Below are 90637 nucleotides of genomic sequence, written 5' to 3'. Positions count from 1 at the left end.
GAACCCCCCTTACCAGGATGAAAACCTGGCGTCCTAACCGATAGACGAACGGACCGTGTTTCTCTAATGCGGATGCAAAAATACAACTATTTTTAAGATGTACAATACCTGATGTAAAAAAAATTAAAAATTTTTAATAAGCCTTAGCAAAAAGCACTCTTTTTGAAGAAGGATTCCCAGTAAAAACACAGGTTCCCGCCTCTTCTACAGCATCTAAAGGGATGCATCGAATCGTTGCTTTTGTCAAGTCTTTTATTTTTTCTTCAGTTGCTGCAGTTCCATCCCAATGAGCCGAAACAAAGCCGCCTTTACCTTCTAAAATTTCTTTAAATTCCTCAAAATTATTCACTTCCGTAATATGCGTATTACGATAGTCTAATGCTTTATTAAATAAATCGGTTTGAATTTGCTCTAACAAGTCATTAATATAATTTACGATTCCGTCTCCAGAAACAACTTCTTTTGTCAATGTATCGCGTCTTGCCACCTCAAAAGTTCCGTTTTCAAGATCTTTTGGACCAACAGCAATTCTAACAGGAACACCTTTTAATTCCCATTCAGCAAATTTGAATCCTGGTTTTTGCGTCGTTCTGTCATCATATTTAACCGAAATTTTAAGTTTTCTCAATTTCGCAGTCAATTCATTAACCGCTGCCGTAATTTCAGCCAGCTGTTCATCTGTTTTATGAATCGGAACAATCACAACTTGTATTGGAGCTAAGTTTGGAGGAAGCACTAATCCCTGATCATCAGAATGTGTCATTACTAAAGCTCCCATCAAACGGGTAGAAACTCCCCAAGAAGTTCCCCAAACATATTCTTGTTTTCCTTCTGAGTTAGCAAATTTTACATCAAAAGCTTTTGCAAAGTTCTGACCTAAAAAGTGAGAAGTTCCAGCCTGTAATGCTTTTCCGTCCTGCATTAATGCCTCAATACAATAGGTTTCATCTGCACCGGCAAAACGTTCTGTTTCAGTTTTAAAACCTTTTATTACCGGAATCGCCATGAAGTTTTCTGCAAAATCAGCATATACATTCATCATTTTTTCAGATTCTTCTATCGCTTCTGCTTTTGTAGCATGAGCCGTATGCCCTTCCTGCCATAAAAATTCGGCAGTTCTTAAAAACAAACGCGTACGCATTTCCCAACGAACCACATTTGCCCATTGGTTAATTAATAAAGGTAAATCTCTATAAGACTGAACCCATCCTTTATATGTAGACCAGATAATTGCCTCACTCGTAGGACGAACAATAAGTTCTTCTTCTAATTTAGCATTAGGATCAACTATTAATTTCCCTGGTTTATCCGGATCATTCTTTAATCTATAGTGTGTTACAACAGCACACTCTTTTGCAAATCCTTCTGCATTCTTCTCCTCAGCTTCAAACATGCTTTTAGGAACAAATAAAGGAAAGTAAGCATTTTGATGTCCTGTTTCTTTAAACATTCTATCTAACTCTGCCTGCATTTTTTCCCAAATTGCATATCCGTATGGTTTAATTACCATACACCCTCTAACTCCTGAATTTTCAGCTAAATCTGCTTTGACAACCAGCTCATTATACCATTTAGAATAATCTTCTGATCGCGTAGTAAGGTTCTTACTCATATTATATAGTTTGGCACAAATTTTGTTTTAATAATTTTAACTAAATAGTTTGACAAAACTAACTATTTTTGTAATGTGCAACAATAAAAAACACCACAGATATGAAAACTTATATTACTCTCCGCCAAAACTCAAGTTCTTTTTACTTAATTGGATTACTGAGTTTTCTAGCAGTATCCTGTGGTTCTTACCAAAACACTTCATATAATGATAATGATGGAGTATATGGTAATTCTACCAACAGATATGCTCAAACAAATACCACAAACACAAACAACCAATATAAAGACTACTTCAAGTCACTGCAAGATGATAACCAGCCTACTGAAATTTTTACAGATGTAGACAATTATGGTAATTATTCTGAAAGCGACAGCACACAAACAGCTGCTGTAGCTTCTTACCCGGCTTGGGGAAGCAGTAATTCAGATGTTTCAGTAAACGTTTACTCTGACCCAACATGGTCATTCGGATTCGGATGGGGATACCCTTATTACGGATACGGATGGGGATATGGCGGTTATTGGGGCGGCTACTGGGGATATCCTGGTTACGCTTGGGGATACCCTGGATATTGGGGACCTGGATGGGGCTATCCTGGATACTGGGGAGGCGGTTACTACGGTAACTACTCTTACAGCTACGGAAGAAGAGGATCTGCAGCTTACTACGGAGGCAGAAACTACGCTTCAAACAGAAGTTATGCTACAAACAGAAACTTTGTAAACAGCAGAAACTTTGTAAACAGCAGAAACTATACTAACAGAGGAAGCTATACAACAAACAGAAACTACACTAACAGATCTAACGGTTATTCTGATTACAGAAGAAGCTCTGCTGTAAACGGAAGAACTTACAATTCTGGCAGTCCAACATTTACAAACAGAAGAAGTTATTCTCAAGGTCAAAGTAACAGCTACGATTATTCTAACAGAAGATCTGGCACAACTACTAACACAAGAAGTTACAGCAATGGTAACAACGGAAGCACTTCGAGAACCTACTCTCCTAGCCCATCACGCTCAATGAACAGTGGCGGTGGCGGAAGCATGAGATCATCTGGCGGCGGTGGCGGTGGCGGAAGATCATACGGCGGAGGCGGAGGTGGAAGAAGGTAACATTTTCCTTCTTTTCCACATCTAGTTTATATATTTAAAAATCTACCCAAATGAAAAAAATATTATTCCTTTTAATTACAGGACTAACTGTCAGCGTCTCACATTCTCAGGATGTTTCTGATGCTTTGCGATATTCACAAGATAACATAACCGGAACTGCAAGATTTAGAGCAATGAGTGGCGCATTCGGAGCTGTGGGCGGTGATTTATCTGCTACAACAGTGAATCCGGCGGGATCTGCAATTTTCAACAACAATCAAGTTGGAATTACATTGAGCAATCAAAACATTAATAATGGCTCGAAATATTTTAACGATGGGGAAACCCAAGACAAAGACAATTCTTTCATACTAAATCAGGCTGGAGGAGTTTTTGTTTTCAAAGACAGAAACCCTAACAATAAAGGATGGAATAAAATTGCAATTGGAGCCAGCTATGAAAACACAAATAATTTTAACAACAATAGTTTCTCTGCGGGAAGAAACCCTAATAATTCTATAGCAAATTATTTCTTAGCTTATGCAAATGGAGATCCATTAAAAAATAATGGTATTGAATTAGGAGCAATAAGAAACATTGCTTATGCGGATCAAACTTACAGACAACAACAAGCTTATTTTGGTTATGAGGGCTTTATAATAAATCCAGTTGCTAATAATGACAGTAACACACAATACACCTCTAATGTACCAACTGGACAAACTTATTATCAGGAAAACAATATTTACGAAAGAGGCTACAACAGCAAAGTAAGCTTCAATATTGCAACATCATATAATGATCGTATTTATCTGGGAGCAAACTTAAATGTACATGTAACAGATTACAGAAGATCAAGTAGTTTTTATGAGTTCAACAATGCTCCACTTACCGGAACACCAACTATTTCTGATGTAACATTCAATAATGAATTATATACTTACGGTAACGGATTCTCTTTTCAACTAGGAGCGATTGCTAAGGTTACTGAAGCATTTAGACTTGGATTAGCATACGAATCAAATACATGGTATGAATTGTATGATGAATTATCTCAAAGCGTTTATACTACTACAGAAGCTACAGGCGGGATACAGAATTTTTATGATGTAAATCCAAACATTATAAACGTTTACGAGCCTTACACTTTACAAACTCCGGGAAAATTTACTTTTAGTGCAGCTTACATATTTGGTAAATCAGGTTTAATTAGTGTAGATTACTCCATTAAAGATTATAGTAATGCAAAATTCAAACCAACAAATGATCCAGAATTTAGAGGTATAAATACCGAGGTAAGCGATCAATTAACCACTAATGGAGAATTAAGAGTTGGAGCCGAATTTAAAATAAAACAGTTAAGCCTTAGAGGAGGATATCGTTTTGAAGGAAGCCCTTATAAAAACGGAACTACAGTTGGAGACCTGAACAGTTTTTCTGCAGGTTTAGGCTATAACTTTGGATCGACTAAATTAGACTTGGCTTATGCTTATGCAGAAAGAAAATCTAATCAAGGATTTTTTTCTAAAGGGTTTACTGACGGAGCAAACATTACCTCAACATTGAATAATGTTTCTTTGACTTTATTATTTGAATTGTAATTAAAATTAAATAGATGAATGGAAATTTCCGTCAGGTTTTTACTTGGCGGATTTTTTTTTCCATAAAATATCAAAAAGGCTTTCATAAAAAACACCTAAAAGAAACCGAAACAAGCGGTGTTTGAATAAAAAAGTGTAATTTTGCACTCCAATTTATAAAAGTATGAGAACCAAGTCTTTAAAAAAGAACAAAATTAACGTAATCACTCTTGGGTGTTCAAAAAATGTATATGATAGTGAAGTACTTATGGGTCAGCTTCGTGCAAACGGAAAAGAAGTAACTCATGAGGCAACTAAGGATGAAGGAAACATTATTGTAATTAACACTTGCGGTTTTATTGACAATGCGAAAGCGGAATCAGTAAACATGATTTTGGAATATGCAGACAAAAAAGACAAAGGATTAGTTGATAAAGTTTTTGTAACCGGATGTTTATCTGAACGTTACAGACCTGATTTAGAAAAAGAAATCCCAAATGTTGATCAATATTTTGGTACTACTGAATTACCTCAATTATTGAAAGCTTTAGGAGCTGATTATAAACATGAATTATTAGGAGAAAGATTAACGACTACTCCTAAAAACTATGCTTACCTAAAAATCGCCGAAGGCTGTGACAGACCTTGCAGTTTTTGTGCAATTCCGTTAATGCGTGGTTCTCACGTTTCGCAGCCAATTGAAAAATTAGTTAAGGAAGCACAAGGTTTAGCTAAAAATGGCGTTAAAGAATTAATACTAATTGCTCAGGATTTAACGTATTACGGTTTAGATCTTTATAAAAAGAGAAATCTGGCAGAATTGTTAGAAGCTCTGGCAGCTGTTGAAGGAATTGAGTGGATTCGTCTGCATTATGCTTATCCTACTGGTTTCCCAATGGATGTTTTGGAATTAATGAAGCGCGAACCTAAGATTTGTAATTATATTGATATTCCATTGCAGCATATTTCAGATTCAATTTTGAAATCAATGCGTCGCGGTACAACTCAGGCTAAAACAACACAATTATTAAAAGATTTTCGTGCTGCTGTTCCCGGAATGGCAATTAGAACGACTTTAATTGTTGGATATCCTGGTGAAACGCAGGAAGATTTCGAAATCTTAAAAGATTTTGTTCAGGAAATGAAGTTTGACAGAATGGGCTGTTTTGCTTATTCTCATGAAGAAAATACGCATGCTTATTTATTAGAGGATAATGTTCCGGATGATGTAAAACAAGCAAGAGCGAATGAAATCATGGAATTACAATCGCAGATTTCATGGGATTTGAATCAGGAAAAAGTTGGACAAGTTTTTAGATGTATTATTGACAGAAAAGAAGGCGCGCATTTTGTGGGCAGAACGGAGTTTGACAGTCCGGATGTTGATAACGAAGTTTTAATAGATGCATCTAAACATTACGTAAAAACAGGCGAATTTGTTAATATCAAGATAATTGAAGCAACAGAATTTGATTTATACGGAGAACCTGCTTAAATTTACCGTAAAACTAGTGCTAACCTTAGACAAAAACAACTTTATGAAAGCTACTCAAAACTTAATTCTATTAGTTTTTACATTATTCTGTTTCAATTTTGCTTCGGCTCAATACGGAAACGGATATGGTAATGGTTACGGCAATGGCTATGGTGGTGGCGGTTACGGAAGAGGCGGCGGAATGGGCATGGACAGAAGCATGATGGGAGGTCCGCAAGGCAATACCAGTAAACCTAAAGAAATACCTGTTGAGGAAACTGCCGGTAAGATCGTTGAACAAATGAAACCTGTTGTAAATCTTGATGAACTCCAGGTAATTGCAATTACAAATGTTTTTTCTGAAAGTTTGAGAGAACAAGGAATTCTTATAAAAAATGAAAGCAGCAGCCAGGACGAGAAAATGGAGCAGTTAAAAGCTCTAAAAGAAAGCATGGACAAAAAAATAACTGCTTTTTTAAATCCTGATCAAATTGAGAAGTACAAAAACTTTATGGCTGACTTTAAAGAAATTAAAAAGTCAAAATCAAAAAAGAAAAAAGATAAAGATTCAAAAGATAATAAGGAAGAAGAAAAACCAGCTGAAAAAGTTCAGGAATAATTGTTCTAATTCTATTATAAAATGTAACCAACCATGGCAAAAAAACATTTTTGTTATTTGTTTTTAGCAATTATCATTACTTCTTGCTCAACAAATCCGTATAAGCATACTGAAAAAGCTTATGACCAGCAATTAAAGACTTTAGAGAATCAAATTACAAGCAAAGAAGCACAAACAATTCCTCCGGTAAGTCCGTTGATTATTGACACTACTTATGCTTCGCAATTGGGTATTATAAAAGATACATTGTCTAAAACAGGGTCAACTGCCTTATTAAACGGAATTAGTACAGAATGGATTGGAACGGTAAATTTCAACTTAAGAAAACCAAGTTTTGTTATCATTCATCATACTGCTCAGGATTCTGTTCAGCAGACTATAAACACTTTTACTAAAACCAAAACTCAGGTTAGCGCTCATTATGTGATTTCTGAGAATGGAAAAGTGGTTCAAATGCTGAACGATTATTTAAGAGCTTGGCATGCGGGAGCATCAACCTGGGGAAAAAATACTGATTTAAATTCTTCTTCTATAGGAATTGAATTAGACAATAATGGTTTCAAACCTTTTACAGAGGCTCAAATCAACAGTTTAGTAGCTTTATTAACAAAACTTAAAAAGGATTACAATATTCCGACTCAAAACTTTTTAGGTCATGCTGATATTGCTCCGGGAAGAAAACAAGATCCTAGTGCTTTATTTCCGTGGAAAACATTAGCGGAAAAAGGTTTTGGAATCTGGCCGGATGAAGTTCTCGAAGAAGCGCCGTTCGATTTTAAAATCGAACCTGCCTTGAGAATTATTGGTTATAACACTAAGAATCTTTCTGCAGCCATTCAGGCTTTTAAATTGCACTATATCCAAACAGATGCAACTGCAACGCTTGACCGCAAAACAATTGATACAATATATTCTATATACAAAAAACAACTGCAATAAATAGTTGTTTTTAAAAGACATAAAAAGCGCATTTCTACAGGTTTAGAAATGCGCTTTTTTTATGCTGGTAATTTAAGTTTTGCCACAGATTAAAAGGATTAAAAAGATTTTTTACTCTTTGGGTTGATGTTTTTTTTGCCACGAATTTCACGAATTTTCACTAATTATTTGTTGTGTAAACTGTATGCAAGAAATGAATTTCAAGGTTTCTGTTAAGAAATTTCATTAACGATACTTTGTGTAATGATATAAAAAAATTAAGCAAAATTTAATTCGTGAAAATTCGTGAAATTCGTGGCAGAAAAAAAATCCTTTTAATCCTTTTAATCTGTGGCAAATAAAATCTAATAAAAAAGCTGCCAAAACATTAGTATGTTTCGACAGCTCCAAAAAAAAAAAAAAAATATCAATCTTTATCTCTAGAAAGAGTATGTTGTAGCAAGTAAGGCGAAGAATGATCCTCCTGTTGGAGCAGCATCGTTGTCTAAGAAAATATCTTCAGAAGCAGCATCGTATCTTAACTCAGGAATTATTGTTAGTTTTCCAACTTTATAGTTTAATGAAACTGTGTTTGCAAATACATTAGATCCAGTTAATGTTCCTAAACTTGGAGCAGCATCTTTTGCATCAAAATATTCAACTCTGTATGCTAAAAGCAAAGATGGGCTGAATGAATAATTTGCATATCCCACTAATGAGAACCACTCTCCATCTAAAGTACTATCGAAATCATGTTTCGTTTTAGCGTAAGTTGCATTAAATCCAAGTCCGAAACTATCGCTTATTGTTTTAGAAGCAGTCAAATCGAACTGAGTTTTATTCTCGTTTGATACCGGAATTGTACTTCCAGGAATTGGATTTGTACTTCCAGATGTAAAGTTTAAATAAGCACTTCCTGTATCACCCACAAAACCTACTTGTCCGATATATGTTTTTTGAGTAGAACCAGCATCCATTGCCGATTTAAAATCTGTTGGGTTAGTTATACCAAACATAGCAGTGAATTTACCAGCTGTATATTGTGCTTTAACCCCAGTATTAAAAAATGGTCCATAAGAGAAAGCATAAGACATACTGTAGTTTTTATTGTCTACGGCATCTAACACTTCATAACCTATGTGTGTACCAAAACTACCGGCAACAACTTTAAATTCTTCAGTAATTTGGTAAGTGAAATATAATTGTTTAATTAAAAATTTAGCGTTTATATCTTTATCTGTTGTTTCATTGTATGAGAACTCTCCTGCTCTTTTTCCGAAACCTAAGTCTACAAAAACAGAAGCTTTTCCGAAAGTATGACTTGCTTCAATCGAAGCCATTCCTAATTCAAACGAATCCTGAGAGTTGGTAAAGCTCGTTAATCCGTTCATTTGTTTAGAAAAATCATATTTATAGTAAGCGTCCGCAGACCCTCCCCATGTAGTTGCTGGTGAAGTTGCTTTTTCATCCTCTTGTGCAAAAGCAAAAGAACTCGTTAAAGTGGCAGCTAAAATGTAAAATACTTTTTTCATGTGTTAATTGGTTTTTAGTTATTAATTTGATTTTGGTTAGTTAATCGTTTATATATCTATTTAATAGTATAAGTCATTTTTTAAAACCTTGAATCTCCCCCTAAAACCTCTTCATTTTCATTAGCGAATTTATTAACTTTTGTATGAGTAGAACAATTGGAAAGTACTTTTTTGGCTTTTATAGCGAAGAATTATGGATTACAAAAATTAAACTGCCAATAATCGTTATTTGACATTTATAGCGTTTTGTTTTTGAAAATTCAACAACACATTTTTCATGTTTTAAACCAAAAAACAAGGGTTAAACTAAATTAATACACTAAAAAAAGAGTTAAAATCATCTTAAAAATACTTTTAAAAAGTATTACCCCATATTTTTTTAGGGGTACATTTAAAAATAAAACATAAAACTAAAAATAAAGACATTAATCTTCCAAAAACCAACAACATCAAAGCTTATTGAAAAATTCCTACAAAAATAAATCACTAAAAACAACTATTGAAGATGTAATTCAAGGCTCAAAAAATGGTTCATAAAACAAAAAAAGCCTGTCCAAATTTGAACAGGCTTCCTTGATTATATAAAAGAGTTTTTTTTATTCTTGAGTATTATATTTTCTTAAAAATTCACGAACCTTAATTCCGGATTCTTTTAAATCTTCATCTTTCCACTTTCCATCAGATTTTGCCGTTTTTTGTAAAATGGAACAAGTTTCATCTTTATCTGAAACTGACCATGTTATCCAGCTTAACTTTTTTGATTCCATCCAGTCAATATATTCCTGCCATGCTTTTAGATTTAAAGGTCCGTCGCCAGAAGCTTCCATCCCGGCAGATTCAGAGATAAAAATAGGAGTTCCTCTTTTTAGCGCCTGATCCGTACGATCTCTTAATTCTTTGCCATGCGTAGCGGCATAAAAGTGCATGGTATACATTATATTATTGTATCCTAAAATTGGATCTTCTGCCGGAAGGTCAACATCCTGATCCCAATGCGGCGATCCTACCAATATAATATTGTTTGGATCATTTTCTCTAATTACCTGTATTACTTCTTCGGCATAGGTTTTTACTTCCCACCAGGTTTCATAATCGGGTTCGTTAAATATCTCATATATTATATTAGGATATTTAGAGTACTTTTGAGACATTTCTGCAAAAAATGCTTTTGCTTCTTTTAAATTAACATTATGACTGTGCCAATCGATAATTACATAGATATCAGATTTTATGGCTCCGTTTATTACGGCTTCTATTTTTTCTTTTGAAAACTGAGGATCATTCATATAAGAGTAATCTCCGAGTTCGATTCCCATCGCGGCGCGTACGACATTACAGTTGAAATCTTTTTTGAGCCAGCTTACGGCTTTTTCGTTGTAAAATCTTGGCCACATACTATGCCATCCAAAACTTAATCCCCGCAAAACAATGGGTTCATTGTTTTTATCTACTAATTGAGTTCCCTGAAGGCTTAATTGTCCATGTTTTTTCACAAATTGTGCTTGTGCTAAGCAGCATACTAATAAGAATAAAATTGTAGTTAATTTTTTAAACCTCATCATAAATTTAAATTTTAAAGAGACAATTTTAATGTTATGCAATCATGTGAAGCTAATTCTGCTGTAAAATTCTTTTTCGTATTTCCTGAATCTTTATTTGTCCAAAGATTCTTTAATTTGAATGTAGTTTTATTAAAATCAGCTTCATAGCCGAAATCTACATCTTTTATTGCATTCTTTTTCCAATCAAAATTAATTTTTTTAGAAACCTCGCTTCTGTTTAAAAAAGTAACTACCCAATTTCCGTCTGATAAAGGTTTAACCCAAACTTCTAAACCATCTTCTGCTGAATGTTTGAAACCCTGAATTCCTAATTTATCCTGATTTACGGCGATTAATTCTTTATTGGTTAAAATCGCCAGCGTTTCTTTAGACATTTTTCTATAATCGTTTCCTGTAAATAATGGCGACGAAAGCATACACCACATAGCAAAATGCGATTTATCTTCGGTATCGTTCATTTCGTTTCCAACTTCCATCATATCAAAATCATTCCAATGATCAGGGCCGGAATATTTACGAATGTCTTTTCGCATTTCGGCGATTTTCATAAATCCCCAGGATGACCAATTTTCAGGATGTTTGAATTCGCAGTCAAAACAAGGATAAATATCTCCCGAAATTCTCCAAAGATTTCCAACAGGTTTTCCCCACTCCCACGGCTGATTATCGCCCCATTCGCAAAGACTGAAAACAATTGGTCTTCCAGCCGTTTTTAATGCGTTGCTCATTGTTGTATATGCTTCTGGCGCAGTAATTCCTTTTGTATTACACCAATCGTATTTTAAAAAGTCAATTCCAAGTTTGGCATAAAAACGAGCATCTTGATATTCATAACCGCGAGTTCCCGGATATCCGGCGCAAGTTTGCGTTCCGGCACAATTGTACAAACCAAATTTTAAACCTTTGCTGTGTACATAATCAATCAGCGCTTTCATTCCGTTAGGGAATTTAACTGGATCTGGAACTAAATCTCCATTTGCATCACGTTCTCTCGTCATCCAGCCGTCATCTAATACAATATAATTGTAACCCGCTGCAGCTAATCCGGAGGAAACCATTATATCTGCTGTTTCTTTTACTAGTTTTTCGTCAATATTAGTAGCAAAAGTATTCCACGAATTCCATCCCATTGGAGGTGTCATGGCTAAACCTTCAAATTTCCCTGCTGCCTGTGTATGTTTATTTCCCTGGCTGAAGCCGAAAATTGAAGCACATAAAGCTAATCCTAAAATAATTTTCTTCATTTTATAAAATTTAAAAAGACATTATAAAAAGATATTCCCTAACTTTTCAATTAGGGAATATCTTAAACTAACTCAAAAAAGCAATTTTATTTATTTTAATACGAATCCTATATCATCAAATAATACCGTATTTCCGCCATCATTATTTGATTCCTGGAATGTAAGCATAGTAAGACTGGTAGGATTTCCTAAATCGCTAAAAGGAATTTCAAGATAAACCCATGTACTTGTAACAGGTAAAACATAATTTACACCGCCATTTACACTAAAATTAACACGTCCGGTTTTTGTTCCTTTTATAGCAATACGCAATGCTTTATATGGAGTTAAATCGACATTGAAACCCCAGTTTCCTCCATCCCATTGACCAAATTCCCACTGCCATGATTTTTCGCCCTGATAAGAATCTTTGTCATAAGCAAAATTAACGCCTTTTCCTGCCCACGGGCCTCCCCATTGCATTCCATATAACATATCATCATACAAGGCTGTTCCTATCGCTTCTTTTGATACGGCTGCTCCGGATATATTAGCTACAGAAAGATATCTGTGATTTGCATTTGCCGGGATTTTTACCACTATCTGCTCTAAAGTTGAAGATACTACGGTAACCGGAACTGCAGGTTGCGTTGCTGTTTCTGCCAAAGTAACTACAGGATTTAAGAAATATTTACCTTTAATAATTACCTGATCTCCTTCTGCACAATTGATAGAATTAAAACCGCTAAATGTAGGTACCGGAGGCGCAACTGTCAAATTATAGACAACAGTTCCTCTATCTGTAACAACTTTTAACTGATTTGAAGCATTCGCGTAAGGCGTATCTTCATCTACCAATATAATGATATCCGTATCTGTTACAAATGTTGGTCTGAAATAAGTATCGAAGTCATTAAAGTATACTTTTTTTGTGGTAAGCAATCCTTTTCCGTGAATTACATAATAGTTTTTTGGATCTACTAATGTTACCGGAGTTAAGGGTTTCAGGGTTCCATCTGCATTATATCCAGAAGGCATAACAGATTCTATTACAGGCGCACCAGTAGAAGCCTCAGCGCTGCTGTCATCACTTGAGCATGAAGTAAAAAGCATTAAAGATAACATCCATGCCATGCATGCTGCTAACGAAACAATTTTTATATTTTTCATATTTTTATTTTTAAAAATTATTTAAAAGTATACGGTGCTACTTCTGTTAATTTTGGATTTTTAATTAAATCATCTGCCGGATAAGGCAGTAAAAGATTTGTTGCCGAAATTGTAATGTGTTTTGGCGTTTCTTTATCTCCTCTGTTTTGAGCTTCTAAAATTGCTTTTGCTTTTGCAAATGGCAAACGTCCTAAATCAAAATAATAATCTCCTTCGCAAGCTAATTCTGCACGTCTTTCTTTAAAGATATCATCAAATGAAATAGAAGCTTTTATTGGCAGACCCGCTCTTTTACGAACTGCATTAAATGATTTTAAGGCTGCAGGATCAGAAGTGCTTCCGGTTTGCGAACCTAAAATAGCCTCGGCATGAATCAATAATAATTCAGCATAACGCATCATATAACTATTCATACTGCTTTCTCCATTAAATGGTGCGTTGAATGGTCCTGTTATTGGTAAATTTTCTTTTCCGATTACATATTTTTTCAAACCAGCTCCAGAATTCTGAGCTTCGTTTTCTTCTTCAAAAGTATATCCTAAAAGTTTTGGAGAATCTACTGCAAGTGTTTGTGCATACGTTAAGTTTGGATAATAATCTCCAGGAAGCATGAATGTTTCCGCTCTTCTTTTATCGCCCGGCTCATAAACATTATGAATTAAATCCTGAGACGGTGCAATTTGTCCTGAATAGGAAGTTTCAACCAATCTGTTCTCCGGAGCAAATAATGTGTTTGAAAAGTTTCCTTCAAAGTACGTTCCTGCACCAGTCCATTGCCATGAAAAGATAGACTCTTCATTATTATTGTTTTTTTGAAGCCATAAGTCAGCAAAAGATTTAGTTGGAAGTTCATCTCCGCCTAATAATTTAAATTCTCCGCTGTTGATTACTTCCTGAGCCAAAGCTCTTGCCAATTCATATTTCTTTTGATATAAATATACTTTTGCCAATAGTGCTTTTGCAGAACCGCTTGAAACGTGTGCATTTGAAGCATAATCAGAACCTCTGTTTTTAGATCTTAAGTTAGCAATTGCAAATTTCAAATCGTTCTCTATAAAAGTGTAAACGTCTGCTACAGGATTACTTGGAATCACAAAATTCTTAGAATAATCAGCATTGTTTTCAATAATAGGCACATTCCCCCATAATCTCACCAAAAAGAAATATGAAAAAGCTCTGATAAAGTGCATTTCACCTAAAGCATTGTTTAATGCCTCACTGCTTACATCCGGGCCAACACTTTGAGGCAGTAAACCTATATAGGTGTTACAATTTGCAACAGCTCCAAAACAAGATCTCCATGAATCTCCAATAAAAGACTGTGAATTAGTAAAACTCAAGTCTGTAAATTTACCAAACTCATTATAAGGCCCCGCATACATATTACCAGATATAACATCTGTAATACCATAAAAGCCTTCCTTGTTCATATTAAACCAAACAATTCCGTAAAGTCCATTACTTGCATTGTCCAGCTTTACATCAGAATCGTAATAGTTTCCTATTGTTGGCACTCCTTCTGCAGGCACATCTAAAAAGTCCTGAGAGCAAGAAGAAGATATTAACATCAGTAGTGTCAAAGCTACGGCACCACCTCTTTTTATTATATTTTTCATATTAATTTCGTATTAAAATTCAACATTAAAACCAAAAGATATTTGTCTAGGCACAGGATAACGACCATTATCAACACCAGATAATAATGCATCCTGATTATAAGAACCAACTTCAGGATCGTATCCTTTATATTTGGTAAAAGTGTATAAGTTTTGTCCAGAAGCGTAAACTCTTAATCTTGTTAATTTTATTTTTGAGATGATGTCAGAAGGAAGTGAATATCCTAAAGTTACATTCTGAATTCTTAAGTAAGAACCGTCTTCGATAATTCTTGACGAAACCGCATTGTTGATATCATTATAAGCAGAAGGTCTAGGCAGTGAAGCATCTAAATTATCTGCAGAATAAAAATCAGCAGCATCAGTTAAATAATTAGTTCCTAAATTACTATTCAAAGTACCAGACATACGAGTTAAATTCATCAGTTTGTTTCCGGCAGTTCCCTGAAGGAAAATAGACAAATCAACATTTTTGTATTTAAAGTTGTTTGTAAATCCGTAAGTGAATTTTGGATTTGGATTTCCAATTGTAACTAAATCTTTAGTATCAATAATACCATCATTGTTTTGATCTTTATAAATAACATCTCCTTTTACAAAGTTTGGCAATAATGAATTTGTTCCGTTTTTTAATACAACTCTTGTTCCTCCAGCAGTTTCGTGACCGTAAGTCAATAAATCCTCGTCTGTTCTGTAAATTCCTGTTGCTTGATAACCTATAAATGAACCAATTGGTAAACCTTCCTGAGTTCTTGATACTGTTACCGTATTATAAGCCAATGTTCCCATTGTTTTTACAATGTTTAAGCCCGCCATATTCGTAACTTCATTTTCATATTTTGTAAAGTTTGCACTTGCATTCCATGAAAAGTTTGGCGTGAATTGCTGTGTATAATTAAGTGTAACCTCAATACCTTTATTTTTCATACTTCCAAGGTTAAAAGATGGAGGATTTACACCACCTTCATAATCACCGCCTCCAGAAAGGAAGTTTGGCAAAGGAACCTGATACAAGAAATCTTTAGAAACCTTTTGATACACATCGATCGTTGCAGAAAGTTTAGAGTCAAACATTGTAAAATCTAATCCTAAGTTGGTCTGTTCCTGAGTTTCCCACTTCAAATCTTTATTAGCTGTATTTGATGGCAGGTAAGAAGTTCCCATTGTACTATTAATTAAATGCAGGTTAGAATCATATAAATTATTACCAATCTGGTTATTACCAGTTTGTCCCCAGCCCACTCTTAGCTTAATATTATCAACATACTTTCTGGTACTTTCCATAAAATCCTCATGAGAAAGTTTCCATGAACCGCTCGCAGAACTAAAAACACCCCATTTATTTCCTACGAAAAATTTAGAAGATCCATCTGTTCTAACTGCTCCGGTAACACTGTATTTATCACCAAAATCATAAACCACCCTTCCTAAATAAGAAGCCAAAGTCTGAGTTCCTGAGTAAACTCCGCTTGTAACCGCTTTTGATAAATCAGAAGCCGCTAATGATTTATCGTTATTATCTTTATAACCATAACCTGTTATTGTATATCCTTCCCAGTGCGCTCTGTTTGACTCTTGAACCGCAAGAATCGTAAAATTATGTCTGCCAATAGTGTTTCTGTAAGTAAGCATGTTTTTTAAGTTCCATGAATTACCCGTAGAAGGATTGTGATATAAATTAGCAAAACTTTTTACAGCATTCCCCAAAGAATACATTGGATCAAATCTTTCTCCTAAATTGTCATATATATAACCACCTGCTTCAAAACGATAATCCAAACCTTTTACGATATCAACCTGAGTATAGAAATTTCCTGAGTAGTTTTTTCTAACCAAAGTATTTGATCCTAATAAAGAAGTCGCAACCGGATTAACAAATGATGTTGCTCCACCAGCAGGCGGGCCGGCAAAAGCTCCCGAAAGTTCTCTAACCGCAACATCCGGAGTTGCTAATAATGAAGTCGCCACAACTCCGTTAAACTGTCCGTTTAGCGTTAATTTTTCATCAGTAATTGCACCGCTAACATTAACTCCAACTTTTATAAATGAATTTACTTTAGCATCAATGTTTGCTCTAAAATTGTATCTTTTAAATCCTGACTCTATTACAATACCTTCCTGATTTAAAACACCTCCTGATATATAGTAATTAACCCCTTCTTTACCACCTGAAAAAGAAAGCTGATTTGAACTCATAAATCCTGTTTCATAAATAGCGTCCTGCCAGTCAGTACCTTTTCCTAAAAGTTCAGGATGAGCAAATTCTGGTCTGTAAGAAGTTGGATCATAAACTGAAGATAAAGCATTTTGATGCGCCGCATATTGCTGCAAATTCATTGAATGAAGTTTCTTTGGCAGGTTACTTATAGTATAAGAATTCTCGAAAGATAATTTACCAGTACCTTTTTTACCCGATTTTGTAGTTACAATTACAACACCATTAGCACCACGAGAACCGTAAATAGCAGTTGCCGAAGCATCTTTTAAAATATCAATAGATTCAATATCACTTGGATTAATTAGCGCTAAAGGGCTTTGCGTGATATTACCATTATTAGAAAAGTTAGAATTTCCCTGAGCATTTCTTCCAGAAGTTGATGAGTTTCTTGCATCTCCCGAAATTGGCACACCATCAATTACATACAAAGGTTCGTTTGTTCCTGTTAAAGATGAAACCCCTCTAATTCTTACCGAAACGTTACTTCCCGGCTCACCAGAGTTACTATTTACAACAACCCCCGCTGCTTTACCCTGCATCATTTGATCAAACGAAGCAACTTTTAGGTTTTCAATATCTTTTGAACTAATACTGGAAATTGCACTGTTTACATCTTTTCTTTTTTGTGTACCATAACCAATTACAACGACATCTTTTAAGTCTTCAGCACTTGATTTTAAAATTACATTGATTGTTTTTTTACCATCAACTGAAACTCTTTGCGTATTAAATCCAATAAAAGAATAGATTAAAGTTCCATTTGCAGGAACATCAATAGAATATTTTCCGTCAAAATCAGTTGAAGTTGTTGTCTTTGATCCTGCTATCGAAATATTGGCACCAGGAATCGATAAACCTTTTTCATCAGATACCGTTCCCGATACTTTACTCTGAGCAGCAATATAATTACTTGTCAGCAACAAAAATAAAATCAGAGGAACCGCTCTGTGGTTAGCGTTCCAATGAATAAAGTTAGTCATTAGTTTTTTCATAATAAGTGTTTGGTTAGTTTAAATTTGTTCAATTCATAATTCAGCAGTAAGGGTAACTTTTACTTCGAAATTATTTAACAAATCTATAACAGATGAGATTATCAAATCGATAGTATTACATCATTTAATGATAATATTTTTACTATATCTCCTTAAAAAAACACATAATAAAATAAAACTATATAAATATTGAATTATTCGCAATGAAGCTACCCTTAACAACCATAATCTATAAAGAAAAGTTAACGAAATCGTAAAAATCAAACGTTTTCGTTAAAAATAATATTTATTCGTGCAAAAAAAGTATCACTACAAAATACGTTTTAATCCAGAAAAATCCTCACGATATTGACTAGGTGTGCAGTTTTTAATAGCCTTAAAGCTACGATTGAAGTTCGCAATATTATTAAAGCCAGATTTAAAAGCCACTTCAGAAACGCTCATATCTTTTTCAACAAGCCAGCGGGCAGCATATCCTATACGGATATCATTAATATAATTGACAAAAGTTTTCCCCGTACGTTTTTTAATAAAACGATTAAAAGAAATTATTGACATACTCGCAACACTTGCCACATCATCTAAAGTAATTTTATCAGCAAAATGTTTTTGCACATATTCGTAAACCAATTTCATTTTATCATAATCATCAAACTTATCATAATCAACAGTATAAGTAGAAAGTAATCGCTGATTTCTCGAATTGGCAAGATCATATAATAAGGAAGTAATTTCCAGGAAATAGTCCATACCGTCTAATTTAGAAAGCCTTACCAATCTTGGCGTCAATTCTTCGGCCGTTTTTTTAGAAAATAAAATTCCGTGAATAGATCTGTTAAACATATCCCGAATTGGATTCATAATACGTCTGGCCAGCAAAGATTCATGAAATAAATCATTATGAAACTGAATCGTAATTTCGTGTATTTTTTTATTGGTACATTTATTTAATTCCCAACCGTGGTATAAATTTGGTCCAATCAAAACCAATTCAACATTATCAATTTCTTCAATATTATCACCTACAACACGCCTTACCCCTTTTCCGTTTAAAATAAAATTGATCTCAAATTCAGGATGATAATGAACCGGAAAATCAAAACTATCTTTAACTCTATCAAACACCAAAAAACTATCTCCGGCAGAAAGCGGAGCGATTTCTCTATAAAAATTTTTAGCAGTACTCATCTCTTAAAACTGTTTTTAAATGATATCAGTTGATTTTTTCCTGCAATAATATGATATATAATTGATAAAATAATATTAATTACGCTATAAACATACATTTATCTTTGAAAAATAGAATTATCAACTTTACAAAATCAGTATTAATAATAAACATTAATCATTTTTAATACTTAAACTTTTTATAGTTTTAATAATTTTATAAGGAAAACAATACCGAATCACAAATAGACAAATTCAGTTTCAGAATCAAGTTGACAATTTCAAATCAGAAATTGAGAACACACTGAAAAACAATATTTTCAAAAATGAAAAAATACTTTTTTAATCTTTTAGCCACTGCATTACTAGGAACTTCATGTTCTGCACAGTCTATTAATAGTAATACGAATTTGTCACTTTCAGATAAAAAAGCAACACCTGAAACCATTTCACTATATAAAAAACTAAACCAGCTTACACAAAGCGGTTATCTTTTTGGTCACCAAGACGACTTAGCGTACGGTGTAAACTGGAAATATGAAAACGGAAGAAGCGACATTAAAGATGTTGTGGGCGATTATCCTGCGCTTTACGGTTGGGATATTGCCGGTTTAGAAAAAGACGATACCAATAATATAGACGGAATTCCACTCGTTAAAATGAAACAATATATTATTGAGGCCAACGAAAGAGGCGGAATCTCAACGATAAGCTGGCATTTTGATAATCCTGCAACTGGAAAAAGTGCGTGGGATAATACACCAAATTCTCTAAAAACCATTTTACCGGGCGGAGAAAATCATCAAAAATTTATTGCATGGTTAGACAAAGCCGCGAATTTTCTTCTATCCTTAAAAGATAAAAAAGGAAAAAATATTCCAATTCTGTTTAGACCGTATCATGAACTTTCCGGAGGCTGGTTTTGGTGGGGGAAAGGAAATTGCACTCCTGAAGAATTCAAAACCGCATGGAAATTCACCTTTGAATACCTGCAGAAAAAAGGCGTTCATAATTTAATTTATGTTTACAACACAGGAAGTTTCAGCTCAAAAGAAGATTTTCTAACGAATTATCCCGGAGATAATTTTGCCGATATCTTAAGCTTCGATTCGTATCAAAACAACAATGATAAAGAAGGAACAAAATTTATACAAGAAGTTCAAAATCAGCTAAAAACCTTAAACGAAATTGGTTTAGAAAAGCATAAACTAATTGCCGTTGCCGAAGCGGGTTACGAAGCAATTCCAGACCCAAAATGGTGGACAGGAACTTTCTCAAAAGCCATTGGTGATTATAAAATATCCTATGTTTTATTATGGCGAAATCACGGCTGGCAGGAAAAAGAACAAAAAATGCATTATTACGCACCGTTCAAAGGTCAAACGAGCGAAAAAGATTTTATAGAATATTACAATCTAGACAAAACCTTATTTGAAAAAGACTTAAAAAAAATTAAAAATTGAGAATTAAAAATTAAAAATCCGCGTCATCTGCGTTCTAAAGAATTTAAAAATAAAATCTGTTTTTATCCGCGTTTTTACGAAGTAAATCCGTTTTATCCGCGTCAAAAAAACACACAGAAACATCAAAAATAATTAACCACCCAAAATAACAAAAGCCTAATGCACGACAAAATTAGTTTAAAAGAAAAAATCGGTTACGGACTTGGAGACGCTGCGTCATCAATGTTCTGGAAAATCTTTAGTATGTATCTTTTGTTTTTCTACACCGACGTTTTCGGATTGGCGCCTGCCGTTGTAGGAACCATGTTCTTGATTACCAGAATCTGGGATTCCTGCTTTGATCCCATTGTTGGAATCATTGCGGACAGAACAAAAACTAAATGGGGAAAATTCAGACCATATCTTTTATGGGTTGCCATTCCTTTTGCCGTAATTGGAGTTTTAACTTTTTACACGCCGGATTTTGACGAAAAAGGAAAAATAATTTACGCCTACGTAACCTATTCCTTAATGATGATGATTTATTCCTTAATCAATGTTCCGTACGCATCACTTTTGGGCGTAATGTCATCTGACCGAAAAGACAGAAACACATTATCATCATACAGAATGGTTTTTGCCTTTGGCGGAAGTCTTTTGGCACTTTGGTTAATTGAACCGCTTGTAAATTATTTCGGCGGAAGCCTAAATTCTAAAACAGGCTGGCTGGCAACAATTATTGTTTTTGGAGTAATTACAACAGTATTTTTCTGGGCTTGTTTTTTCTTTACAAAAGAAAGAGTAAAACCTATCGAAAACGAACAATCCAACTTAAAAGAAGATTTAAAAGATCTATTAAAAAATAAACCGTGGTGGATTTTATTAGGCGCCGGAATCGGAACTTTAGTTTTCAACTCCATCAGAGACGGTGCGGCAGTTTACTATTTTAAATATTATGTAAGCAGTTCTGTAAATTTTGATTTCACGCTTTTTGGAACAGATTTTCACATGACGCCAACTTCCATTTATTTGGTTTTAGGACAAGCTGCCAATATCATAGGTGTAATTATCGCTACTCCTATCGCCAATAAAATGGGTAAAAAGAACACCTTTTTTGGTGCCATGGCAATTGCCTCAATTTTAAGTTTAGCATTCTATTTCTTCGGAAAAGAAGATGTTCTTCTAATTATGAGTTTTCAGGTTTTAATCAGCATTTGTGCAGGCTGTATTTTCCCATTAATCTGGTCGATGTATGCAGACAGCGCCGATTACTCTGAATGGAAACAAGGCCGCAGAGCAACCGGATTGGTTTTCTCAGCATCCTCAATGTCACAAAAATTTGGATGGACAATTGGCGGAGCCGGAACCGGATGGCTTTTAGGTTATTATGGTTTTCAGGCCAATGTGGAACAAACTGCCGTAACCCAAAACGGAATTCAATTAATGTTAAGTATACTCCCTGCAATCGCAGCCGCAATATCAGTCGCTTTTATATTATTCTATCCTTTATCAGAAGAAAAACTGCAAACGATAGAACAAGATTTAAACGAAAAAAGAGACCAAACAAAATAAAAATAAATCAGATACCGAATCAAAAATGACAACAATAACCTCTTCGACTACTTTTCTGGATCGAAAAGCAGCATTAGAAAAAGAACATAAAGCACTAATCGAACGAAAAAATACTCCGGAAGAAAATGCTGGAAATGGGATTTATGAACGCTATAAAAATCCTGTTGTTACCGCATCTCACGTTCCGTTGAACTGGCGTTTTGATTTAAACGAAAAAACAAATCCGTTTTTGCAGGAACGAATTGGCGTAAATGCCGCTTTCAATGCCGGAGCAATGAAATGGAATGGAAAATATCTTTTGGCAGTTCGTGTTGAAGGAATTGATAGAAAGTCTTTTTTTGCCATTGCAGAAAGTCCAAACGGAGTCGATAATTTCAAATTTTGGGATAAACCGTGCGTAATTCCGCAAACCGAAGAACCAGATACAAACGTCTACGACATGCGTTTAATCAACCATGAAGACGGCTGGGTTTATGGTATTTTTTGTACCGAAAGAAAAGATCCAAAAGCACCAAAAAGTGACACAAGTTCGGCTGTAGCCAACGCAGGAATCGTACGTTCAAAAGATTTAGTAAATTGGGAAAGATTACCGGACTTAATTTCAAATACCGGACAACAGCGAAATGTTGTTTTGCATCCGGAATTCGTAAACGGAAAATACGCTTTATATACACGTCCGCAAGACGGATTTATTGACGTTGGAAGCGGCGGCGGAATTGGTTTAGGATATGTTGAAGACATGACAAATCCAGTTGTAAAAGAAGAAAAAATCATCTTCGGAAAACAATATCATACCATTTATGAATTAAAAAATGGTCTTGGCCCTGCCCCAATCAAAACAGAAAAAGGCTGGTTACATTTGGCTCACGGCGTTCGTAATACCGCTGCAGGATTGCGCTACACGTTGTATATGTTCATGACCGATTTAAATGATATTTCGAAAGTGACACACGTTCCAGCCGGACATTTTATGGGACCTGAAGGAATTGAAAGAGTTGGCGATGTATCGAATGTTTTATTTTCAAATGGATGGATCGAAGATACCGACGGAACTGTTTACGTTTATTACGCATCATCAGATACAAGAATGCACGTTGCTGTTTCTTCTGTAGAAAAATTAGTTGATTATGTGATTAATACTCCCGCAGACACTTTTATTTCTGCAGGTTCAGTAGAAACTATAATCAATCAAATTGAAAAAAATAACGCAATTTAAGTATCGTGTGTACAACTGTAAAACAGCTAAAAACAGAACTAACAACAGAACTCGATTCTATTTTAAATTATTGGATAAAACATACGCTTGATACTCAAAACGAAGGTTTTATTGGGCAGATTGATTTTAACGATCACTTAATTGCCAATGCCGAAAAAGGCGCTGTTTTGAATTCAAGAATTCTTTGGACATTTTCGTCAAGTTATCAAGTCACTAAAAAAGAAAATCATAAAAAGATTGCCGAAAGAGCTTTTGATTTTCTTTCAAAATATTTTTATGATGCTGAATTTGGAGGTTTGTTTTGGAGTATAAATGTTGATAAAACACCGAAAGATACCAAAAATCAAATCTATGCCTTAGCGTTTGCGATTTATGGTTTAACCGAATATTATGCTATTTCTAAAGATGAAAAAGCTCTAGAAATAGCCAAAAATTTATATTTCAAAATTCAGGAACACAGTTACGACCCTGTAAATAAAGGGTATCTCGAAGCTTTTACAAGAAACTGGCAGCCTATTGAAGATTTGCGTTTGAGTGATAAAGATGCCAACGAAAAAAAGACAATGAACACGCATTTGCATATTATTGAAGCGTATGCCAATTTGTATAAAGTATGGAAAGATGAAACGCTTCGAAAAAACAGCATCGAATTATTACAAACAATTGAAAAGCATTTTATAAATACCGAAACCGGGCATCTTCGTTTATTTTTTGATGAAAACTGGATCGAAAAACCGGACGTTATTTCATACGGGCATGATATCGAAGCGGCATGGCTTTTATTACAATGCGCCGAGATTTTAGAAGAAGAAAATTTAGCTGCCAATTATAGAAAACACGCCGTTCAAATTGCCGAAGTTACCAAAGAAGGTTTAGATTCTGACGGAGGTTTATGGTATGAATTTGATCCTGAAAAAAGTGAATTAATTGCTGAAAAACATTGGTGGGTTCAGGCCGAAGCTTTAATTGGTTTTTACAACGCTTATCAACTAACCGGAAATGAAGATTATCTGGAAATCGTTTTTAAAAACTGGAAATTCATAAAAAAATACATTCTCGATCTTAAAAATGGGGAATGGTTTTGGGGAATTTACAGAGATTATTCTTTAATAGAAAAAGACAAAGCAGGATTCTGGAAATGCCCTTATCATAACAGCCGCGCTTGTATGGAATTGATTCAGAGAATAAAAGATTAAAAAAATTAAAATCGTTGAGTGAAATTAATTTGAACACATAGAAACATAGCTTCTCTTTGTCTTGAAAGGCGTTTCACTTGTATCTAATACACATAGCCTATGTGTGAGAAACTAGTTTCTTTCTTTAATCTTTTTTAAGTTAAATATAAATCTATGTTTCTATGTGTTAAAAATTCTTTTTATAAATGATATTTAATCACTAATAATCAATCAATTGTATTAAAAATATTGCTTATGAAAACACTTTTTCTTTTTAGTTTATTATTTCTAACTACAATAACAAATGCACAACAAGGCAACCTTGTCAAAAATCCCGGTTTTGAATATGAGTTTGTCAACTGGAACGGCAGCGACGCGGCTTATATAACTCCGTATGATAAAAAATCAGGAAAAAGCTGTGCGGCAATCAATCAGTTTGTTGGTGCCGAGTGGAAAGCCGTTGACCAAACGATAAACATCCCAAAAAACACTTACGCTCTGGAATTCAGCATTTGGATTAAATCTGAAAGTATCGAAGAGCAAAAAGAAGCCTACAAAGCTGGTGCAGCAATTGCAGAGTTTACAACTTTAACCGATAAAAAAATTACATCCGAAACTTTTGCCCAGGTAAAAGGAACAACCGAATGGACGAATTATAAAAAAACGGTAAAAATTCCAGCCGATGCAAAAAAAGTTCGCATTATGCTTGCTCTCGTACAAACCAACGGCACCATTTATTTTGATGACGTAAAAGTTACCACTCTTTTAGAAGAAGAGTATTTAAAACAAAATTCAGGAACTACCGAAAAATAAGAGATGAAAAAAACAATATTAAAAATAGCCCGCATAAGCTTATCGATTTTAGCATTTGCAAGCTGTTCTTCAGATAACGAAAAAGAAGACGAAACTATAATAATAGTAGATCCGCCAACACAAAGCGATCCGTTAACAACACAAAACGTACCAACTTATATGGTTGATGCAAAAGCAACTAAAGAAACCACCGCTTTATTTTACAACTTAAAAAGACTGGCACAAACTAAAGTGGCCATTGGTCAGCAAGATGCTTTTAATGGCTTTTATCAGGATGCAGGCGGAGATTCTGACATCAAAAAAAACACAGGTTTTGATCCGGCAGTTTTAGGTTCAGATTTTATGTTTATTACCGATAAAAACAATAATAATCAAGCCGATAACTGGTTTTATCAGCAAGAAGTAAAAATTACAAGTGATGTTAAAGCCGCTTACGCGAAAGGTATAATAAACACTTTCAGCTGGCATATAAGAGAACCTTTTAAAGACGAATCTTTTTATGCCGCCGATATGTCGGCACAGGAAAAAGCAACGGCTTTTAAAAGTATTTTACCCGGCGGAACCAATCACGAATGGTACAAGAAAAAACTCGATAAAGTGGCCAGCGTAGTTTTAAACTTAAAAGGCTCAAACGGCGAATTGATTCCAATAATTTTCAGGCCTTTTCATGAATTCGACGGAAGCTGGTTTTGGTGGGGTGCAAATTACTGCACTGCTGATGAATACAAACAAGCATATCAATTCACCGTTGATTATTTGAAAAACACAAAAGGCGTTCACAACATTTTATATGCTTTTTCTCCTGACAATTCATATACAACAGAAAGCAGTTATTTAAGCCGATATCCGGGTGATAAATATGTCGATATTCTAGGAATGGACAATTACGGAGATTTCAATAATCAAGGTGCAACAGGTTCCAGTAAAGCCAATGCAAAACTAAAAATGATCTCTGACATTGCTAAAACCAAAGTAAAAATCGCCGCTTTAACCGAAACTGGTTACAGAGTGACAAGTTCAATTCCGCCAGTTGTAAATTGGTTTTCAACTTATTTATATGATGCTTTAACAGCAAATGATATTCAGATAAGTTATGTAATGTTTTGGAACAATAACAGCGATGGATATTATGTCCCAAATGGTTCAGTTTCAAATGCCGCAGATTTTAAAACTTTTACTACCAAAACAAAATCGGCATTATTGAATTCCCTGCCGAAAATGTATGAAATGCCGAAATAATTCTTGTGTTTAGATGGCACACGGATTTAACAGATGAAACGGATTTTCACGGTTATTTTATAAACAATGTAAATAATAAAAAATCTGCTTTCACCTGTTCAAATCAGTAAAATCAGTGTGCCATCTATCTAGCAACTAAAAAAATATTATATGAAAAACATATTTCTAAAAAACCTCAGCTTTGCTTTAATTTTCTCCGCAATCGCTTGTCAGGCGCAGGAAAAAATCACTGTAAAAGGAAACCAATTTTACAAAGGTGATAAACCCTACGCTTACATTGGAACCAATTATTGGTACGGAAGTTTATTAGCTTCAAAAAAAGTGGGTGACCGAAAAAGGTTACTTCGCGAACTTGATTTACTGCAAAAAAACGGAATCGATAATCTAAGAATTTTAGTTGGCGGTGATGGAGGGAAATACGATTTTACTGTTCGTCCGGCATTACAATACGAGCAGGGAAAATATGATGAAGATTTATTGGACGGACTTGATTTCTTAATCAGTGAAATGAGCAAACGTAAAATGTATGCCGTTTTGTATTTGACAAACAACTGGGAATGGTCTGGCGGAATGTCACAATATTTAGAATGGAATGGAAAAGGTCCAATTCCGGTTCCGGCAATTCCACCTAATACTTGGCCGCAATTTATGTCGTATACAGAACAATTTCACAATTGCGAACCTTGCATGAAAGGTTTAGAAAATCATGTGAAATTTATTATTAGCAGAACAAATTCATATTCTAAAAAGAAATATACAGAAGACAATACCATTATGGGGTGGCAGGTTGGAAATGAACCCCGAACTTTTACTCCAGAAAACGAAACAAAATTCACAGTTTGGCTAAATAACATTGTCGATTTAATTGACAGCTTAGACAAAAACCACTTAATCTCGACTGGTTCTGAAGGTAAAAACAGTTCAAATGACAGCATGGAAATTTTTGAACGCACGCATCAGAATCCGAATATCGATTATTTGACGATGCATATTTGGCCAAAAAACTGGAATTGGTTTAAAGCAGATAATGCCGAAAAAACACTTCCGACAACTTTAGAAAATGCCGGAAAATATATTGACGATCACATTAAAGTCGCAAACAATTTAAAACGCCCGATTATTATTGAAGAATTTGGCCTGCCGAGAGAAAATGAAAATTTAATCGCAGGATCTTCCGTAGCAAATAGGGATATTTTCTACAATTATATTTTTAGCCGAGTTGCCGAAAGCATTAAAAATAATGGTCCGCTGCAAGCAGCAAATTTCTGGGGATTTGGCGGTGAAGGAAAAGCAATTAACAAAGACGGAAAATGGAATCCCGGCGATCCGTTAACAACAGATCCACCGCAGGAACCTCAAGGTTTGAATTCTGTTTTTTCTTCGGATAAATCGACATTAAAAATTGTAAAAGATTATAATTTGAAATTGAAAAAATAAAGGAATCTTAAACCATATAAGTAATTTAAGAACATATAAAAGTCTGTGTCAATATATTATAAAATATAAATAACATATTATTCAGCCCCTATTTTACGTAGAGACGCACAGCAGTGCGTCTTATGCGCAACGAATATACGCGACGTTTACAATTGAAAAAATAAAAATATTATTCATCCCTATCTTCCGTAGAGACGCACAGCAGTGCGTCTTATCCGCAAAGAATATACGCGACGTAAACTGGACGTAGACGCACTGCTGTGCGTCTCTACAATATGCATTGTGTGAAATGTGTTTTATAAAAATATATTTACGCTAATATTTTCTCAATCGCATTCAATTCATCATGCGTAAACTCAGTATTTTGCAAACAATCAATATTATTACACAATTGTTTTACAGAACTCGCACCAATTAAAACAGAAGTAATTCGTTTATCTTTTTGAAGCCAGGCCAAAGCCAATTGTGCTAAAGATTGGTTTCTGTTTTGAGCAATTTCATTCAGCTGAATTAATTTCTGAATTCTTTCTTGTGTAACTTCATTTTCTTTCAAATGTCCGTTTGGATTATGTGCTCTTGAATTTTCGGGAATTCCGTTTAAATATTTATCTGTTAAAAGTCCTTGTGCCAAAGGTGAAAATGCAATACAGCCCACTCCTTTTTCTTCTAAAACATCTAATAAACCATTTTCTACCCAGCGTTCCAGCATTGAATATTTAGCCTGATGAATTAAGCAAGGCGTTCCCAATTGTTTTAAAACATCAACCGCTACACGAGTCTGCTCTGCCGAATAATTACTGATTCCAACATACAAGGCTTTTCCACTTCTAACAGCATGATCAAGTGCCATCATAGTTTCTTCAATTGGCGTTTCTGGATCGGGACGGTGCGAATAAAAAATATCTACATAATCAATGCTCATTCTTTTCAAACTCTGGTCTAAACTTGACAATAAATATTTTCTGGAACCCCAGTCTCCGTAAGGGCCATTCCACATTGTATAACCAGCTTTTGTAGAAATCACAATTTCATCACGCAGATTTCCCTGAAAATTATGCCATAATATTTTACCAAAATTTTCCTCTGCAGAACCCGGAACCGGACCATAATTATTCGCCAAATCAAAATGAGTAATTCCTTTATCAAAAGCTTCTACGGCAATACTTTCGGCATTTTCAAAATTATATACTGAACCGAAGTTATGCCATAATCCTAAGGAAATCTCAGGCAGTAATAAACCGCTTCTTCCGCATCTGTTATATTTCATTGTTTTAGTTTAAAGGTTGGAGTTTTAATAGAATTTAAAGTTAGAAAAATAATGCTTTTGTTTTGCTACAAAGACACTAAGACACAAAGTTTTTTTTACATAGCCCTAGCTTAAGCTAGGGGATTAAAATTGGAAGTTACAAAGGGCTTTAGCCAAACTTTGTAGGTTTGGCTAAAGCCCTTTTGATTGCGTTAATATTTTTCATCCAGCTAAAGCTGGACGCTATTAATCTTAAATTTTAAAAAAAAACTTTGCGACTCTGCGACTTTGCGAGATTAAAAAAACTTCGCGCCTTAGTGCCTTTGTGGCAAAAACATCTACTCTTTTATCTCAAAACCGTCTTGCAAACCTTTATCAGAACTTCCTCCAACCATAATTTTAAAAGTTCCAGATTCAACTAAATAATTTCCTTCATTATCATAAAAACCAAGTTCCTTATCTGTTAAAGTAAAAGTTACGGTTTTCGTTTCTTCCTTTTTAAGACTTACCAACTCAAAACCTTTTAATTCTTTAATCGGGCGAACGATACTTGCGTATTCATCATGGATATATAACTGAACTACTTCTTTTCCATCGTAATTCCCAGTGTTTGTAACCTCAACACTTACTTGTACATTTTCTCCTTTTGCAAAAGCAGTTTTATTCAATTTCAGGTTTTTATATTCGAATTTCGTATAACTCAACCCAAAACCAAACGGAAATTGCGGTGTTTTCTCCACATCCATATAATGCGACCAGAAAACATTTTTGTCACTGTCTGTTGGTCTTCCTGTACTGTATTTGTTATAATAAATGGGCACCTGACCTACATTTCTTGGAAACGACATTGGCAATTTTCCACTTGGGTTATAATCTCCGTATAAAACCTGCGCAACAGCATTTCCGGTTTGCGTTCCTAATTGCCACGCTTCAACAATTGCCGGAACATTTTCTGCCGCCCACGGAATACTCAACGGACGTCCGTTATTTAAAACCAAAACTACATTAGGGTTTACTTTATAAATTTCTTCTAATAATTCTTGTTGCAAACCCGGCAGATTCAAATCAGTTCTGCTTCTTCCCTCTCCGCTTTGAAAACCGTATTCTCCCAAAACCATTACGACAACATCAGCATTTTTTGCAGCTGTTTTTGCAGCTTCAAATCCGCTTTTGTCTGTGGTGTTGAAAACGGTTTCTGTTAAGAAAGTTGCTTTTTGTTTTAATAAATCAACTCCTTTTTCAAAAACCAATTGATTGTCTTTATATTGCTGCATTCCTTCTAAAACCGAAACCGCTGTATTATCATCTGCAGCAATTCTCCAACTTCCCAGCGGACTGTTTTTATCGTTTGCCAAAGCTCCAATCAAAGCAATTTTTTGTCCTGATTTTTTTAGCGGAAGTAAATTCTTTTCGTTCTTTAATAATACGATAGATTTTTTTGCCATATCTAAAACGCCATCATTATTGGCTTTGCTTCCAACTACTGCTTTTTCACGTTTTTCATCGCAATATCTGTACGGGTCATCAAATAATCCCAATTCAAATTTTACACGAAGAATTCGTCGAACCGCATCGTCAACCAAAGATTCTTTTACTTTTCCTGATTTTACTAAATCAACTAATTTTGCGACATACAAATACGATTCCATATCCATATCAGAACCGGCAATTACGGCTTTTGCAGTTGCATCGGTTTCATCTTTTGCATATCCGTGTGCAATCATTTCACGAATTGAAGCATAATCAGAAATTACAAATCCGTCGAACTTCCATTTTCCTTTTAAAATATCTCTTTGTAAAAAGGCATTTCCGGTTGCGGGAACACCATTTAAAGTATTAAACGAATTCATAAATGTTCTAACTCCCGCATCAACAGTCGCTTTAAAAGGAGGCAAAACCGAATTGTACAATTTCGAATTACTGATATCAACAATATTATATTCTAATCCCGCTTCAACATAACCATAAGCAGCAAAATGTTTCGCGCAGGCTGCTATTGTATTTACTTTGGCTAAATCCGCAGTAGTTTCTCCCTGAAAACCTTTTACTCGGGCATAACCCACTTTACTTCCTAAATATGGGTCTTCTCCGGCGCCTTCCATCACACGTCCCCAGCGTGCGTCATTTGCAACATCAACATTTGGTCCAAATGTCCAGTTAATACCAGATGCCGAAGCTTCATCTGCCGCAATCGCCGCCGATTTTTTAATGGCTTCTAAATCCCAGCTTGCCGCTTCTGCCAAAGGAATTGGGCTTAACGTTTTATAGCCATGTATTACGTCAAAACCAATAATTAATGGAATCCCTAATCGTGTTTCTTCAACTGCGATTTTCTGCACAGCACGAACTTCTTTTACGCCGCGAACTGTCAGCATTGATCCTACTAATCCTTTTCTTAAATGTTCATATTTTAATTCAGCCGTTCCGCCTTTTGGAGCTGGTCCCGTAACATCCCAAAAACCATTGTATTGGTTCATCTGCCCCACTTTTTCCTCCAATGTCATCAAGGGCAAAAGCAAGTCAATTCTTTGCTCAATAGTTTTGTTTTTATCCAGATACGGCTTTTTTTGTGCATTCATATTTCCAACGGTAAACAGGGACAAAACCCCAATAATTATTATTTTTTTATTTTTCATGGTTAGTTTTTTTAAAAGGTACTGAGATTCTGAGATGCTAAGATTCTAAGTTTTTTCTAATCTTTGCGGGGCTTCGACTTCGCTCAGCCTGACAAGAGTGAACAAGAAAATCAGTGTTAATCAGTTCGATCAGTAAAATCTGTGGGCAAAAAATCTAAAATCTACATTCTAAAATCTAAAATTCCCTATTCTGTCGTAAAACAAGAAGCAGGCAGATTAGCTTTATTAAACAAATCTGACTGAATTGTATTTCCCCATGCAAATCTCACTTTTGCTGGGTTTGTTACTTTTTTACTTGTCAAAATCACCTGATTATTTTTTATGGAAGCTTCTGCAAGAAAGAAACTTCCATCAGCTCCAGCCACTTCAAATTGATTTGAAATTTTGTTTTTAAAATACAATCCGTCTCCATAATCAAAAGAAACCACAACTTTATTCTTATCCACTTTAAAAGCTTTAAAAAGCGGACCATTTACCAAATTTGAATTGACTTTATAGGTTTCGGCTAAAGCCAGATTTGCTAAACGAATTCCAACTGATTTTTTATTCTTTGGATGAATATCAATTGTATCTGAAATATCCGAAGTTAAAACCATTCCTGTTTTCGGGACTTCTTTCAAAATTTTCCTTTGAGAATTTCTAACCATAACATTCGAGAAATTATTCGTTCCTGTTTTATATGGTGCAATCTGGACAAAATAAAAAGGAAATTCGTCGTTCCAGTTTTTTCTCCACGAAGTAATCAAAGCCGAAAGCGTTTTATCGTAAACCAAAGAACCAACATTAGATTCTCCCTGATACCAAATGGTTCCAGCAATTTTAAATCCAACAATTGGTGCAATCATAGCGTTGTAAGCACGTCCGGGTTGGTGCGGGCCGTATTCCTGTTCGTATAGTTTTTTGGCATTTTCTAATAAAATTGGATCGTTTTGAATCACTTCTTCCGACATCCAAATTTCAGCCGGAGTTCCGCCCCAATTGGAAGAAATTAATCCGATGGGAACATTTTTTAAATCTTCGCGTAAGCGTTTAGCAAAAAAATAACCAACGGCGCTGAAATACTTCATAGTTTCAGGAGTCGATTCAACCCAATTTCCTAATACATTATTTTGCGGAGTTGTTGCCGTGGATTTTGAAACGGTAAAAAATCGAATATTCGGATTTGCGGCATTTTTAACTTCTTCATCTCCGTTATCGATTCCCCAACTTGCCGACATTTCCATATTGGATTGTCCTGAACATATCCATACTTCGCCAATTAAAATATTTTTTAAAACAACTTCAGTATATCCTTTTATAGAAATTGTGTAAGGGCCGCCGGCTTCAGGTGTTTTGATTATAAGTTCCCATTTTGCCTGATTATTTGTAACTGCTTTATATTCCTGATTGTTCCAGCTAGAAACTAATTTAATTTCTTCTTTTGGATTTGCCCAACCCCAAATTTTCACTTCTGAATTTCGCTGTAAAACCATATTATCTCCAAAAATATTCGGGAGCGTAACATTTGCTGTTATGCTATTTGCAATCATAAAAAAGAAAATAAGCTTAATTATATTATTTTTCATTTAACAGTTTTTTTAAAAATGGAGCATATTCGTCTGCCAAAACTTTATGATCAGCCACATCAGGATGTCCTGAACAGCCTTTTGGAGTCATTGGTTTGAATTTGAAAATCTGAATTGGCTTATGTGTTTTGTCTTCCGCGAAAGCGTTTTTTACTTTATTCAGGCAATCTTCAAAAACAACGGCTCTTTCTCCACCTACCATCGGGCTGTTTGTAATTACAATCTGCACATTTGGATTGTGTTCGTAAAGCATTTTTATAAAGTTGATGTAATTCGAAATATACTTTTCGGGATTAAAAGGCAGTCGTTCTTTTTTTCCGTCTCCGCCAGAAAAATCATTTGTTCCTAAAGCAATGCTTATAATATCCGGCTGAAAAGCAAAATCGTATTTAGGTTTTGAAGGATCTTTTGTCAAATATAAATTAGGATAAACATCTGGCATTATGGCTTCGTCTTTGTTTTCGTCGTTCCAGTTTCTGTAAATTCCAATTCCCGAAACGCAGCTCATTAAATAGTCAACACCAATTTCTCTTGAAATTCTTGGTCCGTAAGCGTAATAACCATTATGATGATCCATATATTCTCCTTTATCGCATGGAATATCCGACGAATCACTGGCTGCACCGCAAGTAATGGAATCCCCTATAAATTCAATTTTCTTTTTCTTTTTAGATGAAATTGAAGTCAGTTTTGCTGTGGTTCCGGCAAACAAAATATTTCCGCTTTGAGCTTCGGTATTTTTATAGATTTCTAAATGATGTTCTTTTTTATTGAAAGTTATTTTTATTGGAAATGACTGAACAGCTCCTTTTTCGATTCTGATTTTTCCAATATATTTTCCATCTAAAACCAGCTGAACATAATTATGATGTTCATAAGAATCTACACTTTGAAGTGAAATTGAACATTCATTTCCTGCAAAATTAAAAGATACAGAAGATGCAGTTCCTATTAAGATTACTTGATTATTTTGAAGTTTATCAACTCTTCCGGCATAAAGAAAAGTATTCTGGTTTTGTGATATCGAAACAACTGAAATCAGCAAAAACAGAATTAAAAGTGCATTTTTTTTTAGAAACATAATTTATTTGTTAAAATATAAATACGATTCACAAATATATTTGAAATGTACTAGACAAAAAGATACTAAAACATCAAAAAGTAATAAAAAAACACCACATAAACACATCGTTAAAATGCTAATTCTTACAATTTATACTGTATTTAGAAAAATAACGTTCTATCTTAGCAATTAAACCTTTTCTTATTTAAAAAAAATGAAACTCAACTTTTTCACCATCATATTTTCCGTCATCTTATTTTCTTTTTGTACTGCAAAAGAGAAAAATAAAAATATTATTCAAAAAGAGCAATCAGCAATCGATCGGGATTCTATAATAGTTTTTGCCAAAAAATATTTAGGGACACCTTATTTATATGCGAGCAGTAATCCTGAAAAAGGGTTTGACTGTTCTGGTTTTGTGAGTTATGTTTTTGGGAATTTTGGGATGACCTTGCCCAGAAGTTCGAGCGGATATAAAAATTTAGGAACGGCGCTAAAGCCTGAAGATTTTAAAGTTGGGGATATTTTGGTTTTTTACGGTTATAAAGACAAAACCGTTATTGGTCATCTTGGCATAATTTGCGAGGCAGACGGAATGCAGTCTAAATTTATTCATGCTTCATCTGGAAAAGCGCAGCAGGTTACAATCACTTCACTTGGTACTGAACATTACACTAATCGTTTTTATAAATGTATTGATGTAATTTCTAAATAAAAAAAACTCCAAATACATGACATATTTGGAGCTTCCACTTTATAACTAACCTTTATTTTTAAATAACCGTTCCTTTTAACGTAAGTATTTTTGGAGCAGTTTCTGCACTTGTTGTTACGGTAACTGTTTTTGTAAAAGCGCCCTTGTTTGCTGCATTGTAAGTTGCTGTTACTTTTGCAGATTTACCTGGTAAAATTGGCTCTTTTGTGTAGTCTGTTGCTGTACAACCGCATGAACCTTGTACTTGCGTAATTACAACAGCAGTTTTTCCTGTGTTTTTAAATTCATAAACAATAGCTTTTGGAGTTCCTTGTGGAATTTCTCCAACATCGATTGTTTCTGCTTTCCAAACAATTGTGGAAGCTGTTTCACTAATTTTTGTTTCAGCTGTTAAAGATTTTACCGGAGCAATTGCTGAAAAAGACATTAGGCTTAAAGCCAAAACAAGCATAGAAATTTTGATGATTTTCATAGTTAAATATATTAATGGTTTATAGTTCGATTTTTACATTACAAAGATATTTCAGACAAAAGCAAATCGCTGTTAAGCGGTTTCAAATGTTTGTTAATGACTTGTTAATCGCTGTTTTTAACTATATTTTTGATTAATATTACACTCTCAAAAGTCTGTTTTCTTGAAAATTAATAAACTCAATAGTATTATCGTTCTGGGATTAGTCGCCATAATTAGTATTTTGGTGGCGCAATTGCTTTGGACAAAAGAGGCTTTTACGATAGAGCAGAAAAAGCTGAGTCAAAAAGCGCATATCGCTCTTCTTGAAGTTGCTAAAAAACTATACGAAGGAACCAGTCACGAACTTCCGGCTCAAAGTCCTGTGCAGAAGATTTCAAATGATTATTATATTGTAAATGTCGACAATGACTTTGAACCTGATATTTTAGAATTTTATCTAAAAACAGAATTCAAAAAAATGAATATTACGACTGATTTTGAATATGCGATGTATAATTGCCAGAGTGATGAAATGATTTACGGCGATTATATTTCTTTATCGAAAAAAAAATCGGAATGCAAAAAGACGGTTTATTTCCCCAAACATAAAAATTTAGTCTACTATTTTGCGGTTCGTTTTCCTAATGAAACGACTTATTTATTTAGTTCGATGCGGTTTTGGTTTGTGCTTTCGATTATGTTGATCTTGATTTTGTTGATTTACGTTTATTCGATTTTTACGCTTTTACAGCAAAAAAAATATTCTGAATTGCAGCGTGACTTTATCAATAATATGACGCATGAATTTAAAACACCTTTATCTTCTATTTTAATTGCGTCGAAATATTTAAGTGAACAAAATCCTATTAAGGACGATAAAAAACTGCATACTTATACAGAGATTATTATTAATCAAAGTAATAAGCTGAATCATCATATTGAGAAGATTTTAAATATTGCGAAATCAGACTATGCGCCTTTAGAATTAAAAAAAGAACCTGTTTTAATTATTCCGGTTATTGAAGAAGCGATTGAAAATATTCAATTAAAATATCCTGAGGCTATTATTACTATTGAAAGTCCGTCTAAAGAATATTTATTAGAAACAGATGTTTTTCATTTTGGCAACCTAATTTACAATCTTTTAGATAATGCGGTAAAATACTGCAATAAAAAGCCTGAAATTACGATTAGAATTTATGAGGAGAATTCCATTTTAAAATTGGAGTTTGTCGATAACGGGATTGGAATTTCTACTAAAAAATTATCTTATATATTTGATAAGTTTTACCGCATTCAAAACGAAAAGAGTAATGAAGTAAATGGTTTTGGACTTGGTTTATATTACGTAAAAGAAATATGCAGTTTGCAAAACTGGAAAATAAAAGCTGAAAATAATACTGAAAACGGGGTTACTATAACTTTGTCAATTCCTTATAAAAAATGAAAAATTTCAAGATACTTTATACCGAAGATGATGAAACGCTGGCATTTTTGACCAAAGATAATTTGGAACAAAACAATTATGAAGTGGTTCATTGTACAAATGGAAAATCTGGTTTGGAAACTTTCAAAGATGAAGATTTTGACATTTGTATTTTTGATATTATGATGCCGAAAATGGACGGTTTTGAACTGGCTGAAGAAGTTCGAAAAATTGATACTGATGTTCCGATTATTTTTCTTTCAGCAAAAACTTTAAAAGAAGATCGCATAAAAGGACTTCGTCTTGGTGCCGATGATTATTTGGTAAAGCCTTTTAGTATTGAAGAATTAATTTTGAAAATTGAGGTTTTCCTGAAACGTTCTCAGAAAAATAATAAAGTCGAAAAATCGGTCTATGAAATTGGGAAATATCAATTTGATACCAAAAATTTTATTCTTTTTAATGAAGAAGAAAAAGTCGGATTAACACAACGTGAAGCCGAATTACTTAAACTGTTTCTTGACAATAAAAATTTAGTTTTAAAAAGAGAACAGATTTTAACTGCACTTTGGGGAACTGATGATTATTTTATGGGAAGAAGTCTTGATGTTTTTATTTCGCGCCTGCGTAAAATTTTATCAAACGAAAAAGGCATTTCGATTGAAAACCTGCACGGAATTGGTTTTAGATTTTCAATAGCATAATTGTAGAGTGTATTCTTGCAAATAATCACAATTCTGTTAAAAATAAAGAATAATCTGTAAATAGATTTTGAAAAATCTTTGTATTTTTAAGTTCTAATTTTCCAGATATGAAAATACATCATTTGCGAAATGCCACATTGGTTATTGAGACAGAAAAGCATGTTATTCTTGTAGATCCGATGTTAGGAAAGAGAAAAACAATTGCTCCTTTTACTATTTTTCGTTACAATCCAAAACGCAATCCTCTAGTGGCTCTGCCTAAAAACAGCAGGGAAATTTTGAGCAATGTTACGCATTGTTTAATTACGCATTTGCACCCTGATCATATTGATAAGGCCGGTGAAGTATTTTTAAGAAGAAAAAGCATTCCTGTAATCTGCAACGCAAAAGATGAAAAGACTCTTTTACAAAGAGGTCTTAATATTGTGCAGACTTTAAATTATTGGGAACCTCAGCCTTTTTTAGATGGAAGAATTATTGGAATTCCTGCTCTTCATGGTTACGGCTGGATTGCAAAATTGATGGGAAATGTAATGGGATTTTACATTGAACTTGCAAACGAAAAATCGGTTTATATAAGTTCTGACACTATTTTTACAGATGATGTTCAAAAAGCATTAATCGAACTCAAACCCGATATTGCAACTGTTGCCTGCGGAACTGCCAGATTAGATATTGGACAGCCTTTGCTTATGCGAATGAATGATATTTTGAAGTTTACCGCTCTTGCTCCCGGAAAAGTTTTTGCCAATCACCTTGAAGCTCTAAATCACTGCCCAACCACTCGTGAAGAATTAAGAAAAGCATTGACTGAAAATAATCTTTTGTATAAAGTTGCTATTCCGAGTGACGGAACTAGTGTAGATTATTGATCTATAAAACTAACAACCCAAACTCTCGCAAAGTATTAATTGGTTTTGAATACCAAAATAATTCGAAATCTTCTAATGAAGTTTCAAAATCATTTTTGACTTCCTGAAAAGTATAATTTTTAGTATTCGAAATTGAAATTCTTGTCAAAATATCAATTAACCAATCGCCTTCTTCTTTACTGGTTTGAATGGTAAAACTTTCTTTTTTATCATGAAAAGTTAGGGACATCATTTCCCAACTTCTTCCTTTTTTTGATTTTGTGAAGATTTCTGCCGAAGGTTTGCCGCCAAGCCAAACTACTTTTGCATTTGGTTTTGTGCTGAAATCGTTTTGCTCTTCGAGTGCATTAAAAATAAAATCGGGATGAATTTTTGTTTTCGGAATCTTGAAATCAAACCAATCCTGCAGTTCATAATCAAAACAAATTCCGTGCATGAAATTGAAAAGAGATTTCTTTAATCCGAAGCTGAATTTATCGTGATTGATTCCTGTTGAATCGGTATATTCAATATCGTTATTGGCAAAAGTTCCAATAACCTCTGTTTTTTTAGTAACACCAAATTGCTCCGGATATAATCCAACCGGACTATGAGCAGTTAAGGCAAACTGATGCCAAAATCCTGATTGCAAAACTCCGGCTTCAAATAACTGACGAACCATTTCAAGACTGTCAATTGTTTCCTGAATGGTTTGCGTAGGATATCCGTACATTAAATACGCATGAACCATAATTCCGGCTTCAGTAAAATTTCGGGTTACTTTTGCAACTTGTTCTACCGTTACACCTTTGTCTATTAATTTTAATAAACGGTCTGAAGCCACTTCTAAACCACCTGAAACAGCAATACAGCCCGAAGCTTTTAGTAATAAACATAAATCTTTAGAAAAGCTTTTTTCGAATCGAATGTTTGTCCACCACGTTACAGCAAGTTTTCGTTTTAAAATTTCGAGTGCCAAAGCTCGCATTAAAGCAGGCGGTGCAGCTTCATCAACAAAATGAAATCCGTTTTGACCCGTTTGCAGAATCAATTCTTCCATTCGATCGCAAAGTAAACTTGCGGCAACAGGTTCGTAAACTTTTATATAATCTAGTGAAATATCGCAGAAAGTACATTTTCCCCAATAACAGCCGTGCGCCATTGTGAGTTTATTCCAGCGTCCGTCACTCCACATTCGATGCATCGGATTTACAATTTCGATAACCGAAATGTATTTATCCAAAGGAAGATCTGAATAATCCGGCGTTCCTACATAGGCTTGTTTGTAGTCGTGTTTTAAGGAATTGTTTTTGTAGACAACTTCTCCATTTTCTAGTAAAAATGTTCTTTTAAAACGCTTCTCGTCCCTCGACTCCGCTCGGGATGACAAATTTTCAACAAGTTCTTCTATCGGAACTTCTCCATCATCCAAAGTAATAAAATCGAAGAATTCAAAAACTCGTTTATCCGAAAGTGAACGTAATTCAGTATTTGGGAAACCACCGCCCATTGAAATTTTAATTTCGGGATGATTTTGTTTTACCCATTGTGCAGATCGAAATGCACTGTATAAATTTCCCGGAAAGGGAACAGAAATTAAAAACAATGTAGGTTTTACAGCTTCTATCTTTTCTTTTAAAAGTGAAATTAAAATCGAATCGATATAAGTTGGTTCTTGCTGTAAAGCGTTGTATAATTCATCAAAAGAATTGGCACTTCGGCCTAAGCGTTCGGCATATCGGCTAAAGCCAAAATTTTCGTCGACACATTCTACAATATAGTCCGAAATATCTTCGAGATACAAAGTCGCCAAATGTTTTGCTTTATCCTGTGTTCCCATTGTTCCAAAGGCCCAATCGAGTTCTTCTAACTGTGCAAAACGAGAAGCTTCGGGCAGAAAATCTTCCTGACAAATCTGCAAAGCCAATGTTGGATTTTTTCCCTGCAAAAACTGAATTACAGGATCAATCGTCTTGATATATTCATCTTGTAAAGCAAAAATGCGCTTGGAATTATCAGAAATAGTATTTCCAACAACTTCAAACTTGAAACTTGAAACCTGAAACAAATCCTGCAATCCTTTCTTCGAAAACAATTCTAAAATGACATCAATTCCCAAATCTGCCTGAACCGATTCGATATTTTTTGTATTCAGAAAACCTTTTATATACGCCGTCGCCGGATACGGTGTATTCAGTTGGGTAAATGGTGGTGTTATTACAAAAAGTTTCGTTTTCAAAAGAATTTATTTTTTGCAAAAATACGGGATATTTAGGGACTTTTTAGGAAAAGATTTTATTGGTTTATGTTTTGGTTTTTTGGTTTTGTATTGTAGATAATTAATTACATTTGCGGCAGTCAAATTAATCAGATGAAGCATAAATTACTTTTCGTTTTCTTTATAATTACGATTCAATTATTTTCTCAAAATAAGAATCAATCTATTGGTTTTAAAGAGAATAAAGGTCAGATTATTGATCAAAAAGGAAAACCAAATACTGCTGTTAAATATTTGTTGAATACTAGCGGACTTAATGTTCAATTAAGAAAAAATGGATTTTCATATGACGTTTATGAAGTAAAAAAAACGCCAATACAACATCATCCACACAATCCCAGAGAAGAGCAATCTCATTTTCATGATAATCAGGAAAAAGATAAAGAGGACTTCAAATTAGAATATACTTTCCATCGAATTGATATTGACTTTGTAAATTCAAACTCAAAAGTTGAATTAATTGCAGAACAAAAATCAACTGATTTTGATAACTATTATAATGTTCCAAATAAACCCGAAGGAATTACCAGCGTTTATCAATACAAACAAATTACTTATAAAAATATTTACCCAAATATTGATGTAGTTTTTACAATTCCAAACGACCCTAAAAAAACAGTTGAATATAATTTTGTGATTCATTCAAAGGGAAAAATTTCTGACCTTCAATTAAGATTTAATGGTGCCGAAACTGATTTGATTGATAATAAAATCCAGATGAATGTCCGTTTTGGAAAAATGGAGGAAACACTTCCTGCGAGTTGGATTGAAGATGGAGCGAGTAAAAAGGAAATTGAGGTTGGATATACTAAAATTAAGAAGGATGTTTATGGGTTTTCTTCTTCTGATAACGTAAGTGGAAAAACTATTGTGATTGATCCGGTACCAACAAGACTTTGGGGAACATTTTATGGGGATGACGAAAATTATGGAAGTAATGAATTTGGAGGAAGTACGACTGATTTATTAGGTAATAATTACTTAGTAGGATCAACTTCTGTTCCTAATTCTTCATATGCTACATCGGGTGCACACCAAACTACAATTGGAAACCCTCAAAGCATGGCTCCAGACGGAATAATTGTAAAATTTTCTTCTAGTGGACTTAGGCTATGGAGTTCTTATTATGGAGGAGAAGGATATGATCGAATAAAAGCTGTAAGAACAGATTCTCAAAATAATGTGGTCATTGTAGGCCAAACAAATAGTACAACCAAAATTAGCACATTAGGTTCATACCAAAGTTCATTTAGTGGATATGATGATGCTTTTTTGGTAAAATTTAACTCTTCAGGTGTTAGACTTTGGGGTACATATTATGGAGGAAGAGATGAGGACGGAGCTTATGGCGTTGATATTGATAAAAATGATAATATTTTTATGGTGGGATATTTTTCAATAAATCACTCAACAAATATTTTTGATACCCCAATAGGAGATGGTTTCATAACCAAATTTAACCCTAATGGAACTATAGTTTGGAATAAATTATATGGAGGCAAAGGTACAGATGAATTTAGATCGGTTAAAGTTGGAGAAAACTTTATTGCAGTTGGTGGACTTTCATACAGTACAGATAATATTTCTACACCGGGAGTATTTCAAGAAAATCTTTATTACACGAATAATCTATCTAACGATGGCATAGTATTTAAATTAAATTTAAATGGAGATCGAATATGGAGTACCTATTATGGAGGGGAATCTGGAGAAAAAATTCATGCAATCGAAATTGATGACGAAAACAATATATATGTAGGTGGAGAAACTACTAGTTCTAATAATATTGCCTCACCAAGTTCTTTTGATGATTATAATTCATATTCTTGGACAGGTTTTCTTGCAAAATTGGATCAAAACGGGCAAAGATTATGGGGAACCTATTTAGGCTATGATACAATAATTTACTCTCTTGCTTTCGCAAATAATTCAATCTATGTTGGTGGTAATGGAGGAATTGATAATTCAATAACAACTTTATGTGCATATAAACGAACTGGTATGGCTGGTGGGTACATTGGAAAATTCTCTAAATTGGGAAGCTTAATATGGGGAAGCTACACTGGTGGATTTGACCAATACTCTCAAACAGAAATAACTGTTAAAAATAAAGAAATAATAGTTGGTGGAACATCATCAATGAATGATGGAATAGCTGACTTAAATTCATATCAGCCTGAAATTTTAGGTCGTAAAAATTTCTTTCTAATGAAGTTTTCAGAAGAAAACAATTGTAATATTAATGCGAACCCAAGCAGTAATTCTCCTGTTTGTATAGGCGGTACATTAAATCTTAATGCTGATTCAGGATATAATTATGCATGGACAGGACCTAATGGTTTTACAAGTAATTTACAAAACCCAACGATCAATAATGTATCAAATGCAAATAAAGGGACTTACAAATTAGTTGCAAGTGATGACTGTGGTTGTCAAAAGAATTATGATATTGAAGTAATAATTGGAGATATTCTGGCACCAGTTCCTGATATTACCAATCTGCCAATAATAACTGGAGATTGCCATACTACAGTTACAACAATCCCAACTGCCACAGACGCTTGTGCAGGACAAATTACAGGAACAACTACAAGTCCATTATCTTATAGCTTACCGGGAACTTATACAATTGTATGGAATTACAGCGACGGAAACGGAAATACATCAATTCAAAATCAAACTGTTACAATTACAAGCCAGCCATTGCCAACTGCAAATACTCCACAAACTTTCTGTGTTGACAAAAACGCTACATTAAACGACATTCAAGTTACTGGCCAAAACATTAAATGGTATAGCAACTTAACAGCAGGAACACTTATATCACCTACAACTGTTGCTCAGGATAAAGCAACATATTATGCTTCACAAACCATAAATGGTTGCGAAAGTGAAAGAGTTCCTGTTACAATTAACATTCAGGTCACTTTTCCTCCAACAGGAAATGCAAATCAACCATTTTGTTCAGGACAAAATCCAACTATTGCAGATATTCAGGTTATGGGAACTGCAATAAAATGGTATGATGCAGTAAGTAACGGTTCTTTATTAGCAGAAACTACAAATTTGGTTAATGGAAAAACTTACTATGCTTCACAGACAGAAAACAGTTGTGAAAGCCAGAGACTTGGAGTTACTGTTTCAATAGTAAATACACCTTCTGCACCAGTCTTAAATGGAAGTACAGCATTCTGCAAGAAAGAAAATGCCATATTAACCGACATACAAATTTCTGGGCAAAATATAAAATGGTATGATACTAATTTCTCTGCTGCCAGTTTGCCAAATACTACTTTATTAGAAGATAATAGAACATACTATGCTTCACAAACAATTGGGTGTGAAGGTGACAGAACCCCTGTTTTAGTTCGTGTTTATGATACTCCGCTGCCAACCGGAGACAATAATAAACAATTTTGTATTGATGAAATTGCTACAATTGAAAATATTGCTATAACAGGAACATCTCTTAAATGGTATGATGCAGCAACAAATGGAAACAGTTTGTCAGAAACAACTTTACTGCAAAACGACATTTATTATGTAACGCAAACTCTAAATAATTGCGAAAGTGAAAGATTTGCCGTTACTGTAAAAATTCAGGATACTCAAATTCCAATTGCAGATTCTCCACAAACATTTTGCATCCAAAAAAATGCATCTATTAATGACATTGATATTACAGGACAAAATATAAAATGGTTTGAAAGTATTTCTTCAAATAGTACTTTATCCGAATCAACATTACTTGAAAACGGACATATTTATTATGCTTCGCAAACAATCAGCAATTGTGAAAGTGACAGAATTTCTGTTGTGATAAATATTTTGGGAGCCACAACTGGGGATTGTATAAATTTTGTTGATGAACTGCCTTTTCCAAAATTCTTTACACCAAATAATGATAACTTCAATGATCATTGGACAATTGATTCAGCTTATTTAGCTCCAAACACAGCAATTAGAATATTTGATCGTTATGGAAAATTAATAAAAGAATTAGCTCCAAATGCTTCTTGGGATGGAACTTATCTTGGTCATCAGGAACCAGCATCCGATTATTGGTTTACTGTTACAAGATTAAACGGAACAGAATTTAGAGGACATTTTAGTTTAAAAAGATAATTTCAAATAAAAAGGCGCAGATTAAAAACCTACGCCTGTTTTTATTTCAAAAATTTAAAAATTCTATTATTATTTAAAATTTATGTTCCTCTTTGCTAATTACCAAAAATGAAACTAAAGAAATAAACGCTGCAATCGTTAAGTACAAACCAACATAACTTACATCATAAGTTTTGGCTAACCAAATAGCTATCATAGGCGCAAAAGCTGCTCCCAGGATTCCTGCTAGATTAAACGTTAGTGATGCGCCAGAATAACGAACATTGGTTGGAAACAATTCAGATAGAAAAGTTCCTAAAGGCCCATAAGTGAATCCCATTAAAGCCATTCCGATACAAGCGAAAGTAGTAACTAAAACAATATTTCCTGAACTTAAAAAATAAGAAAAGAAAAATCCGAAAATCGCAATAGCCGCTGTAGCTATAATAAGCATTTTGCGTCGGCCAATTTTATCTGCAACTACAGCCGAAACCGGAATGAAAATAGCAAAAAACAATACCGAAAATAACTGAATTAATAATCCATTTCTTTTTACAATTCCTAAGTCTGAAGTTGCCCAGCTTAATGTAAAAACAGTCATCAAATAAAAAACTAAAAACGTTGTAATGGCCGCAAACGTTCCAAAAATCAATTGATTTTTATACGATTTTACAATTGTTAAAAATGGAACTTTAACCTCTTCCTGTTCTTTTTTAGAATTTTCGAAAGATGGCGTTTCTGTAATTTTTGTTCGGATATAAAAACCAACAACAACTAGTAATGAACTGGCAATAAATGGAATTCTCCAGCCATAATCCATAAAATCTTCATTGCTCATAGAATCGGTTAATAATAGAAAAGTTCCACCAGAAAGCAGTAATCCTATTGGAGCTCCCAATTGCGGAAACATTCCGTACCACGCACGTTTATTTGGCGGTGCATTTTCTATCGCTAATAAAACGGCTCCTCCCCATTCACCCCCTAAACCAACACCTTGCCCAAATCGACATAACATTAATAATAACGGAGCCGCCACACCAATACTGGCATAACTTGGCAAAAATCCTATTGTAACAGTCGAAATACCCATCGTCAATAAAGCCGCAACTAAGGTAAATTTACGCCCGATTTTATCTCCATAATGTCCAAAAAAAGCAGAACCTAACGGACGTGATAAAAATGCTATTGAAAAAGTGGCTAAAGATTCAAGAGTCGCCATTGTCGAATCTGAACCGGGAAAAAATAATTGAGGAAAAACCAATACTGCGGCATTGGCATAAATATAAAAATCAAAAAATTCAATTGTGGTGCCAATTAGGCTTCCAAAAAGAACATGTTTAAGTGAGTTCTTCTTTTTAGGGTTTGTTTCCATGCAAAATCAGGTATATCTTTTTTTGTCTACAAAAATATAGTTTCGTTATTAATATTTCACATTTAAAACAATTAGTTTCAAAACACTTATGCGTTTTTAACAAATTTCATGTATTTAGCATTTTAAGCAATGTTTAATTTACTCAAAATTAAAAACCTGATTATAGGAACTTTAAAACAAAAAATAAAAATCAATCTTAAGCAATAGTTAAAACCGATTTTAACTGTATATTTTCATTAAATTTACAGCTGTCAAAAATAAATTTAAAATTATGCCTACCGACTGTATCAGCTATCAAACTTCTGGATATTTCTCTAAATTGATACAAGATTATTTAGATCAGAAATCAGAATTGAAACCGCTGTACAACAATTTCCCAACATTGGAGAATTTCGAAAAACAAATTGCCGAAAAAGCAGGTAACTTTGATAACAGCAACCGAATTCCTTTGGTTACCACTTTAAAAAAGCAATATCAAAGCATCAAAATTTCTGATTCGACAAAACAAAATATTGAGCTTTTAGCACTCGAAAATACTTTCACAATTACAACCGGACATCAGTTAAATTTATTTAGCGGGCCTTTGTATTTCTTATATAAAATCATTTCGACCATTAATCTTACCAAAGAATTAAAATCGAAATATCCGTCGTACAATTTTGTTCCCATTTATTGGATGGCGACAGAAGATCATGATTTTGAAGAAATAAACTATTTTAATTTTAAAGGCAAAAAATTCAGATGGAACAAAGAAAGCAACGGTCCAGTTGGCCGACTTTCAACTGAAGGTTTAGATGAATTCTTTGAAATTTATTCATTAGAATTAGGTTCAAGCACAAATGCCAATACTTTAAAAAAGCTTTTTCAAGATGCTTATTTAAAACACGATAATCTGGCCGATGCAACCCGGTTTTTAGCTAACAGTTTATTTGCTAATTACGGTTTAGTAATTATAGATGCTGACGATGCCGATTTAAAACGTGCTTTTATTCCGTATGCAAAAGAAGAATTAGAAAAACAGACTTCATACAAAGCGGTTCAGGAAACAATTGAACAATTGAAAGACTATACGGTTCAGGTAAATCCGCGTGAGATTAATTTATTTTATATTGAAGATAATCTGCGCGAAAGAATCATTTTTGAAGAAGATAAATACATTGTAAACAACACAAAAATCTCCTTTTCTAAAGAACAAATTCTTTCTGAATTAGAAAATCATCCTGAAAAATTCAGTCCAAACGTTATTATGCGTCCGCTTTATCAGGAAATTATTCTCCCGAATCTATGTTATATTGGCGGAGGCGGAGAAATTGCGTATTGGCTGGAATTAAAATCTTTTTTTGATGCCGTAAAAATTACTTTTCCAATGATTTTGGTTCGTAACTCTGTTCTTTTGGCAACCGAAAAACAAGAAAAAAAAGCAGATCAATTAAACTTAAGCTGGAGCGATCTTTTTACCAAACAAGAAAATTTAGTAAACGCGATTACACACAAAATTTCTGCATTTCCAATTGATTTAACACCTCAAAAAGAAATATTGAAAACCCAATTTCAATATCTTTATGAATTAGCAAATCAAACTGATAAATCTTTTTCTGGAGCTGTAAAAGCTCAGGAAGTAAAACAGACAAAAGGTCTTGAAAATTTAGAAAAGCGTTTATTAAAAGCACAAAAAAGAAAACTTAACGATCAATTGCAGCGGGTAATAGACTTACAATGTGAACTATTCCCAAATAATAGTTTACAGGAACGTCAAAGTAATTTTTCAGAATTTTATCTGGAAAAAGGCGAACAGTTAGTTCCGCTTTTACTGCAAAAATTGAAACCTTTAGAAATGAATTTTAACATCATAACAATATAAAAAGCAAAAAAATTTGCCACGAATTTCACGAATTTACACAAGTTATTTTCTTGTAAAGGATAGAAATTAGTGTAAATTCGTGAAATTCGTGGCAGAAAAAATAATAAAATATAATAATTCTTGAGAACCAAATAACCACTATCTTCTCAAAATTATTATTTCAAACCAAATAGCGATTTTTAAAAATATTAACTAACCAATTTACCCAAAACCAATGGTAAAAGAACGCTTAATTTCGCTAGATGTCTTTCGTGGACTAACAATTTTATTAATGACCATTGTAAACAACCCCGGAGACTGGGGCCATGTTTTCCCGCCATTATTACACGCCGAATGGCACGGCTGCACACCAACCGATTTAGTATTTCCGTTTTTCGTTTTTATAATGGGAGTTGCCGTTCCGCTTGCAATGCCTGATAAATTTTATGACGGCACCACTTTCAACAAAATTTTAATTCGTTCTTTGCGAATGCTTTGTTTGGGTATTTTCTTCAACTTTTTTGGAAAAATCCAGTTGTTTGGATTGGAAGGAATTCCGCTTTTAATTGGCCGACTTATAATTACTATTGGAGTTGGTTATGCTTTAATGGGAAATTTCAGTTCAAAAATCAAAAACATTCTGGCATTTTCAATTCTGATAATTTATCTGTTTCTCGCTTACAGCGGTATCGAAGCCTACAGTGATGTAAGACTTCCGGGGGTTTTACAACGAATTGCAATTGTTTATTTTGTAGTTTCTCTTTTGTATTTAAAAACTTCTCAAAAAACGCAGATCATAACCGGAATCGTTTTGTTATTAGGATATTGGGCAATCATGACTTTAATCCCTGTTCCCGGAATTGGCGACGCAAATCTGGATAAAGGAACAAATCTTGCTTCATGGCTGGACAGCGTTTTACTAAAAGGACATATGTATCGTGGAACCGTAACTTGGGATCCGGAAGGGATTTTAAGCACACTTCCGTCAATTGTAAACGGAATTATCGGTTTATTAATTGGTCAATTATTACAGCAAAATTCTCCTAAAACTAACAAAGCACAAAAAATGGCAATTGCCGGAGTTGCTTTAATCATTGCTGGTTTACTTTGGAATATTGTTTTCCCAATAAACAAATCACTTTGGACAAGCAGTTATGTTTTATACACTACAGGATTAGCCACAACATTTTTAGCAATTTTATATTACATAATTGATATCGCCGATTATAAAAAAGGATTCAAACCTTTCTTAATTTGGGGCGTAAACCCAATGATCGTTTTCTTTACTTCGCAGATAATTCCGCAGGCATTAGTAATGATTGAGTTTCAAAATCCACATAAAACCGAAGAGAAAATTAATTTATTAAATTACCTGTACAGCTTTTGGATTGCACCATTTTTCAGCAATCCTATGACAGCTTCATTAGCCGGTGCATTAGTTTACGTTTGCATCTGGACTTTTATTTTATGGATATTCTACAGAAACAAATTAATATTCAAAGTATAAATTTCTTAACCATATAAGTAATATAAGTTCACTTTAGAAATACGTCATACTTTGCGGAGATATTCTGTACGAAGTATTTAAATGAACTTATATTACTTATATGGTTTTAAAAAAAAGCTTTTCTTGGCTAAAACATCATTCTATCATGTTTTAATTACGAATTAATTAAAATCAATTCACAAAAAAAGTCTACTTTTGCACAAAATTTAATAAAATATAAAATGGCAACAAATAGAACTTTTACAATGATTAAACCAGATGCTGTTGCAAACGGACACATCGGGAATATCTTAGCAATGATCACTAATGGTGGTTTCAAAATCGTTTCATTAAAATTAACTCAATTAACTGTAGCTGATGCAAAAGCATTTTACGCAGTTCACGCAGAAAGACCTTTCTACGGAGAATTAGTTGAATTCATGTCACGCGGACCAATTGTTGCTGCAATTTTAGAAAAAGACAACGCAGTAGAAGATTTCAGAACTTTAATTGGAGCTACAAATCCAGCTGAAGCTGCTGAAGGAACTATTCGTAAAGCATACGCAACTTCTATCGGAGAAAATGCAGTTCACGGTTCAGACAGCGACGAAAATGCTGCAATCGAAGGTGCATTCCACTTTGCTGGTAGAGAGCAGTTTTAATTTATGATTTTAGAGTTCAGATTTTAGATTGCGGAACTTTATAAACAAAAAAATCCATTTCAATTGAAATGGATTTTTTTTGTTTAAATGCAAATATCGCTTAAAGCTTATCTGCTTTTTTAACCAATTTCTCAACTTTTTCATCAAGATCTTTCAAAAGTTCTTCCAATGCACTTTCGCACATAGGCAATACTTTATCAAGACTTAAAACAGGAACTCCACCTACGATTGTTCCAGTTTTCTTAGAGTTTGCCCCTTCAGAAAAAGCAAATACTTTTTTTCCTGTTTTATCGTATAAAGCGATTCTGGCATAAGCTTTCATTTTTATTGTTCCAGTTCCTCCAACAGCGAATCCTTTTACTACAGCAAAATGAATTTCTGTAAACAAAACACCATCAGCTGTGTCTTTAAACATTTGAGCAGACGCTACTTCATTGGCAGAACCATTCATTCCTTCATAAATATATTTATATCCAGGATAGTTAATAATGGTACCGCTTTCTCCGCCTTCTCTTGCAAATTTAGGAGTAAAAGCAATGTATTCCGGCTTCTGAGTCACTTCAGTTTCAGGAAGTAAATCAAACGGGAATTTTTTAGCATAATCATTAAAAAATGCATTGTGATATTTCTCTAAAATTGGAGAAAGGTTAAAGTTCGGATTATTTCCTAAATCAGCTATTGCAGCCAATCCATTTAAACCCAACTCCGAAAGATCTATTGTTTTATCTGTATAAAAAGATACAACGGCAACTTTTTTCTTTTGAGAATAACTGTTTAAGGCAAATAATACGGTTAAAATAAGTAATACTTTTTTCATGTTTTGGTTTTGTTTTTTATTTGTTTATTATTAATCAGGCATTTATTAAAAACCACTTAATGCTCAAATATATCATAAAAAAAACACTTCCATTATGGAAGTGTAAAATTTATTTTTAAGTTTCAAATAACAATTTAAAATCAGCGCAAAACCACATCTTTTATTACTTCACGCCCAAGCTCTTCGTTAATCATTTTAACGATTTTAGACTTTCCGTGACTTAATTCCTCTCTTAAAACAGCCGATCCAAGTTCAACATACAGCGTGCTTCCTTTCAAAACAACATTTTTAGTATATGTTTTTACACCATTCCCCATTAATTGTGCCCAGGCTTCTTTTACATCAATCTGATCCATTCCCGGCTGTAACTTATTAACCTGAATAATTTGTTGTAAAACAGCCCCAATCGTACTTTGGTTATTTAGTCTTTTTGCCATCGTTTAAAATATTTATTGGTCCTGTTTTTTTATAATAATATTCTTTATTCTGATCATTTTTTACGACAAACCCTTCATCCGAAATCGAGATTAATTCCTCAGTCCATTTAGCATAATCTGTATTATAATCCAGAAAAGTTCCCTTATCCGTAAATCTTACTGAAACATTTTCAAAAGTATCAGTAGTTAAAAAAGTTCCGTCAAGCTGTGCCATTACTTTAGTACGAGTCCCTTTTGTACCTTTAATTTTAAAAAAATCAAAGTTTTCATTCATGCCATAAGCCTTTTCCTCCCCTTTATCAAAAACCACTTTTTCAATTTCCCAGTAACCATTTAGTTTTTCAATATCTGCCGGTTTTATTTCCTGTTTACAGCTTACAAACAAAAGCGACAAAACCAAAATCATAAAAGCATTTTTCATAGTAAAATATAATATTAATAAGGAGCTGTTTCCTGCTGTCCGCTATATCTTTTATGGCCTAGTTAAAAAGACGAGGCCATAAAAGGATGCCGCTTCCATCAGGGCTAGGGCTCCCGTTTTCAAAAGAAAATTTAGAGAATTACAAAGGTAACTTTATAAATTTCAAAAGAAATATTTTAATCAATAATTATCTCATTTTTCTAAGACTTTATTTCCTAAATCTTTACAGACCATAAAAAAGCCTATTCTAACAATCTTATGTCATATCATGGTAGATTTTAATGCAAATCTGTCAGACTTTTGCAGCAAAAATTATTTCAGTTACATTTTCCTTTAAAGAAGATAATTCCAATTAAAATTTTATACATAAATCCTTTTATTAAAAATAGAATGAAAAAATATTTCATAATAGCATTAAGCACCCTGCTCTTAATTTTTGGATGTAGTAAAGCAAAACCCAAAAACATTGCACTCACAAAACCTGTGTATGTTCAAATAAATAATTATCATCAGCCTGAAGGAAAAGAAAATAGTGCACCTTCCCTAAAAGATGATTTTTTACAAAACAAAAATTCAAAAAACTCACCAGTAACAATTGTAGCTTCCAGCCTATCGAGAGCGCAGTACTCTGATCATAAAGACATTAAAATCGTTTTTAAAAATTCAAGCAAAAAGAGTATTCAGGCAATTAAACTGGAATGGTACTGCGAAAACTCATTTGATGAACCCGCAAATGGCCGATATTTCTACGGAAAAGGAAGATCTACGGGAGAGATAGCAAATTTACTAAAGCCTGGTATGATCGAATCAAAAATCTGGGAAGATTTTTCTACAGATGCAAACCGTATTATAAAAGTAAGAGCTTACTATGTAGTATTTACAGACGGAACAAAATGGGAGCTTAAATAAAACATTTCATGGTAATATGTAAAATAAGTTTTCCCACTCATTAAACTATTTTACATATTTTTGGTCAAACCCCAAACCAAAAACAAAAGCCATGACCAAAACTATTTTTACAATCCTGACAGCCTTATTATTGATAAGCTGCAGCAAAGATTCAGCAGAACCAGATCCGGTTCCAACTCCATCAGAAAGCATGTATTTCCCTCCATTAACCGGAACAACATGGGAAACAAAATCCATAGCCGATTTAAAATGGAATCAAAGTGCTGTACAGCCGCTTCTAGATTACTTAGAATTAAAACATTCTAAATCCTTTATCATTTTAGTAAATGGCCGAATTGTTTTAGAAAACTACTTCAACGGACATAACGCTTCAACAAATTGGTATTGGGCAAGCGCCGGAAAAACGTTAACTTCAACCGTTACCGGAATTGCACAACAGGAAAACTTACTAAACATCAATAATAAAATTTCTCAATATTTAGGCACTGGCTGGACAAGCGAAACGTTAGCACAAGAAAACAAAATTACCTGCAAACATTTACTAACTATGACATCCGGGCTTGATGATTCAACCGATGACGTAGATCCCGCAGATCTAATCTACAAAGCCGATGCAGGAACAAGATGGGCTTATCATAATGTTTATGTAAAACTACAAGATGTTGTTGCAAGTGCAAGCGGACAAACTTGGGAAAATTATTTCAATGCCAAATTAAGAGACAAAATCGGGATGAATGGTACCTGGCTAAAAATTGATGTAAACAGCGTTTATGCAAGTACTTCACGAAGCATGGCACGTTTTGGGCTATTAATGCTGAATAAAGGCAAATGGGAAAATAATATCATTTTAAATGAAGCCTATTTCAATGAAGCAACAACAACTTCACAAAACATTAATTTAGGGTACGGATATTTATGGTGGCTAAATGGTAAAAGTTCCTATCATTTACCGCAATCGCAGCTTACTTTTCAGGGAAGCGTAATTCCAACCGGACCAAGCGATATGTTTATGGCTTTAGGAAAAAATGACCAAAAAATATATATAGTACCAAGTAAAAATATGGTAGTTATCAGAATGGGAGAGGCTGCAGATAATGAAAATCTTGCCTTATCTGATTTCGATAAAGTTTTATGGGAAAAAATTAGCGCTTTATATCAATAAAAGGACTGCACAAAATTTAAATTAACTGCCATCCTTTAGATTTTAAAAAGCTTTTGCAATCATTGCAAAAATCTTTTTCTTCATCCAGTGGGTTTCCTCCTTCAGCATCACGCATTAAACATGTTTTTATTGCACAATGCGGTAAACCCGCTGTATGACCTAATTCATGTAAAACTAGTTTATAAAACTGTTTATTTTTATTTTTGACAGACAATCTAAAATCCGAGACTACACAGGCTTTTCCGGGTCTATAACCTAATCCCATTACACCCCAATCTTTAATTCCGTTTTTAGTTGTACTAATATCCGAATTTGATAATCCAACTATCACAGAATCTTTGCCAATATTATCTTTAAGACTTTTAATTATACTATCAGCACGGTATCTATTCCTTGGTTTATAATAGGAGTTTTCAGGAAACGAAATATTTGATCTTAAAACTACTTTTGGATTTATAGCTTTAATTTCTTCAAAAACCTTTTTAGCCTGTTGGGTTTTAAAACTACCTAAGGGCTGAATAACAATTACTTTTTGATTTTTATTACTTTCGTTTTTTCTGTTTGTACAAGAAAGCGCAATAAAAAGAAAAACGAAAAAGCAATATTTCATCATCAAAAATGTATTAATAAATTACTGTTTAGTTCGCAGTCTTTTAAGAACTCCCATAAAGAAGAAACCTATTCCCAGAACTAATAAAACGTAATAAAAAGAAAGACTATTATCTCTCAAAATATTTGCAAAAACAAAACATATAACGCTTGCAAAATAAAAAGCAACAGCCGATATATTTTTAAAAGAAGAAAAACTCATTATAAATTATTTAAAGAAACTGTCTACGAACTCATATTTATTAAAGACTTGTAAATCTTCAATTCCTTCGCCAACACCAATATATTTTACCGGAATTTGAAACTGATCTGAAATACCAATTACAACACCGCCTTTTGCTGTTCCGTCTAATTTTGTTACTGCTAATGAAGTTACTTCAGTCGCAGCAGTAAATTGTTTTGCTTGTTCAAAAGCATTTTGACCCGTTGAACCATCTAAAACCAAAAGAACATCGTGAGGCGCATCTGCTACAACTTTTTGCATTACACGTTTCACTTTTGTTAATTCATTCATCAAATTGATTTTATTATGCAAACGTCCGGCAGTATCAATAATAACAATATCGGCGTTTTGAGCCACAGCAGACTGAAGCGTATCAAAAGCCACAGAAGCTGGATCGCTTCCCATATTTTGTTTTACGATTGGAACGCCTACACGATCCGCCCAAACTTGTAACTGATCGATAGCAGCGGCACGGAAAGTATCGGCAGCACCTAAAACCACTTTATAACCGGCTTTTTTAAACTGATAAGCCAGTTTACCAATTGTCGTAGTTTTTCCAACACCATTTACTCCAACAACCATTAAAACGTAAGGTTTTTTATCTTTTGGAATATCAAATTCGGTTGCTTCGCCTGTATTGGTTTCAGATAATAAGCCGCCAATTTCATCACGAAGAATTTGATTTAATTCCTCAGTTCCTAAATATTTATCTTCAGATACACGTTTTTCGATTCTTTCGATGATTTTCAATGTTGTATTTACACCAACATCTGAAGCTACCAAAACTTCTTCAAGATTATCTAAAACATCATCATCGACTTTAGATTTTCCTGCAACAGCTTTGCTTAACTTAGAGAAAAAAGTAGTTTTTGTTTTTTCAAGACCTTTATCTAAAGTCTCTTTTTTTTCGGTAGAGAATAATTTTTTAAAAAAACTCATTTTTTAATTTATTGTTAGTTTTAGATTGTTTCTAAGGGTTTTGAAACAATCTTAATGTTTATAGAATGCCTTTTGTTTTAATTTAACCCCAATTACACGATATCCTTCTATTTGTCTTTTTTAAACAAGTAAAGATAAAGAGTCTGATGGGAACAAATGTTTAAAAAAAACACAAATTGATTGGTTTCTATAAAATTTTAAACAAATATAAAAAATAAAAAAGCTACTTCCGAATGAAAGTAGCTTTTCTATATATTGTAATTGTAATTATTTCTTTTTCAAGAATTCATCAACTTCTTCAGGAGCCATAATAGATTCTACGAATGTATATGCGCCAGTTTTAGGAGATTTTACCATTTTGATGGCTTTTGATAATCTCTTAGAAGATGTTTGTAACGATGCTACGGTTTTCTTTGCCATGATTCAAATGTTATTTGAAGTTTTTTATAAAACTCTAAATGGCAAAACCATTTGAGATTTACAAAAATCTCTAATTATTACTTAATTTCTTTGTGAACAGTTACACGTTTCAAGATTGGATTAAATTTTTTAATCTCTAATCTGTCCGGAGTATTTTTCTTGTTCTTAGTTGTAATATATCTAGAAGTTCCCGGAACACCAGAAGTCTTGTGCTCAGTACATTCTAAAATTACCTGGATTCTATTACCTTTCTTTGCCATCTTGCTATATATTTATTTAGGAAAAGATTATTTGATAAATCCTTCTGACTGTGCTTTTTTCAAAACAGCAGTGATTCCATTTTTATTAATTGTTTTTATCGTAGATGCTGCTACTCTAAGAGTAATCCATCTATCTTCTTCTGGAAGATAAAAACGCTTTTTAACTAAGTTTACAGAAAACTTTCTCTTAGTTTTGTTCATAGCGTGAGAAACGTTATTTCCTACCATCGCTCTTTTACCTGTAAGGTCACAAACTCTTGACATTATACTTATCTTTTATCGTTATTCAAAATCAGGGTGCAAAGAAAAGAAAAATAAACCATTGTAGCAAAAAATTATTGCACAATTTTTAAAATTTCTTTTTGTAATATTTCTAAACTCTTAATAGTTGCTCTATCTATCACTTTTTCACGTGGTTGGCCAAAGTTAAATTCTTCTGTTATTACTCCCTCTGGTGTAGCCAAGGCGATAAAAACAGTACCAATTTCAGCTTTTGAGTCTCCTTTTGACGGACCAGCGTTCCCGGTTGTCGCGATTGCATAGTCTGTTTTGAGTATATCTTTCACATTCAAAGCTATAGCCGCAGCAACCTCAGCACTTACTACCGAAAATTGGTCTATTAAATCCTGCGACACGCCCAAAACATTGACCTTAGCTTCTGTTGCATACGAAACTACACTTCCTTTAAAATATCTTGACGCTCCCTGCACAGATGATAAAAGCGAAGCAATTTTTCCTCCAGTGCAGCTTTCAGCTGTAGAAATCGTTTTATTATTTTTAGCCAGCAATTTACCCACTACGGTTTCAATCGTTTCATTTTCTTCATAACCCACTATAATATCATGAATTATAGCATCTAGCGACTGAACATTTTCTTCGATTGCTTTTTCTAATTCTTCTTTATCTGTTCCGCGGGCTGTCATACGCAGACGAACTCGTCCGGGATTTGGCAGATACGCCAGTTTGATAAATTCAGGCAGATTATTTTCCCAGTTTTCAATACGTTCTGCGACTAAACTTTCTCCTTGACCGTACGTTAAAATGGTTTTATGAATAATATAAGGACGTTTATATTCTTTTACAATTTTTGGAATTATCTCATTTTCTACCAGATATTTCATTTCATACGGAACACCCGGAAGCGAAACAAACACGGTATTTTCTTTTTTCATCCACATTCCCGGTGCTGTTCCCATTTTATTATGAAGAACGGTGCATTTTGAAGGAACAAGAGCCTGATCTTTATTTAACTGCGAAATGGGTCTTTTATAAAAACCTTCAATAAGTTCTGTTACATGAGCCAGAACTTCGGGATTTACAACCAATTGATCGTCAAAATAATCACAGAAAGTTTTTTTAGTGATATCGTCTTTTGTCGGACCTAAACCTCCGGTAATAATTACAATATCAACTTTGTTTTGCAGTTGTGCAAAAGTGTTTAAAATATGCTGTTTGTCATCACTTATGGAAATCATTTCATAAGTTTCGACACCTATTCGATCCAGTTCTTTGGCTATAAAATTTGAATTTGTATCTACAATTTGACCAATTAAAATCTCATCTCCAATGGTAACTATTGTTGCTTTCATATTATTAAAAGTTTTACTTATAAAGGTATAAGTTTATTTATGAAGTAGGATTGCGGAAATGATTTGAGGCAGAAAAATTTAAAAGACAATTTCTTTTATCTTTTAATATGAAGTTAAAATCCTGAAAAATAGATTGAAATAAAATAAGAAAAATGATTCCGCTTTTCAGTTTAAAAAAGCGGAATTATATGATTTTAAACGTCAAAATCTTTTTTGATTTCTTTAATTGCGTCTTTTACCTGCACTTTTATACTTTTAAAAGTCTCGATAATATCTTTTTTCTTTCCTTCTGCTTTTGTCCACGCTTCGACTTGCAGGATTTCTTCAAATGCAACATTTAACCCCATTAAGTCTAATGTAGGTTTAATTTTATGCGCATACGAATAAGCGTATTTATGATCCTTTTTCTTAATTCCTTCCTTGATTTGTTTCAAATCCTCGGGAACTTCTGTAACAAATAATTTTAGAATTTCGTTTACAAATTCGGGGTCATTGTCTGAAAGCGCATACACTTTCGAAAGATTATACTTTAAAGCCATTATTTTACTTGTATTCTGAATAATTTTTTATCTTCTAAAAAGCCTTCCAAAACATCATTTGGTTTAACCGGCGCAACACCTGCAGGTGTTCCTGTAAAAATAATATCTCCAATTTTTAAGGTAAAAAACTGAGAAACATAAGAAACCAATTCATCAATTTTCCAAAGCATAAAACTCGTATTTCCTTTTTGAACTGTTTCAGAATTATTTTTGAGCTCAAACGTAAGATTTTCTAGCGAAACAAAATCACTTTTTGGTAAAAAATCTCCAATTACTGCTGAGCCGTCAAATGCTTTTGCTTTTTCCCAAGGCAGTCCTTTTGCTTTTAATTTATCTTGTAAATCTCTGGCAGTAAAATCGATACCTACACTAATATCGTCATAATATTTATGTGCAAACTTAGGCTCAATATACTTTCCAACCTTATTAATTTTCACAATTATTTCTAATTCGTGATGAACTTCCTCAGAAAATTCGGGAATTACAAACGGATGCTGCTTCAACAAAACCGCCGAATCCGGCTTCATAAAAACAACCGGTTCGTCTGGACGTTCGTTTTTTAATTCTTCAATATGATTGGTATAATTTCTACCGATGCAAATTATTTTCATTATTTTTAGTTTTCAGTCACAGTTTTTCAGTCGCAGTCTTCACTAATACAAAATCAGTTTCAGCATAAAACTGAACACTGAGACTGCGACTGAGAACTTATTTTGTATTTAATTTTCTCAATTTAATTCCTGTCAAAACTTTTTTAGTGTACAAAGGAAAATCGGCGTTTTGAATCCAGCTGAAATAACCTGGTTCTGTTTCCAGTACTTTTAAAACTTTTGCACCCTTATGTTTTCCGAAAGTAAAAATTTCTTCGTCGTCTTTATCAAAAGCAATCATTCCGGCAAAATCGGCGATTTTTTTACGGGTTGTAAATTCAGATAATGATTTCATGTCATTTTCCAGTTCAGGATAACGATCTAACTGCGCTTTCAAAATCTCGTAAGTTGCCATGGTATCTGCTTCTGCCGAATGCGCATTTTCAAGACTTTTTCCGCAGTAAAATTTCAAAGCAGCACTTAAAGTACGCTCTTCCATTTTATGAAAAATAGTCTGAACATCTACCGAAACTTTATTTTTCATATCAAAATCGACTCCGGCGCGAAGTAATTCTTCTGCTAATAACGGAATATCAAAACGATCTGAATTAAAACCTCCCAAATCACTGTCTTTTATCATATTATGAACCAGCGGTGCCAATTCTGCAAAAGTAGGTTCGTTGGCTACTTTTTCATCAGTAATTCCGTGAACGGCTGTTGTTTGTGGAGGAATTGGAATTGTGGGATTAACCAGCCAGGTTTTACTTTCTTTATTTCCGTTTGGAAAAACTTTAAATATCGAAATTTCTACTATTCGATCTTTACCGATGTCAATTCCAGTTGTTTCAAGATCAAAAAAGCAGATTGGTTTGTTAAGTTTTAATTCCATTTTTAATTTTTATAAGATTACAAATGTAATTTTTTAATGCCAAAGTTCCCGCCCAAATTTCTATTTTTTTGACCAAAATTGGCTTTTTTTGTTGGTTTTGCATTCAAATTTAAAACCAAATAAGTCTGTTTTCTGTTTTTCTTATGAACGAAAAAACCCGAAAAACTTTTCAATTTTTCGGGTTTTAAATTTTATTTATGAATCGATTAGAAATCTCTGTCTACATCAAAAGCTTCTAAATATTCTGCTACTCTTTTTACAAAACTTCCACCTAATGCTCCATCAACAACTCTGTGATCGTAAGAATGCGATAAGAACATTTTTTGACGGATTCCGATAAAATCTCCTTCCGGAGTTTCAATAACCGCAGGAACTTTACGAATTGCTCCAAGAGCTAAAATTCCTACTTGCGGCTGATTAATAATTGGCGTTCCAAAAACACTTCCAAAAGTTCCAACATTTGTTACCGTATAAGTTCCGCCTTGTGTATCGTCTGGTTTAAGTTTTCCTGCTTTTGCACGGTTTCCTAAATCGTTAACCGCTTTTGCCATTCCAACAAGGTTTAACTGATCTGCATTTTTAATTACAGGAACAATTAAATTTCCGTTTGGTAGCGCTGCCGCCATTCCTAAATTGATATTTTTCTTTTTGATGATATATTCGCCATCAACAGAAATATTCATTCCAGGGAAATCTTTTAAAGCTTTTGCAACCGCTTCCATCATAATTGGCGTAAAAGTCAGCTTCTCGCCTTCTCTCTTTTCAAAAGCCGTTTTAACTTTATCTCTCCATTTTACAATGTTCGTTACATCAACTTCAATAAACGATTGTACGTGTGCCGAAGTTTGTACAGAAGCCACCATATAACCCGAAATCAGTTTACGCATTCTGTCCATTTCGATGATTTCATCACCGCCATTTACAGAAACCGGAACTGCCTGCTGGCTTTTTTGAACTACTTGTTCTGGCGCTTTCGCAGTTTCAACAGCTGGTTTTGGAGTTTCAACCGCTGCTTTTGGTGCTTGCTCAACTACTTTTGGAGCCTGAACAATTCCTGCTTTGCGGTCTTCTATATATTTTAAAATATCATCTTTCGTTACGCGGGCATCTTTTCCAGAACCTTGAATATTATCCAATTCAGCAAGAGAAATACCTTCTTCTTTTGCAATATTTTTCACTAAAGGAGAAAGGAATTTTTCTGATCCGGAAAAATCCTGTGGAGCAGCAACTTCTTCTTTTACTGCTTCAATTGTTTTTTCGATTTCTACAGCTTCTGCAGGAGCAGCAGTTTCTACAGCTGGAGTTGCAGCCGGCGCATCACCACCTTCAGTTTCGATAATTGCAATAGTCTGCCCTACCTGAACTAAATCATCTTTGCCAAATAATTGTTCAACTAAAATTCCAGATACTTCACTTGGCACTTCACTGTCAACTTTATCAGTTGCAATTTCCAGTACAGCTTCATCAGCTTCAATTTTGTCTCCCACTTCTTTCAACCAGTTAGTAATGGTTGCTTCAGCGACGCTCTCTCCCATTTTAGGAAGCTTTAATTCAAATCTTGCCATATTATTATTCTAAAGGGTGATTTTGATTTTCTGATTGCGAAATTACTGAAATTTTTAAATATAAATTACACTTAATATAATTTTTACTGAATTTTTCTAATTTCCCCTCTGTCGTTTCTTGAATTACTTCCAATAATATAATTGGTGTTTTTGGGGAAAATCTTAAAAGTAATGTTCTTATCTTTAAGAGTTTCTATGATATTGATACATTTTTTGAATGAAACATAGTGATTATCCAAAATGATCTCTGTCTTTTTTCCCTTTAAAATCAGCGACGAATTTACCATTTTTTCTTTTTTGAAATCTAAAAAACTAACTTTATTTTCCAAAATCGAAGCCAACTTTTCAGACAAATTCTCATTTTCAGAGTATAAAATATAACTTTCTGGCAGCGGTTTTATTTTAGTCTTTCCCTGAAACATTTTTACAAATGAAAAAAACCAGGTTCCAACTTGAATAAAAAAACTAAAAAACCATGATTTTTTAAAATGCTTTTGGTAGAAAAAATTCATTGCATCCTGAAAACGTTTCATATACAATTCATCTTTAACGGTACTTTCTCCTTTATAGTGTAAAACGGTTGTTTCGTGAAAATAATAATTGGATTTTTTTAGCAAAAGTGCCCTGTAAGACAAATCAATATCATCTGCATACATAAAGCAGTTTTCATCAAAACCATTTAATTTTTGGTATAAATCTTTTTCCAAAAACATAAAAGCACCTACAAGAATCTCCACTTTTCCGGTTTGGTTTTCATTTAAATGCTGTGCATAATATTGATTAAAAAGATTCCATTTTGGAAATATTTTATACAAACCAAAAATTTTGGAAAAAGCAACCCATGGCGACGGAATACCGCGTTTACTTTCAGGCAGAAAGCTTCCGGTTCCGTCGATTAATTTACAGCCAATAATTCCTAAATCTTGTTTTTCTTCGGCGAAAGCCAAAATCTTGGTAAAAGTATCTCCCGCAACAACGGTGTCAGGATTTAAAATGCAGATGTATTTTCCGCTGGCTTGTTCAACTCCAATATTATTTCCTTTTGGAAAACCAAAATTTTCCTGGTTTTGAATCAGTTTTACTTTTGGAAATTGGATTTTCATCATCAAACAGCTGTCATCAGACGAATTATTATCAATAACAATAATTTCGGCATCAAGATTGGCAATTGCTTCCTGAACACTTAAAACACATTGTTCCAGAAAGTAACGCACATTATAATTAAGAATGATAACCGATAATTGCATTGAAATTTTTGTAATTGATTTTGGGGAAAGTTAGAAATTTTCGGCCAAACCTAATCGCAATGACCAATCGTTTTTACTAATTCCGTAGTCAAGGACTAAATTACTGTTGTTTTTCTTGTTCCATTTAATGCGTAATCCGGTTCCAACGGCTGGATTCCATTTTTTAAATTGATACGTATCTAACTTTGAAACAGAAGAAACGTTGGTAAAAAATACAGCGCCCCAAAAACCGTTTTTTGAAATATCAGTTCGATATTCAGTTTCAAAATAAATCAGTGCATTGCTGCGAAATCTGTTTCGGGTAAAGCCACGTCCAGTTCTTCCGTCTCGATCCCAGCCAATACTTGGCAAATCTAAATAATGCGGTTTTCCACCAAAAGTCGACCAATAAAAAGCTCTGTAAGCCAAAACCCGATGTTTGTATTTATGAAAAGAATGGTATTTGCGCGCATCTAAATAAACAGAATTCCATTTTTTACCTTCCACTCCGCTTGTATTGATTCGGTAATCTGCTTCGACGTATAAACCTTGTTCAGGATTTACATTGTTTTCTCTGGAATCATAAAGTCCCTGAATGGCAATTCCAAAGGAACTTTCGTTAGAAAAATCACCGTTCATATATTTAGAATAATCGGTTTCTTCATCGATATACGATTCTTCAGAAATATTCTGATAATTATCAAACAATAAACCTAATCCTAATCGATAATTCCCGATTATTTTTCGGGTGGCAAATTGATAAAAACGCCATTGTTGATAATCCAGAGTTGACATTTTTTTATCTGTATTATGTCCGCCGAGACCGTACGTATCCTGAGGATAAATCATATAGCGATAATCACCTATAAAATTCCAGTAATTATCTTTCGTATATATATAAGTTTGAATGGGAAAAACATATTGCTTGGTGAAACTAAAATAAGGCGAAAATGAAACCTGGGACATTTTGGTCGTGTTGCTGTCGCCGAGATAAAAAGTAGTTAAAAAAGAAACTACCAAACCGGCATTTTTATTAGCATCGATTGGAACGGGAAGCAATGAAAAGGCTATTTTTTTATCCTGATTTTTTCGTAACGAATCGTTTTTATTAAAAAGCTTGTACAAAACATCCAGAATATCTTTGTTGTTATTTGAAATGGAGTCGTTTTGGCAATAGCCGAAATGCATTTGAAAAAAGAAAAAGAAACCTAACAGAACCTTTGCATTTTTCATATCGTAAGTTTTTCAGATACAACTTCTTACAAATTTAAAGTTTTATTCAGAATATACGCTTCTTTCAAAATAAATAAAAAGAAAATTCTATTTTTGAAGTAAATCAAAATCTCTTTTTCAATGAAAATCAAAGCAGTTGTTTTACTTGGTTCTCTCCTTTTTGTGTTTGCAATTTTAGGTTTCGCTTCCGCAGAAGAAGTTTCAAATTCTAATACAGATTTGGTAAAGACCTCAACTTGGTTTATTGCTGGTCCTGCCAAAGAAAATCAGGAAACAATTAATAAAATCAAAAAAGAAAAAGGGATAATTAAAGTTACAGCAAAAGATAATCCGGTTGGAGAAATTGAGCTGAATGTGATGCTTACAGAATCTGATTCGAATGATGGCAAATCAACAAATTTGTCTGAAAGTTCAAAATATCTAAGTATTACGTATAAATCATCGCATCTTATAAAATTGCAAGCACGCGAAGGAAACGCTGAAGGAACGGGATGCGTGCACGGCGGTTCGCATCCAAGAATAGATTTACCTGTTTCTGCTAAAAAATTCACCACTATAAAAATTCCGTGGACGGATTTCAAACAAGACGGCGATCCAAACGGAAAGTCTTTAGATATTCATAATCTCTGCAAGTTCAATTTTGTGAATTACAATCCAGTTTCAGGTGCGACATTAGAAATAAAATCAGTTATTCTAAATTGAAATGAGGATATTTTAACGCAAAGCGCGCTAAGGTTTTAGCCACAGATTTAAAGGATTAAACAGATTAAAACTTTGTGCACTTTGCGAAAAAAAACTTAGCGCGCTTTGCGTTACAAAAACATTATAAATGTAGCTGAATTTTAAACCTATTGAAGATTTTCATTACGAATAACATTATTGTTGAGAAAACCAGTGACCAAATAATTCCCGGAACTCCTTCTCTAAAATATTCTGGTATAATGTGAATTTTGAATGCGAGATTAAAATAATAAATAACACCCGGCAAAATATAAATCAATAACGGATTTGCTGCTGCAGGCATGAAAAAATCGCTCCATTTGGTTTGTTTTTTAACTTCCATTAACCAATACAAAAAGTAAAATAAAACGGTGCAAATTCCGGCAGAAATCAATGTCCATGAAGGCGTTCCTTGTATTTTTGAGATTCCGTAATGTGGTCGAAGGAAAAATCCAACGGCGAAAAACAAAACAATAAATCCTATTACTGGCCAATTGATTTTATTTTCAATTTTCTTGTCAAAAAAGAGTAATGAAATTATTATTCCGGCGATTACTAAAGTTACATGAGTTAAATGTCCGGCAATAAAATGCAGCCATTCCGGCATAACTAAACCTTTTGTCAAATTAGCCGAATTTGCGGCAACACAAACTACAAGAAAAGCAATCATTGCCCATAATCTGCCTGAAACCAGCCAATAATAAATTACCGAAATAAGATAAGCCCAACCAATTAAACCCAGAATTCCCCACCATTTTGGCGTGATTCCTGTTTTTCCGGTTTCTTCCTGAACGTATAAAAAGTAAAGTGCAATTAAAACCAATATTCCGCCGTATTGAAGAATGTATTTTAACCAAACTGAAAAATCTTTTGGGTATTTATTCCAAATCGGAATTGGCATTGCATAAGCCAAAAGTCCCCAAAAAGCAGGCGCAATTATCATTTTTGAAGCATCGTAACCATATTCGGCATTTACCATATAAACACCAATTATTATTAAGGCTACAGCACGTTTTAAAGTATGTGTCCAGATTACTTTTGAAGTGTCGCCTTTTATCAATCTGGCGTTAAAGGCAAATGGAACTGACATTCCGACTATAAATAAAAAAGCAGGGAAAACTAAATCGACAAAGGTCATTGCATCGGCATCGGCGGGCATGTGTTTCATCCATTGCGGTACATTTTTGACACTTGCAAGTTCATTTACAAATATCATTACAAAAATGGTAATTCCGCGTAAAGCGTCAATCGAAATAATCCTTTGATTATACAAATTCTCTTTAATTTTCATAAAATATTACTTTTTTATCAAATATAATATAATTCTAAAATGTCGGTTACATTGTTACATAAATTTTCTTTTGCAATATTTCTTTAAAGAGAAATAAAAACAACATCAATTCTTTACTTTTGCAGTTATGCTATCATTCTTTAAATCAAAACCTTTTTTAAAAGACCTTCTGGCGGGCGATTATGTCGATATTCACTCCCATTTGCTTCCGGGAATTGATGATGGCGCATCATCTATCAAAAAAACAATCAAACTTGTAAAGGCATTTCAGGAATTGGGAATTTCTCAGTTTGTTACTACGCCGCACATTAATCATTTTGTCTGGGATAATGCTGAACAGGATATTTTAGACCGACAAAAAGAAACTGAAGTTTTATTGAAAGAACAAAACATCAATATTCCGTTTAAGGCAGCATCTGAGTATTTTATGGACGACTGGTTTGAAAATCATGTAAAAACAGAAAAGCTTTTAACCTTAAAAGACAATTATGTATTAGTTGAAATATCGTATTTAAGTGCGCCTTTAAACTTATACAAGATTATTTTTGAAATACAGCTTGCAGGATATATTCCGGTTTTAGCGCATCCGGAACGGTATTTATATTTTCATAATAACTTTGAGGAGTATGAAAAACTAAAGAAAGCAGGTTGTTTATTTCAGCTGAATTTATTGGCTGTTATGGGTTATTATGGCAGCGAAATAACCAAAACTGCTGCGCTTTTATTAAAGAAAGGAATGTATGATTTTTCGGGAACCGATGTGCATCACGGCAATCATATTGAATCTTTACATCAAAAAATAAAAATTGATTCAGTTGAAAACTTAAAGGAAGTTATTGCCAATAATCAGTTTTTTAGATTCTAATTTTTTTCCAATTTAAAGCATAAAAAATGCTACGGATCCTACTATTTTTTATTCTGTCTGTTTTTTCAGTTAAAGCCCAAACTTCAGGCTGTACAGATGTGCTTTCAAAAAATTACAATCCAAATGTTGTGCAAAATGATGGAAACTGTATTTATGAAAGTTTAAAACTAAAACCTGAATATTCGATAAGACTAAGCGACTCGATTAAAGAAACTTCGGGACTAATTGCTTTTGATGGTTTATTGTGGATTCATAATGATGATCACGATAAAACAATCTACGGATTAGATTCTTTGGGAAAAATCAAAAAGAAAATCATTCTGGATCAGGTTGTAAATCATGACTGGGAAGAGATTTCGCAAGACAGTTCGCATTTATATATTGGAGATTTCGGAAATAATTACGGTGGAAATCGAACGGATTTAAATATCCTGAAAATTGAAAAAAAATCATTTTTAGAAGGAAATCCCATTATCGAAAAAATCTCATTTCAATATGCTGACCAAGCTGATTTTTTAGCACAAAAACCAAATTCGACCGATTTTGACTGTGAAGCTTTTGTAGTTTCTAATGACAGTATTTATTTGTTTACCAAACAATGGAAATCGTCTAAAACCAGTATTTATGTTTTACCCAATCAAGCCGGAAATTATATTGCACAATTTAAAAATACGCTTGACACAAAAGGTTTAGTGACGGGTGCAACTTATTTTGAAGAAAAGAAAATCGTGGTTCTTTGCGGTTATTCTAAAACGGGAAAAACATTTCTTTATCTTTTATACGATTTTAAAAACAAAGATTTTTTATCGGGAAATAAACGAAAAATTGATCTTAAGCTTACATTTCATCAAATAGAAGGAATTGCGACAAAAGATGGTCTTCATTATTTTATTACCAATGAATCTTTGGTTCGAAAACCCATTTTAAATAATCCGCAGCAAATTCATTATTTAGATTTGAGTTCTGTTTTAAATCCATATTTTACTCAACAGAAATAGCGTTGTTTTTCGCTCCCATTATTAAAAGCCATAAACACGTTCCTATTTCACCAAGAGTTGCCGGAAGTCTTACATAAGAAGATATTCCGAGGTCTGAATAATTCGAAAACAATGCATTTCCGAAGAAATTTATTAAATAACTCACACAGCCAAGCATTAATAATATTCCTAAAAATTTGGGAATCATTGCTGATTTAAAAATTAAATATCCCAACGGAAACAGCCAAAGTCCCCAAAATACCTGAACGATTAAATTTCCGTAATCATATTGATTGAGATAAAACATTACCAGATCTTTTTCCTCTCCGCCCGAATTAATTATAGAAAGTACAGCAAATTTATTCTGCATGTTTATAAAAGAAATCGGCACGCTTACAATCGCTAAAACAACCATATATATGGCGTACGTTTTATGAACCGGTTTCAATAATTTGTACAAAACCAAAGGCAGAAACAAAAAGAAAGTGTAACAAATTAATCCGCTTATAATACCAAGTCTGAAAAGAAATTCAGAATTAGCAATATTAGTAAAAGTTTTGGCAGCATCACTCCAGACAATTAATTTTGAAGGAACATATCCTAAACTAAAAATTCCCGTTATTACGACTACTAAATATAGTAAACCCGCAATTCTTCCTGTATTTCTAAACGATAGTTTTGATTCTTGATTCATACTTTTATCTTTAAATTAAACTTGCTTTGGCCATTTAAGTGCAGTCCAAAATATGATTGAAGTCAAAATACTTTCTATTATTGCCAGAAAAATGTAAAAACTCCACCAGGCTCCAGTTGTTGTAAATGCTATTAACAGCATTATGGCAGTATAAATAATTCCGAAAATGAGATTAAGCCAGCGGTTTATTTTTGGTTTTAAAATAACGGATGCAAAAATCATTAAGGCCGGAATTGTCATTAAAAGTGTCGCGAGAAATAATTTTACGGGAGAATCCAGCAATGTATCTCCGCTTATAAAATCTTCGACTTTTTTTGGAACATAGAGCGAGAAATAATCTCCATAGATATAACAAAACATTACGGAAGTCCACAATGCTGCAAGTTTGATTTTTGTGTTTATTTTAAAATCTTCAAAACCTTTGGTGTTTATTTCTTTCTCACTCATATTTAAGAGATTAAATTTTAAATATGTCGGAGATAGTTGTAAAATGTTACAATTTGTTTTCTTCTAAAAGATAAGAGGCTGTCTCAAAAGTTGAGGCCTCCGTTATACCATAACTATTTTGTTTGTTTTTTTTAGTGACTTAATTGATTGCTTTTTGATATCCAATTTATCATTCCATAGGAATGTTTCGTAGGTAGAAAAAAATAAAAAATAGCCATATTTGCGTTCCGTAGGAACGTTTGATAGGTTATTAAAAGCAATGTGAAATCAAACGTTCCTACGGGACGTAATCCATTATAACAATATATTTTTCTACCAATGAAATGTTTTCTACCAATGAAATGTTCCTACGGAACAAAAAAGTAGGTAAAATAACAAAGAGGCTGTCTTAACTTTTGAGACTGGTTCTTCTAATTTTCCTATTCTAAAACTTAAATAAGATTAACAATTCGCAAATCGTAAGATAAAAGTTTACTTTTGCAAAAAGTTATGTTTTCCAAAACACTCATAACTCATAATTTATAACTTACAATTTACAAAGTGAATTACTTATCTGTAGAAAATATATCGAAGTCATTTGGCGAAAGAGTCCTTTTTGACAACATTTCATTTGGAATCAACAAAGACCAAAAAATCGCTTTTATTGCTAAAAATGGTTCTGGTAAAACGACCATTATGAGCATTATTAATGGCTTAGACGAACCAGATACGGGACAAGTTGTTTTGAGAAAAGGAATTAGAATGGCATTTCTTTCGCAAGACAACAATCTGCAGGACGAACTTACGATTGAAGAAAGCATTTTTGCATCTGATAATGAAACGCTTAAAATAATCGAGGCTTACGAAAAAGCTTTAGAAAACCCAAATGACGAAGAAGCGTATCAAAAAGCTTTTGACGGAATGGATCAGCATAATGCCTGGGATTTTGAAACGCAGTACAAACAAATTCTGTTTAAATTAAAACTGGAAGATTTTAAACTTAAAGTAAAAAATCTTTCGGGAGGTCAAAAAAAACGTCTTTCACTGGCAATCATATTAATCAATCGCCCTGATTTATTGATTCTTGATGAGCCAACCAACCATTTAGATTTAGAAATGATCGAATGGCTTGAAAGTTATTTTGCCAAAGAAAACATTACCTTGTTTATGGTAACGCACGACCGTTTCTTTCTAGAGCGTGTGTGTAACGAAATTATCGAATTAGACAACGGAAAATTATACCAATACAAAGGAAATTACTCTTATTATTTAGAGAAAAAAGAAGAAAGAGTAACATCTGAAAATTCTAGTATTGACAAAGCTAAAAACTTATTTGTAAAGGAATTAGAATGGATGCGCCGCCAGCCAAAAGCGAGAACAACCAAATCTAAATCACGTCAGGATGACTTTTATGTAATTAAAGAAAAAGCACAAAGCCGACGAAAAGAAAACAAGGTAGAGCTTGAAATTAATATGGAAAGAATGGGAAGCAAAATTATTGAGCTTCATAAACTTTCTAAAAAATTCAAAGACCGTGTGATTCTGGATAACTTTAGTTTTGATTTTCAACGTGGTGAAAGAATCGGGATTATTGGTAAAAACGGAACCGGAAAATCTACATTTTTAAATCTGCTTACAGGGACAATTCCGCCAGACAGCGGGCGCGTTGTAAAAGGAGATACCATTAAAATTGGTTATTATACACAATCTGGAATTAACCCAAAACCGGGTCAGCGTGTTATTGATATTATTAAGGAATACGGTGAATATATTCCGCTTGCAAAAGGAAAAATTATTTCGGCTTCGCAATTGTTAGAGCGTTTTCTTTTTGATGCGAAAAAACAATACGATTATGTTGAAAAATTAAGCGGAGGAGAATTAAAACGTTTATATCTATGTACGGTTTTAATTCAAAACCCGAACTTTTTGATTCTCGATGAGCCAACAAACGATTTGGATATTGTAACGCTTAACGTTCTGGAAAGTTTTCTTTTAGATTATCCGGGATGTTTATTGGTTGTTTCGCACGACCGTTACTTTATGGATAAAATTGTTGATCATTTATTTATCTTTAGAGGACAAGGCGAAATCGAAAATTTCCCAGGAAACTATTCTGATTTCCGTGCTTATGAAGACAGTGCTGATGTGGCTCAAAAAGAAGAAAACAAAGCGGAAAAGAAAGATTGGAAACAAAATAATCCAACTGGAAATTTAAGTTTTAACGAGCAAAAAGAATATCAAAAAATCGAAAGAGAAATCAAAGATTTAGAAATCGAAAAAACTAAAATCGAAACATTATTTGCTGATGGAAAAGTTGCTGATGCTGATATTGAAAAGAAAGCAAATGAGCTTCAAAGCATAATCAATAAAATCGAAGCTAAAGAAGAACGCTGGTTCGAACTTTCTGCGAAGATAGAAGGATAAGTTAATTACACAGAGATTCACAAAGAAAGCACAGAGGTGCACGAAATTTTTTGTGAATCTTTGCGTTTTCTTTGTGAATCTCTGTGAAACTAAAATATTTAATTATTTTAAAAAAATAAAAAATGAAACAACTTTTAACAGCATTATTAGCATTGACTCTTTTCGTTTCTTGTTCTAAAGACAAAGATGAAGTTAAAGATTATACGGCTCAGAATGAACAGGAAATTAAAGATTACCTTTCTAAAAATAATTTAACTGCAACAAGAACAGATTCTGGTTTGTATTATATTATAAACGAGCCGGGCGAAGGTGAAGAATTTCCTGATGCTAATGCAAATGTAACAGTTGTTTATAAAGGTTATTTCACAAACGGAAATGTATTTGATGAAAGTGACAAAGATGTAGATGAAGCAGATAAAAAAGGAGTTGCATTTGGTTTAAGTCAGGTAATTCAAGGCTGGAAAGAAGGGATCCGATTTTTTAAACCGGGAGGAAAAGGCGTTCTTTTAGTTCCCGCACATTTAGGTTACGGAAGCAGAGATTACAACGGAATTCCGGGCGGATCTGTTTTGGTATTTGATATAACTTTAAAATCAATTAATTAAGATATTTTCAAAATTTCGGCATGCTTTTTCAAATCAAATCTTATCTAAAATTTCTTTGGAATTCTAAAAACGAACACGGTGTTCATTCGCCTTTTGTTTTTAGTTTATTGACCAAATGCTTTTATGATAAGAAGCCGAAACGTGAATATTTAATTCTAAAAAACTATAGAAAATCACTTCTTGAAAATAAAAATTTCATTGAAGTAACTGATTTTGGTGCTGGCTCTAAAGTTTTTAAATCAAACAGAAGACAGATTTCTAAAATCGCATCTACAGCCGGAATTTCTCCAAAACGGGCTGAATTATTATTTCGCGTCACTAATTATTTTCAACCAAAAAACATTCTTGAAATTGGGACTTCTTTAGGTTTAGCAACTGCCGCTCTTGCCCTTGGAAATACTGATGCAAAAGTTATTACAATTGAAGGTTGTCCAAATACGGCAAATACGGCACAAAATCAATTAGATAAATTTGACTGCAAAAATGTCGAAAATATAATCTCAGAATTTGAATCTTTTTTAATTTCAGAAAACCTGGATTCTAAGAGTTACGATCTAATATATTTCGACGGAAATCATTCAAAAAAAGCAACTTTAACTTATTTTGAAATTTTACTGCAAACAATAAATAACGATTCTGTTTGGATTTTTGATGACATACATTGGTCACGGGAAATGGAAGAAGCTTGGGAGATTATAAAAAATCACCCAAAAGTAAAAGTTACGATCGATACTTTTCAATGGGGTTTTGTATTTTTTAGATACGAACAGGAAAAAGAACATTTCGTGATTCGCGCCTAACAAAATTCAGTATACAATTTTTATTACATTTGTTACTATACGAAGTTTATATGAATGCAATCAAAATTGATACACCTTTACAATATTCAATAGCTGTAACTGAATTTCTTTCAGACAATCCAAATGCCAATTGTGTTATCATTGCTTCTGCTACAGGAGTTAAGCAAAATTATTATCACAATTTTTCAAAGTTTTTATCTCATAATAATTATTCTGTTTTCACCTTTGATTATGGCGGAATTGGCGATTCAAAACCAGAATCTCTAAAAAAGTTTTCTACAACCGCAACAAACTGGGCCCAAAACGATTTTGAAAGTGTGGTCCAATATGTTAAAAGCAAAAAACCAGACAGCAAAATATTCATCATAACGCACAGTATTGGCGGTCAGCTTATTGGTTTAGTTCCTTCAAATAATTTATTTGACGGCGTAATCATGGCTGTTTCACAATCTGGAAGCTGGATTCATTGGAAAGGATTTGAGAGACTAAAAATGCAATTTTTGTGGTATGTTACTATACCTTTATTTTGCAGAATTTTCAATTATTTACCTTCCAGTCATTTTACGCGTATGGAAGATTTACCAAAAGAAATGGCTCTGGAATGGGCAAAATGGTGCAAAAAACCAAATTATCATTTTGATTGTATCGACAATGTAAAAGAGCATTATGATAAAATTAAATGCAAGATTATTTCTTATAGTATCGACAATGATTTTTATGCAACTGTTCCGGCGGTAAATTGGATTGCTTCACAATTTAAAAATGCCGAAGTTACCAGAACACATTTAAAAGCCGAAGACTTTGGAGTAAAAGACATTGGGCATTTTGACTTCTTTAAAAATAGATTTAAAGATAGTATTTGGAACGTGTTTTTAGAGGATTTAAGGAAATTTGAGAATTAGAACATAAAAAAAGCAACTGTCTCAAAAGTCAGAGCAGCATCATTTTATTTTACATATTTCTTTGTTCCGTAGGAACATCTCGTCGGTAGAAAATTATATGTTTATCATTGTTTACGTTCCGTAGGAACGTTTGATGCCAGATTTTAAAATAGCAATGTCAAAATCAAACATTCCTACGGAACGTAATCGTGTCTAACCTCTATTCTTTCTACCTACGAAACATTCCTAATGGAATGAAACTGTATAAAAAATGGCAAGTATTAGTTTACATTAAAATAGTTTACATTAAAAACATAAAAAAATGGCAATCATTTCTGACTGCCATTTTTACTAATTCAAAATATCTACAATTATTTTTTAGCGTCTTTATTTTCTTCAGATTTTGCACCCATTCTGTTAACAGTATACATTGGTGCAAATTTAATTTTTAAACCGGCAATTTTTCTGTTATCTTCAGATGTAAGTCCTTCTTTTTCAACTGTATTTTTACGGCTGTCAAGTGCTTCATACATTAATTTAACTTCATCCCAGTCTTCTCTAGAATATTTATCTTTATTATCTTCAACAGTGTGAACGAATTGTTGGTAAACGCTGTGAATATTTTGGGCATTTACCCAGCTAAAATTCATATCATCACCAATTTTTCCTGCACCAAACAAAGCATCTCTTAATTGTTGTTTTGGACTTGGAGCCGGAGCTGGAGGGGCAAAAACGGTGGACATCTCATTTTTAAACTCTTCGTATTTAACTTTGCTGGCATTTATTTTTTCAGTAGCAGCCGAATTATCTTTTAAGTCTGCCAGTGCTGCCTGAGCTTCCTGAGATCTTCTGTCATATTCAGCATCAACTGCTTTCCAGTCTGCTTTTAAATTTTCTGCTGAAACATTTTTAACTGAATCGACGTATGCTACATAAGCGTCAACTTTTTTCTGAGCTTGTTCTTGTTTTTCATCTTTACACGATGTAAAGCTTAATGCAATTAATGCGATTCCTAATACCATTTGAATATTTTTCATAATACTGATTGTTTTAATTAATTATAATCAAATTTACCAAATAGCTAACTAAACAAATTACATTATTGTCATGTTTTAAAATTTAAAAACATTTTAATACTATAAAATTCATAAAATAATGACAACTATGCAAAATCAATCGAAAATGATATAACTATTTCTGCTTTAAAAACCATATTTATTTTAATACATATCTATTAAAAAGCTTTTGTAACAAAATTCAATTCTAACCTACTTATCATTTTTATGAAAAGTGTTTTGTACTTTTAAATCAAAATTGTAAAACGAAATGGCAAATCCATTAATTAAAATAACTGACATAAGACGAAATTTTGTACTTGGTAATGAAATCGTGTATGTTTTAAAAGGAATTAATTTAGAAATCAACAAAGGCGAATATGTTGCCCTAATGGGACCTTCGGGATCTGGAAAATCAACTTTAATGAATTTATTAGGTTGTTTGGACACGCCCACTTCCGGACGTTATGTTTTAAACGGAAAAGATGTAAGCCAAATGCGTGATGACGAATTAGCCGGAATTCGTAATACAGAAATCGGATTTGTTTTTCAAACTTTCAATCTTTTACCAAGAACCACGGCTTTAGACAATGTAGCTTTACCGATGATTTATGCCGGATATTCTAAATCTGACAGGAATGCAAGAGCAACAGAGGTTTTAGCACAAGTAAATCTAGCCGACAGAATGGATCACCAGCCAAATCAGCTTTCCGGAGGACAACGCCAGCGTGTTGCCATTGCCCGCGCTTTGGTCAACAAACCTTCGATTATTTTAGCCGATGAACCAACAGGAAACTTAGACAGTAAAACTTCTGTAGAAATCATGAAACTTTTTGGAGACATTCACGCACAAGGAAATACTGTAATTTTAGTAACTCACGAAGAAGATATCGCTGCCTACGCACACCGCGTAATTCGTTTAAGAGACGGATTGATTGAAAGCGACACCACTAAATAATTTTAGATTTCTGATTTTAGATTGCTTTTCATTTTAGATTTCTGATTTTAGATTTTAGATTATTTTCTAAATCTAAAATTTAAGACTCTAGCATTTCAATCTAAAATCATAAATCTACAATCTAAAATAACCATGAAAGTATATACCAAAACAGGCGATAAAGGAACAACAGCTCTTTTTGGAGGCACTCGTGTTCCTAAAGATCATATCAGAATTGACAGTTATGGAACTGTTGATGAATTAAACTCTTATATAGGATTAATTCGCGATCAGGAAATCGATTCACATTATAAGACTGTTTTAATAGAAATTCAGGATCGTCTTTTTACTGTAGGCGCCATTTTGGCAACTCCACAGGAAAAAGAAGTTTTAAAAAACGGAGAACTTCGCTTAAAAAATCTCGGAATAATTGATTCGGATATCGAATTACTCGAAAACGAAATAGATAAAATGGAAGAAAGTCTTCCGCAAATGACTCATTTTGTTTTACCGGGTGGTCATCCAACCGTGTCACATTGTCATATTGCCCGCTGTATATGCCGCCGCGCAGAGCGTTTGGCAGTACATTTAAGTCATAATGAACACGTTCCTGAAATCGCAATTATGTACTTAAACCGACTTTCTGACTACCTTTTTGTCTTGGCACGGAAGTTGTCGTTTGACTTAAAAGCGGAGGAAGTGAAATGGATACCTAGAAAATAAATTTTCTGCAAATTCCAAATTTTTGAAATCCCAAATTCTAAAGAAAAAATTAAATTCTTTCGAATTTTTAAAGCGAAATAAAGTTCTAAAAATTGGAATTTTGAATTTAAATATTGAGATTTCAAGTGTCTTTTTTGGGATTTGAAATTTAAAAATTGGAATTTAACAAGAGACGTTCTTAAATTTTATTAAAATAAATCAAATTTTACTTGTCTTTTTCAGTAAAAAATTTATTTTTGCACAAACTAAACAGATAACAGATGTATTGGACATTAGAATTAGCATCTTATTTAAGTGATGCGCCATGGCCTGCTAACAAAGACGAACTTATAGACTACGCTATTAGAGCTGGTGCTCCATTAGAAGTAGTAGAAAACCTTCAGTCAATAGAAGACGAAGGCGAGATATATGAATCAATGGAAGAAATTTGGCCTGATTATCCAACAGACGAAGATTATCTTTGGAATGAGGATGAATATTAAAAAATAAACCAAAGGAAAAAGTCTCATCACAGAGGCTTTTTTTTTGGTTCAAATACATATTATATAATAAAGAAATACAAATAAATTATGAGTTTCATAAATAGCATCATTAAGGTCTTTGTAGGTGATAAATCTCAAAAAGATGTCAAAGCTTTACAACCTTATTTAAACAAAATTAAGACTTTCGAAACTAGTTTAATGAGTTTATCTCATGACGAACTAAGAGCGAGAACCGCTTATTTTAAAGAAAAAATTAAAGAAGCAAGGGCAGATAAGGATGCTAAAATCGCTTCTCTAAAAGCTGAAGTTGAAAATATTGAGGATATCGACAAAAGAGAAGATATTTATGATGCAATAGACGCTCTTGAAAAAGAAGCTTATGAAATTTCTGAAAAAACTTTATTGGAAATTCTTCCAGAAGCGTTTTCTGTAGTAAAAGAAACGGCACGTCGTTTTAAAGAAAACTCTCATATCGAGGTTACGGCAACTGCAAAAGACCGCGAATTCTCTGCAACAAAACCATATATTACTATTGACGGCGAAAAATCTATCTGGGCTAATAAATGGAATGCTGCCGGAAAAGATATCACTTGGGACATGATTCACTATGATGTTCAGTTGATTGGTGGAATGGTTTTGCACGAAGGTAAAGTTGCCGAAATGCAAACGGGTGAAGGTAAAACTTTAGTTGCTACACTTCCTCTTTACTTAAACGCTTTGACAGGAAACGGAGTTCACTTAGTAACAGTGAATGACTACTTGGCAAAACGTGACAGTACATGGAAAGCTCCTTTATTCGAATTCCACGGCTTATCTGTTGACTGTATCGACAACCACCAGCCAAGTACAGAAGCTAGAAAAAAGGCTTATGATGCTGATATCACTTACGGAACCAACAACGAATTTGGTTTTGACTACTTAAGAGATAACATGGCACACTCGCCTAGTGATTTAGTGCAGAGAAAACACAATTATGCTATTGTCGACGAGGTCGATTCTGTTTTAATTGATGATGCTAGAACACCGCTTATTATTTCAGGACCAGTTCCGCAGGGAGATCGTCATGAATTTAACGAATTGAAACCAAAAATCGAGAACTTAGTTGCACAACAGCGTCAGTTAGCGAATGGTTTCTTAGCTGAGGCTAAAAAATTAATCAAAGAAGGAAATACTAAAGAAGGCGGATTCTTATTATTAAGAGCTTACAGAAGTTTACCTAAAAATAAAGCATTAATTAAATTTTTAAGTGAAGAAGGAATTAAACAATTGCTTCAAAAAACTGAAAATCAATACATGCAGGATAACAATCGCGAAATGCATAAAGTGGATGAAGCTTTATACTTTGTGATTGAAGAAAAAAACAATCAGGTTGAATTAACAGATAACGGTATTCAATACCTTTCTGGAGATACTGATGCTGACTTTTTCGTACTTCCAGATATTGGAACTGAAATCGCTGCTATCGAAAAACAAAAACTGGATAAAGATGCTGAAGCAGAAGCTAAAGAAAGATTATTTCAGGATTTTGGAGTAAAAAGCGAGCGTATCCACACTTTAACTCAGCTTTTAAAAGCATATGCTCTTTTTGAAAAAGATGTAGAATACGTTATCATGGACAACAAAATTATGATTGTCGATGAGCAAACAGGTCGTATCATGGACGGTCGTCGTTATTCTGACGGATTACACCAGGCGATCGAAGCTAAGGAAAACGTAAAAATTGAAGCTGCAACCCAAACTTTTGCAACAGTTACATTACAGAATTATTTCAGAATGTACAGCAAATTAGGTGGTATGACGGGTACAGCGGTTACAGAAGCTGGCGAGTTATGGCAGATTTACAAACTGGACGTTGTTGAAATTCCAACCAACCGACCAATTTCAAGACAAGACAAAGAAGATTATATCTATAAAACTACACGTGAAAAATTCAACGCTGTAATTGAAGACGTTACCGAATTATCAAATGCTGGAAGACCAGTATTGATTGGAACAACTTCTGTAGAGATTTCAGAATTATTAAGCCGTATGCTTAAAATGAGAGGAATTACTCATAACGTATTGAATGCTAAAATGCACAAGCAAGAGGCACAAATCGTTGAAGAAGCTGGTAAAGCCGGAGTTGTAACTATTGCAACAAACATGGCTGGTCGTGGTACCGATATTAAATTATCTCCAGAAGTAAAAGCTGCCGGAGGTTTAGCAATCGTAGGTACAGAGCGTCATGATTCACGTCGTGTTGACAGACAGTTACGCGGTCGTTCTGGTCGTCAGGGAGATCCGGGAAGTTCTCAATTTTATGTTTCTCTTGAAGATAACCTAATGCGTTTATTTGGTTCTGAAAGAGTTGCGAAAGTAATGGACAGAATGGGATTGAAAGAAGGTGAAGTTATTCAGCATTCTATGATGACTAAATCTATCGAACGTGCTCAGAAAAAAGTAGAAGAAAACAACTTTGGTGTTCGTAAACGTTTATTAGAATATGATGACGTTATGAACTCTCAGCGTGAAGTAGTTTACAAACGTCGTCGTCACGCACTATTTGGCGAGCGTTTAAAACTGGATATCGCGAATATGCTTTATGATACTTGCGAATTAATCGTAAGCAACAACAAAGTGGCAAACGATTTCAAAAGTTTTGATTTTGACTTAATTCGTTATTTTGGAATTACTTCTCCAATTTCAGAAGCTGATTTCCAAAAATTATCAGATATTGAAGTAACTGGAAAAGTATACAAAGAAGCTTTAGCTTTCTACACTGAAAAAACAGAAAGAAGCGCAAGAGAAGCTTTCCCTATTATTAGAGGAGTTTATGAAGAGCCAAACAATCATTTCGAAAGAATTGTAGTTCCTTTTACAGACGGAATCAAAACTTTGAATGTGGTTACAGACTTGAAAAAAGCTTACGAAAGCGAAGGAGCGCAATTAATTGCTGATTTCGAGAAAAACATCACACTTTCGATTGTTGATGAGGCCTGGAAAAAACATTTGCGTAAAATGGACGAATTGAAACAATCTGTTCAATTAGCCGTTCACGAACAAAAAGATCCATTGCTTATTTACAAATTAGAAGCTTTCAACTTGTTTAGAGGAATGTTAGACAACGTTAATAAAGAAGTTATTTCATTCTTGTTTAAAGGTGATTTACCAGCTCAAAACGTTACTTCTGAAATTCACGAAGCAAGAGAAGTTCGTCAAAAAGAAAATTTACAATTAAGTAAAGACGAAATTCCTAACAGTGAAAGCATTAACCGCGAAGCTGGAGAAACACAACAGCGTCAGGTTACAGAAACTATCGTTAGAGATATGCCGAAAATCAATCGTAACGACAATGTAACGATCCAAGAAGTCGCAACTGGTAAAACAGAAACAATGAAATTCAAAAAAGCAGAAACTCTTTTAGCTTCTGGAGCTTGGGTTATTGTTAAAGAATAAGTTTTCAGTATTCAGTCGCAGTTTTCAGTTTACAGACTAGACGAATTACATATCAAACCCGACAAGTTTTAAAACCTGTCGGGTTTTTAGTTTATAGTATTCAGTCGCAGTTTTCAGTATTCAGTTTACAGACTGTGACTGAAAACTGCGACTGAGACTGAAAACTTTTTCAAAAAAACTTTTTCCACAAACTCTTGGTAATAAATGCGAATTAAATGTATTTTTGCATTCGAAACATAGAAACAGCGTTTTGAAACGATTTTTGATCATATTGCTTTCATGCACACTTTTACTGCCCTCTTTTGGCAGTTTCTTTGTTTACACTTCTTTCAAACTTAATCAGGAAGAAATTTCAAAAACGATTTGCGTACAGCGAAAAATGGTTTTTAATTCCTGTAACGGTCGATGTGAACTTCAAAAAAGTTTAAAAAAATACGCTGATAACGAAAAAAGAATGCAAAACAACCTGAAAGAAAAAGCAGAAGTTGTTTACATTCAAAATACTACTACAACTAATTTCAAATTAGTTACAACAATCGAATCAAGAGCAAAAATCTTTGCTTCTTTTGATACAAAACCAATCTCGGTTTCAAATACTACGTTTCGACCTCCATCCTATTTTATATAAATTTCTGATAACCGCTTTTCAATAGTTTTTGAAAAGATTTTTTCTTGTCGTTAAGTCAGGAAAAGCACACGTTACTTTAAAATTTATATAAATTTAAAATGAAAAAAATATACATTATCCTATTTTTTATAGGACAATTTGTCTTTGCGCAGAACAAGGTAGAAAAAGACACAACAAAATCTCAGGAGCTTGAAAACGTTTTTATAACTGCCAACAGAACTGCCACTAAACGCAAGGAAACTCCTGTTGCAATTAGCAAAATAACAGCCAAAACCATTAACGAAGCAAAAGCTACTGCCGTTTATGAAATTATAAACAAAACGCCGGGAGTTTTAATGGTTAATTTAGGAAACGAACAGCACATGATGTCTATTCGTCAGCCAATGACAACAAATGCTTATTATCTGTATTTAGAAGATGGTTTGCCAATTCGTCCAATGGGAATTTTTAATCACAATGCTTTATTAGAAATCAATCAATATAATTTACAAAGTATTGAAGTTGTAAAAGGTCCGGTTTCATCTTTATACGGTCCAGAAGCTGTGGGCGGAACAATTAATTTAATTTCGATAAAACCACCTGTTGATCCGGAATTTAAATTTGGAGTTCAGGCAGATAATTATGGTTACAGAAGATTTCAGGCTGCCGGCGGTGCAATCGTAGGAAAAGTTGGTTTTCATATTGCCGGAATTTCAAGTTTACAGGAAAACGGATGGATGACTTATTCTGATTATAACAAAGATAATCTGAATGCGAGAATCGATTATAACATCTCTCCTTCTACCCGATTAATAAGCAATACGATGTATGGAAAATATTATTCGGATATGAGCGGAACGGTTAACGAAGATGCTTTCAACAACAGAACATACAAAAGCACTTCTAATTTTACTTATAGAAAATCTGATGCTTTAAGAACCCGCTTAACGCTGGAACATGATTGGAACAGTAATTCAAACAGTTATATTGCAGCTTATTTGCGCGACAATAAATTAGGACAAAATCCTTCTTATGGAATTAAATGGAGCCCAACTGTAAATCCTACAACGGCTAAAGGCGAAGTAAATTCAAACAACTTTAAAAGTTACGGAGCAATTGGACAGCACACTCAAAAATTTGATTTTCTAAATACAAAACTTGTTGCTGGAGCTTTATACGATTATTCTCCGGTTACATATTGGTCTTATGTAATTGATTTAAAAGCTAACTTGAATCCGGGAGAAGCAGGTAAACAAACCGTTGATTCTTATGAGATTATTGCAGAACATCCAGACTCAAAATTAGCAGATTACACGGCAGATATTTATAATTATGCTCAATATGCTCAATTTAGTTTTAGCCCTATCGAAAAATTAATTATTACAACTGGCGCTCGATATGATAACATGAAAGTAAATTATAATAATGCTTTAGACAAATCTACCGGAAGCAAAGTGTATGATAAAACAACTTATAAAACGGGTATAAATTTCAATCCTTTTGAGTTTGCTGGCGTTTACGCTAATTATTCTCAAGGTTTTGCTCCTCCGGGAATTACCTCTATTTTTAGAACCAAACCCGGAACTGGAGGCACAACAGGTGTTCCGGCTGATTTTTATTATAACCTAGAACCTGCCACTTTTGATAATGTTGAATTTGGAGGATGGTTTTCTTTGCTTGAAAACAAATTAAATTTTGATTATGCCTTTTATTATATGGAAGGTAAAAACGAGCTGTTAAACATTAAACTTCCAGATAACTCAACAGATTATCGTTCGGCAGGAGAAACCCGTCATAAAGGAATTGAATTTGGAGCTTCATATCGTCCTTCACAGCAATTTAATATTCGCTTGGGCGGAACTTACGCGCAGCATACATATATCGATTTTAAACTTTCGGACAAACCAACCGATCCTGTTCAGGATTTAAATGGAAAAGAAATGCCGGCAGCACCAAAATGGTCTGGAAATTCAGAGGTAAGTTATTATCCAAACTGGCTTCCTAATTTAAGAACTTCTCTTGAATGGCAGCTTGTGGGAAGTTATTACCAAGACCAAATCAATACGGTAAAATACGACGGTTACAATATTTTCAATGCAAGAGTTGGCTATCAATGGAAAGGAATTGAAATATATGGAAACGTAATGAACCTGACTGATAAATTATACGCTTACAATGTTTCGAGAGCCAATACCACAAACGCACAGCCAACATATACAGCGGCAGCTCCAAGAACATTTGTATTTGGAATTCAGTACAATTTTTCATTAAAAAAATAAGTTTTTGCCACAGATTAAAAGGATTAAAGGGATTATAAAAGAGTTTTAAATTTTCCCTAAGAAATTAAAATCCATAAATCATTTAATAAAAAAATCATTTTAATCCATTTAATCTGTGCAAAAAAAATAAAAACAAAAACAACTCAATTATGAGTAAAGAAATCAAGAAAAAATCTTCTAAAAAGAAAGATTCTAAAATCGTAAAAAAAATCAAGCAGCACATGTACAAATGGCATCGTGTTATTGGCTTAATTACCATTATTCCTGTTATTTTCTGGACGCTGTCTGGTTTGATGCATCCTTTTATGGCGCATTTTTTCAAACCTGAAATTGCTCACGAAAAATTGGAGCAGCAAATAATCGACAAAAATCAGCTGAAATTATCTATTCAGGAAGTATTACAAAAAAACGAAATCACTCAATTCAAAAATTTCCGAATCGTCACATTTAATAATATTACTTATTATCAGGTAAAAACCATTTTTGGTGAATTGTGGTATTATGATGCTTCAAACGGAAAAAAACTGGAAGACGGAGATCAAAAATATGCAGAATGGCTTTCTCGCTATTTTTTGGATGATCAAAAAAGCACCATAAAAAAGAGTGAAGTTGAAACTGAATTTACATCACAATACAAATATGTGAACCGCTATTTACCAGTTTACAAACTGACTTTTGACCGTCCTGATGCTATGGAAGTTTATGTAGAAACATCTTCCAGTAAACTGGCAACTTACAATCCAACTTCAAGACAGGCTTTTATCTGGTTTTTTGATACTTTTCATAATTGGTCTTTTATAGATGCTATATCCAACAATAGTATCAGGATTATTACCATGATTTTTTTATTGTCAATTATTGGATTTTCTGCTTTAAGCGGCATCTTAATTTACGGCTTATTATGGAAACAATTCAAAAAAACAGATAATGCGGCGCCTAAAAAAGGGCTTCGAAAATACCATCGCCAAATTGGAATCTGGGTTTCACTTTTTACTTTGACTTTTGCTTTTAGCGGAGGATATCATGCCACAACAAAATGGGCACCTTACACTTTATCGCAAATGGTTTATGAACCTACATTTGTGACTAAAGAAATTCCACTGGCTAATAATGCGCTGGATTTAGACTGGACACTTTTTCAAAATGCAAGTATAATTACTTTAAACGATACGACTTATTTCCGTTGTCAACTGCTTGAAAAAAGTAAATTCAAGACTTCAAAAGTAGATTCTAATTCAAAATGGAATAAAAAGAAAGATCAAAAATCGGAAGTAATTTACATTAACGCTGCAACCAATAAAGTTGTCCCAAATGTTGATCTTCATTATGCCGAATATTTAGCTTACTATTTCACTGGCGGAGCTCCACAAGCGGCTTGCTGCGAAATGATCGAAACTTCTGAAGAACCGGAAGAATCAATAGAAAACGTAAAATTATTAGAATCAAAAGTTTTAACTGATTTTGAAAGCAGGGAATATGGTTTTGTAAATAAGCGACTGCCTGTTGTAAAATTAGCATACGACACTCCTGAAAAAACAACCTATTTTATCGAAACTTCAACTTCGAGACTGGCGGCTGTAGTTAAAAATGCAGATAAAGTCGAAGGTTATTCTTTTGCGATATTGCATAAATTTTTATTCATGGATTGGGCAGGAAAAAACATTCGTGATTTAGCCACAGTTTTAGCGGCATTGAGCATTTTAATTGTCAGCATTTTAGGTTTTATTTTATTCTTAAAAAAGTAAACAACTCCACAACGACCTGCAAGGTTTTCAAAACCTTGTAGGTTTTAAGTTTTTAATATCTAGTCTTTTTTCGCCACGAATTCACGAATGTATTTGTATAAAAATTCATGAATTCGTGGCAAAAATTTTATCCTGTTTGTGTGTAATGTTACACCAAAATACCTACAAGGTTTTGAAAACCTTGCAGGATATCGTGATTTCTAATTCGTGTAATTCGTGGCAGAAAACTCTCCCCAACTACCAAAAGTGGCTGGGGATTTTTTATATTTGATGACTAATAAACCTTTTACAATAAAGAATTGAGAAAAAAGATTCAGTTTTCGTTATTACTAATTTGGGCAATCCTTTTTAGTTATTTCTTTATTTTAATGCTGAAGCTAACCTTACAGTACATTCCGCTAAAAAACGACGCTGCTTTTCTCCAAATCAAACAAACCGAAGTTTCTGAAATTCCCTATTACATTGTCTTCTTTTACATTCATGTTTATTCGACGATTTTTGTTTTGCTTTCGGGATTTTTTCAGTTTAACAATACTCTTTTAAAAAAATATCCTCTTTTACATAGAAATCTCGGAAAACTATATGTTTTTGTAATTCTGTTTTTAAGCGCGCCTTCGGGGTTATTTATTGGCTTTTTTGCTAATGGCGGATTTTATTCTAAAATATCTTTTGTCACTTTATCCGTTTTATGGTTTTACTTTACTTTAAAAGGTTTTCTCTTCATTAAAAACAAAAACATTACACAGCACAAGGCCTTTATGCTGCGAAGTTTTGCTTTAACATTTTCTGCCGTTACCTTACGTTTTTGGAAGGTGATTCTTGTATATTTGTTTCATCCTGCGCCAATGGATTTATATCAAATTATAGCCTGGTTAGGCTGGATTCCGAATTTATTAATCATCGAATATTATCTTTATCATCAATCAAAAAAATGAAAAACCTTCTTTATTTATTTTTAGCCGTCTCGCTTTTTTCTTGTAACTCTAAAGAAAAACAACCACAAATCACTGATAACAAAATGCCCGAAGAAATTCGAACTGATTTATACGGCTCATGGGTTGGCGATTTTGTTGTTGCAGAACGTGACACAACCCAGCCGGAAAAAGAAAGATATAGTAATAAGATTAATATCGTTATCAAAAAAATTACCGAAACAGAAGTTACAGGACAAAGTATTGTTGCAGGTAATAACAGACCGCTTACAGGTACAATGAAAAGAACCGGAAATACAATTTCTTTTACACTAAAAGAACCGGGCGATGATAAAAACGATGGTGTTTTTACTTTCGAAATACAAAATGATACTCTTTTAAAAGGAACATGGACAGCAAATAATCCGAAAAAAGAAGTTCAAAAAAGAAAATTTGAACTAACTAAAAAACAGTTTAAATATGATCCTACAGTAATGCTTCCGGATAACGATATGTATGTTGATTATGAAAATCCAAAAGAAGAGGAAGTAACTTATGAAGAAGAGAATGAAGGCGAAGAAACAAAAGACTCTATAAAAACCGAAACATATTTTGAGAATGTATACAGAATGGCATCTGAAAATATTTTAAGAATCAATTCTTCTACACAAAAGTTAAAAGAATCGGATGTTAAAAACTTAAAAAAGATAGATTTGGAAATTCTTAGAAATACCATTTTTGCCAGACACGGATTTTCTTTTAAAACTAAAACGGTACGCCAGTTTTTTGATGATGTCGAATGGTATATTCCGGTTTCGACTAATGTTGACGATCAATTAACTTCTGTAGAAAAACAAAATATTGTATTATTAAAACGTTTTGAAAAATACGCCGAAGATAATTATGATTCTTTTGGAAGGTAGTTTATAAGGTGCTAAGATTCTAAGTTGCTGAGATTCTAAGTTTTTCTCAACGACTCTCCTGCAAGGTTTCCAAAACCTTGTAGGTATAACATTTTAAGACTTAAGTTTTTTTTTTCGCCATGAATTCACGAATGTATTTGTATAAGTGGATTCGTGGCGGAAAACTTTTCTTAAATACCTACAAGGTTTTGGAAACCTTGCAGGAAATCGCTATCTCGGGTTTTCTTCGTAATAACGTGCTTCGATTCGCTTAATATCTTTAATTGAATTTTTAGCCCACAACAGACGTTTTTCTAATATTTCTTCATCAGATAAATGCCAGTCAATATCTGAATTTCGTAGTCTGTTGGTTAGGTTTTGAATAATGATAGCAGCAGAAACCGAAATATTCAGACTCTCTGTAAAACCTACCATTGGGATTTTTAAAAATCCATCTGCTTTTTCTAAAATTTCCGGCGAAAGACCATCTTTTTCAGTTCCAAAAAACAAAGCACTTGGTTTTGTGATATCAAAATCCTGAATCATACAGTCGTTTTCATGCGGTGTTGTCGCAATAATTTGATATCCTTTATTTCTTAAAGAGGAAATACAGCCTTCGACACTATCAAAACGGTTAATATCAACCCATTTTTGTGCACCTAAAGCAATTTCTTTATCTATTCTTTTACCAAAACGCTGTTCGATGATATTAAGTTCCTGAATTCCAAAAACCTCACAACTGCGCATTACGGCACTCGTGTTATGCATTTGAAAAACATCTTCGACCGCAATCGTAAAATGTTTGGTTCGGTTTTCTAATACTTTTAAAAATTTCTCTTTTCGGTTGTCTGTCAATATATTTTCGAGAAATGCCAGGTAATCTAAATCAATCATTTTGTTTGTATTTGGCGCAAAAATACATATAAATCAACAGAAAGAAAATTCATCTGTATTTTAGCCTTCCTGATGTTCCAGAAACGTGTTGTTTAATTTTTCGTGCAGCAGGTTAAGCTTTGTAAAATTAATTTCTAATTCTTCTTCCTTAAAAGAATCTCCGTTAAAAGCCTCATTTTCGTTTTTAGAATGGGCATTTAAACGCTCATACATTTTATCAAGTTCTGCATAAGCATAATTGACTTTGATAAACGAAATAAATTTTTCTACAACCTGTTTCATTCCGTCATTATAATAAAGAGCCGTAACATTTTGATCTGTTTCGTAAAAGTTCAGAAAACCTTCAAAATATTTCTCTAAAACTAAAGCTCCATATTGCTGAAAACTTATTTTATTTATTTCCTGCGCCGTAATTCCAAAAACACTCGGCGGCAGTAAATTGGGAACCATATGCATCCCCATCTTTTTTTGATGCGATTTTAAAACTTCTCTTGGATTTCTGTAAAGCAGCGCAAAAGGTGTTTCGGCAAAAATGCTTCTTAAATAACCCGCATTAAAAATATGCCAGGCATCCAGCTTTAAAATTAAATTCTTTTGTTCCGGAAATCTTTTTTGTCCTAATAATTTAATAACTCCTTTTAAAAGTGCCGACTTTTTGTCTAAACCAAACAAATTACTTCGCAAAATTTCATCCACGATTGGCGCTTCAGAAACCATAATATTTTCTGCTGAAGTGGCTAAAGACTGACTCAGCATGGTAGAACCACATCTTGAAACGTGAAATACCAAAGATTTTAAATCGACCGAATCTATTTCTTCAGACCATTCTACAAGATTTTCAGGAGTACTTATTACTTTAAACGACTTTGAATTGTATTCGTGTTTTCGGCATTTTAAAATTGTTTCCTCAAAAAAAGGTTCGGCATATTTTAAATCTCCCACATAAATCCATTCAAAATAAATATTATTTTCTTTTTCAATTAACTTATAAGGAATCCAGTTAGAAAGAGGATGAAGTATGTTTTCCATTGGTGATTTATTTTATTTTGACTGAAGATCTGCGATAATTTTTGCTGTCATTTCTGATGGATTCCGCGAAAGTTCCGCAATAATCTGTTGTTTTACCTCATCAGAATATTCATTTTTATTGGAAGAAGCATGAATATCAAAACCCATTTCGGTAAATAATTTATCCGACCAATCATTCCGAATGCAGTCCAGTGTAAGATGAATTCGCGGTTCGGCGCTCTTATTTTCAACACTGTGCGGAAGCTGGAAATTAGCATACCAGCACTCTCCCATTTTCATAGGAACGAGTTTTTTATCTACATAGAAATATACTTCAGAGTTTGTAATGATAGGAACATGAATTCTAAAAAATCCATCTTCATAAGAAGTATCATTATCCACATGTTCTTTGATTTCGCTGTTTGGCCCTAACCGAAGTAATCTCACGGCTTCTTTTTCGCATTGAAACCAATCCATAATTTCCTTAAAATAATGACAACGGTCGAGCAGCGGCGTATTTTGGTATTCCTTATTTGAGAAAGAGGTAATATCGTTTACCAAACCCGATTGCGATCGTAAAGAAACACTTGTCCACTTTCCCTCATACCGGTTGGTGTTAAAATGCGGGGTCCATAAATCATTTTCGCAAATTGTAAGTTCTTGCTGCAGTTTTTCAATCGAAAAGGTAATAGGAAGTCTGCTTGACGAAGGATTCATAAGCTTAGGGTTAAATTTGAGATTTTTGTTTTGGTCCTGTAAATATATAAAATACACCAACCCAATCATCAAATAGATAAGCAAAATTTTACAAATTCAGGAATCCGTTTTTTAAGATTAAAGTTCTTTCTTTAAATTATCAATAATGAAGTCATAAAGTTTATTTGTTGAAAAAGACACCGTTTCTAAATCGGTTTTTAAGACTAAATCTGCTTTTTCGGGAGTTTCAAAAACATCGCTTATTCCCGTAAAATTTTTAATTCTGTTAAGGTCATCTTCCGGTAATAAAGCTTTTTTATACAAACCTTTTGGATCTCTTTTAATCAAATTATTTATCGAACAGTCTAAAAAAACAGTTCGTACAAATTCGTGTGTTCTTAATTCATTTCGCAGACTTTCGTATGGATTTATTACTGACATTAAAGTAATGGTATCTTCAGCAACAAAATTTCGTCCCACATCAAAAAGGCGTCTTACATTCTCACAGCGGTCTTCTTTAGAAAATCCTAAATCTTTACAAATCGTTTTTCGGTACACATCTCCGTCAACGATTTCAGCTTTATAACCGTTTTCGATCAATAAATGTCGAACGTTTTGAGCTAATGTCGTTTTTCCTGAACCCGATAATCCTGTAAACTGAATTAAAATCATTTAGAATTTCTTTTGTTTTTTATGAGGCATTAAAACTAAATAATCTGCAAGGTCAAAACAATAAGTATAATTACGGTTTTATTCTCTCTCAAAAATATTAAAAAAATAATCGCGCAAATGTGACGATAGGCACTAAATATCGGTAGCCATAATGTTTGATATTTGTTGGTGTGCCGTAGGTACGCAACAGAATGGCTATTGCGTACCTACGGCACGCTAAATTGTTTTGCATCCCTAATTTTCTACCGATATTTAGTGCCTAACGGCACAAAGTATACATTTTTAACTGGCTCACAAAAATCATTATTTTCAAGTACTAAAAGAAACGTGCCATTAGGCACATAATATCGGTAGATATTTAGAATTCGGCATTGGATGGCGTGCCGTAGGTACGCAACATAACAATAACTGTTGCGTAACTACGGCACGCTAAAATATGGTTCCATTTCCATTTCTACCGATATTCAGTGCCTGACGGCACAAAGCATACATTTTTAAGTGGCTCACAAAAATCATTATTTTCAACTACTAAAAGAAACGTGCCGTTAGGCACATAATATCGGTAGATATTTAGAATTCGGTATTCGTTGGCGTGCCGTAGGTACGCAACATAACAATAACTGTTGCGTACATACGGCACGCTAAAATTTGGTTCCATTTCCATTTCTACCGATATTCAGTGCCTGACGGCACAAAGCATACAT

General features: G+C 33.6%; 76 protein-coding genes. 38 read left to right on the top strand and 38 right to left on the bottom strand.

The window, feature by feature from the left end; genetic code table 11:
- Nucleotides 1-133: 133 nt before the first annotated feature.
- Complete coding sequence (gene proS / locus ACODSB_RS16245; RefSeq protein WP_488937808.1) at nucleotides 134-1612, bottom strand: proline--tRNA ligase; 1479 nt, start codon at nucleotides 1610-1612, stop codon at nucleotides 134-136.
- Nucleotides 1613-1713: 101 nt separating this feature from the next.
- Here proS and ACODSB_RS16240 point away from each other — a divergent pair, with 101 nt between their 5' ends.
- The 5 genes from ACODSB_RS16240 to ACODSB_RS16220 all read left to right on the top strand — a co-directional run bounded on the left by ACODSB_RS16240 (nucleotide 1714) and on the right by ACODSB_RS16220 (nucleotide 7321).
- A complete protein-coding gene (locus tag ACODSB_RS16240; RefSeq protein WP_488937807.1) occupies nucleotides 1714-2730 on the top strand; it encodes a hypothetical protein in 1017 nt (338 codons plus the stop codon).
- A 50-nt stretch (nucleotides 2731-2780) separates the two neighbouring features.
- A complete protein-coding gene (locus ACODSB_RS16235; protein ID WP_488937806.1) occupies nucleotides 2781-4310 on the top strand; it encodes an OmpP1/FadL family transporter in 1530 nt (509 codons plus the stop codon).
- A gap of 163 nt (nucleotides 4311-4473) precedes the next feature.
- Nucleotides 4474-5784 carry a 30S ribosomal protein S12 methylthiotransferase RimO gene (gene rimO, locus ACODSB_RS16230; protein ID WP_053473847.1) on the top strand — a complete coding sequence of 437 codons (1311 nt, stop codon included), beginning with the start codon at nucleotides 4474-4476 and terminating at the stop codon, nucleotides 5782-5784.
- A gap of 43 nt (nucleotides 5785-5827) precedes the next feature.
- Nucleotides 5828-6382 carry a hypothetical protein gene (locus ACODSB_RS16225; RefSeq protein WP_053473846.1) on the top strand — a complete coding sequence of 185 codons (555 nt, stop codon included), beginning with the start codon at nucleotides 5828-5830 and terminating at the stop codon, nucleotides 6380-6382.
- 33 nt (nucleotides 6383-6415) lie between these two features.
- The gene (locus ACODSB_RS16220) at nucleotides 6416-7321 is read left to right on the top strand and encodes an N-acetylmuramoyl-L-alanine amidase (RefSeq protein WP_053473845.1); all 906 of its coding nucleotides are present in this window, start codon (nucleotides 6416-6418) and stop codon (nucleotides 7319-7321) included.
- A 419-nt stretch (nucleotides 7322-7740) separates the two neighbouring features.
- Here ACODSB_RS16220 and ACODSB_RS16215 read toward each other — a convergent pair whose 3' ends face one another.
- The 7 genes from ACODSB_RS16215 to ACODSB_RS16185 all read right to left on the bottom strand — a co-directional run bounded on the left by ACODSB_RS16215 (nucleotide 7741) and on the right by ACODSB_RS16185 (nucleotide 18801).
- Nucleotides 7741-8832: an outer membrane beta-barrel protein gene (locus ACODSB_RS16215; protein WP_488937805.1), complete on the bottom strand. Its 1092-nt coding sequence runs from the start codon at nucleotides 8830-8832 to the stop codon at nucleotides 7741-7743.
- 596 nt (nucleotides 8833-9428) lie between these two features.
- Nucleotides 9429-10394: a glycoside hydrolase family 5 protein gene (locus tag ACODSB_RS16210; RefSeq protein ID WP_488937804.1), complete on the bottom strand. Its 966-nt coding sequence runs from the start codon at nucleotides 10392-10394 to the stop codon at nucleotides 9429-9431.
- Between the two features lie 11 nt (nucleotides 10395-10405).
- Entirely contained in the window at nucleotides 10406-11638 is a 1233-nt protein-coding gene (locus ACODSB_RS16205) for a glycoside hydrolase family 27 protein (protein WP_488937803.1), read from the bottom strand.
- Between the two features lie 90 nt (nucleotides 11639-11728).
- Nucleotides 11729-12787, bottom strand: a complete 1059-nt coding sequence (locus ACODSB_RS16200; protein WP_256635747.1) for a hypothetical protein — start codon at nucleotides 12785-12787, stop codon at nucleotides 11729-11731.
- A 17-nt stretch (nucleotides 12788-12804) separates the two neighbouring features.
- Nucleotides 12805-14403 (bottom strand): RagB/SusD family nutrient uptake outer membrane protein, encoded by a 1599-nt coding sequence (locus ACODSB_RS16195; protein ID WP_256635748.1) that lies wholly within the window; start codon nucleotides 14401-14403, stop codon nucleotides 12805-12807.
- A 12-nt stretch (nucleotides 14404-14415) separates the two neighbouring features.
- The gene (locus tag ACODSB_RS16190) at nucleotides 14416-17613 is read right to left on the bottom strand and encodes a SusC/RagA family TonB-linked outer membrane protein (protein ID WP_488937802.1); all 3198 of its coding nucleotides are present in this window, start codon (nucleotides 17611-17613) and stop codon (nucleotides 14416-14418) included.
- 309 nt (nucleotides 17614-17922) lie between these two features.
- On the bottom strand, nucleotides 17923-18801 hold the full coding sequence (locus ACODSB_RS16185) for a helix-turn-helix domain-containing protein (RefSeq protein WP_053473839.1): 879 nt from the start codon (nucleotides 18799-18801) through the stop codon (nucleotides 17923-17925).
- Between the two features lie 305 nt (nucleotides 18802-19106).
- Here ACODSB_RS16185 and ACODSB_RS16180 point away from each other — a divergent pair, with 305 nt between their 5' ends.
- The 7 genes from ACODSB_RS16180 (at nucleotide 19107) to ACODSB_RS16150 (ending at nucleotide 27674) form a co-directional block, all read left to right on the top strand.
- A complete protein-coding gene (locus tag ACODSB_RS16180) occupies nucleotides 19107-20243 on the top strand; it encodes a glycoside hydrolase family 26 protein (protein ID WP_488937801.1) in 1137 nt (378 codons plus the stop codon).
- Nucleotides 20244-20402: 159 nt separating this feature from the next.
- Nucleotides 20403-21794 (top strand): MFS transporter, encoded by a 1392-nt coding sequence (locus ACODSB_RS16175; protein WP_488937800.1) that lies wholly within the window; start codon nucleotides 20403-20405, stop codon nucleotides 21792-21794.
- 25 nt (nucleotides 21795-21819) lie between these two features.
- On the top strand, nucleotides 21820-23010 hold the full coding sequence (locus ACODSB_RS16170) for a glycoside hydrolase family 130 protein (protein WP_488937799.1): 1191 nt from the start codon (nucleotides 21820-21822) through the stop codon (nucleotides 23008-23010).
- 5 nt (nucleotides 23011-23015) lie between these two features.
- A complete protein-coding gene (locus ACODSB_RS16165; RefSeq protein WP_488937798.1) occupies nucleotides 23016-24206 on the top strand; it encodes an AGE family epimerase/isomerase in 1191 nt (396 codons plus the stop codon).
- A 234-nt stretch (nucleotides 24207-24440) separates the two neighbouring features.
- On the top strand, nucleotides 24441-24998 hold the full coding sequence (locus tag ACODSB_RS16160; protein WP_488937797.1) for a carbohydrate binding domain-containing protein: 558 nt from the start codon (nucleotides 24441-24443) through the stop codon (nucleotides 24996-24998).
- A 3-nt stretch (nucleotides 24999-25001) separates the two neighbouring features.
- On the top strand, nucleotides 25002-26237 hold the full coding sequence (locus tag ACODSB_RS16155) for a glycoside hydrolase family 26 protein (RefSeq protein WP_488937796.1): 1236 nt from the start codon (nucleotides 25002-25004) through the stop codon (nucleotides 26235-26237).
- Between the two features lie 150 nt (nucleotides 26238-26387).
- Nucleotides 26388-27674, top strand: coding sequence for a glycoside hydrolase 5 family protein (locus ACODSB_RS16150; protein WP_488937795.1), 1287 nt, complete (start codon nucleotides 26388-26390; stop codon nucleotides 27672-27674).
- A gap of 310 nt (nucleotides 27675-27984) precedes the next feature.
- Here ACODSB_RS16150 and ACODSB_RS16145 read toward each other — a convergent pair whose 3' ends face one another.
- From ACODSB_RS16145 to ACODSB_RS16130, 4 genes are all read right to left on the bottom strand, one after another.
- Nucleotides 27985-28941: an aldo/keto reductase gene (locus tag ACODSB_RS16145; protein WP_488937794.1), complete on the bottom strand. Its 957-nt coding sequence runs from the start codon at nucleotides 28939-28941 to the stop codon at nucleotides 27985-27987.
- Between the two features lie 317 nt (nucleotides 28942-29258).
- A complete protein-coding gene (gene bglX / locus ACODSB_RS16140) occupies nucleotides 29259-31556 on the bottom strand; it encodes a beta-glucosidase BglX (protein ID WP_488937793.1) in 2298 nt (765 codons plus the stop codon).
- Nucleotides 31557-31741: 185 nt separating this feature from the next.
- Entirely contained in the window at nucleotides 31742-33121 is a 1380-nt protein-coding gene (locus ACODSB_RS16135; protein ID WP_488937792.1) for a sialate O-acetylesterase, read from the bottom strand.
- Entirely contained in the window at nucleotides 33111-34202 is a 1092-nt protein-coding gene (locus tag ACODSB_RS16130) for an SGNH/GDSL hydrolase family protein (RefSeq protein WP_488937791.1), read from the bottom strand. Before ACODSB_RS16130 ends, ACODSB_RS16135 begins: the two co-directional genes overlap by 11 nt.
- Before the next feature lie 196 nt (nucleotides 34203-34398).
- Here ACODSB_RS16130 and ACODSB_RS16125 point away from each other — a divergent pair, with 196 nt between their 5' ends.
- The gene (locus ACODSB_RS16125; RefSeq protein WP_488937790.1) at nucleotides 34399-34899 is read left to right on the top strand and encodes a C40 family peptidase; all 501 of its coding nucleotides are present in this window, start codon (nucleotides 34399-34401) and stop codon (nucleotides 34897-34899) included.
- A 58-nt stretch (nucleotides 34900-34957) separates the two neighbouring features.
- On the opposite strand, the gene ACODSB_RS16120 is transcribed toward ACODSB_RS16125, so the two are convergent.
- The gene (locus ACODSB_RS16120; RefSeq protein WP_180859587.1) at nucleotides 34958-35371 is read right to left on the bottom strand and encodes a DUF1573 domain-containing protein; all 414 of its coding nucleotides are present in this window, start codon (nucleotides 35369-35371) and stop codon (nucleotides 34958-34960) included.
- Between the two features lie 163 nt (nucleotides 35372-35534).
- Here ACODSB_RS16120 and ACODSB_RS16115 point away from each other — a divergent pair, with 163 nt between their 5' ends.
- The 3 genes from ACODSB_RS16115 to ACODSB_RS16105 all read left to right on the top strand — a co-directional run bounded on the left by ACODSB_RS16115 (nucleotide 35535) and on the right by ACODSB_RS16105 (nucleotide 38355).
- The gene (locus ACODSB_RS16115) at nucleotides 35535-36800 is read left to right on the top strand and encodes a sensor histidine kinase (RefSeq protein WP_488937789.1); all 1266 of its coding nucleotides are present in this window, start codon (nucleotides 35535-35537) and stop codon (nucleotides 36798-36800) included.
- On the top strand, nucleotides 36797-37483 hold the full coding sequence (locus tag ACODSB_RS16110; protein ID WP_073484444.1) for a response regulator transcription factor: 687 nt from the start codon (nucleotides 36797-36799) through the stop codon (nucleotides 37481-37483). Before ACODSB_RS16115 ends, ACODSB_RS16110 begins: the two co-directional genes overlap by 4 nt.
- A gap of 107 nt (nucleotides 37484-37590) precedes the next feature.
- Nucleotides 37591-38355, top strand: a complete 765-nt coding sequence (locus tag ACODSB_RS16105) for an MBL fold metallo-hydrolase (protein ID WP_488937788.1) — start codon at nucleotides 37591-37593, stop codon at nucleotides 38353-38355.
- 1 nt (nucleotide 38356) lies between these two features.
- Here ACODSB_RS16105 and ACODSB_RS16100 read toward each other — a convergent pair whose 3' ends face one another.
- A complete protein-coding gene (locus tag ACODSB_RS16100) occupies nucleotides 38357-40573 on the bottom strand; it encodes a B12-binding domain-containing radical SAM protein (RefSeq protein ID WP_488937787.1) in 2217 nt (738 codons plus the stop codon).
- A 132-nt stretch (nucleotides 40574-40705) separates the two neighbouring features.
- Here ACODSB_RS16100 and ACODSB_RS16095 point away from each other — a divergent pair, with 132 nt between their 5' ends.
- Nucleotides 40706-44737, top strand: a complete 4032-nt coding sequence (locus tag ACODSB_RS16095; protein ID WP_488937786.1) for a DUF7948 domain-containing protein — start codon at nucleotides 40706-40708, stop codon at nucleotides 44735-44737.
- Between the two features lie 73 nt (nucleotides 44738-44810).
- Here ACODSB_RS16095 and ACODSB_RS16090 read toward each other — a convergent pair whose 3' ends face one another.
- Nucleotides 44811-46088, bottom strand: coding sequence for an MFS transporter (locus ACODSB_RS16090; RefSeq protein ID WP_053473817.1), 1278 nt, complete (start codon nucleotides 46086-46088; stop codon nucleotides 44811-44813).
- 271 nt (nucleotides 46089-46359) lie between these two features.
- On the opposite strand from ACODSB_RS16090, the gene bshC reads away from it, so the two are divergent.
- From bshC to ACODSB_RS16075, 3 genes are all read left to right on the top strand, one after another.
- Nucleotides 46360-47949: a bacillithiol biosynthesis cysteine-adding enzyme BshC gene (gene bshC / locus ACODSB_RS16085; RefSeq protein ID WP_488937785.1), complete on the top strand. Its 1590-nt coding sequence runs from the start codon at nucleotides 46360-46362 to the stop codon at nucleotides 47947-47949.
- A gap of 214 nt (nucleotides 47950-48163) precedes the next feature.
- Nucleotides 48164-49435 carry an acyltransferase family protein gene (locus ACODSB_RS16080; RefSeq protein WP_488937784.1) on the top strand — a complete coding sequence of 424 codons (1272 nt, stop codon included), beginning with the start codon at nucleotides 48164-48166 and terminating at the stop codon, nucleotides 49433-49435.
- A 221-nt stretch (nucleotides 49436-49656) separates the two neighbouring features.
- Nucleotides 49657-50076 (top strand): nucleoside-diphosphate kinase, encoded by a 420-nt coding sequence (locus ACODSB_RS16075; RefSeq protein WP_031456090.1) that lies wholly within the window; start codon nucleotides 49657-49659, stop codon nucleotides 50074-50076.
- Nucleotides 50077-50176: 100 nt separating this feature from the next.
- Here ACODSB_RS16075 and ACODSB_RS16070 read toward each other — a convergent pair whose 3' ends face one another.
- From ACODSB_RS16070 to ACODSB_RS16060, 3 genes are all read right to left on the bottom strand, one after another.
- Nucleotides 50177-50893 carry a hypothetical protein gene (locus ACODSB_RS16070; protein ID WP_053473814.1) on the bottom strand — a complete coding sequence of 239 codons (717 nt, stop codon included), beginning with the start codon at nucleotides 50891-50893 and terminating at the stop codon, nucleotides 50177-50179.
- A gap of 140 nt (nucleotides 50894-51033) precedes the next feature.
- The gene (locus ACODSB_RS16065; protein ID WP_053473813.1) at nucleotides 51034-51330 is read right to left on the bottom strand and encodes a DciA family protein; all 297 of its coding nucleotides are present in this window, start codon (nucleotides 51328-51330) and stop codon (nucleotides 51034-51036) included.
- Complete coding sequence (locus tag ACODSB_RS16060) at nucleotides 51311-51751, bottom strand: hypothetical protein (protein ID WP_180859597.1); 441 nt, start codon at nucleotides 51749-51751, stop codon at nucleotides 51311-51313. The genes ACODSB_RS16065 and ACODSB_RS16060 overlap by 20 nt, the downstream gene beginning before the upstream one ends.
- Before the next feature lie 390 nt (nucleotides 51752-52141).
- Between ACODSB_RS16060 and ACODSB_RS16055 the strand changes: the two genes are divergently transcribed.
- Both ACODSB_RS16055 and ACODSB_RS16050 read left to right on the top strand, forming a co-directional pair.
- Nucleotides 52142-52660 (top strand): putative periplasmic lipoprotein, encoded by a 519-nt coding sequence (locus ACODSB_RS16055; protein WP_488937783.1) that lies wholly within the window; start codon nucleotides 52142-52144, stop codon nucleotides 52658-52660.
- A gap of 91 nt (nucleotides 52661-52751) precedes the next feature.
- Nucleotides 52752-53822, top strand: a complete 1071-nt coding sequence (locus tag ACODSB_RS16050; RefSeq protein WP_488937782.1) for a serine hydrolase domain-containing protein — start codon at nucleotides 52752-52754, stop codon at nucleotides 53820-53822.
- A gap of 16 nt (nucleotides 53823-53838) precedes the next feature.
- Here ACODSB_RS16050 and ACODSB_RS16045 read toward each other — a convergent pair whose 3' ends face one another.
- The 12 genes from ACODSB_RS16045 to ACODSB_RS15990 all read right to left on the bottom strand — a co-directional run bounded on the left by ACODSB_RS16045 (nucleotide 53839) and on the right by ACODSB_RS15990 (nucleotide 63904).
- Nucleotides 53839-54435: a Zn-dependent protease gene (locus tag ACODSB_RS16045; protein WP_488937781.1), complete on the bottom strand. Its 597-nt coding sequence runs from the start codon at nucleotides 54433-54435 to the stop codon at nucleotides 53839-53841.
- A gap of 204 nt (nucleotides 54436-54639) precedes the next feature.
- Nucleotides 54640-55593, bottom strand: a complete 954-nt coding sequence (gene ftsY, locus ACODSB_RS16040; RefSeq protein WP_291145444.1) for a signal recognition particle-docking protein FtsY — start codon at nucleotides 55591-55593, stop codon at nucleotides 54640-54642.
- A gap of 267 nt (nucleotides 55594-55860) precedes the next feature.
- Entirely contained in the window at nucleotides 55861-56013 is a 153-nt protein-coding gene (locus ACODSB_RS16035; protein ID WP_008468081.1) for a DUF4295 domain-containing protein, read from the bottom strand.
- Nucleotides 56014-56090: 77 nt separating this feature from the next.
- The gene (gene rpmG / locus ACODSB_RS16030) at nucleotides 56091-56273 is read right to left on the bottom strand and encodes a 50S ribosomal protein L33 (RefSeq protein ID WP_008253902.1); all 183 of its coding nucleotides are present in this window, start codon (nucleotides 56271-56273) and stop codon (nucleotides 56091-56093) included.
- A 27-nt stretch (nucleotides 56274-56300) separates the two neighbouring features.
- A complete protein-coding gene (gene rpmB / locus ACODSB_RS16025) occupies nucleotides 56301-56537 on the bottom strand; it encodes a 50S ribosomal protein L28 (RefSeq protein ID WP_008468080.1) in 237 nt (78 codons plus the stop codon).
- 71 nt (nucleotides 56538-56608) lie between these two features.
- Entirely contained in the window at nucleotides 56609-57862 is a 1254-nt protein-coding gene (locus ACODSB_RS16020) for a competence/damage-inducible protein A (RefSeq protein WP_488937780.1), read from the bottom strand.
- Between the two features lie 194 nt (nucleotides 57863-58056).
- Nucleotides 58057-58401, bottom strand: a complete 345-nt coding sequence (locus tag ACODSB_RS16015) for an Hpt domain-containing protein (RefSeq protein WP_053473805.1) — start codon at nucleotides 58399-58401, stop codon at nucleotides 58057-58059.
- Nucleotides 58401-59012: a fumarylacetoacetate hydrolase family protein gene (locus ACODSB_RS16010; protein WP_056201799.1), complete on the bottom strand. Its 612-nt coding sequence runs from the start codon at nucleotides 59010-59012 to the stop codon at nucleotides 58401-58403. Before ACODSB_RS16010 ends, ACODSB_RS16015 begins: the two co-directional genes overlap by 1 nt.
- Nucleotides 59013-59109: 97 nt before the next feature.
- The gene (locus ACODSB_RS16005; protein WP_053473803.1) at nucleotides 59110-59880 is read right to left on the bottom strand and encodes a 3'-5' exonuclease; all 771 of its coding nucleotides are present in this window, start codon (nucleotides 59878-59880) and stop codon (nucleotides 59110-59112) included.
- A gap of 206 nt (nucleotides 59881-60086) precedes the next feature.
- Complete coding sequence (locus tag ACODSB_RS16000; RefSeq protein WP_488937779.1) at nucleotides 60087-61445, bottom strand: dihydrolipoamide acetyltransferase family protein; 1359 nt, start codon at nucleotides 61443-61445, stop codon at nucleotides 60087-60089.
- Nucleotides 61446-61528: 83 nt separating this feature from the next.
- Nucleotides 61529-62692 carry a glycosyltransferase family 2 protein gene (locus ACODSB_RS15995; protein WP_488937778.1) on the bottom strand — a complete coding sequence of 388 codons (1164 nt, stop codon included), beginning with the start codon at nucleotides 62690-62692 and terminating at the stop codon, nucleotides 61529-61531.
- A gap of 30 nt (nucleotides 62693-62722) precedes the next feature.
- On the bottom strand, nucleotides 62723-63904 hold the full coding sequence (locus ACODSB_RS15990) for a hypothetical protein (protein WP_488937777.1): 1182 nt from the start codon (nucleotides 63902-63904) through the stop codon (nucleotides 62723-62725).
- Between the two features lie 120 nt (nucleotides 63905-64024).
- Here ACODSB_RS15990 and ACODSB_RS15985 point away from each other — a divergent pair, with 120 nt between their 5' ends.
- Nucleotides 64025-64606: a hypothetical protein gene (locus ACODSB_RS15985; RefSeq protein WP_488937776.1), complete on the top strand. Its 582-nt coding sequence runs from the start codon at nucleotides 64025-64027 to the stop codon at nucleotides 64604-64606.
- A gap of 121 nt (nucleotides 64607-64727) precedes the next feature.
- Here the strand turns inward: ACODSB_RS15985 and ACODSB_RS15980 are convergent, their stop codons facing one another.
- Nucleotides 64728-65915, bottom strand: coding sequence for a DUF5009 domain-containing protein (locus tag ACODSB_RS15980; RefSeq protein WP_488937775.1), 1188 nt, complete (start codon nucleotides 65913-65915; stop codon nucleotides 64728-64730).
- 127 nt (nucleotides 65916-66042) lie between these two features.
- Between ACODSB_RS15980 and ACODSB_RS15975 the strand changes: the two genes are divergently transcribed.
- A complete protein-coding gene (locus ACODSB_RS15975) occupies nucleotides 66043-66780 on the top strand; it encodes a tyrosine-protein phosphatase (RefSeq protein WP_488937774.1) in 738 nt (245 codons plus the stop codon).
- A 26-nt stretch (nucleotides 66781-66806) separates the two neighbouring features.
- Nucleotides 66807-67778: a T9SS C-terminal target domain-containing protein gene (locus tag ACODSB_RS15970; protein ID WP_488937773.1), complete on the top strand. Its 972-nt coding sequence runs from the start codon at nucleotides 66807-66809 to the stop codon at nucleotides 67776-67778.
- Here the strand turns inward: ACODSB_RS15970 and ACODSB_RS15965 are convergent.
- Both ACODSB_RS15965 and ACODSB_RS15960 read right to left on the bottom strand, forming a co-directional pair.
- Nucleotides 67762-68451, bottom strand: coding sequence for a DUF4386 domain-containing protein (locus ACODSB_RS15965; protein WP_488937772.1), 690 nt, complete (start codon nucleotides 68449-68451; stop codon nucleotides 67762-67764). The genes ACODSB_RS15970 and ACODSB_RS15965 overlap by 17 nt on opposite strands.
- A 15-nt stretch (nucleotides 68452-68466) precedes the next feature.
- The gene (locus tag ACODSB_RS15960) at nucleotides 68467-68898 is read right to left on the bottom strand and encodes a DUF6326 family protein (protein ID WP_488937771.1); all 432 of its coding nucleotides are present in this window, start codon (nucleotides 68896-68898) and stop codon (nucleotides 68467-68469) included.
- Between the two features lie 540 nt (nucleotides 68899-69438).
- On the opposite strand from ACODSB_RS15960, the gene ACODSB_RS15955 reads away from it, so the two are divergent.
- The 4 genes from ACODSB_RS15955 to ACODSB_RS15940 all read left to right on the top strand — a co-directional run bounded on the left by ACODSB_RS15955 (nucleotide 69439) and on the right by ACODSB_RS15940 (nucleotide 73608).
- A complete protein-coding gene (locus ACODSB_RS15955; protein ID WP_180859622.1) occupies nucleotides 69439-71301 on the top strand; it encodes an ABC-F family ATP-binding cassette domain-containing protein in 1863 nt (620 codons plus the stop codon).
- A 122-nt stretch (nucleotides 71302-71423) separates the two neighbouring features.
- Nucleotides 71424-71906, top strand: coding sequence for an FKBP-type peptidyl-prolyl cis-trans isomerase (locus ACODSB_RS15950; protein WP_488937770.1), 483 nt, complete (start codon nucleotides 71424-71426; stop codon nucleotides 71904-71906).
- A gap of 20 nt (nucleotides 71907-71926) precedes the next feature.
- Nucleotides 71927-72706 carry an O-methyltransferase gene (locus ACODSB_RS15945; RefSeq protein WP_488937769.1) on the top strand — a complete coding sequence of 260 codons (780 nt, stop codon included), beginning with the start codon at nucleotides 71927-71929 and terminating at the stop codon, nucleotides 72704-72706.
- Between the two features lie 50 nt (nucleotides 72707-72756).
- Nucleotides 72757-73608, top strand: a complete 852-nt coding sequence (locus tag ACODSB_RS15940; RefSeq protein WP_488937768.1) for an alpha/beta hydrolase family protein — start codon at nucleotides 72757-72759, stop codon at nucleotides 73606-73608.
- A gap of 350 nt (nucleotides 73609-73958) precedes the next feature.
- Here ACODSB_RS15940 and ACODSB_RS15935 read toward each other — a convergent pair whose 3' ends face one another.
- Complete coding sequence (locus ACODSB_RS15935) at nucleotides 73959-74624, bottom strand: DUF6565 domain-containing protein (RefSeq protein WP_053473790.1); 666 nt, start codon at nucleotides 74622-74624, stop codon at nucleotides 73959-73961.
- A gap of 289 nt (nucleotides 74625-74913) precedes the next feature.
- Here ACODSB_RS15935 and ACODSB_RS15930 point away from each other — a divergent pair, with 289 nt between their 5' ends.
- The 9 genes from ACODSB_RS15930 (at nucleotide 74914) to ACODSB_RS15890 (ending at nucleotide 86684) form a co-directional block, all read left to right on the top strand.
- Nucleotides 74914-75600 carry an ABC transporter ATP-binding protein gene (locus tag ACODSB_RS15930; RefSeq protein ID WP_053473789.1) on the top strand — a complete coding sequence of 229 codons (687 nt, stop codon included), beginning with the start codon at nucleotides 74914-74916 and terminating at the stop codon, nucleotides 75598-75600.
- 132 nt (nucleotides 75601-75732) lie between these two features.
- Nucleotides 75733-76302 carry a cob(I)yrinic acid a,c-diamide adenosyltransferase gene (locus ACODSB_RS15925; protein ID WP_488937767.1) on the top strand — a complete coding sequence of 190 codons (570 nt, stop codon included), beginning with the start codon at nucleotides 75733-75735 and terminating at the stop codon, nucleotides 76300-76302.
- 260 nt (nucleotides 76303-76562) lie between these two features.
- Nucleotides 76563-76784, top strand: coding sequence for a DUF2795 domain-containing protein (locus ACODSB_RS15920; protein WP_007138072.1), 222 nt, complete (start codon nucleotides 76563-76565; stop codon nucleotides 76782-76784).
- An 87-nt stretch (nucleotides 76785-76871) separates the two neighbouring features.
- Entirely contained in the window at nucleotides 76872-80219 is a 3348-nt protein-coding gene (secA, locus tag ACODSB_RS15915) for a preprotein translocase subunit SecA (RefSeq protein WP_488937766.1), read from the top strand.
- A gap of 250 nt (nucleotides 80220-80469) precedes the next feature.
- Nucleotides 80470-80847, top strand: coding sequence for a hypothetical protein (locus ACODSB_RS15910; protein WP_053473786.1), 378 nt, complete (start codon nucleotides 80470-80472; stop codon nucleotides 80845-80847).
- 98 nt (nucleotides 80848-80945) lie between these two features.
- A complete protein-coding gene (locus ACODSB_RS15905; RefSeq protein WP_488937765.1) occupies nucleotides 80946-83105 on the top strand; it encodes a TonB-dependent receptor in 2160 nt (719 codons plus the stop codon).
- Between the two features lie 149 nt (nucleotides 83106-83254).
- Nucleotides 83255-84850, top strand: coding sequence for a PepSY domain-containing protein (locus ACODSB_RS15900; RefSeq protein ID WP_488937764.1), 1596 nt, complete (start codon nucleotides 83255-83257; stop codon nucleotides 84848-84850).
- Nucleotides 84851-85218: 368 nt separating this feature from the next.
- Entirely contained in the window at nucleotides 85219-85785 is a 567-nt protein-coding gene (locus ACODSB_RS15895; RefSeq protein ID WP_488937763.1) for a DUF2306 domain-containing protein, read from the top strand.
- Entirely contained in the window at nucleotides 85782-86684 is a 903-nt protein-coding gene (locus ACODSB_RS15890) for a YARHG domain-containing protein (protein ID WP_488937762.1), read from the top strand. Before ACODSB_RS15895 ends, ACODSB_RS15890 begins: the two co-directional genes overlap by 4 nt.
- 210 nt (nucleotides 86685-86894) lie before the next feature.
- Here ACODSB_RS15890 and ACODSB_RS15885 read toward each other — a convergent pair whose 3' ends face one another.
- The 4 genes from ACODSB_RS15885 to cysC all read right to left on the bottom strand — a co-directional run bounded on the left by ACODSB_RS15885 (nucleotide 86895) and on the right by cysC (nucleotide 89933).
- Nucleotides 86895-87557 (bottom strand): TrmH family RNA methyltransferase, encoded by a 663-nt coding sequence (locus ACODSB_RS15885; RefSeq protein WP_488937761.1) that lies wholly within the window; start codon nucleotides 87555-87557, stop codon nucleotides 86895-86897.
- Nucleotides 87558-87617: 60 nt separating this feature from the next.
- Complete coding sequence (locus ACODSB_RS15880; RefSeq protein WP_488937760.1) at nucleotides 87618-88586, bottom strand: sulfotransferase family protein; 969 nt, start codon at nucleotides 88584-88586, stop codon at nucleotides 87618-87620.
- 12 nt (nucleotides 88587-88598) lie between these two features.
- The gene (locus ACODSB_RS15875; RefSeq protein ID WP_488937759.1) at nucleotides 88599-89282 is read right to left on the bottom strand and encodes an aspartyl/asparaginyl beta-hydroxylase domain-containing protein; all 684 of its coding nucleotides are present in this window, start codon (nucleotides 89280-89282) and stop codon (nucleotides 88599-88601) included.
- Nucleotides 89283-89399: 117 nt separating this feature from the next.
- The gene (cysC, locus tag ACODSB_RS15870) at nucleotides 89400-89933 is read right to left on the bottom strand and encodes an adenylyl-sulfate kinase (RefSeq protein ID WP_256635802.1); all 534 of its coding nucleotides are present in this window, start codon (nucleotides 89931-89933) and stop codon (nucleotides 89400-89402) included.
- Nucleotides 89934-90637: the final 704 nt, after the last annotated feature.

This window comes from Flavobacterium sp. FG68 (genome assembly GCF_057808895.1).
The sequence above is the reverse complement of the archived record's forward strand: the minus strand, read 5'-3'. Positions and strand labels throughout refer to the sequence as shown.

What these genes read in the sequence shown, in the direction of transcription:
- ACODSB_RS16220 (WP_053473845.1), top strand. Translation starts at nt 6,416, where the DNA reads ATGGCAAAAAAACATTTTTGTTATTTGTTTTTAGCAATTATCATTACT.
- ACODSB_RS16090 (WP_053473817.1), bottom strand. Translation starts at nt 46,088, where the DNA reads ATGGAAACAAACCCTAAAAAGAAGAACTCACTTAAACATGTTCTTTTT.
- ACODSB_RS16135 (WP_488937792.1), bottom strand. Translation starts at nt 33,121, where the DNA reads ATGAAAAATAATATAATTAAGCTTATTTTCTTTTTTATGATTGCAAAT.
- ACODSB_RS15875 (WP_488937759.1), bottom strand. Translation starts at nt 89,282, where the DNA reads ATGAATCCTTCGTCAAGCAGACTTCCTATTACCTTTTCGATTGAAAAA.
- ACODSB_RS16205 (WP_488937803.1), bottom strand. Translation starts at nt 11,638, where the DNA reads ATGAAGAAAATTATTTTAGGATTAGCTTTATGTGCTTCAATTTTCGGC.
- ACODSB_RS16095 (WP_488937786.1), top strand. Translation starts at nt 40,706, where the DNA reads ATGAAGCATAAATTACTTTTCGTTTTCTTTATAATTACGATTCAATTA.
- ACODSB_RS16155 (WP_488937796.1), top strand. Translation starts at nt 25,002, where the DNA reads ATGAAAAAAACAATATTAAAAATAGCCCGCATAAGCTTATCGATTTTA.
- ACODSB_RS15895 (WP_488937763.1), top strand. Translation starts at nt 85,219, where the DNA reads ATGCTGAAGCTAACCTTACAGTACATTCCGCTAAAAAACGACGCTGCT.
- ACODSB_RS16180 (WP_488937801.1), top strand. Translation starts at nt 19,107, where the DNA reads ATGAAAAAATACTTTTTTAATCTTTTAGCCACTGCATTACTAGGAACT.
- bshC (WP_488937785.1), top strand. Translation starts at nt 46,360, where the DNA reads ATGCCTACCGACTGTATCAGCTATCAAACTTCTGGATATTTCTCTAAA.
- ACODSB_RS16110 (WP_073484444.1), top strand. Translation starts at nt 36,797, where the DNA reads ATGAAAAATTTCAAGATACTTTATACCGAAGATGATGAAACGCTGGCA.
- ACODSB_RS16015 (WP_053473805.1), bottom strand. Translation starts at nt 58,401, where the DNA reads ATGGCTTTAAAGTATAATCTTTCGAAAGTGTATGCGCTTTCAGACAAT.
- ACODSB_RS15995 (WP_488937778.1), bottom strand. Translation starts at nt 62,692, where the DNA reads ATGCAATTATCGGTTATCATTCTTAATTATAATGTGCGTTACTTTCTG.
- ACODSB_RS16105 (WP_488937788.1), top strand. Translation starts at nt 37,591, where the DNA reads ATGAAAATACATCATTTGCGAAATGCCACATTGGTTATTGAGACAGAA.
- ACODSB_RS15985 (WP_488937776.1), top strand. Translation starts at nt 64,025, where the DNA reads ATGAAAATCAAAGCAGTTGTTTTACTTGGTTCTCTCCTTTTTGTGTTT.
- ACODSB_RS15950 (WP_488937770.1), top strand. Translation starts at nt 71,424, where the DNA reads ATGAAACAACTTTTAACAGCATTATTAGCATTGACTCTTTTCGTTTCT.
- cysC (WP_256635802.1), bottom strand. Translation starts at nt 89,933, where the DNA reads ATGATTTTAATTCAGTTTACAGGATTATCGGGTTCAGGAAAAACGACA.
- ACODSB_RS15970 (WP_488937773.1), top strand. Translation starts at nt 66,807, where the DNA reads ATGCTACGGATCCTACTATTTTTTATTCTGTCTGTTTTTTCAGTTAAA.
- ACODSB_RS16235 (WP_488937806.1), top strand. Translation starts at nt 2,781, where the DNA reads ATGAAAAAAATATTATTCCTTTTAATTACAGGACTAACTGTCAGCGTC.
- ACODSB_RS16080 (WP_488937784.1), top strand. Translation starts at nt 48,164, where the DNA reads ATGGTAAAAGAACGCTTAATTTCGCTAGATGTCTTTCGTGGACTAACA.
- ACODSB_RS15890 (WP_488937762.1), top strand. Translation starts at nt 85,782, where the DNA reads ATGAAAAACCTTCTTTATTTATTTTTAGCCGTCTCGCTTTTTTCTTGT.
- ACODSB_RS16150 (WP_488937795.1), top strand. Translation starts at nt 26,388, where the DNA reads ATGAAAAACATATTTCTAAAAAACCTCAGCTTTGCTTTAATTTTCTCC.
- ACODSB_RS15945 (WP_488937769.1), top strand. Translation starts at nt 71,927, where the DNA reads ATGCTTTTTCAAATCAAATCTTATCTAAAATTTCTTTGGAATTCTAAA.
- ACODSB_RS15980 (WP_488937775.1), bottom strand. Translation starts at nt 65,915, where the DNA reads ATGAAAATTAAAGAGAATTTGTATAATCAAAGGATTATTTCGATTGAC.
- ACODSB_RS16225 (WP_053473846.1), top strand. Translation starts at nt 5,828, where the DNA reads ATGAAAGCTACTCAAAACTTAATTCTATTAGTTTTTACATTATTCTGT.
- ACODSB_RS15905 (WP_488937765.1), top strand. Translation starts at nt 80,946, where the DNA reads ATGAAAAAAATATACATTATCCTATTTTTTATAGGACAATTTGTCTTT.
- ACODSB_RS16160 (WP_488937797.1), top strand. Translation starts at nt 24,441, where the DNA reads ATGAAAACACTTTTTCTTTTTAGTTTATTATTTCTAACTACAATAACA.
- proS (WP_488937808.1), bottom strand. Translation starts at nt 1,612, where the DNA reads ATGAGTAAGAACCTTACTACGCGATCAGAAGATTATTCTAAATGGTAT.
- ACODSB_RS16060 (WP_180859597.1), bottom strand. Translation starts at nt 51,751, where the DNA reads ATGAAAAATGCTTTTATGATTTTGGTTTTGTCGCTTTTGTTTGTAAGC.
- ACODSB_RS16065 (WP_053473813.1), bottom strand. Translation starts at nt 51,330, where the DNA reads ATGGCAAAAAGACTAAATAACCAAAGTACGATTGGGGCTGTTTTACAA.
- ACODSB_RS15925 (WP_488937767.1), top strand. Translation starts at nt 75,733, where the DNA reads ATGAAAGTATATACCAAAACAGGCGATAAAGGAACAACAGCTCTTTTT.
- ACODSB_RS16240 (WP_488937807.1), top strand. Translation starts at nt 1,714, where the DNA reads ATGAAAACTTATATTACTCTCCGCCAAAACTCAAGTTCTTTTTACTTA.
- ACODSB_RS16145 (WP_488937794.1), bottom strand. Translation starts at nt 28,941, where the DNA reads ATGAAATATAACAGATGCGGAAGAAGCGGTTTATTACTGCCTGAGATT.
- ACODSB_RS16200 (WP_256635747.1), bottom strand. Translation starts at nt 12,787, where the DNA reads ATGAAAAATATAAAAATTGTTTCGTTAGCAGCATGCATGGCATGGATG.
- ACODSB_RS16130 (WP_488937791.1), bottom strand. Translation starts at nt 34,202, where the DNA reads ATGTTTCTAAAAAAAAATGCACTTTTAATTCTGTTTTTGCTGATTTCA.
- ACODSB_RS15935 (WP_053473790.1), bottom strand. Translation starts at nt 74,624, where the DNA reads ATGAAAAATATTCAAATGGTATTAGGAATCGCATTAATTGCATTAAGC.
- ACODSB_RS15885 (WP_488937761.1), bottom strand. Translation starts at nt 87,557, where the DNA reads ATGATTGATTTAGATTACCTGGCATTTCTCGAAAATATATTGACAGAC.
- ACODSB_RS15990 (WP_488937777.1), bottom strand. Translation starts at nt 63,904, where the DNA reads ATGAAAAATGCAAAGGTTCTGTTAGGTTTCTTTTTCTTTTTTCAAATG.
- ACODSB_RS15920 (WP_007138072.1), top strand. Translation starts at nt 76,563, where the DNA reads ATGTATTGGACATTAGAATTAGCATCTTATTTAAGTGATGCGCCATGG.
- ftsY (WP_291145444.1), bottom strand. Translation starts at nt 55,593, where the DNA reads ATGAGTTTTTTTAAAAAATTATTCTCTACCGAAAAAAAAGAGACTTTA.
- ACODSB_RS16010 (WP_056201799.1), bottom strand. Translation starts at nt 59,012, where the DNA reads ATGAAAATAATTTGCATCGGTAGAAATTATACCAATCATATTGAAGAA.
- ACODSB_RS16020 (WP_488937780.1), bottom strand. Translation starts at nt 57,862, where the DNA reads ATGAAAGCAACAATAGTTACCATTGGAGATGAGATTTTAATTGGTCAA.
- ACODSB_RS16075 (WP_031456090.1), top strand. Translation starts at nt 49,657, where the DNA reads ATGGCAACAAATAGAACTTTTACAATGATTAAACCAGATGCTGTTGCA.
- ACODSB_RS15960 (WP_488937771.1), bottom strand. Translation starts at nt 68,898, where the DNA reads ATGAGTGAGAAAGAAATAAACACCAAAGGTTTTGAAGATTTTAAAATA.
- ACODSB_RS16215 (WP_488937805.1), bottom strand. Translation starts at nt 8,832, where the DNA reads ATGAAAAAAGTATTTTACATTTTAGCTGCCACTTTAACGAGTTCTTTT.
- ACODSB_RS16190 (WP_488937802.1), bottom strand. Translation starts at nt 17,613, where the DNA reads ATGAAAAAACTAATGACTAACTTTATTCATTGGAACGCTAACCACAGA.
- ACODSB_RS16175 (WP_488937800.1), top strand. Translation starts at nt 20,403, where the DNA reads ATGCACGACAAAATTAGTTTAAAAGAAAAAATCGGTTACGGACTTGGA.
- ACODSB_RS15975 (WP_488937774.1), top strand. Translation starts at nt 66,043, where the DNA reads ATGCTATCATTCTTTAAATCAAAACCTTTTTTAAAAGACCTTCTGGCG.
- ACODSB_RS16045 (WP_488937781.1), bottom strand. Translation starts at nt 54,435, where the DNA reads ATGATGAAATATTGCTTTTTCGTTTTTCTTTTTATTGCGCTTTCTTGT.
- rimO (WP_053473847.1), top strand. Translation starts at nt 4,474, where the DNA reads ATGAGAACCAAGTCTTTAAAAAAGAACAAAATTAACGTAATCACTCTT.
- ACODSB_RS15880 (WP_488937760.1), bottom strand. Translation starts at nt 88,586, where the DNA reads ATGGAAAACATACTTCATCCTCTTTCTAACTGGATTCCTTATAAGTTA.
- ACODSB_RS15965 (WP_488937772.1), bottom strand. Translation starts at nt 68,451, where the DNA reads ATGAATCAAGAATCAAAACTATCGTTTAGAAATACAGGAAGAATTGCG.
- bglX (WP_488937793.1), bottom strand. Translation starts at nt 31,556, where the DNA reads ATGAAAAATAAAAAAATAATAATTATTGGGGTTTTGTCCCTGTTTACC.
- ACODSB_RS16005 (WP_053473803.1), bottom strand. Translation starts at nt 59,880, where the DNA reads ATGGAATTAAAACTTAACAAACCAATCTGCTTTTTTGATCTTGAAACA.
- ACODSB_RS16195 (WP_256635748.1), bottom strand. Translation starts at nt 14,403, where the DNA reads ATGAAAAATATAATAAAAAGAGGTGGTGCCGTAGCTTTGACACTACTG.
- rpmB (WP_008468080.1), bottom strand. Translation starts at nt 56,537, where the DNA reads ATGTCAAGAGTTTGTGACCTTACAGGTAAAAGAGCGATGGTAGGAAAT.
- ACODSB_RS15940 (WP_488937768.1), top strand. Translation starts at nt 72,757, where the DNA reads ATGAATGCAATCAAAATTGATACACCTTTACAATATTCAATAGCTGTA.
- secA (WP_488937766.1), top strand. Translation starts at nt 76,872, where the DNA reads ATGAGTTTCATAAATAGCATCATTAAGGTCTTTGTAGGTGATAAATCT.
- ACODSB_RS16170 (WP_488937799.1), top strand. Translation starts at nt 21,820, where the DNA reads ATGACAACAATAACCTCTTCGACTACTTTTCTGGATCGAAAAGCAGCA.
- ACODSB_RS16035 (WP_008468081.1), bottom strand. Translation starts at nt 56,013, where the DNA reads ATGGCAAAGAAAACCGTAGCATCGTTACAAACATCTTCTAAGAGATTA.
- ACODSB_RS15930 (WP_053473789.1), top strand. Translation starts at nt 74,914, where the DNA reads ATGGCAAATCCATTAATTAAAATAACTGACATAAGACGAAATTTTGTA.
- ACODSB_RS15900 (WP_488937764.1), top strand. Translation starts at nt 83,255, where the DNA reads ATGAGTAAAGAAATCAAGAAAAAATCTTCTAAAAAGAAAGATTCTAAA.
- ACODSB_RS16125 (WP_488937790.1), top strand. Translation starts at nt 34,399, where the DNA reads ATGAAACTCAACTTTTTCACCATCATATTTTCCGTCATCTTATTTTCT.
- ACODSB_RS16050 (WP_488937782.1), top strand. Translation starts at nt 52,752, where the DNA reads ATGACCAAAACTATTTTTACAATCCTGACAGCCTTATTATTGATAAGC.
- rpmG (WP_008253902.1), bottom strand. Translation starts at nt 56,273, where the DNA reads ATGGCAAAGAAAGGTAATAGAATCCAGGTAATTTTAGAATGTACTGAG.
- ACODSB_RS16185 (WP_053473839.1), bottom strand. Translation starts at nt 18,801, where the DNA reads ATGAGTACTGCTAAAAATTTTTATAGAGAAATCGCTCCGCTTTCTGCC.
- ACODSB_RS16055 (WP_488937783.1), top strand. Translation starts at nt 52,142, where the DNA reads ATGAAAAAATATTTCATAATAGCATTAAGCACCCTGCTCTTAATTTTT.
- ACODSB_RS16210 (WP_488937804.1), bottom strand. Translation starts at nt 10,394, where the DNA reads ATGATGAGGTTTAAAAAATTAACTACAATTTTATTCTTATTAGTATGC.
- ACODSB_RS16000 (WP_488937779.1), bottom strand. Translation starts at nt 61,445, where the DNA reads ATGGCAAGATTTGAATTAAAGCTTCCTAAAATGGGAGAGAGCGTCGCT.
- ACODSB_RS16120 (WP_180859587.1), bottom strand. Translation starts at nt 35,371, where the DNA reads ATGAAAATCATCAAAATTTCTATGCTTGTTTTGGCTTTAAGCCTAATG.
- ACODSB_RS16070 (WP_053473814.1), bottom strand. Translation starts at nt 50,893, where the DNA reads ATGAAAAAAGTATTACTTATTTTAACCGTATTATTTGCCTTAAACAGT.